The organism is Maribacter corallii (assembly GCF_047345415.1).
In the GTDB taxonomy this organism is placed as follows: Bacteria; Bacteroidota; Bacteroidia; order Flavobacteriales; family Flavobacteriaceae; genus Maribacter_C.
The window spans coordinates 809,616-924,958 of record NZ_JBLFEP010000003.1 but is presented as its reverse complement, the minus strand read 5'-3'; the positions used below and the strand labels follow the sequence as shown (position 1 = coordinate 924,958).

Here is a 115,343-nt window from a genome sequence, read left to right as displayed (position 1 = left end):
AAAAAAACCTCCTGCCATGTACAAGGCATCTAGCCCCTCTAGATTTGAAGTAATATCACTGACCGTCGTAAATGGTATCAATTTGTACTCCGCGTCCAATGCCGTCACTTCTTTTTCAAAGGTCTCATTCAGTGGAAGGATTTGATCAAGCCCAGCTTCAATGGCTATGCCTATTTTTTTGAAATTGGTAAGTTCCTTGAATTTTTTGAGGTCGTCATTGTACGATTCCGATTCTATCAGATATGTAAAATTCTCCGTGTCACTCGTGTTTTTATCAAAGTCAATGTCGCTTAAGTCGCGGTTGACCGCGCCAAAAAGAATTGTGGGTTTGGCATGTGATTTTTGTTTTCCGATAATCTGATTATTAGTAGGACCAAAAGCCAAAATGATGTCTGTTTCATTGGCAAGTAGCTGTTCATAATGCATTTGGGCCAGCTGCTCGTTATAGCCATTGACTAAAATATTCTCGTCAGAAAAATCGAGGATGGCGTCTTCTCCAACCACACTACGTACTTCAATTTTAAGCTTATCCAAGAGCCCTTTGGTCTCGTCATTTTGAAAATCGACGAGTATTCCGATAGTGTAGGTCTGTTTCGACTGCGAAAAAGAAAGGAAAGTGGCGGTGAAAAAAAGAAGGATAACAAATTTTTTCATTTCGAGAGTTTAGCACTTAAATATAAGGTATTTACTGAAGCCATTTGAATAGGGGTCTAGTTTACAGCCATAGACGCTTGACAATGTGATAATGGTAACCAATGTTAAAAAGTCACTTGGTTTTTTACGATTTAAAATAAATTCTGCATCTTTGCAACATCATGAAGTTATAAGAATTATGTTTTCAATAGATGTCATAGGGAATCTCACCCAGAAGTAATCGGTATACCGACTGCTTTTTTGACGCTATTATTTCTCCTCTTTTTTTCACATAATTCTACTTCATAATGACACCATCAAGTACACTTACAATAAAAAAACTATTCCAATACTTTATTCAGGCCGTAACCGGTAAAGAAAACGAATTCACCTCAGGCAGTATTCGCAAGGCCATTTTTATGCTTTCGATTCCCATGATCTTGGAAATGATGATGGAATCTATTTTTGCGATTGTCGATATCGCCTATGTCTCACAAGTCAGTGTCAATGCCGTAGCTACAATTGGCCTGACCGAATCGGTGATCACCTTGGTATATGCTGTAGCCATAGGTCTTAGTATGGCCGCTACAGCCGTAGTTGCCAGAAGAATTGGCGAAAAGGATGTTCAGGGGGCTAAAGAAGCGGCAGTTCAGGCAATAGCCTTGGGTGTTGTAGTAGCGCTGATAGTAGGGGTGGTGGGCTTTATGTTCGCCAAGGAGATTTTGGCCCTAATGGGGGCAGAACCCGATTTAATCGCCGAGGGATACGGATATACACAGCTGTTGATCGGAGGCAATATTACCATCCTTTTGCTCTTTTTGATCAATGCCATATTTCGTGGTGCCGGCAATGCTTCCGTTGCCATGTGGACTTTGGTCTTATCGAACGGATTGAATATTATTTTAGACCCTATTTTCATCTTCGGCTGGGGCCCTATTCCTGAATACGGGGTAATGGGTGCAGCAATCGCAACCAATATCGGCAGAGGGACCGCGGTGCTTTTTCAATTGGCTATTTTGTTTTTCGGATGGAGCGCGATCCACATCAAGCTGCAGGATATGGTTATTCGCGTCAAGGTCATGCTGAACCTTATCAAGGTTTCCTTAGGGGGCATCGCACAATTTCTGATCGGTACCTCCAGTTGGGTTTTCTTGATGCGTATGGTGGCCGAATTCGGTAGTGAAGTGCTCGCCGGCTATACCATCGCGATTCGCATAATGCTATTTACGTTAATGCCGTCATGGGGCATGAGTAACGCGGCGGCAACTTTGGTAGGTCAGAATCTAGGAGCCCAAAAACCAGATCGCGCTGAAACATCCGTATGGAAAACAGGAAAATACAATGCGTATTTTATGGGGTTGGTTTCCATTATCTACCTGTTTTTCGCCCACGATCTTGTAGGCTGGTTCAATGATAATCCCGTTGTGATCGAAAATGGTGGACTCTGTCTCCAAATCATCGCTATTGGCTATATTTTCTATGCCTATGGTATGGTAGTGACCCAAGCGTTCAATGGAGCAGGGGATACTGGCACGCCCACCAAGATCAATTTAATGGCTTTTTGGATGTTCCAGTTGCCTTTTGCCTATTTGGCCGCCATAACTTTCGAATTGGGGGCCATGGGCGTCTTTATGGCTATCACGGCCGCCGAAGTTCTCTTGGCCATTGTTTCGATTGTTTGGTTCAAAAAAGGAAATTGGAAAAGAGTACAAGTATAATCGATTTTAGTAACTTTAACGCACATCAAAACCCAAGCGAATGAATCAGAAAAAAAAGGGATTGAATACCATTTGTACGCATGTAGGCGAGGTGGAGGACAAACAGTTCAAAGGGGCTGTTTCGCCTTTGTACATGAGTTCTTCCTATGCATTTGAAGATGTGGATGTCAAGCGATATCCAAGGTATTTCAACACGCCGAACCAAGAGGCATTGAGCAAGAAGGTCGCCGCTTTGGAACATGCCGAGGCAGGCCTGATTTTTGGTAGCGGTATGGCCGCGGTCAGCACGACGCTGATGGCCTTCTTAAAAGCAGGTGACCATGTGGTCTTACAAAACGCACTTTACGGAGGCACCTATAATTTGGTAAACGAGGAGTTCGATAAATACGGAATCGACTATTCCTTCACGGAAGGACTGCTCCCTTCTGATTTCGAAGCGAAAATTAGACCGAATACGAAGGTGGTCTATATTGAAACGCCTTCAAATCCCTTATTGAAAATCACCGATTTGAGGGCCGTTGCGGAAATTGCAAAGGACCACGGGTTAGTATCAATGATCGATAATACCTTCGCTAGTCCGGTAAATCAAAATCCCATTGATTTCGGAATCGATATCGTGATTCATAGCGCTACAAAATATATGGGAGGTCATTCGGATATTTGTGCGGGAGCTGTAGCTTCTACATCGGAGAATATCGAACGTATTTTCCACTTGGCAAAGAATTTTGGTGGCAGTTTAAGCGATCAGACGGTCTGGCTTCTCGAACGAAGTATGAAGACCATGGGGTTACGTGTAAAAGCTCAGAATGAGAACGCTCAGCATATGGCCGAATATCTTGATGGCCATTCGGATATCTCAGCGGTGTATTATCCTGGATTACCGTCGCATCCGGACCACCAATTGGCGAAAACCCAAATGCATGGGTTCGGGGGAATGCTTTCATTCGAATTGAACGAGGAGTTGGATGCTGCTATTTTTCAAAAATCCTTAAAATTGATCAAATCATCGATGAGCCTTGCAGGAGTTGAAAGTACGGTACTTTCGCCTACCCAAACTTCACACGCTTTGATGGAGCCTGAAGAAAGGGAGCGTCAAGGCATTAAAGATGGTCTGATCCGTTTTTCCGTGGGCATCGAAGAGCCTGAGGATTTAATCTCCGATATCGAACAAGCACTGCAAACCGTACGGTCAAAACAAGCCGTTTCGACGCATTAAATTGAAATCAAAACTAGATGAAATTAGATATATTGGCCTTCGGGGCGCACCCTGACGATGTAGAATTAGGAGCGGGTGCGACCCTGGCAAAAGAGATTGCCAATGGCAAGAAAGTAGGCATTGTTGATCTGACCCGAGGGGAGCTTGGTACGAGGGGCACAGCCGAAATCCGTGATAAGGAAGCTGCTGCGGCCGCTGAAATACTCGGCGTTTCGGTACGTGAGAATCTGGAATATGCGGACGGCTTTTTTGTCAACGATAAGGCCCATCAATTAGGAATCATACAAATGATCCGAAAATACAAACCGGAAATCGTGCTGTGCAATGCTGTAGATGATCGTCATATCGATCATGGAAAGGGAAGTGATCTGGTAAGCCATGCCTGTTTTTTAAGTGGACTTGTTAAAATAGATACGAAATTGGATGGTGATGATATCTGGCAAGAACCTTGGCGACCTAAATCGGTGTATCACTACATACAATGGAAAAATCTCAACCCGGACTTTGTAGTCGACGTCAGTAATTTTATCGATAAGAAGACGGAGGCTATTTTAGCCTATTCTTCTCAATTTTTCGATCCGAAAAGCGAAGAACCTGAAACACCGATCAGTAGCAAGAATTTTATAGATAGCGTGAACTATCGGGCGAGGGATTTAGGAAGAATGGTAGGCGTGGAATACGCTGAGGGATTTACGGTTGAGCGCTTTGTTGCGGTAGATTCATTAGATGACTTGATCTAACTAGCCTTCACAAAGGTTTCCTTTGATTTGGGAAGGGTGAACTTAAAACAGGTGCCTTCACCAAGTATACTACTTACCCATATGGAACCCTCGTTGTTCTCGACCATTTCGCGACAGAGCGTGAGGCCAAGGCCGGTTCCTTTTTCATTATTGGTACCATAAGTAGTGACATTCGAATTCTTGGCGAATAGGCGCTTTTGGGTTTCTTCGTCGATTCCTACTCCTGTATCTTGAACGGAAACTTCCCAATGTTCCTCCCTTTCAAATGCACTAACCGTCACAGATCCATTTTTAGGAGTGAATTTTAGGGCATTGCTTATCAGGTTCCTGACCACAATATCGATCTGATCTGGGTCGGACCAAATCAAGGTACCCTCATCGACTTTATTTACCATACGAATCGATTTTCCAAAGGCGATTTCTGAAAGAAGGCTGATATTTACCGAAACGATATTCTCTAAATCGACTACCGAAGGTTTGGTAATGGTTCCGTTCATTTGGGTCTGTCCCCAAGATAGTAAGTTGTTGAGTGTAAAGGAAATATGGTCAATATCGGCTTTTAATTTGGGAATAAAGGATAAGAATTCATCCTGGTCTACCTCTCCTTTTTTGAAAAGACCCAATAGACCTTGGAAGGCTCCGATCGGACCTCTTAAATCGTGCCCTATAATCGAAAAAAGCTTGTCTTTCGTCTCATTGATTTCCAACAGCTCTTGCTCGTTATTTTCAAGCTGAGTCGTTTTTGAAGTCAACTCTTTGTTCAGGTTCTTTTGTATACGTTCACTGCGTTTTACCAAGAACGTGATGATGACCATGACCAGAACCACTCCAAGAACACCGGTAACATACTTTTTTTGCTCGGCCAGTGCCTTTTCACTTTTGTCGATGAGATCTTGTTTTTGTTTTTCATGACTGACACGGGTTTTCAGCATGAGAAGACTCTTTTTACTTTCGTTGCGCGATAAGGTATCGGAAAATTTCTGAAAGAGCTCATGGTATCCTAAGGCCTTGGTATAGTCATTTTTCTTCTTGTACAGTTCGTACAGCGTTTTTGAAGCATCCTTCATACCCTTTTTGACCTTCAGCCTTTTCGACGATTTATAGGCGCCTAATGCATAGGTCTCCGCTATACTGTCTTTTTGTAATCCCAAATTCGTTTCGGACAGCCCCTGAAGTAAATCGATTTTCGCGCGTGCGTCATCTACACTTTTATTGTGTAGCATTTCGCTTTGGTTGTACCAGTACAGGGCCCACTTGTATTTTTCTTGCCTGAGGTAGGTCTTTCCTTTGGTCTCATAGGCATAGGCGAGCCAGTCCATTATTTGGTGCTTCTCAAAAATCGAAATACTGATATTCACATTGAACATCGCATAATCATATTGGTGGTCCTCCGCATAAACTGAAGCCATGTTCGCATGGGTATAGGCTGAGAAAACCTCATCTCCGATTTCCTCGTTGAGCTTCTTCGAAATTTTGAGATAATAGATGGCCTCTTCATAATCTTTTTGGTTGGAGTAGAGGAGGGCGATATTTTCATGGAATACCGATAGCATTTCCTTATCGTCAAGCCTTTTGGCGATTTCGATTCCTTTAAGCATTTCGCGTAGGGCCATTGCATAGTCGCCCTGATACTCATATTCACCGGCCAATCGATTTTCGGCTAAGAGGAGCAGATTATCGTTCCCCAAGTCTTGAGCGGTTTTCAGGGCCTTACCGAAGTAGAGGATTCCCTTTTCATGGATCCCTTGATCCGAATAATAATCACCAATACCTATCTGTGCGGCGATTTCACCCTTGCGATATCCGATGGCTTTACTTAGGGTCAATGCCTCTTTTGACAAAAGCATTAGACTATCCCGCTTATAAAAACGCATGGTTGTCGCCAAATCATTCAGCATATTGATATGTGTGGAATCTTGTAACGCGTTTAGCAAAAGGGGTTTCGTCCGTTTAAGTTCATTCTTCAAACTATCCCTCAAGGTTTCCTGACTATGCAAACCATTAGCGAAAAGAAACAACACAGGTAAAAGGTATGGGAATCCCTTGACCATTAGTTGTCTTGTTATATGTTTGATATCGATATGGGGCATAATGGTAAATATGGCTTGATAAAGGTAACATGACTACCCAAGTCACTATAATTTATGTTGTGAAATGCCTAAAATTGTGTGTTTCAACCTTGAAAGTGTGTAGTTTATCGATAAAAACGGCTTTTTTCTGTATTTTTCTTACACGCTCGAAGACATATGTAGAGAAGCCCTAAACGGTTTATTTCTAGAAAATACTGTATTTTATTTTGAAAGAACACTCAAAAAAAATTACCTTTGCCTTCGCTTACAAATGGTGGTTGTAGCTCAGCTGGTTAGAGCGCTGGTTTGTGGTACCAGAAGTCGCCGGTTCGAACCCGGTCTTCCACCCAAAATTAAAGCCTTATCGCATGCGATAAGGCTTTTTTTGTGCAAGATGTTAGTCAAAATTTTGCGGGAATGGCTTCGCTACTTTTTACCACCCCGGAACAAGCTTTTATTCGCTCGCTTTGTCGACTATGATCCTTGCCTCGCGATTGGCAATTTCCCAAGCGGTATGGAAGACAAGACGTGATCTATTTTCTAAAAGGTCATAGTTGATCTTATCAACGGTATCACTTGGCCTATGGTAGTCGTCATGAGTACCGTTAAAGTAAAAGATAATCGGAATATTGTTCTTGGCGAAGTTGTAGTGGTCACTGCGGTAGTAAAAACGGTTCGGATCATTTTCGTCATTGTAGGTATAATCGAGCTCTATATTCATAAACTTTTGGTTCACTTCCTCCGATAGTTCGTGAAGCTCGGTACTTAATTTATCCGATCCTATTAAATAAATGTAATTTCTATCTCCTTCTCTTTTAGGGTCGATGCGGCCGATCATATCGATATTAAGATTGGCTACAGTCTGTTCTAAGGGTAAAATCGGATCCACATCGGTATAATACTGCGATCCTAAAAGCCCTTTCTCTTCACCCGTAACATGCAAGAAAACAATGGATCGCTTAGGACCATTACCTTCGTCAGCGGCCTTTTTAAAAGCTTCCGCAATTTCTAAAAGGGCTACGGTACCAGATCCATCATCATCCGCGCCATTATTGATTTGTCCATCTGCAGTTACCCCAATATGATCCAAATGCGATGATATGACCACATATTCTTCCGGTTTTTCGCTACCTTTTAAAATGGCCACGACGTTCTCCGAATCAATTGCACCATTTTCAGAAGAAGTGGATACTGCGAATGAACTTTCAACAACGGAAGGGGTATGGTTTGAATCGATATCGGATAATAGTTCTTTGGCGATGTTTGTGTCGATATAGATGGCAAAGCCCGCCTCGTCATCGTCCGATTTTATTGACATCTGACCACTGTTGTTGTTATTCATATATTCAAAGTACCTTTTAAAGCGTTGGTAATTGTCCAAGTCATAATACAGCATCCCCTTCGCACCCTTCGATTGCAATAGCTTGTCTTTCATGGTAATCGATTCATTTGGGTCGCTCCATTTCGAACTTTCACTAGTACCGGATACTGCAAATGTGCCATCGGCGTTTTTCGGCTCACCGGCTTTTACCAAAACTATCTTTCCCTTGACATCCATATCGGAAAAGTCCGAGTACTCACCTTCCTCGACGCCATAACCCGCGTATACGACCTCATCGAATGAACCTTGGGCGGCGGAAAAGGTTAAAAAACCTTCACCGATCGGGTGTGTCTTGCCATTGATCGTTATGGATCCGACAGGAACCTTTTTAATCTCCAAGGGAACTTTTTGAAAATAATCCCCATCGCTTTTGGCAGCGGGAATAGCGATTTTCTCGTATTCCTTTTTGATGTATGCGATCGCCTTTTTTTGTCCAGGACTACCGGTTTCCCTTCCTTCGAATTCATCTGAGGCGTATATGACAAGGTGTTCCTCTAACTCTTCTTCTGTTATCGTAGCGGCATATTCAGTAACATCGCTTTTTGTGGCCTGCTGTTCTGCAGAATCGTTAACTGTCTTTTGGGAAGAGTTACAGGCAGCAACGAGCACGATTAATGTGAAAAGTGTCTTTTTCATTATGGTTTTCTTGAATTAAAGTCGACCAAAAATAATGAAATATAAGAGAATAGAGATTGCTCTAAAGTGAATTTCTAAAAGGAGCTTTTATTTCCTAAGCAAGGTTATAAGGGATACGGTATTTCACATTTTTCCTTACCTTGTGAATTGCGAGAAAGCAGTAACTAACAATAGCACCTATTATGACAATTTTAAAGGCCCCGATATTTTTCATGGCCGTTTTGATTTTAGCCTTATCCTGCAAAGAAAAAATGAAGAATAACACTGAAGAAAAAGAAGCCTTACCAGCACCGTTAAAGAAGACAATTGACCCAGAGAGCTTCATCGGTCTTATTGAAGAAGATTCGGTACGCTTTTACACCTTGAGAAATGCGAATGGTATTGAGGTAACGTTCACCAATTACGGACAGCGGCTACTATCACTTCACACGCCCGACAAAAACGGGGAATTCGAGGACGTGGTTTTGGGCTATGCCACCTTGACCGAGTTCGTCGAAAACCGAAACTATTATGGTGCTATTATAGGAAGGTACGGAAACCGAATTGGAAAAGGCACCTTTAGTATTGATGGTACGGCATATGACCTGGTTAAAAATAATGGTGAAAATCATCTTCATGGAGGCACTAAGGGGTTTGAGAGTGTTGTCTGGAAAGTAGACGATCATTCAAGTAATACGATTACCTTTTCAAGGGTTTCCCCAGACATGGAGGAGGGATACCCTGGCAACTTAAATGTTCAAGTGCAATATATACTAGATGACTCCAACGCATTGAAAATCAATTACAAAGCTACTTCGGATAAGGCCACTGTGGTCAACTTGACCAATCACTCTTTCTTCAATCTAAAGGGAGAAGGGAATGGTGATATCATGGATCATGTGGTTACGATCAACGCGGATACCTATACGCCCGTAGATGACGGTCTGATTCCAACAGGTGCCATTGAAACTGTGGAGAATACTCCTTTTGATTTCAGAAGCCCCAAGACTATAGGCCGTGATATTGATGCTGATTTCGAGCAATTAAAAATCGGAAGGGGGTATGATCACAATTACGTTGTTAATGAAATGCCTCAAAACGGTGAGGGGTTAAAATTGGCAGCTATGGTGCTCGAACCAAATAGCGGACGTACCATGGAAGTATACACCAGTGAGCCCGGAGTACAATTCTATACCGGTAATTTCATGAATGGCTCCGATATCGGAAAGACGGGAAAGCCATACCCCTTTAGAGGTTCGTTTTGTTTTGAAACACAGCATTATCCCGATTCCCCGAATAAACCTGAATTCCCAAGTACACTTCTGAACCCTGGGGAAGTATATGAAACGACTACAGTATATAAGTTCGGAGTGCAGGGCAAGGAATAACTTTCACAGAACGAATAATTCGTCTTGAGTTGCATATTGTGATGGGCTAATGCCTTTAATCGCCTTGAATTTTCTATTGAAATTAGAGATGCTTTGAAAGCCTGACTGCTCCGCTATTTCGGCTATGGAAAAATCCGAGTGCTTTTTAAGCAGTTGTCCGGCGTGTTCTACTCGTAATTCTATGAGAAACTGAAAGAGCGTTTTATTTGTCCGTTGTTTGAAGAACTTGCAAAAGGCGTTAGGCGTCATATGCACAAGAAGGGCTACCGACTCTAGTTTTACTTCATTTTGAAAGTTGTGCAGTACGTAATCGAAAACAACTTGTAAACGTTCGCCTGCTAGCAGTCCGGTTTGTTTGTGGTACTTAAATTGGGTCAAGGGTTTTTTATCGACCTGGCAGCATAATTTCAATAACCTCAAGAATAGAATGATTCGAGACAGTTTTGAGATCTTGGGAAACTGGTGCATCAGTTCAGCTATTTCAGTTTGATTGTCCAAAGGACGAAAACCGTCGGGAATCATTTCGAAAAATGGTCTCACCTCCTTTAAGTCCGAAAGCTCGAAGAAACCCTCGCCCAAGGTTCTCTCGGTAAAGAAAAGAGAGATCATATGTGTATTTTTCCCGAGACGGTCGCTACGAAAAAGATGTGGACAATTGGGCCCAATAGCAAAAAAATCGCCATCACTGAATCGGTGGATGCTATCTCCGATAAGTAATTTACCTTGGCCCTGAACGATGAGGCTCAGCTGTATTTCAGCATGTTGATGTAGGTGATTGTAAAACCCTTTTGACCGGTCTACCTGAACAATCAGATTCTCGTCGCGTGGTTTTAGTATTTGAAAAGGTCTAACTTTCATTACTATGCAAATATTATACTTTTTTTGTTTAGATATACGGATTAAAGGATAAAATAAGCTCAAATATGGATAAAAAGAAAGTAACGTCCTGCTTGTTTTTCGTTCTATTTTTGGACAAACCTTTTAATTAGATAAGATGAAAGTAGATTGGACAGGTGTTATGCCCGCGGTTACCACGAAATTCACTTCAAATGATGAATTGGATATGGACATGTTCGCCCACAATATCAAAGCACAACTAGAAGCCGGCGTGAACGGCATTATTTTGGGAGGTACCCTTGGTGAAGCGAGTACGCTCACCGATGATGAAAAACGGATTCTGATTCAAGAAACGGTAGGAATTGTGGACCAAAAGGTACCGGTGGTGATCAATATTGCGGAACAGACTACCAAAGGAGCTGTTGATGCTGCGCACAAAGCAGAAAAATACGGTGCACACGGGCTGATGATGTTACCTCCAATGCGTTATAAATCAACGGACTATGAGACAGTGCGGTATTTTAAGACAATAGCGAGTAGCACAGACCTGCCTATTATGATTTACAACAACCCGATAGACTATAAAATCGAGGTTACCTTAGATATGTTCGAAGAACTTTTAGCACACGACAATATTGAAGCCGTAAAGGAGTCAACACGTGATATCTCTAATGTCACTCGCATTCGTAACCGATTCGGCAAGCGCCTGAATATTTTATGCGGAGTAGATACCTTGGCCTTAGAGAGTATAGCGGCCGGGGCAGACGGTTGGGTCGCTGGTCTTGTATGTGCCTTTCCGGCGGAAACAGTAGCTATTTGTAATTTGGTGAAGGCAGGGCGTATGAAAGAGGCATTGGAGATCTATCGATGGTTCATGCCGCTTTTGGAGCTCGATATCAGTCCACAACTCGTGCAGAACATCAAATTAGCCGAAATGGCTACGGGTCTGGGTACCGAATATGTTAGGGAGCCGCGATTGCCCCTTCAGGGTAGCGAACGGAAACGCGTACAGCAAATCATTGCAGAAGGATTACAAACAAGACCTGTTTTACCCGAATACAAGTCATTGGAAACATGTTAGAAATACGGCCCACTTGTGAGCACTGTAATAAATCATTGCCTTTTGATTCTAAAGAGGCAATGATTTGTACTTTTGAGTGTACCTTTTGTGCGGATTGTGTAGACTCGATTTTGCAGGGGGTCTGTCCGAACTGTGGGGGCGATTTTTCAAAACGTCCCATTCGCCCCGCGACACTTTTGGCGAAATACCCTGTTGCTACGAAAGTGGTACACCAACCAGTAGATGTAACAGCTCATTTAAAAAGAATACAAAGAACATGATGACAGGAAAAAATCAGATTGGAAATAGACGCTCTGGCGGCGGAACAAAGACCTATAGAACATTTAATCCGTTATTGAATATTGAAAACGAGCACGAGTTTTTTGAGGCGAGTACCGAGGAAATCAACGAGGCGGTGTTTTTAGCTGCCGATGCGTATATCACTTATAATCAAAAATCCGGTAAGGAAAAAGCGACCTTTCTAAATGCTATTGCCGACGAGATTTTAGCCTTGGATGATACCTTGATTCAGATGTATTGTTCCGAATCGGGCTTACCAGAGGGTAGGGCAAAAGGGGAACGAGGCAGAACCATGGGGCAACTGCGTGCATTTGCCGCCTTGGTCGAAGAGGGTTCTTGGGTAGAAGCCACGATTGATACTGCCATTCCCGATAGGGCACCAGTTCCCAAGCCCGATTTACGCAAAATGATGGTTCCCTTAGGACCTGTAGTGGTTTTCGGGGCGAGTAATTTTCCTTTGGCTTTTTCTACCGCCGGAGGTGACACAGCTGCCGCTTTGGCGGCGGGTTGTCCGGTTATCGTTAAGTCGCATCCGATGCATTCGGGTACGGGCGAACTAGTGGCTGCCGCGGTAATTCGCGCTGCTGAAAAAACAGGAATGCCCAACGGGGTATTCTCCAATCTCAATAGTAGTGGGATTGAAGTTGGTGTACAATTGGTGCAACATCCGCAGGTCAAGGCGGTCGGCTTTACGGGAAGTATCATAGGCGGGCGTGCCCTATTTGATTTGGCGGCCCAACGAGAGGAGCCAATTCCCGTTTTTGCCGAGATGGGCAGTATCAATCCGGTTGTACTACTTCCAGAAGCCTTGGGGAATCGTAAAGACCAGTTGGCGAAGACCTATGCCGGATCCATCACTTTGGCCTCAGGGCAGTTTTGTACCAATCCCGGTCTTTTGTTGGGAATTAAAGGAGAGGCATTGACCAATTTCATTCAGGCACTCTCAGCCGAAATCGTTACCATGGAGCCATCATGTATGTTGCATCCGAATATCATTGGGGCTTACGAAAAGAACAAGCAAAATGCCATCGATCAGTCCGGTCTCACGATTGCCGCCGATTATGGTGAAGCGGTTGCGGTGAACCATGCCCGACAAACGGTCGTCACTGTTGAAGGCCAGACTTTTTTAGGGAATTCAAGATTACACCAAGAGGTCTTTGGTCCGTTTTCAATGGTGGTTCAATGTGCCGATGCTGATGAGTTAGAAGAGGTTATTGCCAATCTGGAAGGACAACTGACCGGTACGGTCATTTCCGACCAGAATGAAATCATGAACTACCCCATGGTCATTGCGGCTTTACAAAATAGGGTAGGCCGAATCATTTTTAATGGGGTACCCACTGGGGTAGAGGTGTGCCCGGCGATGCAGCATGGCGGACCCTATCCGGCATCTACCGATAGCCGTTTTACGGCGGTAGGTACACAATCGATCAAACGTTGGGTACGCCCATTTAGTTATCAGGATTGGCCAGATGGATTACTACCGAACGAATTGAAGAATTCAAATCCCCTCGGAATTTTGAGAACGATCAACAACGAGCCGACCAAGGCGGCCATCTAAATTGAGTAGCCAATGAGTTTAGCTCGTGTCCTTTTTTTGGTGGTCATTCTGTTGTGGGTTGGATGTGTAGAAGAGAATACTAACAATCCAAAAAGCGCCTTGGCCGATAGCATCGCTTCCTTCGAGGATTTTGAAAGTTATGATGAAGATGCCCACCCTTTAGGTTTGTATACAGAGGAGCGGTATCGAGAGGAGGCGGACTTCGCATCAAAGCTACTTGAGCAATTGAATGCTATAGCTGTCTCGAAACTCTCTGAAAACGATAGGATTTCACATGAGCTCTTGCGATTTAAATTGCAAGACATCATTGACTTTTACGCTTTTGAGCGGTACCTGAATCCCATTTTATCAGACTCCGGTTTCCATCTGAACTTAAATTACAGTGTACGCACACTGACCAATTACGAGCAGGTGCTAGGGTACTTGGAGAAGCTGAATGCCATTCCTGCGGTTGTCGATCAGCAAATGGGAAATATCAGGGTAGGTCTTGAAAAAGGAGTTTCCCAACCGCGGGTAATTTTCAAGGGATATGAAAGTACGTATGACGACCATATCGTAACCGATTACCGGGACAGTTATTTCTATTCGCCGTTTAAAAAGCTTCCAGAGGGCTTGGGGCAACAGCGGCGTGATTCTATACTTGGCGCAGCAAAAGCAGCTATTGAAACCAAGGTAGTCCCGCAATTCAAGAAGATCAAGCGATTTTTTGAGGAAGAATACCTGCCCAATACCCGCACTTCCTTGGGTATATCGGAAACTCCAAAAGGCGCGGAATACTACCAGAATCGAATAGATTTTTATACCACAAGTACGGACTATACGGCCGATGATATCCATCAAATCGGCCTTAAAGAGGTCGCTAGGATAAAGGCACAGATGGAACGGATCATTTCGGAATTGAATTTCAAAGGTAGCTTTCAGGATTTCTTGACCTTCCTGAGAACCGATGAACGGTTTTATGCCAAGACCCCTAAGCAATTACTGATGATTGCTCGTGATATGGCAAAAAGAGCCGATGAGCAGTTGCCTCGGTTCTTCAAGACCCTTCCTCGAAAACCCTATGGCGTAGCACCGGTGCCTGATGCCATCGCCCCAAAATATACGGGAGGGCGCTATGTAGGTACGGATAAGAATAGTACAGAACCTGGCTATTACTGGGTAAATACCTATGACCTGCCTAGTCGCACCTTGTATACCCTACCATCACTTACGGTTCATGAAGCGGTACCAGGACATCATTTACAAGGAGCTTTGAACAAGGAGTTGGGCGATAGCATCCCTCAATTTCGAAAAGACATGTACCTATCCGCTTATGGCGAAGGATGGGGCTTATACACTGAATTTTTGGCCGAAGAAATGGGCATGTACACCACACCTTACGAACATTTTGGCAAGTTGACTTATGAAATGTGGCGTGCCTGTCGTTTGGTTGTTGATACCGGAATTCATGCCAAAGGATGGACACGACAACAGGTGGTCGATTTCATGTCGTCTAATACGGCCTTGGCCTTACACGAAATCAATACGGAAACAGATCGCTATATCTCCTGGCCCGGTCAGGCGCTTTCATACAAAATGGGGGAATTAAAAATTAGGGAACTTCGAAAAAAAGCGGAAACCGAATTGGGAGATCGATTCGATATTCGTGAGTTCCACGAAGTCATTTTGGGCCATGGTACGGTAACGCTATCCATATTGGAAAACAGAATTACAAACTACATTGAGCGAACACAGCATGGCACGTAGCATATTCACTTGTATTGACGGACATACCTGCGGAAATCCCGTTCGGGTTGTGAAAGAGGGTGGTCCTGAGTTAAAGGGCACATCCATGAGCGAAAAGCGACAGCATTTCATCCAAGCCTATGATTGGATCCGTAAGGGTTTAATGTTCGAACCGAGGGGGCATGATATGATGAGCGGTAGTATCTTTTATCCACCGGCGAACCCTGAAAATGACTTGGGAATCCTTTTTATAGAAACCAGTGGTTGCTTGCCCATGTGCGGTCATGGTACCATCGGGGCTATTACCATAGGTATAGAAGAGGGATTGATACACCCAAAGATTCCTGGTAAAGTTCGCATGGAAACCCCTGCCGGTTTGGTGGAAATAGCATATCAACAAACCGAGGGTAAGGTCGATTGGGTCCGATTGACCAACGTAAAGGCCTATTTGGCGGCGGCGGACTTGACCATTGATTGTGACGAACTAGGTGAACTGGTGTTCGATGTTTCCTATGGGGGTAATTACTATGCCATCATCGACCCTCAACAAAATTTTAGTGGAATCCAAAATTTTACGGCCAGTAAACTGATACAGTATAGCCAAGAAATTCGAGAAAAGATCAACAAAAAATACCCGGATAGGTTTGTGCACCCAGAAGATGACACTATTCGCGATGTAAGCCATATGTTATGGACCGGAGATACGATTTCTCAAGAAGCAACGGCTCGAAATGCAGTTTTTTATGGAGATAAGGCAATTGACCGATCTCCCTGCGGAACGGGTACCTCGGCGCGTATGGCGCAATGGCATGCCAAAGGGAAATTAAAAGTTGGGCAAGCGTTCGTACATGAAAGCTTTATCGGTTCGAAGTTTATCGGTAGAATAGAGGAAGAAACCAGCTTGGGTGAATTACAGGCCATTGTACCAAGTATTCAGGGTTGGGCTAAAATTTATGGACACAATACGATTAGCATTGATGATGATGATCCTTACGCCCATGGGTTTCAGGTTATTTAAGACATTGCGGCCGTCGTAATAAAGTGGTATTTTGTATCTAGAATGAAGGAGTTAGCTTTGGCGGACTTCGCTTTGAAACAGTATTATTTTGAAGAACATAGTAATCATTGGTGGGGGTATTGTAGGGTTGAGTGCAGCCTATTACCTTCAAAAAGACGGACATCAGGTTACCGTAATAGATAAATCGGATATCACTTCAGGAGCTTCGTTCGTAAATGCGGGATACCTGACGCCAAGTCATATCATTCCCATGGCATCGCCCGGTAAAATCACCCAGGGACTCAAGTGGATGTTCAATTCGGCAAGTCCTTTTTATATGAAGCCCAGAATGGACCTAGACTTTTTGAAATGGTCTTGGTATTTTAAAAAGTCTTCTACCCATGCGAAGGTCGAAAAAGCCATTCCAGTTATAAAGGATATCAATTTATTAAGTCGCGATCTCTTCGAGGGCATTAAGGCATCAGGAGATTTAGGTGATTTTCAACTAGAGCGAAAAGGCCTGTTGATGTTCTATAAGACACAAAAGACCTATGATCATGAAATGGAAGTGGCCCAAAAAGCGAGTTTTTTAGGATTGGAAGTCCGTGAACTCGACAAGTCACAATTGTCCGAAATAGAACCGAATATCAAAATAGATGCGCAGGGCGCTATTCACTATGAATGTGATGGACATACCACTCCGACCGAGATCATGCCCAAAATGCTTCAGCATTTGAAAGATGTGGGAGTCGATATCCGTACGAATGAAGAAGTGCTTGATTTAGCCTTGAAAAGCGGCACAATCGATACCATTACAACTTCAAAAGGTGATTATCGGGCTGATGAGATTATTTTGGCAGCCGGTTCTTGGAGTGGCAGGTTGTCAAAACAAATGAAGATCGATTTGCCTCTACAAGCAGGGAAAGGATACCGCATCAATGTGGCTCGCCCTCTAGGGATTACGATGCCAGCCGTTTTAATGGAATCGAGCATGGCGGTCACACCTATGAAAGGGTTTACCCGCTTTGCCGGTACGATGGAGTTTTCCGGTATCAATGATCATATACGGCGCGAACGTGTTGAAGCTATTGCGGCCGGAGCCCAAAAATTCTACCCCGAATTGGAGATTACTGCGGAGGAAAAAGCAGAAGCACAAGCCGGAATGCGGCCCGTAACACCAGATGGATTGCCCTATATCGGAAAATCGCGAAAAATAAAGAATTTGACTTTTGCTACGGGCCACGCCATGATGGGCTGGAGCCTAGGACCGGCCACGGGAAAATTGGTTTCGGAGATTGTCGCCGATAAAAAAACATCGATGGATGTCTCAGCCTTTCATCCCGAACGTCGATTCAGTTAAAGGAGCTCGTTTGGTTTCCTTATCTCATCTAAAAGTAGTTCTCTTAACAAGAGGAATCACCTATGATCTTCCATTCACCGTTGATACGTTTAAAGATAATCATGAACGTGCCATTGGCATCTCCGACATCCCGTGTCAAGAAGTAACTTCCCATAACCCAATACGCATCAGGATTGATTTGCGTAATGTTGGCAATTTCAAATTGTAAGTTTCCGGTTTCCTTTGCGGTAGGATAGTTGCGTTTGTAATTGGTCAAGGTGGTATTCCATCCCTTGGTAATCTTGCCACGACTGAAATAGGTCAGTTCATCCGATTTCCAATAACCGGCCATAAAACCTTCGATATCATTTGCGGACCAGGCCTTTTGCTGTTGGTCAAGAATGGATCGAATGGCCGCTAGGTCTTCATTGACGGTGGGTTTTGTGGTGCTACAAGAGAACACTAGAAATAGGAATAAGGCAGTACATAGAACTTTCATAAAAATGGTTTTTGAAACTTCAAGATACGAAATCCAATCACCAAAAAAGCCCTGATCAGTATCAGGGCTTTTTAACTATATGCGATACTACGGCTTAGTCATTTGACAGAATGCTCAAAATGTACCAAAACAATAACATTAAGGAAGCGAACAAACCTAAAGATGCCGCCACGTATTGATTTTCCTGATATTTATGAATCATATTCGATGTTTGGTAAAGAATGGAACCGGAGGCCAGTACCACCATTCCGACACTGAACCATAGACCGAGATTAAAACCGAACAAGGTGCCTGCTACGATCAAGCCAATAGCGATAAAACCACCAAGGGTCAAAGCCGATTTCAAGAACGAAAAGTCTTTTTTCGTCAAGAAAACAATAGCTGAAAGGCCAGTGAACAAACACAGGGTCAAAATAGCGGCCTGATTTAGAATATCGAATGCGCCATCTTCGGCAATCATAATAGCGATAAAAATGAGGGGTATGAAAATAAAGGCCTCGGCAACGACGTAGAGTATCAACCCTGCGTAGTGCATGTTGGTATTATTGCTGCCAATAGCCATTTTTTCGGCGTAGTTCGTGACTAACATAAATCCGCCCAAAAGCAATAACCAACTAAATCCACCAGTCAGGGACAACGCGAAATTTACGATGGCGTCTATTTGAAAAAACAAGGTTTCTACCAATATGAACAAAAGGACGGCTCCCGCAAGGTGTGCGTAAGTCTTTTTGTAGAAGGTGACTCTGGCTTCATCATGAAGTTGACTGACCATTGGGGATTGAGATACGGGGTGATTTTCCATATTTAAATCAAGTTTAGGGTTTTACATTGGCACAAAAACGCGGAAATATCCTATTAAATTGTAAAATTTGGACGAAGCGCTTATTTTTTCGTTTTAGGAAATGCGCAATTGCCTTTTACGGGATTTCTTTAGTATCTTGTTTGCTTTGAGAAACCACGATGATGAAAAGGAAAGCACTCAGGTCCGTACAACTGATACTATGTGGTATATGCCTAATTATCGCGACGAACGCATTCGCGCAGCAGATGCCGGAGCGCAATGAAAGACCTAACATTCTTTTTATTCTTTCCGATGACCATACCTCTCAGGCTTGGGGAATATACGGAGGTGTACTGGCACCCTATGTGCAGAATAAGAACATCGAGCGATTGGCCGCCGAAGGTACCGTTTTGAATAATGCCTTTTGTACGAACAGTATTTGTACTCCCAGTCGCGGAAGCATCCTCACCGGGCAATACAGTCATGTCAATCAAGTGTATACCTTAAGTGAACCTTTGCCAAAAGGACATCCGAATATTGCTAAGACGTTTTCAAAAAATGGGTATCAGACTGCGATCATCGGCAAATGGCATTTGGTCGGCGAACCTGAGGGTTTCGATTATTTTAATGTGCTACCGGGACAAGGTCGCTATTGGAATCCGATTTTAAAGACCAAAGAAAACTGGGCCGATGGGTACGATGCTTCGGCGGGAAAGGAGTATGAAGGTTTTTCGACCGACGTTATTGCCGATTTGACCATTGCGCATCTAAAAGAGCGCAATCGGGAAGAACCTTTTTTGATGTTCTGTAATTTCAAGGCCACTCACGAACCTTTCGATTACCCGGAACGCTTCAAGGATCTGTATACCGATGTAAGCATTCCCGAACCGGAATCCCTATTCGATTTTAATCCAGAAACTACTGGGCGCACCTTTATCGGGCAAAAACTTGAAAAACTGGGACAACGTTGGGACAATGCGACCAAAGATCCCGAGAACTGGTGGACGACCTATCCCGGGTTACCTTACCCCTTGGAAGGACTGGACTCCATTCAAAAACGAAAGAAAATCTATCAAAAACTCGTGAAGGACTTTATGCGTTCCGGAGCGGCCATTGACGATAATATCGGAAAGCTCCTTGATTATTTGAAGAAAGAGGGTATCGCTGATAATACAATTGTGATCTATACCGCCGACCAAGGCTATTTTTTAGGCGAACACGGCTTTTTTGACAAGCGTATGATCTACGAAGAATCGCTGCGCATGCCTTTCGTCATACGCTACCCAAAGGAAATCAAAGGAGGACAACGTATCGATGATATCATTTTGAACATTGATTTCGCCGCCTTGCTGGCGGACTATGCCGGAATTGAACAACCCGATTATATTCAAGGAAGAAGCTTTCGACAAAACTTGGAAAGCGGCACCCCTGTCGATTGGCGTAAACAACTCTATTATCGGTATTGGTTGCACCATCCTGAACGGCCCGCACATTTTGGCATCCGCAATGAACGTTACAAGCTAGCTTATTTTTATGGGCAACCCTTGGGGAAAAAAGGAACGAACGCCGAAGTCACCGAACCTGCCTGGGAGTTTTTCGACTTACAGCAAGACCCGAAAGAATTGTACAATGCTATTTCGGATAAAAGCTATACCGCTATCATAGAAGAGATGAAGCGACAGCTACTTGAGGAGCGAAAAAGGTATAATGACTTGGATGAAGGGTCAGAAGTAATGCAGGATATGTTGACCAAAGAATTTCGATAATACGGAAAATCATGAAAATTTATAAAACCGCTTCTGGCGCGGTAATCGAACATCAAAATCACTTTCATTTAAAAAAAGTGGATGACTGGGACCTTTTTCTAAACCGGGTCAATCTGCACAAGGCCCTATTAGAGGAACTCAACGGCCTATCATTTAGTGAGGATAAGAATCTCTTAGATGATTTGAAAACCCCTATGGGGACTCAAGAAATATGGGCTTCTGGCGTGACCTATATGCGCAGTAAGGAAGCGCGGATGGAAGAATCGAAAAAGGCTGGAGGTGGCACCTTCTATGACCGAGTGTATGATGCTGACCGACCTGAACTCTTTTTTAAGGCTACTGCCCAGCGTACTGTTCCGCATAAGGGTACCGTGCGCATACGAAAAGATTCGGGATGGGATGTTCCTGAACCTGAATTGACGTTATTGATCAGTTCAGAGGGTACCATAGAAGGCTATACCATTGGTAATGATATGAGCTCCCGAAGCATAGAAGGAGAGAACCCGCTATACCTTCCGCAAGCCAAGACCTATGAGGGGTGCGCCGCTTTGGGCCCGTGCATTTATGTACCTGAAGGACCCATCGATAAGAATACCATGATTTCCTTGGAGATTGTGCGTGATGGTCAAGAGGTTTTTTCCAGTGCGGTGTCCATCAATACCATGAAACGCAAACACAAAGATTTGGTCGCCTATCTGTTTAGGGAGTGTAATTTTCCGCAGGGGTGTTTTCTAATGACAGGAACGGGCATCATTCCTCCTGACGAGTTTACCTTGCAGGTGGGCGATACCACTCGGATTACCATAGCGCATATCGGTACCCTTACCAATGTGGTTGGAGGGTAATCTATTGTTTTTTAGGGATAGTATCCCTCCAAATGGGGATTTCCACAAAACTGTCAGTGTGCCACTTCACCGTTAATGGGGTTTTCGCATCTTTGATCGTCTCCTCGCTCACCAATTTTCCCGTACCATAGTTCAACTCCGAAAAGGGATTTTTATTCACATTGACGTACACCATAAGACGACTGCCTTGATGTACTTTTTTGCTGACCAAATGGGTATTTGTGAAAGGCAGCGTCTCTTTCTCGTTAGGTCGTAACAAGGAACGCTTGGTAATATCCTTTGCATAACTGGCCCTTCCAACAATATAGGAGAGACTGAAATACGTATCGTCGGGTAGTACTTCGTAAAGCGTGACACCATAGTCAAAGTCCTTTTTATTGATACTGACCTGAAGTTCACCTAAAAAAGAACCGTTGACGATTATCGATTCGGTCAAAGGTTCACTGATAAAGTTGAACCCATTTCGCATATCTCTGTAGTCACGTTCAATAGGGGCTGGATAATAGTCGTTGTTCCAAATGGCCCTGTCACTGAAATCGACTTCCTGATAATGAAATGTAGGTTTCAATGGTTTTTGAGGGTGTAGGAGGTAAATATCCTCAACCGGTTCTTTGCTGAGATACAATTTCAGCGATTCGTTATGAAGTCCGTCAAGGGTTGCAGCACTTCTCCATTCGTCCGTACCCATCACCTGATAGTTGATTCTGTCTTTTAGAATTTTGGGCTTTTTGCCGTTGTTAAAGATGTAGTCAAACCACTGATAGGTAATTTCCTTGGTATCTATCAAGGCGTTAGGGTCTACTTTATACCCGTTCACTTCAGGAAACCCGCCCCTTTGCGCGCCAAAATGACTGTAAGGGCCAATAATCAAATAATGTTCGGCCTTTGGATTATATTTATAATGTTCACGCAAGTAGTACAAACCGGAGTTTTGCGAATCATTGTAATACCCGTCAATGGATAGTACGGGGATATCGATTTGGGAAAATTCCTTCTGATAAGGGGCCATTGTTTGCCAATATCTATCGAACGAAGGGTGACTTATCCATTTTTGAAACCACTTATTAGGTCTTTTATCGATGCTGTCCATTGTTTTGTAAGCCGTACCGCTTTCCCACCATTTAAACTGTAGGTCTCTGGAGCGCTGTCTGTCATTGCCGGCAATGGTATCCAAATAACGATTGTTTCCAACGTAAAATGCCCATTCGTAATTGGGGTTGATAAAAACATTATTCTCCATGGGTAGTCCCATACCAGGTCTATTCGCCACGTAGGGAACAATAGTCTTCAGTGCAGGATGAAGCGTTTTTGTAGCGGCCCATTGGGTGAATCCGTTGTAACTGCCCCCGAACATTCCTATTCTACCGTCACACCAGTTTTGTTTGCTTATCCAATCAATAACATCGTAAGTGTCGTTCGCATCATACTCGTAGGGCCAAATTTCTTCGGTACTATACCGTTTCCCTCTTGTATAGGCCATTACCCCAATATAGCCTTCATCCACAGATTCCTTTAAGCTTTGGAGGTCACGACCGTTGTCACGAACGTAAATGGTACTTTGTAACACCACCGGTTTTGGGGTCACGATGTTCGTATTCCGAACGACGATAGCGGAAATTTTCGCACCATCCCTTGTTTTGATGAGGACATCTTCAATCAAATAGGGCTCTTCCGGTGTTTTAGCTGGTGATGAATCACCTTTAGAGCTGAAGGTGTTGCAACCCACTAGAAAGAAGAACACGGTGTAGAGAACGGATTTCATGATTGGATTTTTTATAGAGACTCCAATTTCAGTTCGATGTGGCAAATACAGAAGTAATTGGAATAGATAAAATCGATTTTCCGTAAAAGGATATTAGCGCGCTGTCGCAGTACCTTCTTTTGACGCTAACCGCGCTTTTTTTACTTCTATTTTTTTCAACATCCAATCTGGGTAGTTCGTGGCATCCTCAGCTTCATAAATGCGTAGTTCTTGACCGTCTTGTGGGGCTTTCAGTTCATCGGGGTGACATCCTAGGATTTCAGCGGCCGTCGCAACTCCCGAGTGGCTGGCCCCCGCAACACCGTGCGATAGTATACTTGCCCCGCACAGGTATAGATTTTCGATTTCACTTTTTGCCTTAAAAGCGAACGGGCCAATATGCTTCAAACTTTTTTCAGTACCATAAACATTACCCTCTGTAGTATTGATATAGTATTCATTGGTGATGGGCGTACCCAGTTCTTGATGTACGATGTGATTTCCGATTCCGGGTACCGCCTTTTCCAAGCCCCCGAGCATCTTTTTTGTCAGATGGTCTTTAAAGGCTATATATTCTGAAGAACGTTGCGCATCTTCATCTGTATACTTTTCAAAGCATTTATAGTCGATAAAGGTGATTACTTCTAGTGTATGATGTTTGCCATCGAAGCTGATCGGGTCTTTTAAGGTAGTACAACTGATGAACATTCCCTCAAAAGGGGCATCCGATTGTAAGTCGGAATTCATGGCCTCATCGTAGTAGTTATCTTGATCTTTGTCGGGCATCATCCAGATATTCCCGGAATCCATTCCTGCTTGGCGAACGTCCATGTCTACCGTCAAAAAAAGCATCAAGGAGGTACAGGAGTAAATTGTTTTTTCCAGCTTCTTTTGAAGTTTTTGGCTCAGCTGCTCTCTACCGATCAATTGGTTATAAGTGATACCGACATCGGCATTTGAAATGATACGCTTGGCATATAATTGTTCTCCATTCTCCAATTCTACTCCGACTGCCTTTTTATGTTCTTCACCCGCGATGAGTATTTTTCGAACACCCTGACTTGTCCAGATATCCCCATCGTGTCTTTTTATCGCATTGGTCATGGCCTTGATCAGTGCTCCGCCGCCACCCATAGGATAGTACCCTCCATAAAAATAATGAAACATCAGTGCCGCATGTAAAATGAACGCTGCTTTTCTGGGTTGTACGCCATGATCTCCACACTGTATGTTCAAGATATTTTTTACCAAAGGATCTTTGATGTGCCAATTAATGACCCGTCGCAGGCTGAAAAGTCCGTACTTGCCGAAATGCCTTGTTTTATAGGGTATGGTCAGTTTTTGCCAAAAACCTTTGAAGTAGGGGAGTGAATACAACTGTTCACTGATCTTTCGGATAAGTCCCAGATATTTTTTGATGCGCTTGGCCTCTTTCGGAAAGCGTTCGCCCAACCGTGCGGCAAACTCCTCAGGGTTAGCTGGAATGTCAAAACGATGTTCCCCGATGTGAACATGCTCATAAGCATCCGGATTCATTCGAAAGAAAACAAGATCATTGGCGATACCCAAGCCCCTATAAAGGTCATTGGTCGCCTCTCCTTCACCACATAGACCCACATAGTGTACACCAGGCGTAAAACGGTGTCCGTTCAGATAAAAACTATGGCACCAACCTCCTGGAACATCGTGTTGTTCTAGAACCAATACCTTTTGTCCAGCTCTTGATAGACAAATAGCCGCCGCCAACCCGCCAGCACCGGAGCCAATGATAATGGTATCGTAGTCGGATGAGGTTGTCTGTTTGGGCATTGGGTTCTTTTTTCGATATCGAAGATAAAGAGAATAAAGGAAGTGCTACCTATACTTATTCGGAGGAATAGAGCTCATTCCAAAAAATTGTTCGGTTTTGCTCGGCCGACTGACGTGCGGCATCTAAAATCTGCATCACGATCCGATTGTTTTCCAAAGTGGTCACATCAAAGGGTGCGAGGGTGTGGTTTTCATGAACGATTCGTTTTAAAAGCGTGAAAGGCCCAGCTGCCTCCGCAGGCAGGGGATCAGCTTCTATCGTCTTCGGCCCCTCTTTTTCATGCTCCATGACGTCCATTTTTGTACCGTCTTTACAAAAGACGTACCCCGTAGATCCATAGACCTCCATATCCTTGACATTGTGCGGCCAGTTCCATGAGGCTTGAATGATGACCTCGGCCTGAGGATAGTTTAAAATAATTGTGGCATCATCATCTACATTAGGATATTTATTCGGTTTCAGTTGTTGTGTAATACATGTAATCGATTCTGGCACCTGACCTTTCATCAACCAGGTTGTCAGATTGGCGCCATAGCATCCAAAATCGGTCAATGCCCCACCACCATTACGAACGGGATCGGTGAGCCAGTCTAAAAACTCTACATTGCAACCGATTTCGATGGGCCCTGGGTGTCCGGTATGAAAGACCACCCGCTTTATCGGGCCGATTTTTTGATCAGTATGTACGAGCGCATAGGCCTTGGCATTACTGCCGTACCACGAAGTTTCATAATTCGTAAGAAGCTCTATCTGGTGTTTCTGCGCCAGGGAAATCATCTCTTTGGCATGGATCCAGTTTACAGCCAGCGGTTTTTCCACCATAATATGGATTCCCTTTGGGGCACAATATTTTACGGTTTCCAAATGTTCATAGGTGCTGTTAAAAGCGGAAACTGCTTCAGGATTCGTGGCTTGCACCATCGCCTCTAAAGAGGGATAGACCAACTCGGATGAATACCCGTATTGTTTGGTCAATCGCTCGGCCAAGTCACGGTTTGGCTCTGCAAAACCAACGATTTCAATATCTCCTCCAGTCTTTCCGCGTCGAAGAATTTGATGTACGTGGCCATGTGTCATTCCGACCACTCCGATTTTTAAAGGTTTTTTTTGAGGTTCGGATTCCTGTGCCTTCCCTACGAAAACGGGTAAGATCAATAGGAGGATACAGACGGAAATTTTCATTTGTTCAATGATTTTGCAATGGCAGCCTCCACGAGGGGTTCCATGACTTTATAGCCTGCTACGGTCGGGTGTACTTCATCTTCCGCATACTTTTTTGGCAGTCCGTTTCGGTCATCGACCATGGCACTGAAATAGTCGAGGTAGGTATGTCCTTTTTCCTCACAATAGGTCTTGATCATCTTGTTCAGCTCAATGATCTTCGGTGCCGGTTCAAGACCGGTTCTCCACGGATAGTCGTACGCAGGTAGGGTAGAAGAGAGAATCACTTTGATACCATTGGCATGGGCCATTTCAGCCATTCCCTTGATGTTATCCATGATCATGGGTATTGTAGAAGGGCCGGTGTTACCCGCAATATCATTTGTTCCGGCTAACAGCACCACTACTTTAGGGTGTAAATCAATAACATCTTGACGAAAGCGCACCAGCATTTGAGGTGTCGTCTGTCCACTGATGCCTCTATTGACCCATGGCTTACCCTCAAAGAATTCGGGACGGGAGTTGATCCAGCCGATTGTGATGGAATTGCCCATGAAAACCACTCGGTCTTCACCCTGTTTGGGTGCTTCAAGCGCCGCATTCGCCTCTTGAAATTCTGCGAGGTTGGGCCAATCTTGGGCAAATCCGTAGTTTGCGGCAAAGGTAGATAGGAGGGTAGCGAACATAAAGATTTTGAATTTTTTCATTTTTCGTTTTTTACTTGATAATCGAGATTCATACCTGCCTGCCTTCAGGCAAATTGCTTGGATGCGTGTTTACCCTTTCGGCAGTAGTCTGCTTGTCTAATTTTCTTTCAGATTCCTTGTTGGCTCATTAAGCATTAACTTGCTCAAGACCTGAAGGTATCAAATAGTTTTTTCTCTTCAAAGTTTAAAGGTATTTCCTGAAGTAACCGTTTTTGTGTGGGGCGCTGTGCATATAGATACATCAATAGCGCCAGTGCGATTACCAAATATAGGGCGGTGCCACTTTGAAAGTAGGCAAACAGTGCGATTAGCGCCGGTCCTTCGATCAAGGCGTATTTAATGAGCGAGGCGGCTTGATAGCGCGCTAGCTTGTGAGGCAGTTTTTCCTCTTTAGGCAGGTTTCCAATAAGCTTTTGATGTATGAACTTGCTACCAAAATAACCTAGCATCGCCACTGTAGGGACAATATATACAAAAATGTCTCCAGATGTTGCAGCTACCTTGAAGCCGCTGTTCTGCCAGTAGGCCAGTGCAGTGAATAGCAACAATCCCGCACATAAGGCGGAATGAATTACGGAAAGAGTTCGAAGAAAAGTTTTTGGTTGCATGATGGACGGTGTTTACTCTTTTTTGATTTCTGGTTGTCCCTTGATTTTTAATTCAAAAATATCCTCGCGCGCATAATGTCCGATAACGTCAAAGTCGAGCTTACTTTGTTGTACCGCGTCCAAATCAAGTTCAGCGATTAAAACGCCCGCTTCATTCCATAAGGGACCTTCGATTACTTTGCCCAAGGGCGAAACGATGATACTGCCGCCTGGGCAACAATTTTCCGGTTCGTTTTCCACCAGATGCTGGTATTTTGCAGGATACATTGATTTGGTATAGTATTGATTACAGCCCAAAACATAGCATCTACCTTCTAGGGCAATATGCTTCATGGTCGACGTCCATTCCTCTCTGGAGTCTGCCGTGGGCGCGATATAGATTTCAACGCCTTTTTGATACATACTCATGCGCGCTAGGGGCATGTAGTTTTCCCAACAAATGAGTCCGCCGAGTTTTCCGATTTTGGTCTGGAAAGTGCCCAATGATTCGCCTGCGGCTTCCCCCCATACCAAACGCTCGGTTCCCGTAGGCTTGATCTTTCGATGAACGCCTAGGAGGCCCTTGGTCGGTGAAATATAGAGCATGGAACAATACAGGGTTCCGCTGGTGTTTTGACTTTCGGTGACGCCAATAACCAAATACGTATTGTGACGTTTCGCAAGTTTCTCAAGACGTTTTAAATCCTCACTTTCCAAATCGAGGCTGTTGTCCGCAAATTCGGCATAGAGCTTTCGACCTTCTTCGGTTCGGCTACCGATCGTAGCTCCGAAAGAAAACCCTCTGGGATAACCGGGAATAAAAGATTCGGGAAAAACCAGAAGCTCACAACCTTGAGCGCTATAGGTTGCTATGAGCCCTTCGATTTTATCCAAAGTTCCTGATTTGTCAAAAAATACAGGAGATTCTTGAATGACGGCAACTTTGACTTTCATAGTATTTTTTAGTAGCGTTCTAAGATACTTGTTTTTAGCTACTTTTTACTAGGCATGATATGCCATTTAAGGGGAGTGGTAGTTGAAACAAAATATTGCCCATTGGTTTCTGTTTAGGGAAATCACTCAATCGATAAAGAAAAGATAAATGAACAAAAAACCGAAGGGCACTAACAGAATGATAGCGCATAGCCCGTAAATCACAATTTCCCTCTGCGCTTTGCGATGTGCTTTTCTACGTATCTCAGATTTGATCTGGGCCAACTCTGTTGCCGATGTTTGTTTGAAATCTACTTCCGTTTTTCCGGAAGTCTCTAGGAGAAGTTCTTTGATGTCTTTGAATTTCCTTTTCTTCAGCAGTGCTCTATTCTCTCGCATAACGCTTGTTGCACCAAATCCAAATCCCATAATTCAGTCTTTGTAATATGGGTAGTCAAGTTTTGGTTTTTGTTACAGGCATTACGTTGTTTTAGATATTAAATTTGCCCTGAACCGCTTAAATTGGTGGTTCAGGGCAATTAAAGAGTTCAGTTTCTACTCCATCTTTAATACTTAGCGCTTTTCCCATTGGCCATGGTCCGTTTGATGAAATCGCGAATATCATCATTGGCATTTTGGAGGTCTTCCCGACGTAAATACATCATATGGCCTGATCGATATCCTTTAAAATCAAAACGATCTTTCATTCGACCACTGGGATCTACCTGCCACATCGTGTACTTGGCATTAAAATAGGTGGTAGCCCCGTCATAATAACCGGATTGCACCAACACATTCAAATACGGATTCTGGGCCATGGCCTGACGTAGGTCGTCGCGTGTATTGTCCTTCTCATTGTTCCAGGGCCGAACCGGGCCGAACATATTGTACTTGATATCGGTCTTGAATTTAAGCTCTTCCTGCAAGTAATAATTGATAGCCGGTGTAAAACTGTGTAACCACGAAGTTATCTCCGCATTGTAATCGGGAGAAGTACCAGATAATTCCTTATCTATTCCCAAATACCGACTGTCTAAACGACCGATGGTGTACCCTCCCTTATCTTTCAACAGGTTTTTCCAAAAGTACCGGGTGGGAACTACTAAATTCAAATCGAGGATTTCTTTTTTAGATAGTCCGGAGTAGTAGGCCATTTTCTCGGCAACTGTTTCCCTTTCCGCATCGGTGATGAATCCACCTTTAGCCAGGGCCGGCACAACCGTGTTGACCGCATATTCTTCGGATTCCGGTAATATTTCCAGTAGGTCTTTGTTCTGAAGGGCAGGTGGTAAGGCCTTATGATGCCAAGCCGCCGCAGTAAAATAAGGCAACTTAATGCCATCAGATACGGGCCCACCAGTTCGGATGATCTTATAATCCGCAGGCGAAACCATGATTACACCATTCAAATACATCCACTGCTGATTTTGTAAGGCCAAGGAGAGCCCCATGACGCGAGTGCCCCCATAGCTTTCACCCACAATATACTTTGGTGAACGCCAGCGGTTGTTACGCGTGACGAAGGTATTGAGCCATTCGGCCAGATACTTGATATCGGCATTGATACCGAAGAACTTGTCGCGGTCGACCTCTTTGCCCGTTTCAGGAATGGTACGACTATACCCCGTGTTCGCAGGATTCACATAAACAATATCGGTAACATCTAAAACCGAATAGGGGTTTTGCTTAACGCCATAGGGCTGTACCGGGTAACCTTCATCATCTATTTTTAATACACGCGGCCCGGTATAGGCCAAGTGCATCCAAACGGAACCTGAACCGGGTCCACCATTAAAGGAAATCAATAAGGGTCTTGAAGCCCTGTCCTTAACATTGTTTCGGGTATAATACGTGTAATGCAATGAGGCAATGGGTTTGCCCATTTCATCCCATACGGGTTGGGTCCCGACTGTAGCCGTATAGTTAATGGCCGTGCCGTTGATGGTTACATTGTGCTGAGTGGTTACCGTTGTATCAATCGGTAGTTTTCTTTCTTGGGCAAGGGCGCAGTGCATCAGACCGATGCACAGCAACCCTAATACTGTTGATTTTCTCATTGTAGCTTTTAAATTAGTCCCTCTAAAAGTAGGGAAAAGGAAATTTGGAAACAACCTTGGAATACGATGGAAATGACATTCTTTCAAGAACAACTATTTATTCGTTCTTACGGGATAGCGGTACCCCATTTCGATCAAAAAATCCGTAGTTTTAAAAAGGAAATTTAAAAAACGAGATCATGTCGAAAATCAGCAGAAGAACTTTTAATAAAAAATTGACGCAGGGGATGGCCGGGACGGCTTTGTTGTCAGGAATGCCCTTAGCCTGTGGAATGGGAGCCGAACAATCCGATAAAAAATTGGGGATCGCCCTTGTAGGATTAGGCAGTTATAGTTCAGGTCAATTAGCTCCTGGTCTGGTCGATGCCGAACATTGTTACTTGGCCGGTATTGTTACGGGAACTCCTTCGAAAGCCTCCCAGTGGATGAAACAATACAATATTCCCAAGGAGAACGTGTACAATTATGAAAATTTCGATACGATTGCTACCAACGATGCCATAGATATCGTCTATGTTGTTTTACCGAATAGTATGCATGCTGAATTCTGTATCCGTGCCGCAAAGGCTGGAAAACATGTCATTTGCGAAAAACCCATGGCGGTAAGTGTGGCAGAATGTGATGCCATTATTGAGGCCTGTGAGGAAGCTGGCGTAAAGTTGAGTGTAGGTTACCGTATGCAATCGGACCCTTATACGAATGAGATCAAGCGTTTGGTCAAAGACAAGGTTTATGGAAGTATACAGTATGTCTCGTCGGATGCAGGGTACATATCACGGGGGAATCCGGGTCAATGGCGTTTGAATTACGCGCTTTCCGGAGGTGGTGCCTTGATGAATATGGGGGTATATTCCATACAGAGTAATATTTATGGCACAGGAATGAATCCGATATCGGTTTCTGCTCAGGAATTTAGCACGCGACCTGACTATTTTAAGGATACTGATGAGAGCATTACGGCGCAGATGGAGTTTCCGAATGGGGTAGTGGGGCATATGTTCACTAGTCACAATGCCAATGCAAATCGCCTTTTCTGCAGTTTTGAACGGGGTTGGGCCGAATTAAATCCTTGTCATAATTATGGCCCCTTGAAAGGTCGAACATCGGATGGAAAAGAGATCTCATTTCCCCATAAAAGCCAACAAATGCTGCAGATGGATGATTTTGCCAAGCATATCAAAACGGGAAGTACCAATTTTGCCCCAGGAGAAATGGGCAAACGTGATATGATTATCGTAGAAGCGATTTATCGTTCGATCAAGGAAGGCGGAAAAACGATTCCCCTTGATTTAGGAACCATGGGAATCGTTTCGTAAATACGTCTTTGGGTATAGAAAAAACCCTCTTCCGTCAGTGAACGGGAAAAGGGCTTTCGAAGCAAAACAGAATGATCAGGGCAAAACGGCCACCTTACTTTCGATTTTTTCTTCGGGTGTTGTATCGGTTAAGGTTTTTAAAAATAGTACCAAATCCCCTTGCTCCTCCTCAGTGAGCTCAAGTGGATCCGGCGGAAGTGTTTGATATTCCAAATCGATTCCGATTCCTGCTCCACCACCTCGATTGTAAAAGTCGACGACCTCCTCTAAGGTTTCGTATACTCCATTGTGCATATAAGGGGCTGTCAACGCAATGTTCCGAACGGTTGGGGTCTTGAAGAAGAACTTCCGTTCTTCCGTTTCGTACATGTAAAATCGTCCTAAGTCAGGATCTACGCTTGCGTTAATCGTATCATTATGCTCAGGTACGCCCAAAAGTTCTAATTCGGTATCCTTGTATCGAGTAGGCACTGTACCATTGAAGACCGGAGCAAAATGGCAGGTGGCACACTTTGCCTTGCCCATAAATAAGTTAAATCCGTTGATCTCGTTTTGTGTCAATGAGTTTTCCACTCCATTGATGTTGTTGTCGAATTTTGAATTGAACTTGTTTAAACTCCGAATGTAACTCGCAATTGCGTTTCGTATGTTATAATCGTTCGCCTTACCGTTGTAAAGACTGTCGAATCTTCGCCTGTAGGCTTTATTTTTATTGACAGCACTCATCAGGGTATTCAAATCGGTATGAAACTCGGTATCGCTATTGACAACGGAAACGATTTGACCTTCCAGGCTTCCTGCTCGATTGTCATAAAAATAGGCCTGTTGAAGCGAGACATAGGCCAAGGTGGGGCTATTTCGGGATTGTCCTTTTGATTTGGCGAACCCATCTGTAAAGGCCTTGGATTCAATGTGACATGTCGCGCAGCTTATCGCTTTGCTTTTGGAAAGATTGGCATCATTGAACAGGTCTTTGCCTAGTTCGATACGGTCTTGGGAAATGTCCCTATTTCTATAGTCACTGAAATAATGGATGTTGAAGGTGTTTTCTGAGAATAGGGAAGTTGCATTGTTCTCGATGGCCATGGTAAACGGAAAATCGATATTCCAGTCCGACACCAAATCATTGCACAACTGCATTTGTGGATGGGTATGCTCTTTGATAAAGGCATATCGATCGAAGCTCTCAAAGTCTGCCTGCTGCAGACTGCTGATGGTGCTGTCGATTTCCTCCATCCATTTTTGGTAGAGTGCTTCGTCTTCAAACTCGGTATGAACCGATTCAAGAAGTTCTTTGATACTTTGATAGACGAACACCCCTTCTAATTGGGACTGTTCGAGAACGGGGGAATCGAATCCCGTAATACCTGTTTGTGACACCCGCATAATGGCATCGCGAAGCATCCAAACGATATGATAGTGTTTTGCATGCGAAAAATCGCTGTTTTGTTCTAATAATGCCAACCGGCTTCGAATCAAATCTGCCGCTTTGTGTATAGCGTCAAAATCTGGATGTTCAACAAATATTGACTCTTCGAGCACTTGAAAACTCTTGGGTGCTGCAATTTTTATACTGGTGGCATCCTCTTCTTCTACTTTTAAGATGTTCGGTGCATTCAGAAATTTATAGTTCTCGGCGTCATAAAAAGCCATGATAGGCTCCAATCGTTTGAAGTAGCTCCGTGATAGCTGGTAGTACCGCTCCAAATCATCATGTTCTGTGGTCAACAAAAGACTGTCCAAATAGATTTTACACTCGTACAGATCGGCATGGTACTTCAAGGATATACGTTCTCCCAAGGAAGAGGTTTGAAGTGCGGCTATTTCCCTATCTGCTTGTTTGCAAGACATACACAATACAAAGAGGCCTATAAGCATATAGACCCCTCTGTTACTTTGTAAATTATAACTAATATTTATCATTGCGATTTAGTTCGGCAAGCCTTTGACCAAGAACATTTGGCTACCTTCTTTACGGCTATTCGCATCTGAATTGGCGAGAGGGTCCGTAAAGGCAGAGCCGTCAGCGGGTTCCCATCCGTGATTTTGTGTAATCATGATAAATGAGTCTTCAACGCCAATGGTTTTGGACACGTCGATCATACCGGTAATTTCCCAATTTCGATCAATGCTTCCTATGCCATTGCTCGCAGCCGCTTCTTGGTCACATTCCAATACCGTTTTAAGTTCACCTGTATTTAGGTTGTACTGATAGAGTTGTGCAAAGTGCGTTTTGTCCGGTGTATCTGGATATCCATTGGGATCTTCTTGTATATATGCATAGTTTTTGGTCACCACGATATTATCAGGACTATGGAATGCTTTTGCTATTCCGTCTAACTTATCTCCGTCCAATACGCAGGTGATCGTCGCTTTCGTTGGGTCATCTTCAGAAAGAACTACCTTATATATTCTTCCATACAACGTTCCTTTGCCTACCAAAGCGTCTCTTTTTCGACCGGTAACGGCCATATAAACTTCTCTTTGGTTTCCTGCTACACCTCTTCTCCAGTCGATATCCTCTAATCTTGAAAAGCCCATCGATCCTTTTGCCATAGCTTCGGCGTTCAATAAATCGATTTCTCTTTCTTCCATTTCAATGAATTCTGCTTCATAGGTTTCACCTTCTACCATATCCATTTCATAAGTAATGCCTTCGGTCATCACTTTAAGCGTATAGAGTTTACCATTGTTTAGGTCTCCTTGATTTCCGACGTACATACCTAATTGTCCTTGTGGTACTTCATTGTCGGAATCGTCGTCTCCGATAAAAGCTACGGTTTTACCAGGAAAGGCATCCTTACCGATAACAACTGCATTTTCTGTAGACCACTGCCCAAAAGCCGGTAGCATTGCGGCAACTGAAGCACTAGAGGCACTTTTATAAGGATCTGTCGCGAAAACGCCCTTCGAAGAACCGCCCCATTCACCTCCGGAAAGATAGATAGGTCCGAATCCGTGCTCTTCAGGAGTAATAAGTGAACCTGAACACTGTGCCGTATTGGCCGTAGCTTTGGCATTTAAAATATGATCTCCTTTTACGGGCATGAAACTTTCATCGAATTTGATTCGTGCCACTGAATAATCCGCTTCAATATTATTGATAAGAGTAAAGGTGCCATCGGCCTCTTTAATCAATCCCGCACCATCGGCCATTGATCCGTAGACGAAATCAGGTGATTCAGGTAATTCGTCGCCAGAGCTCAATAAGGAGTATACTTGAACATTGCTAAACTCGGGAGCCATCTTAAAGAAAGCCGGTGTTTCTGAATGGTTCTTAAGAACCACTCCTTTTGCTTCCTCCTCGCCTCCTTCATCTTCACCACCTAGGAAATCATCCAATTGATCGCACGAGGTAAAAGAAACAAGGCCTGCAAGCAGGAGTACTTTTGTAATCTTCTTCATTTTAAAAAGTGTTTTTAGGTTATACTATTATGATGGTAAAATTAGAGGCCGATGTTTATGCTAGTCTTAACTGAATATTTTGTTTTGTGAGGAAAGAGGACCTGAAATATTATGATATTGTTATTATCTAGAACAATTCCTAATAGTCTTTAAAGCTTTATAAATCAAAAGGTTATCTGATTTTTTTTAGCCACGTCAAGCGATTTTTGAAAAATGAACTTAATAGCGCAGTAGCGTTTTATTTACCTTTCTTTAACTATTCTTGTTTTAGGGATTTTGCTTATAAACAAAGCGTTCTGTATCGCTTTTTAGGCCGTTTCAAGATTTTTATCCTTTCGATAAGTCAACTTTTTCAAAGACGTCAAACCTCAGATAAATTAACATACCATTGGTTTATTTAAAGTTCAGGTTACCCAGAATTAAGAATGGGTTTAAGCTTTTGGTCTCGTAAAAACCTAATTTTCGCCTACGATTACGAGAACATAAAACCCACAAAATGAAAAAAAACAAATTTGTTGTATTCTTTAAAAAAGTCACTCTTGCCCTGTTCGCAGGGCTTGTTATTTTTTCCTGTGAGAAGATAGAGAACACTACTTATGAAGAAGTGATAAGCAAGGTAACGGTTGACGATGAATCACAACAAGAAGAGGAAGAATCGAACAAAACGACTGGATCGCTCGCTCAACTCATTTCGGAAACCGAAGAATTATCACTATTGAAATCGGCCGTTGCCAAGGCTGACCTTGAAACAGTACTGGAAGGTGATGGTTCATTCACCGTTTTTGCGCCCACCAATGCCGCTGTGGAAGGACTTTTTAATTTATTAGGATCGAACTATGATGGCTTTGACGATTTCGACACTTTTGTTGAGTTAGAGATTCTTAGTAGAATCTTGACCTATCATATGGTAGAAGGGCAAATCTTGTCTACTAGTATTGCTGCCGGTGAAATACCTACGTTATACGAAGGCAATTCATTGGAAATAATCATCTCTGGCGATTCTTTTATCATAGGAGATGCTTCGGAGGTTGATGCAAAACCAATCGCAGTAGATGATATGGCCACAAATGGTGTCTTGCATATCATTGACAAAATTCTGGTGCCCCAAGATGTCATTCAATTTTTGGGTAATCCCGATCCAACGAATACAGATGAAAAAACCATCAAAGAACTTATACTAGAAACGGAGGATTTCACCTTTTTAAAAGAAGCGCTGACATTGACCGGTTTGTTGGATACCTTAGGGGAAGATGGACCATTTACGGTATTTGCACCGCGTAATGATGCCCTCTTAGGTCTTTTAGGATTATTAGGTGATGAATTCACAGGGCTTGAAGACTTCTCTGGACCCGATGAAATCGCCCTGCTTAGGGACATTTTGTTGTATCACGTTTTAGGGGAAAACTTAGGTTCGAATAACTTTTTTGAGGGTCAGTTGAATACCTTGTCCGGCAATAATACGTTGGACTTGGTCGGGGAGGAGGATGATTTTGTATTGGTCGATGCCCTTCAATTGGAGGCCAAATTTACCACTACCGATATTCCTGCAAAAAATGGTACTATACATACTATTGATAGAATTTTGATTCCAGAATCGATTGTAAGCCTGGTTGAAAATACGGTCTATCTGGCTTTTGAGCGAGCGATGTTGAATACAGGGGACTTGAACACAGCCTTGGAGTTTTTCAAGAGAATACAGGATCGAATGAATTTAGAGGCCTTGGCCGAAAAGGAGTTTACCTTCTTTTTTCCTTCCGATCAAGCCTTTATCGATTTGTTCAACCAAATCGGTATGGATCGAATAGAGGAGTTCAATAGCCAAGAGGGCCTCGAACTATTAAAGGTCATCCTGTCGTATCATTGCGTCGAAAATGTAGCGCTTAAGGCGATGGATTTTACCAATGGGCAATCCTTGGATACATTTCAGGGAGAAACACTTCAGATACAGGTGGATCAAGGGGTCTATGTGTTGGATAAAACAGGTGCACCTTCAAAGGTAATTCTATCTGATCAAGATATCCTGAACGGCTATATTCACGTGGTAGACAAAATATTGCTACCGCAGGAAATCATAATGGAGCTTTCCTTATGACAATTTAGTGACCGAAATGCACAATTAAGACTAAGACGTTATCCGGAAGAAAACAGTGAAACGCTAGGGTGTGAATGTGCACCTTAGCGTTTTTTACGCTTTAAAATTTTTCGAAAACCCCCAATCCAAATAGAGCAAAGTCGTATTTAACAGGATCGATGGAATCGAGTTGCCGGAGACTTTTGTCAAGCTCGGCCAATGCTTTTGCATCGTTTTGTTTGCGTTTTAGTAATTTGAGTTTCCTGGCCACATTTCCGGAATGTACATCAAGAGGACAGGATAGCACGGCAGGCGGAATCGATTTCCAAATACCGAAATCCACTCCGGTAGAATTACTGCGTACCATCCAGCGCAGGAACATATTGATGCGCTTGGCCGCAGAGCCCTTCAAAGGGTCGCTGACATGTTTCGTGGTGCGCTTTTCATGGGGGAGTTCAAAGAATACGGTTTTAAAATGGGCAATGGCCGGCTGAACGGAATCTGTGGTGATTGCGGAGGAAAATACGGCTTCAAGCCCATGATGTTCCAAGTAAATATTGCGCAAACTTTTGATGAAGTAGCACAAATCGGTTGTATTGAACGTACGATGGACGAACCCCGAAAAGCGTTCTAGATCAGACTCCTCATAATTTAGAATGAAGTCATGAGGGGCATGATCCATTAATTGCATCATGCTGTTTGCGTTGTTGATGATACTTTTTCGATTGCCCCAAGCTATGGTCGCTGTTAAAAACGCACTGATTTCAATGTCTTGGGAGCTTGTAAATCGATGTGGAATTTGTATCGGATCGCTTTCTAGAAACTTCGGGTGATTGTATTGTGCGACCTTGGCATCAAGAAATTCCTTTAACTCGGACTTGTTCATACCTTAGACCACTTCTTTTTTAGAGGTGGTAATCAAGCCATCGACCATGACCAACTTTCTATCGGCCATGTCGGCAAGATGTTCATTGTGGGTTACGATGACAAAGGTCTGCCCAAATTTATCTCGGAGTTCGAAGAACAATTTGTGCAGTCTATCGGCACTTTCAGAATCAAGATTGCCACTGGGTTCATCCGCAAAAATTATCGATGGATTATTGATCAATGCCCTGGCTACCGCTACACGCTGCTGTTCTCCTCCAGAAAGTTCAGTTGGCTTGTGGGTCTGTCGCTTTTCCAATCCGAGAAACCGGAGTAATTCTTTTGCCCTTTTTTCAGCTTCGGCCTTCGGGGTATTTTTGATAAAAGCCGGAATACATACATTTTCCAATGCCGTAAATTCTGGAAGCAGTTGATGGAACTGAAAAATAAATCCGATATGTTCATTACGAAATCGAGCTAGTTCTTTTGCCGATAAATGGGTGACGTCCACATCATTGATAATCAAGCTACTTTCCTTTTTATTGCTCTGAACGTCAAGCGTACCGAGTATCTGTAACAGGGTAGTCTTACCCGCTCCGGAGGCACCGACGATGGAGACCACTTCACCTTTTTTGATATGTAGGTCCACACCTTTTAGTACCTGGAGTTCCCCATAAAATTTTTGGATATTTGAGGCCTTAATCATTTCAGTTTCTTTAGGGGTTGAAAGTAATCAATAGGGGGGAGATGTCAAAATATTCAAACTTCGTAAATATCCCATATACATTGATAGTTTTGGCTATTTTTGAAGACCAAGGGTGCTACAGGTTCCTCTAGTGCCTCGCTTATGCTAATAATATCATAAATAAAGCGTGAAAGCCTACGGGTTTTTAAAATTGTTTAATATTTTTGAAAAAAGAATAAACATAATCAATACATGTCTCCATACCGAAACTTAGAAGAATATAACCTAGAGATTACAGATGAAGTAAAAGAACGTTACTCATCGATAATTGACGAAATCGGGGAGGACATTTCCCGTGAGGGATTAGTGAAGACCCCTGAACGTGCTGCAAAGGCCATGTTGTTTTTGACACAGGGTTATCAACAAGATGCCAAGGAAATTTTGGAAGGAGCTATGTTCAAGGAGGATTATGATGATATGGTCATCATCAAGAATATAGAACTGTATTCGTTGTGTGAGCATCATATGTTGCCCTTTTTTGGTAAGGCACATATTGCATATATTCCAAACGGACATATCGTAGGTTTGAGTAAAATACCGAGAATTGTCGATGTTTTTGCTAGACGTTTGCAAGTGCAAGAGCGTTTGACCCATGATATTTTAGAGTGTATCAACTCAACCTTGAAACCCAAAGGTGTTGCTGTAGTTATTGAAGCCTCGCACATGTGTATGATGATGCGTGGCGTACAGAAGCAAAATTCCGTCACCACGACTTCCGGTTTTCGTGGGCAATTTGAAAAAATAGAAACACGAAACGAGTTTCTCAAACTGATTGGCTCAGACCTTTCGTAGGTCACTTAGAAAAGTTTTTCGTTTCGCATGTAACCTTTGGTCCTTTTTGGTGTCCCTAAGACATATGAACCAAAGATTATTCACAATGCGACAACTAGTATGCACTCTTTTTCTTTTTACAACATTTCTCTCCTTCGGTCAAAAATCACAAGCGCTAGACGCTTTCGAAGCCGTAAGTAGCAACATCGGGGCTTCTATTCATATCGTGAAGTCTCAAAAGCATAAGATAATGGTTACGGGTGATACCAAGGTTTTGCCTTATGTTGATTTTGAAGTAGATCGGTCGGCCTTGGAAATCAGGGCAGGAAAATCCGGTTTAGATTACTCCAATATTAGTATAACCGTTTATGCTCCTAAAATTCAAACCATTGCCATGTCAAATGGAGGAGTTACAACCATGGACGATGCTTTCTCGCGTATTCCTACACTAGTGGTCTCGGTAGAAGATGAGTCGATAGTTGATTTGTCGAATATCGATTTTCAGACCCTGATCACAACTTCCGACCATGCGAAACAGGTATTGTATAAGTCGGCCCAGACTATGGTAAGTTCATTTAATAGTGGTAAAAGTGTGACCATAAAAAATTAACATTCAAACAGGACTGTTATTTTTGGCATTAGAATTGATTCGCTTTGAGTGAATACTTAATTTTAATTATGTCAAAAACTAAAGACGCCAAATACAAAAATCTTTTTTTAGGATTACTATTCGATGCCATCGGAATGTTGTCTTTCGCCATTCCGTTTATCGGTGATTTTTCAGATGTGATTTGGGCTCCGCTTTCAGCTTGGCTTATGATACGCATGTACAAAGGTAGGGCAGGGCAAGCGGCGGGTGCCGTATCCTTTATCGAGGAGATTATCCCTGGTCTAGATGTTATTCCCACCTTTACGATCATGTGGTTGTACACCCATGTAATTAAGAAAGAAGATACAAAAAAGACCATAGAGGTATAATCCCTATGGTCTTCATTTTGAAAGTAGTATAGCATGGATGATAAACTAAGGGCCCAGCGTATTCGCCGTCTCTATCGTATTATCATCATCATAAGCGCCGTTGTTGTTATCGGTGCTATTATAGCCATTTACCTTTTTGCAGCGCCCTAACCCCGTATGGTTTATTCAACCACGATAGGGAAACTCTCCGCGATATCGGTTTCCCCACCTGCATCGCCCAACGTACCATCATTCGGTTTTTTGGGTTCGTGACGCAAGGTGATTTCAAGGGTTCCGTTTCCAGCGTCTCCAGTAGTCAGCTCAAAATCGATACCTACAGGGTTTCCATCCCCATCTTGATCACTGTAGGCTACGCTCGTCAAGGCCCCGGTAATGCCAAAAAAGAATTGGTGTTCATCATCCTCTTCAGCAACTTCAACAGTAACATCTTCAGCTGGCGTTTCGGTTTCATTGAGTAACTCAATAGTTCCTGAATAGATGGTGTTGGCCACGAGATTTCCCGAAACGGTCACGTCAGGAGCATTTGGTCCGTCGCCATCCAAATCTTGAGATTGTAAGCTAACACTGGCAACACCACTTGCCGTAAGGGTAACGTTCATTGTAGTAATCACTTCTTCTTCATCAACGGGAACCGGATTCTCATCATCATCTGAACAGGAAAAACCCAAAAAGGCGATGCATAGTGCGATTGCCATTAACTTGACATTGGATTTGTAAAATGGATTCAACTTCTTTTTCATTGTACTTAATTTAGGATTAATAATTATAGATTAAACGTAGACTTATATTTCTTCCTAGGTCATCTACGAAATAGCGTAGACGATTAAGGTAATCGCGATATTGAGTGTTCAACAGATTAGTGGCGCGTAGCCCTACGGTCAGGTCATGCTTGTTTTTTAGCGAAAAGGCCGTAGCAATATCCAGAGCCAATAAATGATAGGCCGGTGGAGGGGTATTGATATCAAGAACCACCTCTTGCGCCGCTTGGGGAGAGAAAACCATAATGTTCGGAGGAAAGCGTTGCTGCTCGAAAACATACTGACTTTCCAAAGAAATGGTAAGACCGTGTAAGGCCTCATTCGAATACGAAAGGCTATTGCTCATATTGGCCGCCGGTATATTGATAAGAGGCAAGTCAGAAGAGGTATCCGTACCGCGCACCCACGAAAATCGATGATCGGAACGAATTTTTTGGGTCCAATTGTTGTACACTGACAAATCGACTCCCACTAGTTGTACATTGGTTTGGCGATACGCCCATACAGGAAACGCTCCTCGAATGGTGAATTCAACCCCGTTCGGTTCTAAAAGAATGAAATCTTTTATGGCGTTAAAGTAGGGCGCTATGGTGAATCCCCAGTTGAGGGCGTTACGTTCATAAGATGCCGAAACCTTAGAAGAGCCCTCGCTCTTGATCCGCAAGTCTCCCAATTCGATTCGAGCCGCGGAATGGTGGAGTCCATCGCTGAACAATTCCGATGGATTGGGAGCCCTTCGGGCAAAGGCATAATTGAACCGTAACAACTCTTGCGTATTGAATTCATATCGAAAGCCCGCCATGGCCGAAACATTGTGATAGTCAAAAACGGGATTGACCAACAATTGTGTTCCCAAATCGTCAATGACAAGGTCACTGAAGTCTTGGTCGTAATTGCGTTCTTCCCAACGCGTGGTACGATAGAATTTTTTGGCGTCCAACCGGGTAAAATCATAACGAACGCCCATATCCAAATTCCAACGGGTGCCCAGCTTGTATTCGCAAATAGCAAATCCCCCAACATCATATTTGTCGTAATCAGGAATCAGTCTTCGTACACCTGTAGCTGGATCGGCAAAGTTCGACTGATACCTACCCAGAACTCCTAGTTTGATTTCTAGATCATTCTGCGAGTCTATTTGCAAGGTTGAAGATAGGGTATGGGTCGTCAATTGTAAGTCAAGTGATGGTTTCTCAGCATCATCACCCACCCGGATATCGAATTCAAACCGTCGATTGCTCTGAAAATCATATTGGAGATCTAATTTTCCGGTTCCCTTGAACCTTCTGTAGTAATTTAACTTGGCCAGATGATGGGTTACCTCTTGATTCGGTCTGATAATATTGTATGAAAAATCATTGATGATATTTGGTTGTTGACTATTGATTGCGGTAATCAAATCATCGACATTACCGATATGTGAAGCTCTTAGGATACCGATGTCGGAATCGAAAAAGGAATAGTAGGCTTCCCATCCCTGAAGAAAATCACGTTTTCCTAAGTTCACCGAAATACTGTTTTCCTGAATCCCCGTATTTGAGAGTAGATAATCAGGCGTTTCCAAATCACCCAAACGTTTCAATGAACCTTGTAGTTTCATGTATAGCCCTGAATCAAAGGACTTGGTCAGGGTAGAGGTGATATTGCCCCCGCGTCCATTTGAAAAAAGATTCATTTGGGTCTTACCGAAAAGAGAATCTGAGCGGGCTATGGGTAGTGGGTCGAGAACGATAACACCTCCAATCGCATCACCTCCATATTCCAAAGCGGCCGCGCCCTTGATGACACTTATTTTCTGATTGGCATTGATATCTACATTGGGCGCATGTTCTTCGCCCCATTCCATATCCTGCATACGAACGTTGTTGTTCAAAATAAGAACTCGGCTTCCATTGAGTCCCTGAATCACAGGTTTAACAATATTGGCGCCCGTGTTGAGCGAAGAAACTCCGGTTATGGTCTTCAGGGCATCGCCCAAACTATTACCGCTATACTGCTCCAATTGTTTCAGCTCTAAGGTTTCTTCTTGACTGGAATTGGTGGTCTTCTGAGTCCCTCCAACCACTTTTACTTCGTCCAATTCTTCTAAATGGTGCTCTAGACTTATTTTTTGGTAGGTGTCTCCATCTATAGTAATCGTAACAAATTGCGATTTACAATCGGGGTGTGATATCTCCAACTCGATAACCCCATCACATAAGGTGGTAAAATTGAACTTTCCGTCTTGATCGGAAGTCGTTTGTAAGTCTTTGCCCGTCACACTGATCGTCGCATTTTCTAATGCGGTATTGTCATGAAAGTCCACGACCTGTCCCAACAGAATCGCGTCGCACTCTTGACTTATTGAAAAGTTGCCGTATAAACTAGTCAGTACTAGTATTAAAAACAGTCTCATTACTGGGTATTATTACACTGGGTTTGTTACATTGACAATTCGAGGCCAATGAGGGCGCGGTTTGGGAAACTACGAACCAAGTGCAGGCGGAGGCCTACTAAAGAGGCGAAGATGTGCCAACGATGTCGTAATAGACAGTGGCACATATGCTATTTTTGGTGGAGTACTAAACAGTTGTGGGTTGGCGTCAATGGTAACGCTCGCAGTTGACAAATGCTCGATATCCTGATTTTCAATAGCCGAATCACAAATCTTACAATTTTCAATTTGATCTGTCGAAGTATCCTCATGAGTGTAAACGTGAACCGCCGAAACCTTGAAAAACATCAAGATTAGCAGAAGAAGTGATATCAGGTATGGAGCCTTTTTCTTGTACACGGGACGAAATTAAGAAAAGAATCAGAATATGGTGTTAAAGAAAACTTAACTGTTTTTACCAAAAAGAAACCCCAGGCCGAACCGACGGAGCATTTTCTTTTCGAATTGCCAAAAGAAACTGAACTGTCCGAAAAGCCATCCGAAGGCTACTAAAAGTATTTGATAAAAAATAAGACTGATGACCACGAACAAAATGTAGTAGAGTACCGGATTGAGATTTTCCTTTGTAATTCCTAATAACTTGATGATAGGTCGACCGACCAAAACACTAGAGCTACCGGTTATCGCAAAGACGATAAAGATGCGTATGAGTTCCCAGCGTTGTTCGACGACCCATTTGTTTTCCAATTTTTTGAAGATCACTAGGCACAATCTCGTAAGCAGATAGGTGAGAAACAGGGAGACCGAAGCGACGAGAATCAACGAAGTGTCGCCGAGCGCTAGTTTTGCCAACTTGTACGAGCTGTACAAGAGGCCGATAATTCCTAAAAAAGGAAATAGGAAGTGCCAAGTTTTGGTGATTTGCCAATACGCCTTGAATTTTTGCATGGATTTCGTTTCAGACTGCAAATATACCTTGTCATATCAAATTCTTGGAAAGAAAGGCCCCAATCTTTGGCGATATTTTCGTTGAAAATAAATGAAGTAGTTGTACAATTTGTAATTGACCTCATAACCATAATCTATACCTTGTCGGTAATCTATCTGCAGTTCATATAGATTGGGGTCGAAGAAATCGGATTGTAAAACCCTGCGATTCCACTCCATTACCATGAGCTGATTACGATTCTCCATAAAGGATTGGGAGTAATATCCCTCAGGTCGGGCTACGCTCTGTAACCAGATATTAAAGCCGGGTTCAATGATGATAATTTCATACTCGACTTCGGCATTGACGATTTCAATCGTATCGCCTTCCACTTGTTTAAAAGCCTCTTTTTCCGCATCTGTTATGGTCACGGCTTTTTTCGAATTACCACAACTGAAGGCAAAAATAACCACTACTATGAGTATAAGTATGGGATATATCTTTTTCATTCTTTTAAGGTACAAAAAAACCGTCCACAAAGAGTGAACGGTTTTTTCAAAATGAATTATGGGTATTATTTTCCGAAAAGGCCTCCTAGAAGTCCGCCTAGTCCGCCTTTTTTACCACCGAGAGCCATAGAGGCCACATCATCAAGAATACTGCCGTCACCATCGGAGTCAAGAAAAGTCTCAATCAGTGATTGCTGCTTTTGCGCGGTTTGGCCACCGCCCATCAAGCCACCTAAAAGGTCTCCGATTCCGTTGGAGTCGTTTACATTGTTCTGTCGTGTCTGCTTGCCCAAATACCCCATCAAAATAGGAGCGGCTACTTTCAAAATAGTACCGATAGTTCCCGCATCCATTCCTGATTTTGAACTCAGGGCGTTTTCTACTTGTGGCTGTCTGTTTCCCAAAACGTGGCCTAGAATTCCGGCACCGTCGTCCATTACCGAAGAATCGACTCCACCTCCGAAAAGGCCACCTAAATTATCCAATATACTTCCATCATGTTTGTTAGAGAGTGCATTCATCAAGCCTTGTGCACCTTCTGGTGTAGCGGCATTCTTTTTCATGGCACCCATTAATACGGGTAGCGCCATACTGAGCACACTTCCGGTTTGATCGGTCGATTGCCCTGTTTGGCCGGCAACGCCTTGAATGAGTTGTTTGCCCATAGGGCTGTTCATTAAGTCTAGTAATCCTGACATTTTAATTAGTGTTTAAAGTGAAAGCGTAATGTACAAAAAAGAGTCAACACATCTTAAAGGTACCCACCAAAATTATTTTAGCAACGCCATTATCTGCGTAGCAAGTTCCATGCCAATTCGATCTTGCGCTTCTCCGGTCGCTGCACCGATATGGGGAGTCAAGGAAATATTGGGATTCATCAGAATTTTGACTTCAGGATTAGGTTCCGATTCAAAGACATCAAGCCCGGCAAAAGAAAGTTTTTTGTTTTCCAAAGCGTCTACCAAAGCCACCTCATCGATTACTCCGCCACGAGCAGCGTTGACTATTGCTGCGCCCTCTTTCATCAAGGCGATTTCCGATTTGCCGACGACATACTCTTTTTGAGCAGGCACGTGTACCGTTACGAAATCAGCTTCGCCCAGCAAGGCTTGTTTGTCCGTGCTTTTGAACTCAAAAGAGACCGATTGCCCATCAAAGAAGGGTACTTCAACTGTAGCACTATCGATATAAGGATCGGAATAGATCACTTTCATTCCTACGCCCAAGGCTATTTTCGCTGTTGCCTGACCGATTCTACCGAAACCGATGACCCCTAAGGTCTTTCCGCGAAGTTCAATACCTTTAGCATAGGATTTTTTAAGTTCCTTGAATTTGGTATCGCCATCTAAAGGCATATTTCGGTTGGCATCATATAGAAACCGTACACCGCCAAACAGATGGGCGAACACCAATTCGGCCACCGAGGCCGAAGAGGCTGCGGGTGTATTGATTACGTGCAGTCCCTTTTCTTTTGCATAGGCCACATCGATATTGTCCATACCGACACCACCTCTTCCAATAAGTTTTAGAGTAGGGCAATTATCGATAATGTCGGTTCTCACCTTTGTGGCACTGCGTACCAAGAGACCTACAATGTTATTTTCATTAATGAAATTAACTAACTGTTCTTGGGCAACGGTAGTGGTGAGTACTTGAAAGCCCGCTTCCTGTAATGCGGTAATACCGGATTGTGAAATACCGTCGTTTGCTAAAATCTTCATAGGAAGAAAATTAAATGATTCGTGTATGATTATATGTTGTCAGAATTCAAGTGTTGCGAAGCGGTTAGAACTAGTTCATAGGCTAGCTCATCATCTCCTCCGTCGCGTAACGAAAATTTCAAATCATGTTACGCTACAACTCCTGAAATTGTAGTTCGGACCGATTTTATCCTTTCCGTTCCATTTCGCTCATAACATCGACCAAAACGCCAACACTTTCCAAGGATAGCGCATTATACATCGAAGCCCGATAGCCACCAACAGAACGATGACCATTCAGCCCATTGATTCCCGCTTCTTTCAATAATCCATCGAATGTGTCTTTCAACTTGTTATCGGTGAGATTGAAGGTTGCATTCATAATGGATCGATCTTCTTTTTTGGCGTAGCCATCGAATACCGGACTCAAATCGATTTCAGAATATAACAGTCGGGCTTTCTTTTCATTGATTTCTTCAATGGCAGGAATGCCGCCCAGATCTTTAAGCCATTGTAGCGTCAACATGGAAACGTATACCGCAAAGACCGAGGGAGTATTGAACATGCTGCCCTTTCCTATATGCACCTGATAGTCGAGCATAGATGGAATTTGTCTAGACACCTTTCCGAGAATATCTTTTTTAACGATGACCAAAGTGGTTCCTGCCGGCCCCATATTTTTTTGCGCCCCGGCATAAATCAGATCGAATTGAGTGAAATCGAGTTGTCTTGAAAAGATATCGGAACTCATATCACATACCAAAGGCACATTAGCCGTTGGGAACTTCTTGATCTGCGTACCGAAAATCGTATTGTTCGAAGTCAGATGAAGGTAATCTAAACCAGAAGGAATCGCGTATCCCTTTGGGATGTACTTAAAGTTCTCATCTTGTGAGGAACCTACTTCAATGACTTCACCGAAAAGTTTCGCCTCTTTGATGGACTTATCGCTCCAAGTACCCGTATTCAGATAACCCGCCTTGGTTTCCAGCAAGTTGTACGCGATCATCAAAAACTCCATACTTGCGCCTCCTTGTAAAAAAAGGGCTTCATAACCTTGATTCTCCAAACCCAGTAATTCAAGTGCAAGGGTTCTGGCTGTTTCCATGACCTCAACGAAATCCTTGCTGCGGTGTGAGATCTCTATGAGGGAGAGTCCCGAACCGTTAAAGTCCATGACGGCTTCAGAGGCCTGTAGAAAAACTTCCTGTGGCAGGATACATGGTCCGGCACTAAAATTGTGTTTTTTCATAATTCTTTTGAAATACGTAAAGTCGGGTGTTTTTATTTTAAGCTTCTAAAGGTCTCAAAATTTTAGAGAATTTACCCTACACAAAACCAACTAAATCTGTGATGTTTTCAACAGGAACTCAACAGTGTCGACACCATCGGCATAATCGCTTAAGTTGGGTGATTGGGTGGCCCCAAATGCAACTTCTGAGGATAAGACCCCCTCGGAAACCACACATTGTAGCTTGTCTGAATCGTTGAACAGGCGTTGTTTAATACTTTCAATTGCGCTATAGGTCTCGTAGAAAAGCGAGGCGATGGGCGAGGCATAGTTTTCATCTTCCTTAAGGATCAGAAAACCATTATCGAGAATTTTGAATTCGCTCATGAGATAAACTGCCTTGTTGTAGTCGTAATTGTTGGCATATTTGGCACTGTCAATAACATTTCGGTACGTATAGATCGCTTCGAAAAGACGATTGAAGTCGTACCCCTCTGGCACGAATATTTTCGATACGCTTCGGCAGCCTAAACCGTAATATCTGAAAATATCCTCTCCTAAGGCGGTCAGTTGAGCTTGGGATTCCTTTCCCGTCAAAACGGCCACCGAATTGCGGTTCCGTCTAATGATATTGGGGTATTTTCCGAAGTAGTGTTCAAAATAGCGAGAGGTATTGGTGCTACCGGTAGCGATGACGGCATCGAAGTTTTCCAATTTCGTATCGGTAAACTGTATTTTCTGCTCAAACAGTGGTTCTTGGTGGATCAAGTATCGCGTTAAAAACGGTAATAGCTGTGCATCATTACTGGACAGTTTGGCCAGGATAGCATTTCCGGTCATTAGCGCGGCTAGAAAATCATGAAACCCAACAAGCGGAATATTACCGGCCATGATTATGGCAACCCGCATCGGTCGCAGGTCTGAAATTTGGTATCCGGACAACCACGCTTCAAGTGTATCTTGGGTAAGCTGTTCAGACCAACCGTGCAGTGCGAAAAGAAGGTTTTCTTCTGTGAACCATCCGTTGTGATGTTTGGCTTGGGAAACTAGTCGATCCAGCTCCGTCGACCATGCAGAAGTCAATTCACGACCGCTTTGTTTGGTTTCCACATAGTCGCCAAGAAAACGACCAAGTTTAACAAAAGCTTCTAAGATTGAATTATACTGCGTCATTATATTTGTGAAAAATTAGCTTAGGAAGTACCTTTACACAAAATTAGGGATACTTTTAGTAGAACTAGACCGTTGATGATTAAAATCAACACGAAAATTGCAAAATGAATTAGGAATAGAACTTGATGTTTTCCAATATGTCTTTAGGATGAGGATGGCATTGGGTTTCGTAGAAGAAAAACCATGGCGATAATTATAACAGACGAATGTATCAATTGTGGTGCATGTGAGCCTGAATGTCCGAATACAGCGATTTATGAGGGTGCCGATGAATGGCGATACAGCGATGGAACCTCGTTAAATGGTGATGTAGTTCTTCCGGATGGCAAAGCAGTCAATGCGGATGAAGTGCAAGAGCCGATAAGCGATGAAATCTATTATATTTCTCCTGATAAATGTACCGAATGCATGGGCTTTCATGAGGAGCCACAGTGTGCGGCGGTATGTCCCGTAGATTGCTGCGTACCCGACGAAGACCGAGTAGAATCGGAGGAGGTACTGTTGCAAAAGCAGGCCTTTATGCACCCGGAAGACTAAAACGCTTATCGTTTTTTCTGCGCATGCACGACAAAAGTGTCAAAGGCGTAAGATGGTCGGTCTTCCATATGGATTACTTCGTATCCCGTTTGGGTCAGTAATGCCTCCATTTCATTTTGGGTAAAAGCTTTGAAAATAACTTGGTCTTGACCAAGTTTGACTTGATGAATCCCCTCAAGTTTGTAATAGTCTGCAGTCCAGTTGACCAAATTCTCAGCCTTATTTTCGATATGCCAATATGAATTTCTTCTAAACTTGAGTTCACCTACCTTAGCGTTATGGACCACTCTAGGGTTTTTCTCGATGTAGGGTATGAAGCGATCAGCATCGATGCAGTCAAATATCAGATGTGCTTTGGGCCGTAAAGCCTGAGCGATAGCATCGAAGGTGTCGGTCAAATCGGTATGCGATACGAGATAGCTTGACGATCTGCCCGTAATCAAGGCTAAGTCAAAACGCTTTTCGGTCGAAAAGTTGCGCATATCGGCTTGCATAAATGGTACCTCAGGATTCTTTTCTCGGGCGAGTTGTAGCATGTGCTCGCTTAGGTCAATGCCGAGATAATGCTTAAAATGTGCAGCAAGGTAACGGGCCAAATTACCCGTACCGCAACCAATCTCAAGAATACTATCTACACCGATTTTTTCGGCCTTAGTTGTATAAAATTGAAATTCCTCATCGTATGCGATAAATCCCTGATACATGGTATCAAAGACTTTAGCCAATTCCGCTCCATATAGATTGCTTATGCTCATGCCCCGTTGAATTTAAAGTCCTTTCATCATTTTTGCTACGATTTCCTTCAATAATTTTGCGCTGACCATGGCGGTCATATGGTTGATGTCTCGTGACGGATTATACTCTACAATGTCCGCTGCTATTAACGGTGCCTTTATCTGCTGAATAATATGTAAAAGTTGTCGGGTAGTCAATCCGCCCGGTTCGTGATGTGATACACCTGGCGCAAAGGCAGGGTCAAGTGCGTCTACATCCAGAGACAAATAGAGGGGATTTTCGAAGTTGGGGAGTCGGGTCAGATCCAAATCTCTCATGGGTATGATTTCCACTCCGAATTTAGCCGCCTGTACCTTTTGATGGTCCGAAAGTGTTCGTATCCCGACTTGTACCAGCCTTGAAGCCAATTGCTCTTCCATGATGCGCGCAAAGGGGCAGGCATGTGAATACCGGTCTCCTTCAAAATTATCATACAGGTCGGCGTGGGCATCGATGTGCAGCATGTCTATTGGACCATGCATTGCATGAATCGCCCTTAAAATAGGATACGTGATGGAATGGTCTCCCCCTAAGGTGAGCAAGGGTTGATCACTTTTAAGGTTTTTGGAGGTAATTCGTTCGATATCCCAATACTCCTTGATTTCATAATCTCCCGTATCATCGAAAAGCGCAGGGGAGATTTTGGTTCCGTCTTCTGAAAAATAATTGGCGGATTCACTATGATATGCCTCCCGGATGAGCGGCGGGGCCAGGGCCGGTCCTTTCAAATACGATGACTTTTCATCGAATAGTATTCCCTGAAGGGTAATTTTCTTTCCCATAGCTGATTTAATATTGAATACAGGCTAAAGATAATCGTTCCACTGAAATTATGTTTCGTCATTTTATAGGGTAGATCAAGAGGTAAAAGTTATCTTTGCGCCCGAATTCTTAATCCAGTGATTTATGAAAGCAGGTATCGTAGGACTACCCAACGTTGGTAAATCGACACTTTTCAATTGTTTGTCCAATGCAAAAGCGCAAAGCGCCAATTTTCCGTTTTGTACGATAGAACCGAATATAGGTGTTGTTAATGTGCCCGATACACGTTTAGAGAAGTTGGAAGACTTGGTGAATCCTGAAAAGGTGATTCCGGCCACTGTTGAAATCGTTGACATTGCAGGATTGGTCAAAGGAGCCAGTAAAGGCGAGGGATTGGGAAATCAGTTTTTGGGGAATATCCGTGAAACCGATGCCATTCTTCATGTATTGCGTTGTTTCGACAATGACAATATCGTTCATGTCGACGGTTCGGTAGATCCGATCCGTGATAAGGAGACCATCGATATGGAGCTACAGTTGAAGGATTTGGAGACGGTCGAAAAAAAATTGGATAAGGTAAAACGCGCGGCCAAGACCGGAAATAAAGAAGCCCAAAAAGAAGAGGCCGTACTTTTGGCAATCAAAAATGGATTGGAAGCCGGCACCTCGGTTCGGGCCATAGACCTTTCGAAAGATGACCGGAAAGAATATGTGAACCTGTTGCAGTTCATCACTGACAAACCAGTGATGTATGTATGTAATGTAGATGAGGATGCTGCGGCTGCGGGAAATGACTACGTAAATCAGGTAAAAGCCGCTGTCGCTGATGAAAATGCGGAGGTGATTGTGCTTGCTGTTGGCACTGAGGCCGATATTACAGAACTTGAGACCTATGAGGAACGTCAAATGTTTCTAGAGGATCTGGGACTTTCCGAACCCGGTTCAGCCAAACTGATCCGCGGGGCATACAAACTATTGAATTTGGAGACCTATTTTACCGCAGGTGTGAAGGAAGTGCGTGCTTGGACCATTCCGGTAGGAGCAACAGCTCCGCAGGCGGCGGGTGTCATCCATACCGATTTTGAAAAAGGGTTTATTCGGGCAGAGGTCATTTCCTATGATGACTATGTGGCCTATGGTAGTGAAACCAAGGTCAAAGAAGCAGGTAAAATGCGTGTAGAAGGTAAAGAGTACATTGTAAAGGATGGCGATGTGATGCATTTCCGTTTTAATGTCTAGTACTTTTTATCAGTTGAACTTCGTATTCCAGAAGTAAATAGATCTGCTGGTAGTACTGCAAGTCCTAATTTAGCCGAATGCCAAAAAACACTTCGGTAACCGGTATTGGTGTTGTTTTCGCCATCTTGGGTGTCGTGCTCTTTTCCGCGAAGGCCGTGATGGTCAAAATGGCCTATACGTATCAGGTCGACCATTTGACCCTGCTTTTGTTTCGCATGGGGTTTGCCTTTCCTTTTTACTTGATCATCGCTCTTGTAACCAAACCACAACCGATTCAGCAGGTCACGACCAAAGACTATGTATGGTTGGTGCTTTTCGGTTTTTTGGGCTATTATTTGGCAAGTCTTTTCGACTTTATGGGCTTACAGTATCTCAAGGCGGGCCTAGAGCGGATTATCCTTTTCATCTATCCGACCATAGTCGTACTGTTGTCGTGGCTCTTCTTTAAAAAGAAGCTCACAAGACAGCAATTTTCGGCCATATTGATTACCTATGTAGGAGTTTTGATTACCTTTTGGGATGAAATCGGAATTTCAGGGGATGCGGTCTATTGGGGTGGATTCCTGATTTTTCTTAGCGCCTTTACCTATGCCGCCTACCTGGTCGGAAGCGGTTGGTTGATACCCAAATTCGGGGTGTTGCGTTTTACCTCGTATGCCATGTTGGTTTCTACGCTCTGTATTGCAGTTCATTATGCAATGGTGGCCGATTTCGACTTGTTCGAGTACCCGGCAGAGGTTTATTATTTAGGATTGGCCATGGCCGTTTTCTCGACGCTACTACCTTCATTTTTGGTGTCTGCTGCAATCAAGCGCTTGGGGGCTTCCACTTTTTCCATTTTTGGAAGTCTGGGTCCTGTCTCTACGATTATCCTAGCCTTTCTCTTTTTGGACGAACGGGTAACGACCTTGCAGATTTTTGGAATGCTGGTGGTGATTGCAGGGGTGACTTTGGTTTCGCGGAAAAAATAGCCATTGAACCACTCTGTTTGTAGTTGGTCGATTCTGATTGTTAGGAATGTAGTAATTTACTTTCTTTGAATGATCTCATTGGTATATCATTGAATTTATGAAGTATTTTGTTTCCTCAGTTTTCTTTTTTCTTTTGCTTATTGGATGTTCAGATTCCGAAACAACCCCGGAAATCTCTGAAGAGCTGGTTTCGCTTCCTACAATTGCTACGGTTGTAGTTACGGATGTTACCGATGGTTCTGTGGTTTCCGGTGGGAATGTCACGGATGATGGAGGCGCCGCAATTACCGATCGAGGAGTGGTTTGGGGAACTTCTACCGGACCTACTATTTCGGATAATAAAATTGCCAATGGCACCGGTAAGGGCAAATTTAATAGTACCATAGAAGGCTTGGAAGCAAATGTCACTTACCACGTGCGAGCGTATGCCACAAATAGTGCGGGCACGGCCTATGGGAATGAGCTAAGTTTTAATACCCTCGAATCAGAACCTATCGCCAAGATTTTTGAAGGGGATGTTATTTTGACATCTCAGAAAGAGGTAGACGACTTTGGCGCTTTAGCATATACTGAAATTACGGGTGCTTTAAAAATTAAAGATGAGAACAATCCTTCCTCTATTAAGAATTTGAAACCTTTAAATACAATATCGGTCATAGGAGATTCTTTGGTGATAAACAATAATCAAGTTTTGATTGATTTTGAAGGTTTTTCAGAATTAAAGAAAATCGATGATGATTTAATCATAGCGAATAATAACGCCTTAAATAAAATTGATGGTTTCGAAGAGTTGTTGTACGTCGGCGGTGAATTCATCATATATAATGAAAAATCGACTTTCTCTTTAAATGGGTTTAATAAACTGACTACAGTAGAAAGAAATATGGCCCTAGTAGGTGTCTTCGCAGGTAAAATCTCAGATATAGTTGGTTTCGATAACCTTGAAAGTATAAACGGTCTTTTGACCTTAAGTGGTGTAACAGGAGAAATAAATGCTTTTAAGAATTTATCTATTGTAAGAGGACGACTTTTATTACAAGAGTTAGTTTCTATTACTGATTTCAGATTTTTGAGTTCGTTAGCACATGTTGAGGGTCAAATAAGAGTTGCAGCAAACGGGGCATTAGAATCTTTTGAGGGGTTAGAAAGTTTAACGGATATCGATGGCTTATACGTCTTACTGAATAAATCATTGAAATCATTGAAAGGCCTTGAAAGTCTAAAGATGGTAGAAGGAGGTGTTACAATTTCAATTAATGAGAAACTAACGGACTTGGATGGTCTACAAAAGATAACTAAAATAACTAATGGAGGCCTTGATATTAATCAAAATCAAAATTTAATTAGTCTTCACGGAATAGACAATTTGAACTCTGTGGCAGCGGGAGTTGAAATATGGAATAATATTTCGCTTGAAAGTTTAGATGGTTTACAAGGTTTGGAATTGACTGGTTCAGGTGAGAATTGTTTTTTTTGTTTTGGCAGAATAAGAATAGGAGGTAATGAAAGCCTATTGAATATTGATGCCTTAGAAAACCTTACTACGGCTTGGTATGCTGACATTGATATAGAATATAACTTAAAGTTGGAAAATTTAAATGGCCTAAGAAACCTGATTCATATTTATAAATCGCCAAATGATACTGGAATTCATGGTGCCAGAATTGAAGGAAATAGTAAATTAAATGATGTGTGCGGTTTAAAGAAAGTTTATGAATATAACTCTTCAAGGTATTATATTAATGGTCTTTTTAATGGACCGGTATCAGCCGATAATCCAGAAGGGGATGTTAGGGTCCTGCTGAACATGTGTGATTAAGCAATTTCTATCAACAAAACCCTTATTTCCATTGTTAATTACTTTACTCGTTAGGGGTTTTATTTTTTTTAAAGTCGTGTTATCTTAGCCAACCAAGCTTAACATTCCCATAACATGGCGCAAAACTCCCAGTATACCGAAGATAACATTCGTTCGCTCGATTGGAAAGAGCATATTCGAATGCGCCCCGGTATGTACATCGGTAAGTTGGGCGATGGCTCTTCTGCCGATGACGGTATCTATATTTTATTAAAAGAAGTTATCGATAACTGTATCGATGAATTCGTCATGGGTGCCGGTAAGACCATTGAGATCCGTATCAAGGACAAGCAGGTCAAAGTACGCGATTATGGGCGTGGCATTCCGTTGGGAAAGGTCGTCGATGTGGTCTCTAAAATGAATACGGGCGGCAAGTATGATTCGCGCGCTTTTAAGAAGTCCGTTGGTCTTAATGGAGTCGGTACAAAGGCGGTCAATGCCTTGTCCAGTTTTTTTGAAGTGCAATCCTCCCGTGAAAATAAAATAAAGACAGCGGAATTCAGTAAAGGGAATTTGGTCAAGGAAGAAGGCCCTGTGGACACTTCGAAGCGCAAGGGTACCAAGGTCAGCTTTATTCCTGATGATGCCATTTTCAAGAAGTACAAGTACCGCAATGAGTATGTGGAACGCATGCTCAAAAATTATGTCTATCTCAATCCGGGATTGACCATTGATTTCAACGGAGAGAAATTCCATTCGGAAAATGGTCTCAAGGATCTCTTGGAAGACAATAACAATACAGGGGATTTCCTCTATCCCGTTATCCATTTAAAAGGAGACGATATTGAGGTAGCGATTACCCATAGCAAGACCCAGTATAGCGAGGAATACCATTCGTTTGTCAACGGTCAGAATACCACACAAGGAGGCACACACCAAACGGCCTTTCGAGAAGCTTTGGTGAAGACCATCCGCGAGTTCTACAAAAAGAACTACGATGCTTCCGATATTCGCAAATCGATAATTTCCGCAATATCGATCAAAGTCATGGAGCCCGTCTTTGAAAGCCAGACAAAGACCAAGCTCGGATCCACCGACATGGGCGGTGACTTACCCACGGTACGTACCTATATTAACGATTTTGTCGGCCGACGGTTGGACAATTACTTGCATAAGAATCAGGATGTAGCAGAGGCCTTACAAAAGAAAATCATGCAAGCGGAGCGAGAACGTAAAGAACTCTCCGGTATTCGAAAATTGGCCAAGGATAGGGCAAAGAAGGCCAACCTTCACAACAAAAAATTGCGGGACTGTCGCGTGCATTTGGGTGACGTCAAAAACGACAGAAACCTAGAGACCACCCTGTTCATCACGGAGGGTGATTCCGCTTCCGGTTCCATTACGAAATCGCGTGATGTCAATACACAGGCGGTATTCAGTTTAAAGGGGAAGCCCTTGAATTCCTATGGATTGTCGAAGAAGATAGTCTATGAGAATGAGGAGTTCAACCTGCTACAGGCGGCACTGAATATCGAAGAATCGATGGAAGATCTCCGCTACAAGAACATTGTCATCGCAACGGATGCAGATGTTGACGGAATGCACATTCGCTTGCTACTGATTACCTTTTTCTTGCAGTTCTTTCCAGAGTTGATCAAAGAGAATCATTTGTATATTCTTCAGACACCGCTGTTTCGCGTGCGCAATAAAAAGGAAACGATTTACTGTTACAGTGATGAAGAACGTAGGGCCGCAATTAAAAAATTGACCGGTAAGCCCGAAATTACCCGATTTAAAGGTTTGGGTGAAATATCCCCTGATGAGTTCAAGCATTTTATAGGAGATGATATCCGATTAGAGCCGGTAATGTTAGACAAGGCGATGTCGATAGAAGAATTGCTTAGTTTTTATATGGGAAAGAATACCCCGGACCGTCAAAAATTTATTATCGAAAATTTGAAGGTTGAAATAGACCTGGTCGAAGAAAACCAATAATTAACCCGGTCGCCAATCGGCGAACCCAACTAAACTAGAGGATTTTAGCTGTATGGCTGAGAACGAAGAAGATTTAAATTCACCGGCAGATGAAGAGGGGCTACCCAAGGGAGAGGAAGAAAACACCAACGTACCCTCTGAAGAAGAAGGTGAGGATTTAAACGAAAAATCCGCTACTGAAGCGGAAGCCGATACAACGGATTCCGAAGATATGGCGAACGAAGAAGATGCCCAAGACGATGCCCTGACCAAGGTAACCGGTATGTACAAAGACTGGTTCTTGGATTATGCCTCTTATGTGATCTTGGAACGTGCGGTACCCGCTATCGAAGACGGATTCAAACCGGTACAACGCCGAATCATGCATGCGCTTAAAGAGCTCGATGACGGTCGCTATAACAAGGTGGCGAATGTCGTGGGGCACACCATGCAGTACCATCCCCATGGTGATGCGAGTATTGCCGATGCCATGGTGCAAATGGGGCAGAAAGACCTGTTGATCGACACCCAGGGAAACTGGGGTAATATTTTAACCGGAGACCGTGCTGCGGCCTCCAGATACATTGAAGCGAGACTCTCCAAGTTTGCTTTGGATGTCGTATTCAGTCCTAAGATTACCGAATGGCAACAGTCCTATGACGGACGCAAAAAAGAACCGGTCAATCTTCCGGTGATGTTTCCGCTGCTTCTGGCACAAGGGGCCGAAGGTATAGCAGTAGGCCTTTCCACGAAAGTGCTTCCGCACAACTTCAATGAATTGATAGATGCCTCCATCAAACATTTGGAAGGCAAACGATTTAAACTTTTTCCCGATTTCCCGACAGCGGGTATCATCGATGTCACCAATTACAATGATGGCATGCGTGGGGGTAAGGTACGGGTACGGGCCAAGATTTCCCAGATGGACAAGAATACGTTGGTGATCAATGAAATTCCTTATGGTACTAATACCTCTTCATTAATCGATTCCATCCTAAAGGCAAATGATAAGGGAAAGATCAAGGTGAAGAAAATCGAGGACAACACCGCTGCGGATGTTGAAATCTTGATTCATTTGCCCAGTGGTATATCGCCCGATAAGACCATAGATGCGCTTTATGCGTTTACCTCCTGTGAATCGTCTATTTCTCCATTGGGTTGTATTATCGAGGATAATAAACCACTTTTCATTGGGGTCACCGAAATGCTAAAACGCTCGACGGATGCTACGGTAGAGTTATTGCGCCAAGAACTGGAGATACAACTCGGGGAACTGGAACAACAGTGGCATGCCGCCTCTTTGGAACGTATTTTTATCGAGAACCGAATCTATCGCGATATCGAGGAACAAGAAACCTGGGAAGGGGTCATCAAAGCGATTGATGAAGGACTTAAACCGCATACCAAGCATCTAAAACGGCCCGTGACGGAGGAGGATATTGTTCGTTTGACCGAAATTCGTATCAAGCGTATCTCCAAGTTCGATTTGGACAAGGCCCAACAGCATCTTGATAATCTAGAGGAAAAAATTGCCGAAGTCAAACACCACCTTGCGAATATCATTACCTATGCAGTCGACTATTTCAAACGCTTGAAAGCTACCTATGGTAAGGGAAGGGAGCGGAAATCGGAAATTCGAATATTCGATGACATTGAAGCCACAAAGGTGGTCATTCGCAATACCAAGCTGTATGTGAATCGCGAAGAGGGCTTTGTGGGCACTTCCATGCGACGTGACGAATATGTTACGGATTGTGCGGATATCGATAACATCATCGTCTTCACCAAAAACGGCAAAATGATGGTCACTAAGGTTGATTCTAAGACCTTTGTAGATAAGAACATCATTCATGTGGCGGTCTTTAAAAAGAAAGACAAGCGCACCACCTATAATTTAATTTACAAAGACGGAAGGGGAGGACCCAGTTACATCAAACGCTTTAACGTTACTAGTATTACCCGAGATCGGCTATACGATGTCGGTACAGGAAAAGCGGGCACCGATATACTTTATTTTTCGGCCAACCCGAACGGTGAGGCAGAGGTCATTACCGTATTGCTTCGTCAGGCTGGTAGCATTAAAAAGCTGAAGTGGGACCTGGATTTTTCAGATGTTCTCATCAAAGGTCGGGGCTCGAAAGGAAATTTGGTCACCAAATATTCCGTAAAGCGGATCGAATTGAAGGAGAAAGGACTTTCTACGCTCAAACCTCGAAAATTATGGTTTGATGATACGGTACAGCGCTTAAATATGGATGAACGAGGTGAGTATCTTGGTGAATTTACCAGTGAAGACCGCTTGCTTGTCATCAATCAGCAGGGAAACATTAAGACCGTAATCCCTGAACTGACATTGCGCTTTAATGATGACATGATCGTCTTGGAAAAATGGGAACCCCAAAAACCGATATCCGCAATTTATTGGGAAGGGGATAAGGAACTATTTTATGTAAAGCGCTTTTTAATCGATAATCCCGAACGGGTTGAATCGATTCTCACCGATCATCCGAAATCATATCTTGAGAAGGTCTTTACGGATTATCGCCCTAAGGCGGAAATTGTATTCGCCAAAAAGCGGGGTAAGGACCGACAGGATAACTTGGAAGTCGATCTTGAACAGTTTATTGCCATAAAGGGAATATCGGCGATGGGAAATCAATTGACCAAAGACAAAGTTTTGGAAATCAATGCGATGGCCTCATTGCCTTACGAGGTGCCCAAGCCGAGAGAAGCTTCTGAAATAGAGGTGGTAGACGAAGAGAATGTAGTGACCCAAGAGCTATCGGTAGCACCCAAAGAACCGCCGGCGAGCGATAAAACATCCACAAAGCCCACTGACCAAGAGGATGTTGATGATGATGACGAAGAAGGGCAAATAACCTTGTTTTAGATGAAATGGTTTAAAATTCGTTTTTCATGAAGAAATTTATCGAAGAATTCAAGAATTTTGCGATTAAGGGCAATATGGTCGATATGGCTATAGGTATCATTATTGGTGCTTCGTTTAATGCTGTTGTGAACTCTCTGGTAAAGAAAGTAATTATGCCCCCCCTGTCGTTACTGACGGAAGGTGTTAGTCTGGGGAGTAAATCCTATGTATTGCGAGAAGCCTCGGAAGGGGTAACCGAAGTTGCTATCGGTTACGGAGATCTATTGAATGTCCTTATTGATTTTATAATTGTGGCCATGACCATATTTTTGGTTATCAAGGGTATGAACCGTTTTAGAGATAAGGCGGAGGACCCTGAAGATGCCGAGGTGGAAACACCAAGGAATATTCAATTGCTATCTAATCTTGAAAAACTTATGAAAGAGCAGAATGAACTGTTACGGAAGAACAAGGAGTGATTTTGTTTAAGCAATAGGCCATTCTTATACCGGCATATCCCAAATCATTTAACAACTTGTGCATTCGATCTTAATATCCCTATATTTAGCAAAATTTAAATTTTTAAATGGATTTAACTAACCCCCTGGTTTACGGAGTTCCCGCTTTTATCGCCTTTATTTTATTGGAAATCACCTATAGCCATACGCATGGAGACAAAGATTTGTACGTATGGAAAGATTTAATGGCGAGTGGTGCCATGGGTATCGGTTCTGCCATATTAGGGCCATTGATCAAGGTAACCGTGCTGATCGTCGTTTTTAATTTCACCTATGAATTGTTCAATCCTGAAGTTGATGGGGTGCGAATGAATATCATGGGCTATAAATCTTTTGGCTATGAGTGGTATATCTTTCTACTCTGCCAACTCGCGGATGATTTTACCTATTATTGGTTTCATAGGGCCAATCACGAAATACGGCTGCTATGGGCTGCGCATATCGTACATCATTCCTCAGACCATTTTAATTTAGGTACCGCCATTCGAAACGGCTGGTTTACGTTGCTTTATAAGCCTTTCTTCTATATGTGGATGCCGGCGATCGGGTTTCCGGTAGAGGTGGTGATTTTTGCGTTGGCTATCGAGTCGTTCTGGCAATTTCAATTACATTCGAAATATGTTCCGAAAATGGGGTGGATCGAAAAGATATTCAACACGCATACCATGCATCAGGTACATCACTCGCAAAATGTGGAGTACCTTGACAAAAACCACGGTGGGTTCTTGAATATTTTTGACAAGATATTCGGCACATGGAAGGAACTGGATGATGATGTTGAAGTCAAGTTCGGGGTAATTCACGCGCCCGACTCCTATAACCCGTTGGTCATCCTCACCCATGAATTCAAGGACATTTGGAACGATATGAAAAAGTCGCCCAATTTATGGCATAAGTTCATGTATGTTTTCGGCCCTCCGGGTTGGAGCCATGACGGTAGCACCATGACGGTAAAGCAGCAGCAACGCTTGTTTAAAGAACAACAGTCTCAAAATCCACAAATGGTCTTTGAACGGCCTAATTGAGAAGAGCGTAAGGAAAATCATAGCCTTTGGGCATATTGCATACATCTTTTAGAACGCTATGTGGTCTCAAAGGGGCATGTAGGTTTACTCCTAACACCGAACCCCAACTTTTACAATCACCCTGTTTTGGATAATTGTTTCAACAGATTGACGGCCTTTTCTGCATCGGAGTGTTCGACAAAAAGATGATCGTGGTAAAATCCTGCGATCACATTACAACTGATGTGGTTTTGGGCGAGAACTTCTGAAATGGCGGCGGTCAATCCGACCGCGTTAAGAGCGGAATGTACTTCTAGGGTAATCCAGGCAGCAACAAAGTCATATTCAAGATGAAGTGCATCGGCTTTCGATTGTTCCAGTACAAGGGTCACCCCTTCGACTTCCTTAAATTCACAAATGGTATCGTGGCGATCAATGTCATTAACATCGGCTACTGTGGTAAATACATAACTCCCATGCTGCAGGGTAGGCGTCATGTTTCGAATCAGTTCGGTAAGATTGGTTTCCCCTGACATGCCCTTAATACTTTAACGTAATCTGGTTCTCGATATAACCCCTAGAGGTAAACAACATCCAAACTCACTCTTCCGAAGGAATTTCCCTGATTTCCGATTTCGTATTCTTTTTCATGCGCAAGTCTAAAAATTCGACCAATAATGAGAAGGCGATAGCGAAATAGAGATAGCCTTTAGGTATGATGCCCACTTCATTACCGAAAACGACCAAATGGGCGATATGGGCGCCTTCCGCTATCAACATAAAACCAATGAGAATCAAAAAGGAAAGTCCTAATATCTGAATGGATGGGTGCTTATTCACAAAGTTGCCAACGGGATTGGCAAACAACATCATGATCACTACGGATATAACCACGGCAATAATCATCAGCACAAGGGCATCATTCGGATTGGGTGAGATGCCATTGGTCATTCCGATTGCGGTCAAAATGGAGTCGAATGAAAATACGATATTGATAAGGGTTATTTGTATGATAGCTTTTCTCATTGAGGTGGATCGACCTCTTTTCACTTCAATTTCATCATGGCCCTTGTGTTCTACTTTTTCATGAATCTCACGTGTACTTTTATAGAGGAGAAAGAGGCCTCCCGCAAATAAGATCAGCGCTTGACCGCTGACCCCTCCGGAAATCCATCCTTTATCAAAAACCCAAAAGGGTTTTGAGGCGGCAGTTAACCAAGTAATACCGAATAGCAATACAATTCGCATGACCATGGCCAGCACAAGCCCGATATTCGTCGCTCTCTTTCGCTGTCCTTCCTCCAATTTGCCGGCTGCGATTGAAATGAAAATGATGTTATCAATTCCAAGAACAATTTCTAAAAAGGTCAAAGTTAAAAGTGCGATCCAGGCATCAGGACTTGCGAATATTTCGAACATGGTTGAAGTGTTTAGTTGGTTTTTGTGACAGTGCCCCTTTGTTTCTTGGCCTCCCCCACAATACTGTATTCAAATGTATAAGAATTATCGGTGGTAGACAATATTTTCATATGTATGGGTTTCTCTTCGGCCTTGCTTTTCGGATTTAATTTTTTTACGATATACTCGCAATCATTGATCCACCGCACGGAGGAAGAATCCGCTTTACCAGCAAAATAGTCCACTTCCAAGTTGTCGTTTCTGGTAAAGGTGGTTTTGAGCTCTTTGCCATCGACTATGGAAGTGAAGGAAAAGGCACCGTTTTTAAAATCGGAACAATTGCGTTCAGGCTCATAACAGCCTAAGAGGACAACAAAGAGGAGAATCAGGTATAGGGTTTTCAACATGAGTACAAAATAATGAAATAGGAAGGAGTTGTCGATAGCCCAACCCCTCTTTTTTTAACGATTTCGATTTTTTTGTGGCTCTTGCTGCCGCTATGCCTCGATTGAACTATTTTTGATGAAACTCCTTAGGGCGATTATGATCACGAAACCAGCGTATACAAAGTTTAAAGAAATCAGGGTTCAAGGCCGCTACGTTACGAATGCGCACATCATTCCACTTTTAGAGGAAAAAAAGGAGGGATTTGAGGTTGAAACTATAGGATATTCTGTTCGTAAACGACCGATTCATTCCATTACTTTGGGAAGTGGACCTTTAAAGATCTTAATGTGGTCTCAAATGCACGGCAATGAGTCCACTACCACAAAAAGCGTGTTGGACCTCCTTAATTTTTTAAGTGCGAACGAGAAGTATTCGCAGCATATCCGTAAACAATGTACCCTTAGGATCATTCCTATTTTGAATCCCGATGGGGCAGCGGCTTATACGCGGGTGAATGCAAATCAAGTGGATCTCAATCGTGATGCCAAAACTAGAAGTCAGCCCGAAAGTACTATACTCCGAGGCGAGTACGACAGCTTCGCACCTGATTTTTGTTTCAACTTGCACGACCAACGGACCATTTATAATGTAGGGTCGACTCCTAAACCTGCAACCCTTTCTTTTTTAGCCCCTGCCCACAATGTAGAACGAAGTATTTCGGAGACCAGACGAACGGCGATGCAGCTTATTGTGGCGATGAACGAAATCTTGGAGACCTTGATACCTGGCCAAATCGGACGGTATGATGATACCTTTAATGACAATTGCGTGGGGGATACGTTTCAACTATTGAATACACCGACTATTCTCTTTGAGGCCGGGCACTTTCATGAAGACTATCGACGAGAACAGACGCGGGAGTATCTCTTTCATGCCTTGGTACATGTATTAAAAACCATTGCTGAAAATAAGATTGAAAGCTATAATGGCAATGCCTATTTTGAGATTCCTGAAAATCAAAAGGACTTTTTTGATATCCTAGTCCACAACGTTCCTGAAGAGAATTCCAACAAACGAAAAGATATCGGGATTCTGTTTACAGAGGTCCTGGCGAACGGAAAAATCGATTTCGAACCAAGGGTTGTACAAGCTGGAAATCTCGAAGGATGTTTTGGGCACCAGACGTATGATTTCTTGAACACAGCTGATCTTAAGGAACTAGAAAAACAAAATTTCCGCGAACTTCTGTAAGACTATCTTTGAACATATTTAGATAAAATCAAAAAAACATTACGTTTTTGTTATAAAAAATGGTTAAATGATGCATTTTATCTCTTAAAGTCTTATTTTTGCCCAAAAATCTGATAACCTATGTCAAAAGTAAAATTAGACGAAATAGACCACCAAATTCTGGACATGCTCATTGACAATACCAGAACTCCCTTTACGGATATTGCCAAAAAATTGCTGATTTCAGCGGGGACTGTTCACGTACGTGTCAAGAAAATGGAAGAATCAGGAATCATCAAAGGTTCTTCCTTAACTCTTGATTATGTGAAGTTGGGATATGCTTTTATCGCATACGTCGGCATCTTTTTAGAGAAAACACACCAGACAAAATTTGTGTTGGAACGTTTAGAACAAATTCCATATGTCACTATTGCGCATATCACGACCGGAAAATTCAATATTTTTTGCAAAATCAGAGCTAGGGATACGAATCATGCGAAGAACATCATCTTTAAAATCGATGATATCGAAGGCATCAGCAGAACCGAAACCATGATTTCCCTAGAAGAGAGTTTCAATGATAAGAAACGTTTGATGCATAAAATATTCAATGAATTGTAATTAAACCTATTTTTTGAAATAAATCCCATTCAGTTTTTGATTGGGATTTTTTATTCGACAGCAAATGAAAAAAAACGAATTGACATCACCGGAGTTTGAGGAGTTTTATGGAATCTACCTGAACACTTTGCCAGATGATACGGTCTTAATGGACCAATTGAAAAAGGGACATGATAATTTTCCGAAGTTTATTAGGAGTATTCCGGAAGATAAATTGCAGTATGCCTATGCGGAAGGTAAATGGACAGTCGCTCAAGCCTTATTACATATCGTTGATTCAGAGCGTATTTTTCAATATCGTGCCTTCCGGTTTTCTCGGGAAGATGCTACGCCATTGATGGGCTTTGATCAAGATGATTATGTACTGGAAAATGATTCAAGGGGAGCTACTCATGACCGTATAGTGAAGGCGTATCAAGTTGTTCGCGAGTCGACAATACAGGTGTTCGAGAACCTTGATGATCGAATGTTGAGACATATGGGTACGGCAAGTAATCTACAATGGAGCGTTGCCGGATTGGGTTTCGTAATCTGCGGCCATCAAAGACACCACAGAAATATCATACGGGAACGATACCTGTAATCAATCCAGGTCCATATCGTCATCTCCCTCGTTATCGGTATTGAATTCCGATTCGTAGTCGGTGGTATCCGCTTCTTCAAGCACGGCTTCTTGTTTTGTTTCGAGCTCCTTTTCGATATTATCCTCGAAATTGGAAATGAAGCTGGCGAGGCTCTTGCTTATCTTCACAAGATAAAGGGTATCCGAAGTTTGGATTTCCACAGCTTCTACGATTTCACCATGGCCATTTCTAAAAGAAATGATATCGTCGTCACCATACCCATCAGGATAGGTTTCAATCAATAAGGCTGCCAATTCATGGTCTAACTTTTTGTAATCAACAAGTTTACGTAACATAGTAGTAGGTTTGATCTGGTTTTTTATTTAGATACCTAAACTATGTTTTTTTTTCTTTCGAATTTCTAAAGAGTTGTCAATGACTTGATTTAGTATATGAATCTATTGTTCTTTGTAGTATGCGAATGCTTCCCGATACAAATTTATTGGAATTTGAACATCGATTACCGGTTCACCGATACGCTTGAGCAGTACAAAATTAATATTGCCATGTGAGTTTTTCTTATCGAATTTCAAGAGGGAAAGAATATTATATATATCCTCATCCGTAAATTCGACTTTCGTGTACCTACTGAGGAAGGTAGTTTTGATATCCCTGAGTTCATTTTCCGAAAGTCCCGATAACTGATGTGCAAGATAGCCCTCTAAGATCATTCCAATGGCGATGGCCTCTCCGTGCAGTAGGGTCTCATGATAGGAGCTTTCTAAAAAATAAGACTCGATAGCATGTCCTAACGTATGACCGTAGTTCAGTATTTTTCGTAGCCCTTGTTCCGTAGGATCCTCGATAACCACACTGTTTTTGATCTGTACCGAGGTGTGTATCATCGTATCAAGTCCATCAAAGGTTGAAACCGCCTTTAGGGTTTCCCAGTACGGGTTGCTCTGAATAAGACCATGTTTGAGCATTTCGGCATATCCGCTCTGTAACTGACGTTCTTCCAATGTCTTTAGAAATTCACTGATGACCAAAACCATTTTGGGTTGGTTGATTACCCCGATCTGGTTTTTTAACGACCCAAGGTCGACACCGGTTTTTCCACCTACCGAGGCATCTACCATGGCCAGTAGCGTTGTGGGTACGTTTATAAAATCCACTCCGCGTTTGAAAGTCGATGCGACAAACCCGCCAAGGTCCGTGACCACGCCACCACCTAAATTGATGACCAAACTCTTGCGATCCGCATCAAGTTCAGAGAGCGCCCTCCATAAATTCATGCAGGTATCGATATTCTTATTGACCTCTCCAGAAGGGATTTCCAGCACCTCAAAATGATAATCTCCCTCAATAGCGGCCATAAACGAGGGTAAGCAACACTCATAGGTATTCTCATCGACGATGATAAAAAGGGAAGAGTACGCACTCTGCGCTAAATGTTCGTTCAAACTTTGATACGCGAGCTGATTGAAATGGACTGCATAGGCAGTGGTTCTTATGGATTCCATCATGGGTTAGATGCTTTGTGTTGCCGTCACAACAAGAGGTGAGGACATTAAGCCTGCAAAATAAAGGTTATTTTTTATCAAAAGAATAGAATTCAGGTCTTTATCTTTGACATCGTTAACTTTCTGAATAATATGGATCGAATTTTTGAAGATACAGCGACGGCCTTTGCCTTAAAAACCGACTCTGAATTAGAACGTGCCTATTTTTTGTTCAAGATGATTGCCAACGAACCCCTGGTACGCATCGGCACGGCCATGACCAATTTTGCCATTAAGGCGAATTTGCCGGTAGAAGGGTTGATACGGGCGACGGTCTTTGATCATTTTTGTGGTGGTGTGAATGAAGAAGACTGCCTACCTGTGGTAGATCGTATGTTCGAGAAAGGGGTATGTTCCGTTTTGGATTATTCGGTAGAAGGCAAGAACGAAGAAGACCCGTTTGATAACGCCCTAGAGATGATCCTCAGGCTATTGGATTTTGTTAAAGAAAAGGATTCCATCCCTTTTGCCGTTTTCAAACCGACGGGTTTCGGGCGTTTTGCGCTTTACGAAAAAGTAAGTCAGGGAAAACCACTTACCGAAAAGGAATCGAAAGAATGGCAGCGGGTCATCAATAGATTTGATAAGGTCTGTAAAAAGGCCTATGACCTTGATGTTTCCCTTTTGATCGATGGAGAAGAAAGCTGGATGCAAGATGCAGCGGATCAAGTGGTGGAAGACCTCATGCGGACATACAACACCAAAAAGGCCATTGTTTTCAATACGTTGCAGATGTACCGTTGGGATCGTTTGGACTACCTCAAGGGATTACATGAAAGAGGAAAAGCAGACGGGTTCAAGATCGGAATGAAAGTGGTTCGTGGTGCCTACATGGAAAAAGAGAACGACCGAGCAGAGGAGCGTGGGTATACTTCCCCGATTTGTGCTTCGAAGCAGGCCACAGATGAAAATTTTGATGCCGCCATCAAATACATGCTAGAAAACTTGGAAGGTATTTCACTTTTTGCGGGCACACACAATGAAGAGAGCAGTTATCAGCTAATGGAGCTGATGTCCGATTTGAACATCTCCAACGCCGACCCCAGAATTTGGTTCGGACAGTTGTACGGCATGAGCGATCACATTTCCTTTAATTTGGCGGATAAGGGATACAATGTCGCCAAGTACTTGCCTTTCGGTCCTGTGAAAGACGTTATGCCCTACTTGATCCGTAGAGCGGAGGAGAATACTTCCGTTGCCGGGCAGACCACCCGTGAACTATCGTTATTGAAAAAAGAACGGAAACGCAGAAAAATCTAGTTATTAGTAAGCAGTAAGCAGTAAGCAGTAAGCAATTAGCAGTAAGCAATTAGCAGTGACCAATTCTGAAATATTTTCAGACATCGGACATCAAACGTGAAGCGTGAGACCTGAGACTTGGAATTTGAAATTTGTTTTTTGGAATTTGGTTTTTGCCTATTGGAATTTTTTTTGGGAATTAGCAGTTATCAATGAGCAATAAGCAATGAACAATGAGCAATTAAGAATTCTTAATTATTTTCAGATATCAGACGTAAAGCGTGAAGCGTGAGATTTGGAATTTGAAATTTTTTGAGGGCAGGAACAATTCAGAACTCAGAGACTACCTCAAAGTCCATAATGACCACTTTGTTTAGACAATTGGCAACGTTGATTCGGGTCAGACCTTCATCCGTTTCGTGATTGATCCGATATTTTTTACAAGGTGCGGCCTCCGTATCGCTTTTGGAAAAATCAACATCCCCAGCGGTGAAAAAAATATGCAATGCGGTGGTATCCAATTCCTTGTTTTGTAGCATTGTCCCTATTTCATCAGAATAAGTAATGGGTTTGGATCGCATATCCTTCAGCGTGCGGCAGTTGGGCAGATAACAAAAAGAGACGCCCGTCTCCTCGGTCTTTTTCTTAAAAAAGAAGGCGAGAAAAACTATACCAATGGAAAGACCGAATAAATAAAAACCAAGACGTTTAAAAAAACTGGCATCGAATAAGGACATAGGAATCGCTTTGGGGCTTTCTTAAAATATGAGGAAATTGATATCGCTATACTGCAAATCGAACCATTCACCAACCGACTTACTGGTCAAGATACCATGATACATATAAAGTCCGTTACGCAAGCCTTTGTCAAAACGTAGCGAATTTTCAAGTCCACCTTCTTCACCCAATTTCAAAAGGTACGGGGTGAAGATATTGCTGATCGATATCGATGCTGTCTTAGGGTATCGCGAGGGAATATTGGGTACTCCATAATGGACCACACCGTACTTTTCAAAAGTGGGTTTCTCATGCGAAGTGATTTCACTGGTCTCAAAGCAGCCGCCCATATCGATACTTACGTCGATGATGACCGCGCCTTTTTTCATATGTTCGACCATCGTATTGGTCACTACAACGGGCGAGCGTTCTTTGCCACGCGTCGCACCGATAGCCACATCACAACGTCTTAGGGCTTTCATCAAATTCTTGGGTTGTACAGTAGAAGTGTATACGGTTTGGTGCAAACTGGTCTGAATGTGACGTAATTTGGTAATGGAATTATCAAAAAGTTTGATGTTGGCGCCCAATCCTATTGCGGAACGGGCCGCAAATTCACCTACGGTACCGGCGCCTATGATAACGACTTCAATGGGCGGTACACCACTAATATTACCAAACATCAATCCGTTACCATCATTGGTCGCGGCCAATAGTTCTGAAGCGATAAGTACTGAAGAAATTCCGGCAATTTCACTGAGCGAGCGGACAACCGGATACTTGCCATCATCGTCTTTTATATACTCGAAAGCCACTGCAGTGATCCGTTTGCGGGCCAGTTCTTCAAAATACTTTTTGCTTTGTACTTTTAATTGGAGTGCGGAAATGATGGTACTCTGAGGGTTCATCATTTCGATTTCCGCGAAAGTCGGTGGCTCCACCTTTAAGATTAAGGGACAGCCATATACTTTTTTAGGGTCTTTGGCAATTTCTGCTCCTGCATCCGCATATTCGATATCGGAATAGAACGCGCCTTCCCCTGCGCCGGATTCTATCATGACGCGATGCCCATTGGCCGTAATAGCAGTGACCGCATCAGGGGTGAGGCAGATGCGTTTTTCTTGAAATTGATTCTCTTTGGGTACCCCGATAAAAAGTTCTCCCTTTTGTTTGAGAACTTCCAAGGTTTCTTCCTGAGGAAGTAATTGTTGCTTACTAAAAGGTTGGTCCATGAACGGAAATTATTCAAGATGGAAACCCATCAAATCAAATTTACGATTTTAAAATGAAAAAGGTTTGGAAATGGACGAACAGGCAGTTAGAATTTAAGATGCATCCAGTCTCTTAGATTGTTCTGAAATTGTCGAAAGATAAGTTCGATATTACCAGTAGAAAGTTTTGCATCGATCCATTCGGAAAGAGAGCGGTACTCTACGGTATCGGGAGTTGGCGTGTCGAGGTCTTTCTTTTTTTGAACCTCTACTTGTGACCTCTTTTTCTTTAAAGCATGAAGTTCAGCCTCCATGGCTTCAAGGTCGATACCATTTACGTATTTATCATACAGTTTTATCCTAATAAAATATACAAATGGGATGACCACCATACACACGGGAAGAAGCCAAAAAATATTGTCAGTATCAACATATTGGTCTTGGGAATATACCCCTTCAAAAATTTGAAAAGCGTACATTGTAACAGGTATCAGAATAATGTGATACCACCAGTGCTTACATGTAAAAAACCATATGGTCAAAAGATAAAGCGGTACGACCTTTCCAAGTAAAAACCAAGCGTATATGCTAATGTCCTGGAAACCGTTCTTATCAAATTCTAATCCAAAAAACTTGAATGTCGCATCTGGATTACTTGGTAGATATTCGTGAAGTTTAAAAATGAAGGGTGATATTATAATACAAAATACCATAAGAGTATCCCAAATTATTCTCCTTCTTGCCTTTCCTCTTGCTTCATTTATGGAATCATTCATCATAAGCGTTTCTTGTAACGATTATGATAACAACGAAAAAAAGGACAATTTATGATTGTCCTTTTGGTTAAAATTTTTGAATTGATTGATTTTATATCAATTATTTCTTTTTAGGCTTGGTAATTTTAGTTTTATCCACGCCCACCTCGTACAAATCATCTTCTTGAGCGGTAGTGTTGGGTTCACAAGAAACGGCTACCAGTAATACGACGGCCATAAGACCGAAAATTAGTTTTTTTGCTTTCATTTTCATTAAGTATTTAGTTAGAAATCGGACAGTATTCTAGGGTGCAAAGTAAGAAATAAAGTTTATTTTCCGTAGCTTTTCGACTTTAAATTGTGCATTTTGACGAAAAATTCAATGATTTCATCGATTTTATTGCAGTTCATCGAAATTTACACAATAAAAATGCGCATTTGACGATACGTGTAAATTCACAAACTAGGGTATTCTGACCGAATGGGTGGTCTTAAGACGCGAAGTAGTTCTTCACCAGCTTTTACGGTACCTCAAAATACTATTGGTTGAGTTTCAATTCGCGGGTAAGTGCATCTACAATCTTGATGTGGACATGGGTCGCGTCTTCCGGAAGAAACGAAGGAATTTTTTCTGGCCACTCGATAAAAATCCATACATCTTGATTTAAATAGTCCTCAAAACCCAGATCCAACGCTTCCGTTTCGTCATTTATACGATAGAAATCAAAGTGGTAACCTAGGAGCTCCCTAGATTCAAAATGATACTCGTTTACAATACCGAAGGTAGGACTACTTCCCGAATCAGATCCGCCCAAAGCCTTAACCAAAGCCTTGGTCAGGGTAGTTTTACCAGCACCCATTTCTCCATGGAGACAAAGGGTTTTTGATTTGACGGAGGATAGCAACTCCCTAGCGACATCAGCTATGGAATTTTCAGTGTACGTAGTGCTCTTCATGAAGTGGAAACAAATAAAATTAGTTAGCGATGCCGCTAAATATTTTCAAATATAGTTTTTGATTGTTTTACGGCCTAATCTAAATAGCCCCTGTGTTTTGTTGTCTTTGAAGAACGCTATGGTGTCGCAATGAAACTACAATGAAAATTCTAAGTATATTATAGACAATAGGGTGATAGAACCCCATATTAGGACGCCGCTACAAATTAGTCTTGTATCTAATATGGAGCGTTTGATTTGATCAAACTCAGAAAAGCAGGCCGATGGTCAACAATCGGTGGTTGCCTATTTCAACTAGCCCGATTCTCGAAGAAAAAGGTGAGTATCTTGACCAGATCCTCGGTATTTTTATAATCGAGTTTCTCTTTCTTTATATAGGTATCCACCGCATTTTTATGTGTTCCAAAAAAGGCCATAAATGCTTTCTTTTTTCTGGGCAGTTCCAAAAGGTTGGGGGAGTTCGATTTGAAATCCGTGATGTAGTAGGTGTCGGGCAAATCAATAAATCGGGCTTTGGCACTTTCCTGAAAGGCTTCCTTCGCTTTCTTCGGGATGAATTTTTTGCGTTCCTTTAGGTAGAGCGTATGATCTTCAACGGACTTCATTTTTTCAAAGACCATTAATTTCGACCTTCCTTCCCCATCTGGATGCATTTTCACGATCATTTCCGCTTTAGGCCCATTTGTAAATTGTAGGTGCAGATTTTCCCTTAAGCGCAATTGCATCACTTTACCCTCTTCTTTCACCTCAACAACTTCATCCGCGGTATTCAAGCGTATGAACCTTGTTTTCGTTTCGTTTTCAATGGTTGCTGGTCTAAATTGCTCCTCGGCATAGGGTGAGCCATCAACATCGGCATAGCCGGTATTTTTCAGGTTGACCAAATATACGATCATATCCATGGGTTCATTAATGACCTGAACCGCTTGTGCGCCTGCTCCCAACAGGTGCAATGCGAAAATCGAAAAAAGCAAATACCTCATAATCAAGAATTTTAATGCCTCTTAAAGATACTATCTAGGTTCTAAAACCACAAAAGGTATGATCATTTCTTCTAAGGAAACCCCGCCGTGCTGGTAGGTGTTTCGGTAATAGCTTACGTAATGATTGTAATTATTGGGATAGGCAAAGAACAGGTCGTTCTTGGCAAATACGAATGAACTGCTCATGTTGATACTGGGCAAATGAATACTTCGGGGGTCTTGCGCTGCCAAAACATCCTTTTCTTCATAGGAGAGACTTCGGCCTGTTTTATAGCGAAGATTCAGGCTGGTATCCTTATCGCCGATGAGTTTTGAGGGCTGCTTTACATTAATAGTACCGTGGTCTGTGGTAATGATTAATTTCATTCCCATACCCTGTGCCTGTTGAATGATTTCCAAAAGAGGAGAGTTCTTGAACCAACTTTGGGTCAACGACCGGTAGGCCTTGTCATTGGAGGCCAATTCTTTGATTACTTCCATTTCCGTTTTGGAATGTGAAAGCATATCCACAAAATTATAGACGATCACGGTCAGGTCATTGTCCTTTTGGGAGCGAAAGTTCTGCGAAAGGTGTTTGCCTTGCTTGAGACTACTGATCTTATGGTAGTCCCATTTGAGTTGTAATCCCAGTCTTTTGATCTGTTCCCCTAAAAACTTATCCTCAAACAGATTTTTGCCGCCTTCATCGGTATCGTTTTTCCACCAATCAGGGTATTTCTTCTCCATGGCCAATGGGGTGAGTCCAGAAAAAATAGCATTTCTGGCATATTGGGTAGCCGTCGGCAAAATACTCAAGTATGATTTTTCATCTGTTTTTTTATAGAACGAACCAACCGTATCTTCAAAAGCGAACCATTGATCGTACCTCAGATTATCTACCACCACTAATAAGGTAGGCTGTCGCTGTAGTTCGGGTTGTACCCATTCCTTGAACAGGGTATGTGACATAACGGGGCCGTCTATATCGGTAAACCAATCTTCGTAATTCTTTTCGACGAATTTTCCGAATTGGTTATTCGCCTCGACCTTTTGTGACTCTAGAATTTCGAACATCCCTGAATCTTCGATATCCTCAAGACGCATTTCCCAATAGATGAGCTTTTTATACAGTTCGATCCATTCTTCATAGGAGTTCACCATAGACAGATCCATTGCGATCTTTCTGAACTCCTGCTGGTAATTGGCCGTCGTCTTTTCGGAGACCAAACGGGAATGATCTAGATTTTTCTTTAAGGAAAGTAGAATTTGATTAGGGTTTACGGGTTTGATCAGGTAATCGGCAATTTTAGAACCAATAGCCTCTTCCATGATAAACTCCTCTTCACTTTTGGTAATCATGACCACCGGTAAGCTCGAATTCATCACCTTGATCTCGTTTAAGGTTTCCAGACCCGATATTCCAGGCATATTTTCATCCAAGAATACGATGTCTACCCGGCTTTCGGAAAGCTCTTCCAATGCTTCCTGGCCACTCTGGCAGGTGATGACATCATAATTTTTATTTTGAAGAAAGATGATATGAGGTTTCAAAAGGTCAATTTCATCATCGACCCATAGTATTGTTATTTTATTCATAGTACAGGAAAGGTTAACTAGCTATAGGGGTTTTGACGGTATTTGATCGGCCGTATTCAAGAGCTAGTAATAAACTTCAAATTTATATATTGAGGCGTATCTATTAGACTTACTTTTAATAACTTTGATGCGCTAATCACAGCAAAGTCTATTCCATTTTGACAAAATCGAACAAGCTCAAAATATTCAATGATCCAATTTACGGATTTATTACAATTCCAAACACCCTAATATTCGACCTGATCGCCCATCCTTATTTTCAGCGGCTACGTCGAATTTCTCAAATGGGGCTGTCGTATTTGGTCTATCCCGGTGCACATCATACACGTTTCCATCACGCTTTAGGAAGCATGCATTTGATGTCACAGGCCATTCAAGTGCTTCGCTTTAAGGGAGTTGATATCACCAAAGAGGAGGAGGAAGGTCTATTATGCGCCATCTTATTACATGATATCGGTCATGGGCCGTTTTCACATGCGATGGAAGAAAGTATCGTCGAAGGCGTGCATCACGAATACATTTCGATCCTTTTTATGGAAGATCTCAATGACAGGTTTAACGGAAGTTTAACGGTGGCCTTGAAGATTTTTAAAGGGGCTTACCCAAAAAAGTTTCTAAATCAATTGATTTCAAGCCAATTGGATATGGATCGCCTCGACTATCTGAAACGGGATAGTTTCTATACCGGTGTTGCCGAGGGAAATATTAACGCCGAACGCCTGATCAGTATGATGAACGTGGTCAACGGAGAGCTGGTTATGGAAGAGAAGGCTATTTATTCCGTTGAGAAGTTTTTGATGGCCCGACGGTTCATGTATTGGCAAGTATACCTGCATAAGACGGGCATCGTCGCAGAGCAGTTGTTGATCCGTATTTTAAAACGCGCAAAGAAGCTATTGGAAGAAGGTGTGCCGTTGGAATGCAGCCCTGTGTTTTTGTTTTTTATGCAGCATAAGATTACCAAGGACAGTTTTAATTCGAGCGTTTTGGAAAAGTTCGCACAGTTAGATGATACCGATGTCTTATCAGCTATTAAACAATGGCAGGATCATCAAGACAGGGTATTGTCACGCCTCTGTCGTATGGTTATCAATAGAACACTTCTAAAGATCAAATTGAAGAAGAAGCCCATAACCGAGGAAGTTGTTTTAAAGCATAAAGTCAAGTTTAAATCCGTTTATGATCTTTCCGATGAAGAATGTGAATACTTTGTTTTTACCGGAAAGATTCAAAATCGTGCCTATGACGCCATCAGTCAGAACATCAATATCCTGAAAAAAAACGGAAAGATCATCGATGTAGCCAAGGCTTCCGATCACTTAAATCTGAAGGCACTTTCCAAGACCGTGACCAAATATTATATCTGTTACCCCAAAGAATCTGTTTAACTATTTTTCTTACTTTTGTGTTCATGATTTTCACAGCAGGTCAGATTGCCGGTCTTTTAGAGGGTGAAGTAGATGGAAACCCCGAGATTGCCGTCCACAAAGTAGCCAAAATAGAAGAAGGCGAAACGGGATCTTTGACCTTCTTGGCCAATCCGAAATACACTCCTTACATATATACCACCCGCGCATCGATTACCATTGTCAACAAAGATTTTGTTCCTGAGCAAGACTTGGTCACTACCTTGATCAAGGTAGATGACGCTTACGAATCGTTTTCCAAACTACTGGAATACTACGATAAGGTCAAAAGCGCAAAGGTCGGTGTTGAACATCCCAGTTATTTATCTGAAAGTGCCACACATGGTGACAACCTATATATGGGCGCGTTCTCTTATGTCGGCGAAAATGTTGTGATGGGCAATGGGGTGAAAATATACCCGAATGCCTATGTGGGAGAGAATGTAAAATTAGGCGATAATGTGACCTTGTTTTCTGGTGCCAAAGTGTATTCGGACACTATTGTGGGCAATAACTGTGTCATACACAGTGGGGCTATAGTAGGTTCGGATGGTTTTGGTTTTGCACCGGATAAAAACGGCATCTTCAATAAGATACCGCAAACCGGAAATGTCATTCTTGAAGACGATGTTGATGTCGGCGCAGGTACCACTATTGATAGGGCCACCTTAGGTTCTACGATCTTGAGGAAAGGCGTGAAATTGGACAATCAAATTCAGATTGCACATAATGTGGAGATAGGCGAACATACCGTGATTGCTGCACAGACAGGTATTGCGGGATCGGCGAAAATCGGAAAGCGCTGTTTGATTGGCGGACAAGTGGGTATCGTTGGGCATATTGTCATTGGTGATGATGTAAGGATACAGGCACAATCCGGCATCGGAAGGAACATTAAGGATGGGGAAATTCTTCAGGGATCTCCCGCATTGGCCTATGGCGATTATAATAAGTCTTATGTGCACTTTAAAAACTTGCCGAAAATTGTAAATCGAATTAACGAACTGGACAAAAAGTACACTCTTGATAATAACGAATAACAAACAAAGAACAATTGCGAAGGAGGTTATCCTAAAAGGAGTAGGGCTCCATACCGGAGAGGATGTGACGATGAAATTCGTTCCCGCACCCGAAAACCATGGATATGCCTTCAAACGTATCGACCTTGAGGGGCAACCCGTCATCGAGGCAGATGCCAATTACGTAGTGAACACGCAACGAGGAACCAATCTCGAGAAGAATGGGGTCAAGATACAGACTTCCGAACACGTGCTGGCCGCCTTGGTCGGTATGGAAATCGATAATGTGCTTATCGAGCTCGATGCTCCTGAACCGCCGATTATGGACGGCTCTTCCAAATACTTTGTGGAGGCGCTTGAAATTGTTGGGGTAGAAGAACAAGAAGCCGAACGTGAAGAATATGTGGTGAAGGATGTGATTTCCTATAAGGATGAAACTACCGGTAGTGATATCACCATCATACCGGCGGATACCTACCAAGTGACCACCATGGTCGACTTTGGCACAAAGGTATTGGGCACCCAAAATGCCACTTTGGAAAAATTGTCCGATTTTAAAACGGAAATTGCCGATGCCCGTACCTTCAGCTTTCTGCATGAATTGGAAGCCTTGCTCGAAAATGGTCTGATAAAAGGGGGAGACTTGAACAATGCCATTGTATATGTCGACAAGGAGATTTCCGAAGAGACAATGAAGAAGCTTGAAAAAGCCTTCAACAAAAAGAAGTTATCGGTAAAACCGAACGGCATTCTCGACAACCTTACCCTACACCAGCCTAATGAGGCCGCACGCCATAAATTGTTGGACGTGATAGGTGATTTGGCTTTGGCCGGAACACGTATCAGAGGAAAGGTCATTGCGAACAAGCCGGGCCACTTTGTCAATACACAGTTTGCAAAGAAGTTGTCCAAAATTATTAAAACGGAGAGAAGGAACAATATCCCCGTTGTCGATTTCAATAAGCCGCCATTGATGGATGTGACAAAAATCATGGACATGTTGCCTCATCGCCCTCCTTTTCTGCTCGTAGATCAAATATTAGAGCTTTCCGATACACATGTTATCGGCCTTAAAAATGTAACCATGAACGAGCCCTTTTTCGTGGGGCACTTTCCCGGGGCACCCGTAATGCCAGGTGTTTTGCAGTTGGAGGCAATGGCACAAACGGGAGGTATTCTCGTATTGACCACCGTGCCGGACCCTGAGAACTACCTTACCTATCTTTTGAAGATCGATAATGTACGGTATAAGCAGCAAGTCGTTCCGGGGGATACACTAATTTTCAAATTGGACTTGATGCAACCTATTCGACGTGGACTCTGTCAAATGCACGCGAAAGCCTATACGAACGGAAAACTTGCCTCCGAGGCTGAAATTATGGCGCAGATAATCAAAGTAAAAGGGAACTAAAATGAATCAACCTCTTGCCTATATTCACCCCGGCGCCAAAATCGCAAAGAACGTCGTGGTAGAACCCTTTACGACCATACATAATAACGTGACCATTGGTGACGGTACCTGGATAGGGTCAAACGTAACCATAATGGAAGGTGCGCGAATCGGTAAAAATTGCAATATCTTTCCCGGTGCTGTTATTTCGGCTCCTCCCCAAGATTTAAAATATCAAGGAGAAGAGACTACCGTGCGCATAGGCAACGGTACTACAATTCGAGAATGTGCTACCATACATAAAGGCACCTCCGACCGAAATAAGACCGTAATCGGTAAAAACTGTCTGATAATGGCCTATTGCCATGTCGCACACGATTGTCTAGTAGGTGATAACTGTATTTTCTCAAACAATTCTACCTTGGCCGGTCATGTGACCATCGGAGACAATGTAATCTTGGCAGGTTTGGTTGCAGTACATCAATTTGTTTCGGTAGGGCAACACGCCTTCGTGACTGGAGGTTCCTTGGTCAGAAAGGATGTTCCGCCCTTTGTAAAAGCAGCTCGAGAACCGCTGTCCTACGTTGGAATCAATTCGGTAGGATTGCGCCGTCGTGGTTTCGAATCCGATAAAATACGGGAAATCCAAAACATCTACCGCATACTATATCAAAAGAACTATAACAATACTCAAGCCGTGCAGATTATCGAGGCTGAGATGGAGGCCACTCCCGAACGGGATGAAATCTTGCAGTTTATTAGAGATTCGCAACGGGGAATCATGAAAGGATATTTCAGTACCAATTAAAAACCATATATGGCATCAACATCTGATATTAGAAAAGGATTGTGCATCAAGTACAATAACGATATTTTTAAAATCATCGAGTTTTTACACGTAAAACCAGGCAAGGGGCCGGCTTTCGTGCGAACCAAGTTAAAAAGTGTGACCACGGGAAAGGTGATCGACAATACCTTCTCCGCAGGACATAAGATAGAAGATGTGAGAGTCGAGACGCGATCGTATCAATACCTTTATGCCGAAGGGGAGACGTATCACTTTATGAACACTGACGACTATAATCAAATATCATTGCAAGAAAGTAGTCTTGATGCTCCTGGTTTGTTGAAAGAAGGGGAAATCGTTAAGATCATGTTCAATACCGAAGACAGTATGCCACTTTCTGTAGACATGCCTGCAAGTGTTATCTTGGAAATCACGTATACCGAACCAGGTGTAAAAGGGAATACGGCCACTAATGCCACAAAACCGGCGAAGGTAGAGACCGGTGCCGAGGTCAATGTTCCGCTTTTTATCAACGAAGGGGATAAGATTAAAGTCGATACCGAAAAAGGGGCCTATATGGAAAGGGTGAAGGAATAAGGCTTGATTACAAGTCGATTCTTTCCAAACCTTTTGTAATTTCCCGTTCACAAGTACTTAAATAAGAACAGTTGAGATTTCCAACACCCCATACACTTCAGCAAATCACTACACTAATCGATTGTGAATCGGTCGGACCTTCAGATTTTCCAGTATTGGGAATGAACGAGATCCATGTAGTTCGCGAAGGTGAGATCGTGTTCGTAGATCATCCTAAGTATTATGACAAGGCGCTAGAAAGTAGGGCTTCAGTAATCCTGATCAATAAACGCGTGGATTGCCCTGAAGGAAAAGCGCTATTGATTTCTGACGACCCCTTTAGGGATTTCAATAAGCTAACCGATTTTTTTAAACCCTTTGAGCAATCTACCAACTTAATTTCAAGTTCAGCAAAAATAGGTCAAAATACTGTAATTCAGCCAAATACGTTTATTGGAAACAATGTAGTGATTGGTAATAACTGTATTGTACATTCGAATGTTTCCATTTATGACAATTGCATCATAGGCGACCATGTCATCATTCATGCCGGTACTACCTTAGGATCGGATGCCTTTTACTTTAAAAATAGACCAGAGGGTTTCGATAAGTTAAAATCCGGAGGAAATGTAGTCATCAAGAATCATGTAGAAATCGGATCTGGGTGCACTATTGATAAAGGCGTTACCGGAAGTACCACCATTGAAGAAGGAACAAAATTGGATAACCAGGTACAGGTGGGCCATGATACGGTCATCGGTAAGAAATGTTTGATCGCCGCCCAGTGCGGTATAGCGGGTTGCGTTATTGTCGAAGATGAGGTTACGTTGTGGGGTCAGGTCGGTGTGACCAGTGCTATAACAATAGGTAAGAAAGCAATCGTATTGGCGCAGACCGGTATTTCGAAATCCATTGAAGGTGGAAAAACCTACTTTGGGAGTCCAGTGGAAGAAGCAAGAAGAAAACTGAAGCAATTGGCCGATGTGAAGAAGATTCCCTTGATCCTAAAAAAATTAGAAGAATAATATGCGCTAGAATGCTTTAGATTTCACGGGCAAACCTATATTTTTGTGCAGCTTTAAATAAATATAAAAGAACATGAGTGTCTTAGTAAACAAGGATTCCAAAATAATAGTACAGGGTTTTACCGGTAGTGAAGGTACCTTCCATGCCGAACAAATGATTGAATACGGTACCAATGTAGTCGGTGGTGTGACTCCTGGAAAAGGTGGTCAAGAGCATTTAGGGAGACCCGTTTTCAATACGGTCGAAGAGGCGGTTGCCGAAGTAGGTGCCGATACCACTATTATTTTTGTACCCCCTGCCTTCGCAGCAGATGCCATTATGGAAGCGGCCGATGCTGGAATCAAGGTGATTATTACGATTACCGAGGGTATTCCCGTTGCCGATATGGTAAAGGCCTCCAATTATATAAAGCACAGGAACTGTAGACTTGTCGGTCCTAACTGTCCTGGGGTGATTACCCCTGAAGAGGCAAAAGTAGGGATCATGCCAGGTTTCGTTTTCAAGAAAGGGAACGTAGGGATTGTTTCCAAATCAGGTACGCTTACCTATGAGGCGGCCGATCAAGTGGTACGCCAAGGTTTGGGTATTACTACGGCCATCGGTATTGGTGGAGATCCCATTATAGGCACCACGACCAAAGAAGCGGTCGAATTATTGATCAATGACGAAGACACTGACTGTGTGGTAATGATTGGTGAAATAGGAGGTCAATTGGAAGCGGACGCGGCAAAATGGTATAAGGAAAGTGGAAGCAAAAAACCGGTAGTTGGTTTTATCGCTGGGGAAACCGCTCCCGCGGGAAGAACCATGGGCCATGCAGGTGCTATTGTAGGCGGTAGTGATGATACAGCGCAGGCAAAGAAAAGAATTATGCGAGAGCATGGTATTTACGTAGTGGATTCTCCGGCGGAAATCGGAAAAAAGGTGAAAGAAGTCTTAGGATAGAAACTGCCGTACCAAAGCATTTACAACATCCTGTTTAGACTGAGCTATAATCGGTTAGACAGGATTTTTTAATCGTCTCATAAAACAGGTTCACAGGTTGATTATAAACGATTTACAGCTATATCAATGAAACTATTAGAAGGGAAAAACGTAATTATCACAGGAGCTAGTAGAGGTATTGGAAAGGGAATTGCCGAAACGTTCGCCGAACATGGAGCGAATGTTGCCTTTACCTATAGTTCGAGTGAGGGCCCCGCCCTACAATTAGAAGAAGAGCTTAAGGCCAAGGGAGTTAATGCCAAGGCCTACAAAAGTAATGCAGCGAGTTTTACCGAATCAGCGGACTTGGTGTCCAAAGTATTGGAAGACTTTGGGGGTATTGATGTGTTGATCAATAATGCAGGGATCACGAAAGATAACCTGCTGATGCGAATGGCCGAAGAGGATTTCGATACCGTAATCGAAATCAATTTGAAATCGGTGTTCAATATGACCAAAGCGGTACAACGTACGTTGCTGAAACAGCGTAAAGGTTCCATAATCAATATGAGCAGTGTCGTTGGGGTCAAAGGTAACGCTGGTCAGACCAACTATGCGGCCTCAAAGGCCGGAATGATCGGTTTTACTAAATCGGTCGCCCTGGAGTTGGGGTCGCGTAACATTCGTTGTAACGCCATAGCCCCAGGTTTCATTGAGACTGAGATGACCGCAAAGCTTGACGAAAAAGTAGTTCAAGGCTGGCGGGAAGGAATTCCGTTGAAACGTGGCGGAACCACCGAGGATATTGCCAATGCCTGCTTGTTTTTAGCTTCAGACCTATCGGCTTATGTTACAGGTCAGGTGCTGAATGTTGATGGCGGAATGTTGACGTAACGTTTTACTTTAAAGGATATCGGATGATTTATGTAACCACAGCGACAATTGCCGGAAAAGAGATCAGCGAGTCTCTCGGTACGGTTAGAGGCAGTACGGTACGTGCGAGAAACATAGGTCGTGATATCTTTGCAGGTCTCAAAAATATCGTTGGCGGTGAAATCTCCGAGTATACGAAGCTATTGGCACAGGCCCGTGAACAGGCCATAAAACGGATGTTGGACGATGCCGAGCGTATTGGTGCCCATGCCGTGGTAAACGTGAGGTTCAATACCTCACAGGTAATGCAGGGTGCGGCGGAAATGCTGGCCTACGGAACGGCGGTCAAATTGAAATAGCCCCAGCTGATGAAGTGGGTACCTTTACTTCCGATGCTCTTGATATACGGAGGCCTTTTTGGGGTGCTGATTTACCTTGTGATACGTAGGATCGAGGAGAAAGGGAAAGAGGATTTTGAGAAGCGAGATAACTAAATGCAAACGACTACACTGTTATTCATTTTTGGGGCGGCACTTGTAGCCCTCTTATTGGCGCTTTTCCAGTATCATTTTAAAACCAAGAGAAAAGGTACTTTGGCAAAGACCTTGGCCTTCTTACGCTTTTTAAGCCTTTTCGGGCTACTCGTCTTGTTGATCAATCCCAAGTTTTCAAAAAACGAATATAGGCTAGAGAAAACCAATCTTGTCGTGCTTACCGATAACTCCACTTCCGTTGCGACGTCACAGCAACGGATAGGTGATCTAATCGATCAATTGAATCGAAACGAGGCTGTTGCCGATAGATTCGACCTGAGCAACTATCAATTTGGGACTGAACTTGCGGAACAACAAGATAGCCTTTCTTTTACTGACCAAAATACAAATATCGCCAGGGCCCTCAGCTCGACCAAAGAGATCTATAATAATACCAGCACGGTTGCGGTATTGCTTACCGATGGCAATCAAACCCTAGGAAATGACTATGGGTTTTTGGGCAGTTCGCTGAAGTTTCCAGTACTTCCCATTGTTATCGGTGATACCACACGCTATGAAGATTTGCGAATTGATCAGGTAAATGTCAATAGATATGCATTTCTCAAGAACAAATTTCCCGTCGAGCTCTTTGTGACCTATGAGGGCCGTTCCGGTACCACCGCCCAATTGACTATTTCAGTAGACGGCACTACCCAATATAGGGAAACCCTATCGTTTACGGACGGAGATGGCACGCAAACAGTGAATGCCTTACTTGATGCTCAAACGGTAGGAGTGAAGGCCATTTCAGTGCAGTTGCAACCACTTGATAACGAGCGTAATACCGTGAATAATCAAAAGCGGATGGCCGTTGAGGTCATTGATGAAAAAACCAATGTCGCCATCATTTCAAGTATCGTCCACCCTGACATCGGAGCACTGATTAAAGCCATCGAAAGTAATGAACAACGTTCAGTGTCCGTTAATAAGCCTACAACTTCGACCAACGTATTGGATGAGGTCGATATTTTCATACTCTATCAACCTGATGCCTCTTTCAAGGCGGTCTTTGACTATATCCGACAAAAAAGGGGCAGTAGTTTTATCATCGGTGGCAATAAGACGGATTGGCGATTTTTTAATTCGGTGCAGCCACAGGTACGTGTCGAAGATGGATATCCAAATCAAGAGATTTCCCCAATTTTGAATCCCTCATTTTCAAAGTTCGATATTTCCAAGGTTTCGACGGTAGACTTTCCACCGTTAGAGAGTGATGCAGGAGCAATCGTGGCAAGTGGTGATGCCGACATATTGATTTCAATGATGATTCGCGGTAGGGATATCAATACTCCTTTGCTAATCGCAAAGGAAGAACCCGAAGGAAAGAAACTTTTCCTGTTTGGGGAGAACCTTTGGAAATGGCGCGTACAGAGCTTTAGAAACGACCGGAATTTCGAGAACTTCGACCTCCTCATCGGTAAGTTGATGCTGTACCTTTCGGATAATGAGTCTAAAAAGCGGTTGAACCTCGAGTACAAGCGTATTTATGACGGTAGCGGTGATTCCAAGATCACCGCAACTTATTTTGACGGAGCCTTTGTTTTTGATGCCAATGCAACTATGGTATTGAGGGTCAAGGAAAGGGAAAACGGATTTACAAAGGAAATACCCATGTTGCTTCAGAATGGTTTTTATGAAGCTGACCTCCTAGGAATTCCCGCTGGAACATATGACTTTACCGTTAGCGTCGAAGAAGAAAACCGGTCTTCATCCGGCAGTTTCACCATCCTCGATTTTGATGTGGAGCAGCAATTTTTGTCATCTGACTATCAAAAGCTGCAACAACTGGCGAATTCTACCGGAGGAGTACTTTACTTTCCATCCGAAATGGATTCTTTGATAGCGCAATTAACCACCACGAATGAGTTCGCGCCCACCCAAAAGAGCTCTAAAAATGTCGTATCTTTGATAGATTTCAGAATACTGATGGCGCTGATCGTAGCCTTCTTGGCATTGGAATGGTTCATCAGAAAATATAACGGACTAATATAAAATAGAATATTATGGAAAAATTACCGAAAATTGCCTTGCCTGCAGTTTTTATCTTGATCGCATTGGTCATATTGATTTCAAAATCCGCCGTCACCATCGGTTCCGGTGAGGCCGGGGTGCTATATAAAACATTCGGAGGTGGTGTGGTAACTGATAAGCCTCCTTTAGGGGAAGGGTTTCATATTGTCGCGCCATGGAACAAAGTGTATGTTTACGAGGTAAGACAGCAGGAGCTCTTCGAAAAAATGAAAGTTCTTTCTTCCAACGGACTAGAAATACAAATTGATGCCTCGGCTTGGTATCAACCGGTTGATGTTGAATTGGGAATTTTGCACCAAAATTTAGGTGAAAATTATCTGGATCGGGTAATAAAACCTGCCATTCGGAGTGCTGCCAGAAGTGTTGTCGGTCGTTATACGCCCGAGCAATTATACTCCAGTAAACGAGATGCCATTCAAGACGAAATATTCGCCGAGACCAAAAAAATATTGGACAAGCAGAATGTGCAATTGAATGAGGTCTTGGTTCGCGATGTAACGCTCCCAAATACGATCAAAGAGGCCATTGAGCGTAAACTAAGACAAGAGCAAGAATCATTGGAATACGAGTTTAGATTGGTAACCGCCAAAAAAGAAGCTGAAAAAGTGACTATTGAAGCGCAGGGTAAGGCAGATGCTAATAGAATTTTGAGCGCGTCCTTAACCGATAAAATTTTACAGGATAAAGGTATCGACGCAACTTTAAAACTTTCTGAATCACCTAATTCTAAGGTAATCGTTGTAGGTGGTGGAGATGCTGGATTGCCAATAATATTAGGAAATAATTAATGGAGTCTAAAGAAAATCATATCAAAAGGTTTTTGTGTGATTTCTAACTTTTCTTTTGAAAAATCAAAAATACAGTTTACTTTTACAACGTAATGAAAAATAAGAATACACATCATCACCTTTCCACTGGCTGTCAAGCGAGGTAAAGGTGTATTGTAGTATTACAGCATATTTAAAACCCGTTTGAGCAATCAAACGGGTTTTTTAATTAGACCATGCGATTGCTTGAATACAAAAGAAAAGAAATGACAAAAATCAGAATTGCCATTCAGAAATCAGGACGACTGAATGAAGACTCTCTCAGAATTCTTAAGGATTGTGGTATTTCAATCGATAATGGAAAGGATCAACTCAAGGCATCCTCCAGAAACTTCCCTTTGGAAGTGTTTTATTTGCGAAATGGTGACATCCCTCAATATTTGCGCGATGGAGTAGTGGACATTGCGATTATCGGAGAGAACGTATTGATCGAAAAGGGTGTTGACATCGAGTTCGTTGAAAAGCTAGGCTTTTCAAAATGTAAGGTCTCCTTGGCCGTACCCAAATCGGTAGCCTATACTTCGGTCAATGATTTTGAAGGCAAACGTATTGCAACCAGTTACCCGAATACCGTGCGTAATTATTTAGAGACAAAAGGAGTAAAAGCAGAATTGCATATCATCAATGGTTCCGTAGAAATCGCACCGAATATCGGTTTGGCAGATGCGATATGCGATATCGTCTCGAGCGGGAGTACTCTTTTTAAGAACAATTTGAAAGAGGTTGAGGTGATGTTGAAGAGCGAGGCTGTGTTGGCCGTTTCGCCCAAAATTTCAGAGGAAAGAAAGGAGATCCTAAAAAAAATACAGTTTCGTATTCAATCGGTTTTAAGGGCCAGGCAATCGAATTACGTATTGATGAACGTACCGAATCAAAGACTGGACGACATTCTAAAACTATTACCAGGTATGCGCAGCCCTACGGTATTGCCTTTGGCAGAAGAAGGTTGGAGCTCCGTGCATACGGTTATCAAGCAAGATACCTTTTGGGAAGTTATTGATGAATTGAAAAAGGTAGGTGCAGAAGGAATTCTAGTGTGCCCTATTGAGAAAATGGTACTCTGATGGATTTTGAGATTCGCCTTATCGAAAAAGAGGAAATGGAGGTGATTATTCCTCTACTACAGCAATTGAACCCCGCAATTCCATATGAAATACTAAAAAAACGACTTCAACAGATGTTGCTTCAGAACTATCAATGCGTCGGCGCCTACCACGGCGTCAGATTAGTAGGGATTTCAGGTATTTGGATGCTGACCAAGTATTATGTCGGCAAGCACTTTGAGCCTGATAATGTGTTCGTTTTGCCCGAATATCAAGGCAAAGGCGTAGGGCAACAACTGTTTGACTGGATTTTTGGTTATGCCAAATCAAAAGGATGTTCCGCTTCTGAACTGAACTGTTATACAAGTAACGAGACGGGACAGCGGTTTTGGGAGAAACAAGGATATGAATTGGTAGCATATCACTATCAAAAAAAACTATAGGATGGATAGGATATACAATCCGGAACGAACCGATTGGACATCGATTTTAAAACGTCCGACGCGCACTGTAAGCGATATTCAAGATATGGTCAACACCATCTTTGAAGAAGTTGCCAGTGAAGGTGATACGGTTTTGAAAAAGTATACGAAGGAGTTCGATAAGGTAGAACTGAATGACTTTTATGTGTCGGAGGCTGAAATCGAACAGGCAACGGCCTTGGTTTCTATCGCCCTTAAAGACGCCATAGCAACCGCTAAAAATAACATTGAGGCATTCCATAAAGCCCAGGTAACGGAGCGCGTTTCGGTAGAGACCGCTAAAGGTGTACACTGTTGGCAAGAAAAACGTCCGATCCAGAAGGTAGGTTTGTACATTCCTGGCGGTACCGCTCCCTTGTTCTCTACCATATTGATGTTGGCCGTTCCGGCTACCATTGCAGGATGTCGTGAAATCGTACTCTGCACTCCGCCCGATACCGAAGGCAACGTCAATGCGGCTATTCTATATACGGCCGCCCTGTGCGGCGTGACCCGAATTTTTAAAGTTGGTGGCATACAGGCCATCGCGGGGATGACCTTTGGTACGGAAAGTATTCCGCAAGTGTATAAGATATTCGGCCCTGGGAATCAATATGTGACCGTTGCCAAACAGATTGCGACAAAATATGGAGTGTCCATTGATATGCCTGCAGGCCCCAGTGAATTACTGGTAGTCGCCGACGATTCCGCGGATGCCGGTTTCGTAGCCTCTGATTTATTGAGTCAAGCGGAACACGGGACGGATAGTCAAGTCATTCTGGTGTCTACCTCTGAGGCACTCATAGAACAGGTGCAGGCTGAAGTAGCATTGCAGTTGAAGGAATTGCCCCGAAAAGAGATCGCGAAAAAGGCGATTGCCAATAGTAAATTGATTTATGTCGCCAATGATGAAATTGCCATGGATCTCATCAACGAATACGGGCCCGAGCATTTTATCGTTTGTGTTGAGGATGTTGATTTTTATATAGAGAACACTCTGAATGCCGGATCTGTATTTATTGGCAATTATACCCCGGAAAGTGCTGGCGACTATGCTTCAGGCACCAATCATACCCTTCCTACCAATGGATATGCGAAACAGTACAGTGGGGTGAATTTAGACAGTTTTATGAAAAGCATGACCTTCCAACAAATCTCTAAAGAAGGAATCCAGGAAATTGGGAATGCTATAGAAATCATGGCAGAAGCGGAAGGGTTACAGGCGCATAAAAATGCCGTTACCTTAAGATTGAACAGCATAAAAAAGGAAATACGATCAGACCGATCATAGTTAAAGAGAAATCGATGAATTTCGAATTAAATAAAATAACCCGGGCAAATGTAGAAGCACTACAACCGTATTCTTCCGCACGTGACGAATACAAATCGGATGGTTCTGAAATGGTATTTTTAGATGCCAATGAGAATCCTTTTGAGAATGGGGTAAACCGATATCCCGATCCTCAACAACGCGATTTGAAATCGGTTTTGGCAGAACCAAAAGGAGTACTGCCCGAAAACATCCTATTAGGAAACGGAAGTGATGAAGTGTTGGATTTGCTGTTCAGGGCGTTTTGTGAACCCCATGTGGATAATATCGTCACCTTACCACCCACTTACGGGATGTACAATGTGCTATCGGGAATCAATACCGTTGAAAACCGAAAGGTGCTCTTGACAGATACGTTTCAACCTGACGTAAAGGAAATTCTCAAGGTCGTGGATGAGCATACGAAGCTGATTTTTCTTTGTTCCCCGAACAATCCCACTGGAAATGGTTTTGATGAGGATCGAATTAAGGGTTTACTCGAAGCCTTCAATGGTTTGCTTGTCATCGACGAGGCCTATATCGATTTTTCCCCTAGAAAAAGTTGGGTGGGCCGATTGTCGGACTTTCCGAATTTGGTGGTCACCCAAACCCTGTCAAAAGCATATGGTTTGGCCGGCATTCGATTAGGGCTATGCCTTGCATCCACGGAGATTATATCCGTTCTGAATAAGATCAAGCCGCCCTATAATGTGAACGGACTAACACAGTCAAGGGCACTAGAACGTGTACTTGCGCAAGAAGCGGTTACCTCGGAGGTAGCGAACATACTCACCGAAAGAGAGAAGCTGCGCACAGCGCTTCTAACAGTTTCTTTTGTGGATATGTTGTACCCTACGGAAGCAAATTTTATCTTAGTCAAAGTTGATGACGCCGACTTAAGGTATGCACAGCTATTACATAAGGGAATTGTCATTCGCAACAGAAGTACACAGCCTTTATGTCAAAATACATTGCGTTTTACCGTAGGTACGGCAAGTGAAAATAAAAAATTGATCAGAGCATTAAAAGAACTATCGGATGCGTAAAAAGAAAGTCCTATTTATCGATCGAGATGGAACCATCATTAAAGAAACGGTCGACGAACAAATCGATTCCTTTGAGAAAATGATCTTTTACCCCAAAGCGTTTACCTATTTGGGTAAGATCGCCCAGGAATTGGACTATGAATTGGTCATGATTACAAACCAAGATGGTCTCGGAACCGATGTCTTTCCAGAGGATACTTTTTGGCCTGTGCATAATTTTATCTTGAAATCATTTGAGAATGAGGGAGTGGTATTCGATGCGGTTTTTTTAGATCGGACCTTCCCCCATGAAAATGCGAACACAAGAAAACCGGGAACCGGTTTGTTGACCGCTTACTTCTCAGAGGATTATGATTTGACGAATTCATACGTTATCGGGGATAGATTAACCGATATGGAGTTGGCTAAGAATCTAGGGTCACAAGGAATTTTTATCAATGACGAGACCCACTTGGGTACAGGGGAAATTACGGTTGAACGAGGGGCACTTGACGAGGTCATCACATTGGAAAGTAATGATTGGGAAAAAATCTACGAATTTTTGAAACTTCAAGATCGAACGGCGGAAATACATCGAAAGACAAATGAAACGGATATCAAGATCAATTTGAATCTTGATGGCACAGGAAAAGGGCAAATCAATACCGGTCTGGCCTTTTTTGACCATATGCTGGATCAGTTGGCCCGTCACGGACAAATGGATCTGGATATCAAAGTAGACGGAGATTTAGAGGTAGATGAGCACCATACGATTGAAGATACCGCAATCGCTTTAGGGGAGGTGTTTCGCCAAGCCCTCGGAACAAAACTGGGCATTGAGCGTTATGGATTCTGCTTGCCTATGGATGATTGTTTGGCGCAGGTTGCTATTGACTTCGGTGGGCGAAATTGGTTAGTCTGGGACGCCACTTTTAAACGGGAAAAAGTGGGGGATATGCCTACGGAAATGTTTCATCACTTTTTCAAATCCTTTACCGACGGAGCCAAAGCAAACCTTAATATAACGGCAGAAGGTACTAATGAGCACCATAAGATAGAGGCCATTTTTAAGGCGTTCGCCAAGTCCATCAAAATGGCGGTAAAGCGAGATGTGGAAAAGATGGTGTTGCCCAGTACAAAAGGGGTGCTTTAAATTAATAGAGCTATCGAACAAAGTCGGTTATTCATAAAACCATAACAGTGAAGATTGTAATTATAGACTACGGGGCAGGAAATATACAAAGTATCAAATTTGCCTTTCAACGATTGGGGTACGAGGCCGTATTAAGCCATGATGCACAGGAAATTCAAGAGGCCGATAAGGTGATTTTTCCTGGAGTAGGAGAGGCGAGTAGTGCCATGAACAAGCTAAAGGCCAGTGGTTTGGATAAGGTGATTCCCGTGTTAAAACAGCCGGTCTTGGGCATATGTTTAGGGATGCAATTGATGTGTCATTCCTCAGAGGAAGGAGAGACCCAAGGCTTAGGTATTTTTGATACGGAAGTCGTGAAATTTTCCGATCGGGTCAAAGTTCCGCAGATAGGCTGGAATCAGATCAGCAACCTGAAATCCAAACTCTTTGAAGAGGTGGACGAAAAAGAACACATTTATTTGGTGCATAGTTTTTATGCGCCCCTTTGCAAAGAAACCATTGCGGAGTCATTTTACGAGCTACCCTACAGTGCGGCCTTACAAAAGGGTAATTTTTACGGAACACAATTTCATCCAGAAAAAAGTAGCATGATAGGGGAACGGATACTAATGAACTTTTTGGAAGTGTAATATGGACTATCGCATATCGACCGACAAATCGGCATTGAACCTGCAATTCATTTATGACTATATGATCAATACCTCGTATTGGGGCAAGGGGCGTACTTTGGAACAAACTGAACGGACTATCGAAAATTCATACTGTTTTGGCATGTATACCCTGTCCAATGAGCAAATCGGTTTTGCTCGAGTAGTGACCGATTTTGTTTTTTTCGGTAATATTATGGATGTCTTTATTGCTCCGGAGTATCAAGGAAAAGGTTTGGGCAAGGCATTGATAGGGCATATGTTGGAAGATAGGATGTTGAACGAATTGCAGACCTTGACCCTTAAGACAAAAGATGCACATGCGCTTTATGGACGATATGGATTCAAAAAAATCGGCGACTCGGCCTTGTATATGGCAAGAGACCTTCAAAAACTAGACGGATTATGAGAATAGTTCCTGCCATTGATATCATCGAGGGGAAGTGCGTTCGCCTATCAAAAGGAGACTACGACACAAAAAAAGTGTACAATGAGAACCCTTTAGAGGTCGCCAAGGAATTTGAGGCACATGGCATTCGATATTTACATTTGGTAGACCTTGATGGCGCAAAGTCAAAGCATATCGTGAACCACAAGGTATTGGAACAGATTGCTTCTAAAACGGGCTTGAAAATTGATTTTGGTGGCGGATTGAAAACCGATGATGACCTGCGTATCGCTTTTGAAAGTGGCGCTGATCAAATTACGGGAGGAAGTATCGCTGTGAAAAACAAGGAAGTCTTTCTGCAATGGTTGCATACCTACGGAGCGGAAAAGATCATCCTTGGTGCAGATGCCATGAACGAAAAAGTAGCGGTTTCCGGTTGGCAGGAAGAATCGAAAGAGGCATTGCTTCCCTTTATTCGATCGTATCAAGAAAAAGGCATTCAATATGTCATTTGTACCGATATTTCAAAAGACGGTATGTTAGAAGGACCTTCCTTCGAACTATATGAGAAATTATTGAGAAACTCCGAGGGGCTTAATTTGATTGCCTCGGGCGGCGTATCGCACTTTGATGAACTCCCAAGGCTGCTGGAGATTGGCTGTGAGGGTGTCATTATCGGTAAGGCGATTTACGAGAATCGAATACGTTTGAAACAATTGGAATCCTATATATTATCCCAATAAAAAATTATGGAAGAGAGAATCAGGGAAGAATTTGTGCAAAATGCACTGTATCGTTTAGATGAAAGCACCCGAATGAACCGAATTTCGCTCGAGCATATTTCGGAAGAGGAGCTATGGAAACGGCCAAATGCCTCGTTAAATAGTATTGGCAATTTGATTTTACATCTTTGTGGTAATATTACGCAATATGTTATTTCTTCCTTGGGGCAGACGGAGGATAATCGAAACCGTGATGCTGAATTCAATGCGGAATCAGGCTACACCAAGAAAGAACTCCTCGACCGGTTGATCGAAACCGTTGAAAAGGCCAAAAGGGTGATCAACGATGCTTCGATGGAACAATTGGTCAGAAAGCGTGATGTACAGGGGTTTTATTTTTCCGGAATAGGCGTTGTACTGCATGCGGTCGAGCATTACTCATATCACACTGGTCAAATCGCTTTTTGGACGAAGCAGCTGAAGGATACCGATCTAGGGTTTTACGATGGGATGGATTTGACGATTAAAAACAAATAAGGGTAAAACAAGAGGCCTATGGTCCGTTGTGAAGCGCTCGAGCCATACTTTTAAGAACTAAAAAAATGCTTGCAAAACGAATAGTACCTTGTTTGGATATCAAGGATGGGCGTACCGTAAAAGGTGTAAATTTTGTTGATTTGCGGGACGCTGGCGACCCTGTTGAATTGGCTGAAATCTACAGTCGCGAAGGTGCGGATGAATTGGTGTTTCTCGATATCTCCGCTACCGAACAAAAACGGAAGACCTTAGCTGAATTGGTATATCGCGTCGCGGAGAAGGTAAGCATTCCTTTTACGGTAGGTGGGGGGATCTCATCGGTAGAGGATGTTGATGTTTTGTTGCGGAACGGTGCAGATAAGATTTCCATTAATTCATCGGCGGTGAAGAACCCGCAATTGATCAATGATTTGGTCGCCAAGTTTGGTTCGCAGTGTATCGTGGTGGCCATTGATGCGAAAAAAATAAATGACAGATGGATGGTTCATTTGGTCGGAGGTAAGGTTCCTACGGAAATTGAGCTGTTTTCGTGGGCCAAGGAAGTGGAACAACGCGGTGCAGGGGAAATATTGTTCACGTCCATGGATCATGATGGCACTAAAAACGGATTTGCGAATGAGGCTTTGGCGAAACTGTCGACCGAGGTCAATATTCCTATTATTGCTTCGGGAGGTGCCGGTACTGTGGAGCATTTCACAGATACTTTCGAGACAGGAAAAGCGGATGCCGCTTTGGCGGCCAGTGTTTTCCACTTTAAAGAAATCAAAATTAAAGACTTGAAAAAAGAATTACATAAAAACGGTATCCCCGTTCGATTATAAAGCCAAACAAATTGATACGCGCTAGTAAGGAAGACAGAAAAACGGTGGTCGCTATTTTGGTGGAGGCATTTGAACCTTTGATGGAAGAGAATTCTATTAATTTGGTCGTGAAGCAAGATGAAAAACGCTCAGAGCGAATGCGAATTCTAATGGAGTATTTATTTGATAAGGCCATGCGTACCGGAGAAGTGTTTCTCTCCGATAACCGTGCGAGCTGCCTTTTGATTTCCTATGCCCATAAAGACACCTTCAGTATTTCGAAATTGGCGTCAACCATCCGTTTGGCAATCAAATGCATCGGTGTCGAGAGGGTTCGAAAAGTGCTGCGCCGACAGAAAATAGTACAACGCAATTATCCCAATGGGGCCTATATTCGACCGATGATTTTCGCGGTGCGCAATGAGTATAAAGGCACCGTGACAGCGGCAAAATTGATCATGCAGGTGTTCAAGGATTTTAAAGACAACGAACTCCCCGTGATTGTAGATACCGCTTCGGAAGATCATGTGCGTCTGTACCAAAAATTTGGATTACGGATTTTTAATAAAGAAAAGGAACTGGGTTTTCCGATTTACCTGCTTCGAATGAATTGAGCTTTGGGAATGTTGTTTTAAAAATAACCAGTCCTCAATTCTAGCTAAGGATGATCGCTTACCCTTCATGTGTATAAAAGAAAAATTATGACCATAGATTTCGATAAAGACCCAAATGGACTCATTCCTGCTATCATTCAAGATGCGCGGACCAAGAACGTTTTGATGCTAGGGTATATGAACCAAGCCGCATTTGATAAAACACAAGAGACCCAGAGGGTGACCTTTTACAGTAGAAGCAAACAGCGCTTATGGACAAAAGGCGAAGAGAGTGGTAATTTTCTGAATGTAGTGGATATCAAGAACGATTGTGACGGAGATACCTTATTGATTTCCGTCCGTCCCGTTGGCCCTACTTGCCATACCGGTACGGATACTTGTTGGGGTGAAGAGAACAGCCCTAATTTCGCATTTCTTTCGCAATTAGAGGGAATTATCAAACAAAGAAGAACCACCGATGATGGTAGTTCTTCCTATGTCGCATCCCTTTTCGAAAAGGGAATCAACAAAATTGCGCAAAAAGTGGGGGAAGAGGCCATTGAAACGGTTATCGAGGCCAAAGACGACAATGATGAACTCTTTTTATACGAGAGTGCCGACCTACTTTTCCACTACCTGATATTGTTGCAAGCCAAAGGGTTTACCCTTGCTGATATTGAAGCTGAATTGAGAAATAGAAATAAATAGCCCTTAGTTTCTGTGATTTACTTCTGAGGATCCCGAAAGCTTTCTATTATTGACAGCTGCTTCTCCCTTATAATTGAGCACACTGGCACCTGATGCCTTTACATCAATGCTATTGGCAACGGATAAAAACGCTTCACTGGCACCTGAGAGTTCTATGTTCAGATCCTGCACCGTTAAATCATAATCTTTGATGTCGCTACTTCCCTTAAGTTTGGCGTTCAAAGAAGATACATCACCGTAAAGATCAAGACTTGAAGCGCCGGTGGTATCGAGGTATAACCGTTCTGCATCGACTTCCCCGCTGATATCCGAAGCCCCGGAAAGATCGATGCGACCATCTGAAACGATCCAGGTATTATCCAATGTCACACGTGACGCCCCTGAAAGATCGAAAGTGGCAATGTTCTTGGTAGTGATATAGGCGTTCATCGTAGCATTACCGCGAACATTGGTGAAGTTTTTTAACCGAATTGCCAAGGCATCGCCTTCCCTTTTTACGATGATTCTATCATGAAGGTTGTCATTTGCCTCTATGCGAACACTTTCTTCTGTATCCGAAAAGGTGACGTAGGCATGAAACGCATCCGAAACCTTCAGTTCCGAATAAGAAGGAATTGAATAGTCGAGCGAGGTCACATCACCCGAAGCACGAATGGTATCATGGTCGCATGAGGTCAAAAGCCCAATAGCGAGGAGTACTCCAAAAATTAAATTTACTTTTTTCATTGTTATGATTTTATGAATGATTGATGATTATTTGAGTCAGGCCGTTCATACGCCCTTCTTACAATTCAGGTATTAAACAGGAACCCAGGTCAATTGAATAGGGTGCCATTCTTTTGTTGGCGGTCTCAATGAAGATTCCTTTTCTTCAGTCGTTCGCATAAAAACCTGATGGTCTTCATTGAAGACGTGCTTTGTTTCGATGAGTGTATGAAATGGGCCTAGTTTACGATGGTTATCTATCATCACCAATGGTTTTTTTATACCGGTTTCGACCCATATTGAATACCCCCACCTTGATGCCAATTCCTCCTGAAAACCCATTGAGGCGATCCACTGGACTGTTGACCAAATTGATCTTACTCGTGAATCGGTATTTGACCCCGGCTTCAATCTGTAGATATCTAGAGATATTGAACAGTGCGCTGATACCCGGCTCCGCTACAAAAATTGCATCGAAATCATCTTCCGTAAGGTCTTGGTCAAAATCCTCATCGAAATTATCGTCTATTACCCCGATACCTCCAGCGCCGACTAAAAGCGGAAAAGACAGATTCACCCTTGATTTGCTAAAAAATATCGGTTCTAGATGCAATCCGCCGTAGGCCCCTATCAAATCCTCACGTCTTGAGAGCGCGGTATTGAAGACATCTTGGTCGGAGTAAATAAAATTACCCTCAAAACCAACCTCAAATTGCTGATTCGCTACATAGGCTACTGTGATTCCACCCATATAGGTATCTGCATCATCGACCTCCCCATAACGCATGGTTAGTCCTAAATAAACGCCATGCACCACATTATTACGGTCATTGAATTCTACATATCCATCTTCTTCTTGGGCGGCACCAAGAATGCTGAAAAAGGAGGCAAGTAGCAGTACTATTGATTTTTGATTGTTCATATTGTTGTTTTATATTGATTGACTACTTAGATTGACAATGGTTCTTATGAAAAGTTGCATATTTTTTGATTTTTTTTTCGAAAAACTCGAATGACGGGCCACATGTTACTTTTTTACGCTGCATTGGGTAGGGGAGACCTAGAGTTCTTTTAAAAGAACGACACCCTTTTTTCCGGTTATCGATACCTTTCCTTGCAGTGTTTTTCCGTAAGAAGCACTGATTTCGCGCAGTTTTTTCCCTTTATCGAGCATTTTGGAATCAATATTCTCATATGATTTAGGCAAACGAACCAGACCTTGCTCCAGCGTTGCTTCAAACTCGTGGGAGAAACCGGAGATGTTCAGACTTACTTCAGAAGATTCTTGGACTATGGCGATATCGGTGTCATCACCCAAAATTTCGGAAACCCTGAAATCAGCAATCTTCATATCAAGGTCAACCGAGGTCTCTAAACGCTCCAACTCCAATGTGGTGAACCTTAAAGTGCCATAAATGGTACCTACTTGTTCTAAATTGATTTCGTCCTTATTGGAATATAATTCTAAGGAGTTGATAGGGCCCATCTCCATGTCGGTGCCACTGCTATTGATGCGAATGCTGGTTCCGGCATCCATACTGAGACTTCCGTTTCGAAGATCTAGAGTGCCATAACCAATACGCTTCGCTCTTAACTTTCCATAGCGCATGGTTACATCGGCCTTATTGATATCTTGATTTATCCACACATCACCATGCTCTACCAAGGCTCTCAATTTTCCTGCCCAATCTTCTAGAATGACATCCCCAAAAGTGTTGGTGATATTCAGTTCGGCTTTATTGGGAAGATGGATCGTATAATCGATCTGGATATTACTTCGATCATAATCGAATGGATTTGCTTTCTCGAAAAAGTTAGTAAACCAATTATCACTTTTCTCGGCAATTTCATACCCGATCGAAACAAAGTCATTAGCATCCTTAAAGGTGGGATTGATTCGGCGCAACAGTTCTTCCGCATTTTCCTTCTTACGATGGTTTACGGTGATGACCGCTTCAATGGCGACTTCATTTCTGTCCCATCCATTTAGATTGATATGCCCGTATTTGCTCTCGATACGGAGTTTTCCAGCATTGGTCATGTTATAGGTCTTCGAAATCTTTTTAGATACCTTTTCCTGTGCACTACCGGAAAGGCCCATAAAGAGCCCAAGTGCCAGTATTAGCAGCTTTTTATAATGTGTATCCATAATCATCTTCTTGTATTTTAGAATCGTTTATTTGCTTCAGTAGGTTTTCGATAAGTTCAATCCGCTTTTTGTAATTCGTAACAATGGCCTCCAAGACCAGTTCGTTATCAAGATTATTCCGCATTTCTAACCGTAACTGTTGATACTCAGCGTCTAGCTCATCCATAAATGACAAGAACTCCGACTTATCCGTCTCCGACAATTTTGGATGATTTCGTACCAACTGTACCTGATAGGACACTAAACCTTGATAGTGCTTATCGATATCCAAGAGTTCTTTAGAGGCATATTGCGTTTCTAAACCACTATTGGCATTTATGACGCTATAGGCGATAAAGCTGGTCACACAAAAGAGGAGTAACAATGCCGCGACCATTTTTAATATAGGTGTTTTCCATAAGGGAATGACCTTAGTCGAATCTGTTTCTAACTCTTTTGAGATGTTGGCCCACATTTTGTCACGATCCGGTCGATGATCATCGAATTCGGATGCGTTTTGTCGTATGTTTTTTTCAAAATTGTCCATTACAATTCTTTTATGATTTCCACTAACTTCTTTTTTGCCCGATGGTACTGTGATTTTGACGTCGAAGTCGAAATGCCCAGCACTTCTCCTATTTCAATATGATCGTATCCTTCGATTAAATACAGGTTGATGATCTGACGATACCCGCTGGGCAGTTTGCTGATACCGATCTTGACTCGTTGAATATCCACTGCCTGGGTTACTTCCTTTTCTTCAACTTTTAGATGAAACTCATGGGCATCGATAGGCACCACGGGAATATCTTTTTTCTTTAAGTAGTTGATGCATTTGTTAATAACAATGCGTTTCAGCCAAGACCCGAAAGTACTTTCATAACCAAACCCCTCTAGGTTTTTAAAGGCGGATACAAAGCTCTCTTGAACAATATCTTCCGCATCCTCTTTATTGCCGAGCATTCGCATACCGATATTGTACATCGCGTCGACATAGAGTGTATATAGCTCATATTGAGCACTCCGATGGCCGGACTTGCATTTTTCAATAAGCGCTTGATGCGTAAAGCGGATGTTGGTTTCCAATGTTTTGGCTTGGTTTTAACCTTCTCAATTACTTAAATACTCTTCTAAAGACAACGCGAAGTTAGAATAGTTGCATTTAGAATAAAAAAAGTCAACTATAGAAAATCTTGGATTTGCATCCTAGCCAGTAATGGTGTAGACAGGTTTCAAAAAGACCCCGTATTTATGAGCGGTTCTCCATCCTTTTGTCGGGGTATACCGTTGCATTTAATCAACGGTTTCCCCGGGGCACTTGTCCCGTTTCATCAAGAATACCATCCATTTTGAGATGTGTGATGACAGGTTCTTTGGCCATTCTGATGAGTGTGACATGATCGAAGGAGAGCGAATCTCCTTCTTTTTGGCCGCCCCCTGTGGTACCAAGTATGGTATAGTCACGTCCGTTTCTTTTGGTATGTGAAAACGAATGAAAATGACCATTGATAACGGTATATGGTCGATTTATGAGGAGCGTCTCCAAATTTTTGAGTCCTTTGTCATCTTCTCTCATCCATAGGGGTTTGTGCATGAGCACGAAGGTCCACTTTACCGAAGGGTACGTTTCCAATACGTTTTTGAAATAGACCAATTGCTCCTTGCCCATACTCCCTGTACTTCTTTCGGGCATATTGAAGTATGTGGATTCTTCATAGGTACCATCGATTTCCCCGGCAATGATTTGTAAGGCGGTAGCTCTTGCCTTGTAAATTTCAAGCATGCGCTCTTCAGTGTAATCTTCAGAATCTAGCATCAAGAACAATACGTCTTCGTATACGAAGTGGTAATATCTTGGTCCAAGTCGGTTTTTCCAGAAGGTACGCATCCGCGGGTTGGTCAAATCATGGTTGCCCCCTAGATAAAAGAAGGGCATGTTCAATTTTGAAGTGCGCGCGTCAAAAGAATCCCATTCCTTGGCCAGTTGCAAGGAATCTTCGGTGCCCCCATCGATCAGATCACCAACACTCAGTACGAAAGTAGGATCCAATCGGTTCAATTGGGAAACTGCGGTCTTATAAACACCCTCTCTTTCTCCTCCGTTCAAATCTGAAATGATGGCAAAAGTGAAGTCGTGTTCCTCCAATTCAAATGTACTACTGGTCCAAGGGGTCGGGCCAGTGGTTATATCATGTTCAAAGTTGGGGACCCTTTTAACCTCTTTTCGACAACTTATCGAAATACATAATACTAAAAGTATGACAATCTTGCCTTTCATTGATTCCGATTTTTATTGGAATTACGCAACTATTCGATATGGTTCAATATTTCTTTATTTTCCAGAATCCCCCTATCGGCACCATATAGCCCCACTCGCAACATGGCTTTTGCCAATTGAATGGAGGTGATGCTGGCGTTTTCCCCAAATAATTTAATTATCGGATATAATCGTCTTGAAACACGATACATCAGATTAGGCTCCTTTCGTTTCTCGACAGGGTAAATATAGGCCGGCCGAAAAGCATAGAGACGAATACCCAAATCGGAAATCCGGTTCTCCGCCATTCCCTTAAATCTGGCGAAAGCGGTAGGGCTTTTTTCCGTTCGATCCGCGCCCGCCCCGCTAAGAAGACATAGGTTGGCATCTGGACTATGTTTTTGAAGTTCCCTTGCGAATACCACGGCGTAGTCTACCGTAATCGTTTTGAACTTCGTGGTTGCAACTTGACCGGTATAAACCCCGATACAGAAAAACCCCGCATGTACATTTGCAAAGTAAGCTTCATAATTAGTGTAATCTTCAAAATCCGATATAATCACCTCGGTTAGCTTCGGATGCGTTCGTATGCCCTCTTTTCGGACCAAACTAACGACTTCGGTGACTTGCTCGGCGTCGAGGCACAAATCTAGAATCAGACCCCCGATCATACCTGTACTTCCTGTGACGATTACCTTCATAGATCCATGATGAACGCGATAAACAGTAGCTATAGTTTAGGAGGACTTTGCCAAATGATGTTCATGATTTTCCATTGTCCTTTCACTTTTCCGAGATGGAATAAATCAATACCCCATTCCGCGGTCAGCTTGGCCATAGCCGTTTTATCATTGACCTCATAAATAACGATTTCTTTGGGGGAGTCTGCAGTAATCCGGTCTCCGTTTTTGTTCCATGAGCCAGCCAAATTGTAGAGCTGTTCGTAAGTCATGGGCAAGTTGTCTTTGTAGTCATTGGATTCTGAATCATACCAATAGCCAATTTTTCGAAGGGTTGTATCAACACTTTTTTCGATTAACTCGGGTTTTACCTCGTAGAGGGCATTCACATAATCTTGAATAGCGGAAGTGACTTGGGCCTTATCATCTTGCGCAACCGTCGAAAAGGAGAACAGCGCGATAAATACGATGTAAATAAAGGTGTGTTTTTTCATGAGAGCGGAATTTTGATGGCGTTTTTAAAGCTACGACAAATGTTAGAACAAATCAAAAATAGGACGGTATAACACTTTTATTCGATGAATATATTCCTAGGCTTAGAAAGCCACCTTTGCTCTCAGGGGCTTTGAGTTTGAAGGGACCTGAATTTGAGTAGTGGTTTTTAAACCAGTCAACATAACGAGGATAACCTCGCTTCGTTTTTTTGTTTTAAGAAGTTTCAACAGTTTCAACGAGGATCCGTGCAACCCTCTCTTTTTTGTGCTGTCTATTGATGAATATCAAAAACGAACTTCTAAAAAGATAAATAATGTTGAAAAAAGTGAATTGGCCGATGACCCTGGGTCTCGGTTTCTTTGTACTACTCATGAGCACCTCGGCCATGGCCCAGAATAGCTTTACGCTAAGCGGTAGTATTACGGATAAGAATAATGGGGAAACCCTTTTTGGTGCAACGGTTTTCTTGGAGGACACGAACATTGGGGTAATTACGAACGAGTATGGGTTCTATTCATTGACAGCTCCGGCCGGTAGTTATACCCTTACTATTTCTTATTTGGGATATTCCGAAATAACCAGGGAAATAAATCTTTCAGCCAATCAAAAAATCGATTTCGAAATTACCGAGGTTTCCACGCAATTAACAGAGGTTATAGTCACAGCGGAAGAACCCGAACGGGCCTTATTGCGGAAACCGGAAATGAGTGTTGCCAAAATGAACATTGCAACGGTCAAGAAAATGCCCGTTGTCTTGGGCGAAGTAGATATTTTGAAATCCCTGCAGATGCTTCCCGGTGTGACCAACAACGGTGAGGGTACTGGTGGTTTTCATGTACGAGGCGGGGCCCAAGACCAAAATCTGGTATTATTAGATGAGGCCATTATCTATAACACGTCGCACATGTTCGGTTTTTTCTCGGTGTTTAACGCCGATGCCATTAAAGATGTTAAGCTCTATAAAGGAGGTATTCCAGCACGTTTTGGGGGGCGGGTATCATCCGTTTTGGATATACGTCAGAAAGATGGGAATAACAAAAAACTCGCTTTGACCGGGGGATTGGGAGTTATTTCAAGTCGTTTGACCGTCGAAGCTCCATTGTTCAAGGACAAAGGGTCTTTTTTAATCGCCGGTAGACGTTCATATGCCGATCTTTTGTTGAAAGTGGCTAATAATAAGAACAGTGTGAGCTTCTATGATTTAAACCTTAAAACCAACTATACCATCAATACCAACAATAGACTTTTTCTCTCAGGTTATTTTGGAAGGGATGCCTTCAAATTAGGAAAAAGTTTTAGCAGTAGCTATGGCAACACCACCGGAAACTTAAGATGGAATCATATTTTCAATGATAAGCTGTTTTCGAACCTCTCGGCTATCGTTAGTAAGTATGACTATGACTTGGGCATTACCACCGCAGAATTCGATTGGGTGTCTTCGATTAACAATTACAATCTCAAATATGACCTGAAATACTACCTAAATGATCGATTTACGGTAGATTTTGGGGCAAGCGGTATTTATTATGACTTTGACCCTGGGCAGATCAGACCAACTGCACCGACCTCTTCGGTCAATCCCTTAAGTCTGGATCGCAAGAAAGCTATCGAGGGGGGAATCTATGTCAATGCAGAGCAGAAATTGAGTGAAAAGTTGAACGTTCAGTATGGCTTGCGGTACAGTATATTTAGCCGATTGGGTGGGCAAGCACTTTCGGAATACGCCAATGACCAGCCCGTTGTGTTTAATCCGGTTTTAGGTATTTATCAGCGGGGAACGGTAACCGGGGAGACAGAATTCGCCAAAGGAGATGCGATCAAAAATTTCGGTAACCTTGAACCGCGTGTTTCCCTGGCCTACGAGTTGAATGAGGCTTCTTCATTGAAAGCTGGCTTTTCACGAGTCGCCCAGTATATACATTTATTGTCAAATACCTCTTCGGCAACCCCATTGGATGTATGGACCCCCAGTGGAAAATTTATTGCACCCCAATTGTCCAATCAATATGCGCTGGGGTACTTTCGGAATTTCGAGGACAAAAAGTATTCTTTAGAGGTCGAGGCCTACTTTAAAAATGTAGACAATCGTATCGACTATATCGACGGCTCTGATCTTATCGGACAGAATACCATAGAAACTGAAATTCTCAATGGCGAATCACGCGCCTATGGACTTGAACTGCTTCTTCGCAAAAATGAGGGCAACTTCACCGGTTGGGTTGCCTATACCTTATCAAAATCGGAGCAACGTACTCCTGGTGGTACCGCAGGTGGTTTGGGAATAAATAATGGGGAATGGTACAACACGCCTTTTGATCGGACCCACGATATTTCAATATCAGGGGCTTACAAACTCAATGATAAATGGAGTTTTGGCACTAATTTGGTTTTCCAGACCGGGAGACCTGTAACGTATCCAAATGGGCAGTATGAATATGAAGGCTTGTCCATTGCAAGTTATTCACCTCGAAATTCCGATCGGTTGCCAACCTATCACCGTCTTGATCTTTCCGTAAACTACAAGCCTAATCGAAAACCCAACAATCGCCTTAAGGGAGAATGGGTATTGGGTATTTACAATGTATACAACAGAAAGAATGCGGCATCGATTTCCTTCGGCCAAAATTTCGAAACTGGGGCTAATGAAGCTACTCGAACGGCAATATTCGGTATCGTACCCTCCTTAACCTATAATTTTAAATTCTAAAAAAATGAAAAATAATATCCAATTACTTATTCTGTTTTTGGTCATCGGTATGACCTCCTGTGAAGATGTAATCGATGTACCTGTTCAAAGTGCGCCAGTGAGGTTGGTTGTGGAAGCCTCCTTAGATTGGGAAAAAGGTACTTCCGGAAATAATCAGGTCATTATCCTGAGTTCGTCTACCCCCTTTTTTGAAACCACCACGGCAATGGAGGTTGTAGGGGCTTCGGTCAAAGTAACGAACGATTCCAGTGGGCTGGAGTTTCAGTTTGAGGACCAAAACAATGGTACTTACACCACTTCTGATTTCGTACCGGTATTGGGCCAATCCTATACCTTGGAAATCAGATATAATGGAGAAGTCTATTCGGCTACGGAGACCCTGCAACCAGTTACGGATATCACAAGTATATATCAAGATGTGGAAGATGGTTTTGAGGATGATATCTTAGAGGTACATATTGTATTCACAGACCCGCAACAAGAAGGAAACAATTACCTGTTCAGATTTCAAAAGGAGGGTGATTTATTACCCGAGTTTGAATTGGGTCAAGATGAATTTGTCAATGGCAATGAGATCGATTGGTGGTATGAAATCGAAGAAGATGAGGATACGGATAAAATCGAGGCGTTTCAGCCCGGAGATTTGGTAACGATAGACATGTACGGTATTTCGGAAGGCTATAACGACTATATGGAAATCTTGATCGATCAAATCGGTGGTGTTGGGCTTTTTGAGGCCACGCCGGTATCGGTAAAGGGAAATTGTATTAACCAAACGAATCCAGAGAACTATGCTCATGGGTACTTTAGATTGACCGAAGTAAACAGAACGAGCTATACATTCGAATAGGGGTTAGGAGAATACGAGGTACAAATCAGCATGTACAATAGCAGACAGCTCGATTTGTACCTCCTATTCTATATCCTACTAATCACAGGTGATAACACTTGCTGCCGCTGCGATGGCGTCTGCCTGTGACATGGAATTCTTGAACAACACGAATTTATCAATGGCATGGCCAGAAGACCGCGCAGATACCTCCATTTTGTACGTTCCCGGATTGTCGAATTCTACATAGATATCATGCGCATCATGATCTGAAGTCCTGGCTTGCCATATAAAATCAAGATTGTTTCCGCTCCGGTATATTTTAAGCCAACCATCTTTTGAAGAGCCATTCGGATTGGGGTTCTTTCCACTTCCTTTTGGGAAAACCTTACTTCCCGTTCCTTTTTTTCCGTAAAAATCGTCCGCATCGGCAAAACGCAACCAAGTATCGTTATGTTCCGTTCCATTATTTCCTGTTTTTACGGCATTATACCATAAAAATTTATAGGTTCCAGGATTGGTGATCTTGATGTTGAAAGTGACCTTTCCGGTACCGGGATCATTAAGATATTGTTGGCCTTGCCATACCATATAGCCCTTACCGGTATATGTATTCCCGTTAGTTTTGAGCGCCCAGCTGCCGGAAAATTTAGCATCTTCAAATTCGGCCAAAACCAAACCATCCTTTTCGTTAAATATGTAATTTAAAGGATTTGTACATGTACTCACGGTATCTGTTCCGTCATTGGTGTCTTCAGAAGAATCTTCGCTTTCGTCGTCGTCGGAAGTCGTGTCAGATTCGTCATCTTGAGTAGTATCATCAGTATTTCCATCATCATCATCTTCGGTAGTAGTCGTATCGTCTGTCGGAACTTCATCAGGTTCTTGTTCCGTTTCATCCGATGCGATTTCGGTATCGGTCAGCAGTAGTTCCGCATCTTCGGAACTACAGGAATAAATGGCAAGTGTAAATACGAATAGTACAAAGAGGCCTTTGGGCCAATTGCTTGCAATAGCAGTCATATGTGTAGGATTAGGGGTTACTAAATTGGACAACGATATACGGAAGAAGGGTTGTATATGGTCGTTTTCGAACTGATAAAATGCTGTTAATTCGATGAAATGCAGTTACTTAACAGAAAAGGAGTGTGTTTCAACGACAAAACCCGATGAATGGTAAAAACAAAAACAAAGGGGTGCTGAACACATCATGTATCGAGTTCAATCGAATCAGTCTTTTTTAACGGAAAGATCTTGAAGAATGTCATGCTTCGCCATGCCCATTCCAATGGGCCATAGTGGAACCGACGTAACCATAGCTTACTGGCCCAAACCTGAAAGGCAATAAATAGCAGGGCAAGCAAAAAAGTATAGGTGCTGGTCAACTCACCAAGATAACCGAACCCCCAACCATATAAAAGCAGCCCTCCAAAAAGACTCTGGAAAAAATAATTGGTCAAAGCCATTCGTCCATAAGGTGCAAACTTCAGTAACCACCGCTCCATCCTTGTTTTTCTATACAAAATAACAAAAAGCGAAATATAGATCAAGGTCATGGCCAGGTTCGCGATATCCATTCCAGAGAGTCCGATCATGGCAATCCAATTATCAAGTTTGGCTTCCGGACCCATACTGATAAATGCCAGGGCCGTAACACCAAAACCTATAAGCAGCAGAACTACCGATCCGATCAATACCCTTTTGGTCAGTTTTTTGTCAGTTTTGAAACGCTTGAAAAAACCGATACGACCTATATACAAGCCGATCAGAAAAAAAGCGAATGTAAAATATCCCCTGCCGAATATGCCGTACTGAAAGTTCATTTTGTCCAAATGGCCCTCCCAGGCATTGGTCTGAAAAACCTCCCAAATAGATCCGGTCTTAAGGGTGTTATAGTATGCGAGCACATTGGGAGCATTGGGATCCATAGGGTCTATATTTAAAAACAAGTGCTCGCCTTGAGTCAAAAAGAAAACAAGATATCTGCCGAGCCCAAGAAAGAGTACTGCTGAGAAGGCCAGCACCCATTTGGTATCGACTTTATAAAAAGGAATCAAGAATATGCCTAGAATCGCATAAATGGTGAGGATATCCCCTCTATAGAAAAGACTATGCACATAACCGATGATGAACAATAGTACCAATCTCCAAAGGAACCTTCCTCCAAAAGCAACCCCTTTTTTGACTCCATTCTTCATTTGAATAAAAAAACTGAGCCCGAACAAAAAGGAGAACAAGGCAATGAATTTACCTCTAAAGAAAAAATTCAGAAGGCCATCCACCACTTGATCTAATGGTCCGACGCTGACGGCCTCATAAAAACTTTGGGGTGCTCTTGCTCCGATATAGTTCTCTACCATATGACAGAGAACAATGCCGGCCAAAGCAATACCCCGAAGGGCATCAATGATTTCGATTCTACTGGAGGTTGTGGTTGACATAGGCGTTTCTTGAAGTTGATGCTTACTAGACGTCAATTCGATAGACAATGTTACAGTTTGTAAGGGGAAACTTGGGCGGAAACCGATTTGGTCGAATCTTTCTGCACCCCAAATTCAAGTACTCTCACCACCAAACCACAAAAAGCTTTTCGAATACGGCCTCTGATTTTTTCACCCATACCATGGGGGCTGATTCTTTTAGCATTCTAATATTCAGATCCATGAGCACTTCAAAGTGGGATGACCATTGGACCGCTTCATGTGGCGCAATGACCCATTCCGATTTATGGGGAATGTAGTAGTGGTATGATTTGAACGTGGGTGAATTGAAATTATTGAATCGTAGCCAATACCCGCAAATACAGGCCGTATTCAGCGGACGAATAGCTGGGTTGGCCGTACCATAGGGCGAAAAGAGTTGCGCTTTGTAACATGCCTTATGCAATAGATGATCGGGGGTGATATGATAGCCGGTCAAAGCATCCTTTCCCTCTTGGGTATGAAGTAATTGAAATTGCTCGTTTTTGATTTTTTCCATTTTGGTGAAGAACATATCCCTTCTGTTTGGCCCCACTAAGCGGTGTATTGGTTCACTGATATCAAGGTCTATAATATAGAATTTATAGGTTAGTTCAACATGAATTGTCTTTTGGGTCCTGGTATCCTTGATAATAAAATCGATTTCCCCCAGTGTCTGCTTTTCTCGCTTAACAGGTAAATTGTGCAAGAGTATATCATGACCGGGGCAACTATCGATCAGTTGTTTGAAAATCTGTTCCATCTGGTGTCCTAAACGTAGTTTCTTCGTTAAGGGTTGTACCTTGAAATGTGAGAAGTCGATTTCTGGAAATGCAAATTGCGAGATACCGAACTGATCATTAACCCAAAGGGGAGGGGTATTCAAAAAACCTACACATTGTTTTTGAAGAAAATCTTGAGGCATCATCAAAGCGAAGTTAAGATAATACCACGTGCTTCTGTCAGGATATTTGATGGAGATGGCCCGTAATCGATTTGTACTGGTTTCGCAACGTTAACATTTCCTAAAAAACCGAAACCCTCTTAGTAGAATGTAGTATTTTTATAAGATGGCTATGATGACAAGAAAAGGATTTCGGTTCACGCCTTATGAAGCGCCGGAACAAACACCATTTGACAAACTTTTCGATATTTTCCAAGAACTCATCACTCATACTTCCGGTGATTTTGATGAGGCCATTGATTGGCTACGTGAATTGGACAAAGAATATGAGTTGACCGATGACGAATATACCATCGATGATTTCATTGAAGATTTAAAAGCCAAAGGATACATCCGTGAGGAATTTGAGGATGGTGGTGGTGAAATGGGCGAAGAGGGTCAAGATGGGCAAGATGGTGATGGAAAAGGGACGATTTCGATTACGGCCAAAATGGAACGAATCATTCGACAGCGGGCCTTGGATCAAATATTTGGAAAGTTGAAGCGGAGCGGAGCCGGAAACCATAAAACCGGAAAGTCTGGTCAGGGCGATGAGCACACGGGTGACTTTCGGGAGTATCGGTATGGAGACGGGTTAGAGCATATTTCTATGACCGAGAGCCTTAAAAACGCTCAGGTTAATCACGGTATTGGCAGTTTTACATTGGATGAGAGTGATTTGGTGGTCGAAGACACCCAATACAAGGCCCAAATGAGCACCATACTGATGATCGACATCAGTCATAGTATGATTCTATACGGCGAAGATCGCATCACACCCGCCAAGAAAGTTGCGATGGCCTTGGCTGAATTGATAACTACCCGATACCCGAAAGACACTTTGGATATTTTGGTTTTTGGAAACGATGCATGGCCCATTCCAATAAAGGACTTACCCTACCTTAAAGTTGGCCCATATCACACGAATACCGTTGCCGGCTTGCAATTGGCTATGGATATGTTGCGAAGAAAGCGAAATACGAACAAGCAAATATTCATGATTACCGACGGTAAACCTAGTTGTTTACGTCTGCCTGACGGCACCTATTACAAGAACAGTGTAGGTTTGGATGATTTCATTGTAGAAAAATGCTATAATATGGCTCGCCAGGCAAGAAAACTGCATATACCCATTACCACCTTCATGATTGCTCAAGACCCATATTTGATGCAATTTATCCGTCATTTTACCGAAGCGAACAAAGGCAAGGCCTTTTTTACCGGATTGAAAGGATTGGGTGAAATGATTTTCGAGGATTATGAAAATAACAGAAGAAAAAGACTGAAGTGATTCAAGACCGAAATATGAACATTTTATTCATGTATATCGATGAACGACCAAAATAAAACAGGACATTTTCAATACGACGATAGGCAATTTGAGGAGCAATTTCGAAATCTTAAATTAAATCCAGAACTATTTGATCATGAGGCGCACTTGCGATTAGCTTGGATTCATATCACAACATATGGTATTGAAAAGGCCTTGGATACCATTTCATCGCAATTGAAAGCGTATGTTGTGCATGTAGGCGCGGCAGATAAATATAACAAAACAGTTACCATGGCGGCCATTAAAGCCGTTTATCATTTTATTTTGAAGTCCACATCAAGTACATTCCAAGACTTCATGATAGCGTTCCCTAGATTAAAGGACAACTTCATTGAATTAATGGGCTACCATTACAGTTATGACATCTTTAATTCAGAAAAGGCAAAAAAAAATTATTTAGAACCTGATCTATTACCATTTGATTAAAAGTATGCAATTGAACTACAAAGAAATCTCCACCTTAGGGGCATTAAAAAAAGCAGGGTATCAAACCAAGAGCATCAAGGATGAACTTCGGGATAACCTACGGGAAAAAATAAAAAAAGGAGAGGAAACCTTCACAGGGGTCTGGGGCTATGAAAATTCTGTGATTCCCGAATTGGAGCGTGCCATTTTATCACGTCACAACATCAACCTGCTAGGACTTCGTGGGCAGGCCAAAACCCGACTGGCACGCCTTATGGTGCATTTGTTGGATGCGTATATTCCCGTCGTTGCAGGTTCGGAAATCAATGATGATCCTTTGGCACCTATGTCACGTTACGCTATAGAAATGATCAAGGAACAGGGTGACGCAACACCGATTTCCTGGCTGCATCGTGATGAGCGTTTTTATGAAAAATTAGCAACCCCCGATGTGACCGTGGCTGATTTGATTGGGGATGTAGACCCTATAAAAGCAGCCAATCTCAAATTATCGTATGCCGATGACCGAGTCATTCATTTTGGGATGATTCCGCGTGCCAATCGATGTATTTTTGTCATCAATGAATTGCCCGATTTACAAGCGAGAATTCAGGTATCACTTTTCAATATATTAGAAGAGGGTGATATTCAGATCCGCGGATTCAAGTTGCGTTTGCCCCTAGATCTGCAATTTGTTTTTACGGCGAACCCTGAAGATTATACGAATAGAGGTAGTATCGTTACCCCCTTAAAGGATCGAATAGGGTCGCAGATATTGACACATTATCCTGATGATATTGAAACGGCCAGAAAGATCACGGCGCAAGAATCAAACCTTGATGAGCGACAGTCCGCTGCGGTGTATGTGCCCGATATTGCAAAAGACCTCTTGGAACAAATTAGTTTTGAGGCGCGCAATAGTGAATATGTCGACGCCAAAAGTGGTGTCAGTGCGCGTACGAGCATTACGGCTTTCGAAAATCTATTAAGTACTGCAGAGCGACGGGCTTTACAGACTGGAGCAGAGACGACCGCCCTGCGTTTAAGTGACTTCCTGGGAGTGATTCCGGCCATTACGGGAAAAATAGAGTTGGTATATGAAGGCGAGCAGGAGGGAGCCGATGGGGTCGCCTCGATTTTGATCGATGATGCAGTAAAATCACTCTTTCCCATGTACTTCCCCAAAATAAATAAGCTAGAGCGTAAAGATGAAGTCACTCCGTATGATGACCTCTTATCATGGTTTTTCCAACAAAGCGAAGCCTTCGAATTGTTGGATGACTTTACCGATGAGGAGTACAAAAGAAGTTTGGATAGCATACCTGAATTGAACCGCATTTTAGCGGAGCATCAGCCCGATTTTTCAAAAAAAGACACCTACTTCTTAAAAGAGCTATTGCTTTGGGGTTTAGTCTCTTTCAAGAAGTTAAGCAAACATCGATTCTCCGAAGGATATCAATTTAAGGACCTCTACGGAAGCTTCATTAGTGGCCTATAAAAGAAAAACCCGACCATTACACAATGGTCGGGTTTTTCTTTTTCATAACATTGCTTTTTAAGAGGTCTGATAGGCCGGTAAATTGAAAATAAACGAACTTCCCTTCGCAGGTTTGCTCAATACGGTAATCGTCGTATCGTGAAGCTCCATAATCTTTTTTACGATAGCCAACCCTAGGCCAGAACCTTGTTTTTTGGCACTTTCATTGACTTGTTTGTACCTATCGAAAATAAATGGTTGCTCATTTACCGGTATACCTGTTCCGGTATCCGTAATATTGATTTCAATATTCTTTCCCTTTTTCTGCAAGGAGAGCGTAACCTTGCCTTTTGGCTCTGTATACTTAATAGCATTTTCGATCAGGTTTTGCAAAGCGCGCTCCACCAAACTGACATCCGCATAGACCATGTTGTTCTCTTGGGGTTTATCTAACTCCAAAACAATCTGCTTTTTTTCCGCCAAAACCTTGAATTTGGCAATGAGATCATGAGATAACTCGGTAATGGAAAAAGGCTCTTTTACAGGTACCACTTGTTCTGCTTCCAGTTTGGAGTATTCGAACAATTGATTGATCAATTTTGAGAGCTTGTCCACATTATCATGGGTAATCTGCAGGTATTCTTCCTTTTCTTGCTCAGAAAGTGTATCCCTTTTTATTTGTAAGGTCTCTATGTATCCCTTTAAAATAGCCAAAGGGGTTCTCAAATCATGAGAGACGTTCGCAATCAATTCCCTACGTAGTAAATCGACAGATTGCATCTTGTCCATATTTCCCACGATGGATTCTGCCATGTCATTGAACGAATTGGCAAAGATCGAGATATCGGATTTTTCAGGATTCTCGATTCGGGCCGTAAGGTCACCCTCATGAAAACGGCGCACCGTACCGGTAATCACACGAAGGTTTTTGGTAAGAAACCAAATGGCCAATAAGCCGATGAGTGCCGAAAAAAGCATGGTTAACAAGAAGGCACCAAGACCTAGTTTAGCAAAATACTGGCCTAACAAAGTGTTACTTACTTCCTGAAATTTCTTTCCGGCTAGAATGATGTAGATATATCCTTTATGTCCATCAATATCGTAAGGTGCGGCCGAGAAGATTTTCTGCTCTTCCGGATTTCTGGGATCGTCACCCAAAATAAATTTCTCGCCCTTATCCGCTATGAACGAAGTAATGGGAGCTAGGGAAACACTTTTGGTGGCATCCGAATCATTTGGATCGAGTACAACGGAGTATAAAATCGTGCCCTCGTTATCGAGCAGATAGACTTCGATACCACGATTAACCGCCATCATATCGTGCATCAGGTCACCGAACAGCGGTTTGTTGACACTGCCATCTTCCAAAAACGGGGAAGCACCAGTGAACTTTTCGGAGATGACATGATTTGCTACCTCTGCATCAAGTCGTTGCGCGGTCTCTTGATTGTGCATATTGGCAAAATAACTGGTAATGCCAATGTATGAGGCTCCCATTAAAATTACCAGTAAAATGAAGGCGCCCCACAATTTCTTGACCAATTTCGGGGTCAATGTTTTACCCGTATTCTTCATATGGCGATATCTTCGTTAAATTTATAACCCACTCCCCAAGTTGTGAGAATATAGTTGGGATTCGCCATATCGGATTCGATTTTGGCCCGTAATCTATTGATGTGCGAGTTCACAGTGTGCTCATATCCCTCGAAATTATAGCCCCATATCATATCCAATAATTCCGTTCGCGTATAATTTCTTCCGGGATTAGAGGCCATAAGTACGAGCAGCTCGAATTCCTTTGGTGAAAGTTCGACCCTTTTATCATCTAAAACAACTTTTCGTTTATCGATATCGATGAGCAATCCTTCAGCCGAAATAGCGGATGAATTCTCCTTCTCCAACTTTGAGGCATCCGTTCTTCGTATAACCGCCTTGACCCGCGCAAGAAGTTCACGAATGCTAAAAGGTTTCGTGATATAGTCGTCTGCGCCCATTTCCAAGCCCAAAACACGGTCGATTTCCTCCGATTTAGCAGTGAGCATAATGATAGGCGTGTTTTTTACTTTACGGAGTTTTTTGCAGATTTCAACGCCGTCCATGGTGGGTAAGGTCAAATCCAAAAGAATCAAATCGTAGTCATTCTCCAATGCCATTTGAAGGCCCTCTTCGCCGTCCGTGGCTTTCGAAGTGGAATAAATCAAATCGGTGAGGTGAATCTCCAATAATTTGATGATTTCAGGGTCATCCTCTATGATAAGTATCTGTTTCATAATTATATCGGTTACGAAAGAAGTTAAAAAGTATCACACAAATATCACGGGGAACTCAAAATCTCTAAAAGCGGTTTTTTGCTGCTGAATACCTTGTTATAAGGTACTTTAGGAAAAAACCAACGTATTACTAGTCGAAGAGGTCACAAAATCCTAACAAAAGTTGTTCGAAAGTTTATCTTTTCGTGACTTCGCTATCATTTTATAGGACTTAGTTTGTGTATAATCTAAAAATTAAGAACTATGAAGAAACTATTACATGATGTGAACGGCCCTGAAGCGGGCATAATGCGTTTTGGATGGAACCAAGTACTTGCACTGTGCTTGATGGTCTTTTTGCCGATTTTCGGTATGGCCAATAACGATCTAAATCCTGGGATTTTGGTCCAGGAGGAAATAAACGGCGGTACACTTTCTGAGGATCCCTTCCATTTCTGCGTTGGTGATGGCGAGGCCGACCATGTGAGCAAGGTCAGTGTAGAAGGCGCCAGTGGCCCTAACATGCAATGGGTAGTTACCGACGAGGACGGTAAAATATTAGGACTTCCCCCAACGCCCGAGGCAGTGAATTTCGATGGTGCAGGGCCGGGCATTTGCCTGATCTGGCATTTGAGCTACGCAGATGGCCTTACAGGTCTTGAGGCGGGTAACAACGCTCTCACCGATCTAATGGGTGAGTACGATCTTTCGGATGATAATGTCCGTGTCTACCGGGCTCAACCCGAGGCGGGCGAGCTTTTGGGCGGACCTTTCTCCTTCGATGTCGACGGTACCCCCGATATGGTATCCGGTCTTTCCCTTGAGGGCGAGCGCATGGGCAGCAACAGTACGTTCGTGATCACTGACGACCAGGGCAAGATATTGGGTCTTCCCCCGACGCTCGAAGCGGTCGAGGGCGTTGATTTCGACGGTGCCGGTGCGGGCACGTGCCTGATCTGGTACCTT

The 115,343-nt window shown here is 42.8% G+C and carries 111 protein-coding genes, 1 tRNA gene and 1 pseudogene (1 of these 113 only partly in view); 60 read left to right on the top strand and 53 right to left on the bottom strand.

Annotation, left to right across the window (positions count from 1 at the left end):
* A protein-coding gene (locus ACKWCA_RS14045; protein WP_413978842.1) for a TolC family protein crosses the window boundary here: on the bottom strand, positions 1–654 show its beginning. It extends 1,689 nt beyond the left edge of the window; 654 of the gene's 2,343 nt are visible here — the first part of the coding sequence; its start codon is at positions 652–654; its stop codon lies beyond the left edge, outside the window.
* 287 nt (positions 655–941) lie between these two features.
* On the opposite strand from ACKWCA_RS14045, the gene ACKWCA_RS14040 reads away from it, so the two are divergent.
* The 3 genes from ACKWCA_RS14040 to bshB1 are packed head-to-tail and all read left to right on the top strand — an operon-like array spanning position 942 to position 4,307.
* Positions 942–2,351: an MATE family efflux transporter gene (locus ACKWCA_RS14040; protein WP_413978841.1), complete on the top strand. Its 1,410-nt coding sequence runs from the start codon at positions 942–944 to the stop codon at positions 2,349–2,351.
* 40 nt (positions 2,352–2,391) lie between these two features.
* A complete protein-coding gene (locus ACKWCA_RS14035) occupies positions 2,392–3,567 on the top strand; it encodes a trans-sulfuration enzyme family protein (protein WP_413978840.1) in 1,176 nt (391 codons plus the stop codon).
* Between the two features lie 17 nt (positions 3,568–3,584).
* Positions 3,585–4,307, top strand: coding sequence for a bacillithiol biosynthesis deacetylase BshB1 (bshB1, locus tag ACKWCA_RS14030; RefSeq protein ID WP_413978839.1), 723 nt, complete (start codon positions 3,585–3,587; stop codon positions 4,305–4,307).
* On the opposite strand, the gene ACKWCA_RS14025 is transcribed toward bshB1, so the two are convergent.
* Positions 4,304–6,397, bottom strand: coding sequence for a tetratricopeptide repeat-containing sensor histidine kinase (locus ACKWCA_RS14025; protein ID WP_413978838.1), 2,094 nt, complete (start codon positions 6,395–6,397; stop codon positions 4,304–4,306). The genes bshB1 and ACKWCA_RS14025 overlap by 4 nt on opposite strands.
* 252 nt (positions 6,398–6,649) lie before the next feature.
* Here ACKWCA_RS14025 and ACKWCA_RS14020 point away from each other — a divergent pair.
* A tRNA-His gene (locus tag ACKWCA_RS14020) sits at positions 6,650–6,725 on the top strand.
* A gap of 105 nt (positions 6,726–6,830) precedes the next feature.
* Here ACKWCA_RS14020 and ACKWCA_RS14015 read toward each other — a convergent pair.
* Complete coding sequence (locus tag ACKWCA_RS14015) at positions 6,831–8,393, bottom strand: M28 family peptidase (protein ID WP_413978837.1); 1,563 nt, start codon at positions 8,391–8,393, stop codon at positions 6,831–6,833.
* 251 nt (positions 8,394–8,644) lie between these two features.
* Here ACKWCA_RS14015 and ACKWCA_RS14010 point away from each other — a divergent pair, with 251 nt between their 5' ends.
* On the top strand, positions 8,645–9,760 hold the full coding sequence (locus tag ACKWCA_RS14010) for an aldose epimerase family protein (protein WP_413978836.1): 1,116 nt from the start codon (positions 8,645–8,647) through the stop codon (positions 9,758–9,760).
* A gap of 3 nt (positions 9,761–9,763) precedes the next feature.
* On the opposite strand, the gene ACKWCA_RS14005 is transcribed toward ACKWCA_RS14010, so the two are convergent.
* Complete coding sequence (locus tag ACKWCA_RS14005; RefSeq protein ID WP_413978835.1) at positions 9,764–10,618, bottom strand: AraC family transcriptional regulator; 855 nt, start codon at positions 10,616–10,618, stop codon at positions 9,764–9,766.
* Positions 10,619–10,754: 136 nt separating this feature from the next.
* Here ACKWCA_RS14005 and ACKWCA_RS14000 point away from each other — a divergent pair, with 136 nt between their 5' ends.
* The 6 genes from ACKWCA_RS14000 to ACKWCA_RS13975 all read left to right on the top strand — a co-directional run bounded on the left by ACKWCA_RS14000 (position 10,755) and on the right by ACKWCA_RS13975 (position 17,600).
* On the top strand, positions 10,755–11,678 hold the full coding sequence (locus ACKWCA_RS14000) for a dihydrodipicolinate synthase family protein (RefSeq protein ID WP_413978834.1): 924 nt from the start codon (positions 10,755–10,757) through the stop codon (positions 11,676–11,678).
* Positions 11,672–11,938 carry a DUF1272 domain-containing protein gene (locus ACKWCA_RS13995; RefSeq protein ID WP_413978833.1) on the top strand — a complete coding sequence of 89 codons (267 nt, stop codon included), beginning with the start codon at positions 11,672–11,674 and terminating at the stop codon, positions 11,936–11,938. The genes ACKWCA_RS14000 and ACKWCA_RS13995 overlap by 7 nt, the downstream gene beginning before the upstream one ends.
* Positions 11,935–13,518 (top strand): aldehyde dehydrogenase (NADP(+)), encoded by a 1,584-nt coding sequence (locus tag ACKWCA_RS13990; RefSeq protein ID WP_413978832.1) that lies wholly within the window; start codon positions 11,935–11,937, stop codon positions 13,516–13,518. Before ACKWCA_RS13995 ends, ACKWCA_RS13990 begins: the two co-directional genes overlap by 4 nt.
* A 12-nt stretch (positions 13,519–13,530) precedes the next feature.
* Positions 13,531–15,264, top strand: coding sequence for a DUF885 domain-containing protein (locus tag ACKWCA_RS13985; RefSeq protein WP_413978831.1), 1,734 nt, complete (start codon positions 13,531–13,533; stop codon positions 15,262–15,264).
* A complete protein-coding gene (locus ACKWCA_RS13980) occupies positions 15,254–16,261 on the top strand; it encodes a 4-hydroxyproline epimerase (protein ID WP_413978830.1) in 1,008 nt (335 codons plus the stop codon). Before ACKWCA_RS13985 ends, ACKWCA_RS13980 begins: the two co-directional genes overlap by 11 nt.
* 85 nt (positions 16,262–16,346) lie before the next feature.
* The gene (locus ACKWCA_RS13975; protein ID WP_413978906.1) at positions 16,347–17,600 is read left to right on the top strand and encodes an NAD(P)/FAD-dependent oxidoreductase; all 1,254 of its coding nucleotides are present in this window, start codon (positions 16,347–16,349) and stop codon (positions 17,598–17,600) included.
* A gap of 43 nt (positions 17,601–17,643) precedes the next feature.
* Here ACKWCA_RS13975 and ACKWCA_RS13970 read toward each other — a convergent pair whose 3' ends face one another.
* Entirely contained in the window at positions 17,644–18,078 is a 435-nt protein-coding gene (locus ACKWCA_RS13970) for a YybH family protein (protein WP_413978829.1), read from the bottom strand.
* Positions 18,079–18,172: 94 nt separating this feature from the next.
* Positions 18,173–18,880 (bottom strand): Bax inhibitor-1/YccA family protein, encoded by a 708-nt coding sequence (locus ACKWCA_RS13965; RefSeq protein WP_413978828.1) that lies wholly within the window; start codon positions 18,878–18,880, stop codon positions 18,173–18,175.
* A gap of 158 nt (positions 18,881–19,038) precedes the next feature.
* Between ACKWCA_RS13965 and ACKWCA_RS13960 the strand changes: the two genes are divergently transcribed.
* Both ACKWCA_RS13960 and ACKWCA_RS13955 read left to right on the top strand, forming a co-directional pair.
* Positions 19,039–20,625, top strand: a complete 1,587-nt coding sequence (locus ACKWCA_RS13960) for a sulfatase family protein (RefSeq protein WP_413978827.1) — start codon at positions 19,039–19,041, stop codon at positions 20,623–20,625.
* An 11-nt stretch (positions 20,626–20,636) separates the two neighbouring features.
* Positions 20,637–21,470, top strand: coding sequence for a fumarylacetoacetate hydrolase family protein (locus ACKWCA_RS13955; RefSeq protein ID WP_413978826.1), 834 nt, complete (start codon positions 20,637–20,639; stop codon positions 21,468–21,470).
* 1 nt (position 21,471) lies between these two features.
* Here ACKWCA_RS13955 and ACKWCA_RS13950 read toward each other — a convergent pair whose 3' ends face one another.
* The 8 genes from ACKWCA_RS13950 to ACKWCA_RS13915 form a co-directional block, all read right to left on the bottom strand.
* Positions 21,472–23,232 (bottom strand): CocE/NonD family hydrolase, encoded by a 1,761-nt coding sequence (locus ACKWCA_RS13950; RefSeq protein WP_413978825.1) that lies wholly within the window; start codon positions 23,230–23,232, stop codon positions 21,472–21,474.
* Positions 23,233–23,325: 93 nt separating this feature from the next.
* Positions 23,326–25,020, bottom strand: a complete 1,695-nt coding sequence (locus ACKWCA_RS13945) for a phytoene desaturase family protein (protein WP_413978824.1) — start codon at positions 25,018–25,020, stop codon at positions 23,326–23,328.
* 55 nt (positions 25,021–25,075) lie between these two features.
* Positions 25,076–26,203, bottom strand: coding sequence for a Gfo/Idh/MocA family protein (locus ACKWCA_RS13940; protein WP_413978823.1), 1,128 nt, complete (start codon positions 26,201–26,203; stop codon positions 25,076–25,078).
* The gene (locus tag ACKWCA_RS13935) at positions 26,200–26,889 is read right to left on the bottom strand and encodes an SGNH/GDSL hydrolase family protein (RefSeq protein WP_413978822.1); all 690 of its coding nucleotides are present in this window, start codon (positions 26,887–26,889) and stop codon (positions 26,200–26,202) included. Before ACKWCA_RS13935 ends, ACKWCA_RS13940 begins: the two co-directional genes overlap by 4 nt.
* Positions 26,890–27,032: 143 nt before the next feature.
* The gene (locus ACKWCA_RS13930; RefSeq protein WP_413978821.1) at positions 27,033–27,497 is read right to left on the bottom strand and encodes a hypothetical protein; all 465 of its coding nucleotides are present in this window, start codon (positions 27,495–27,497) and stop codon (positions 27,033–27,035) included.
* 12 nt (positions 27,498–27,509) lie between these two features.
* Positions 27,510–28,430 (bottom strand): carbon-nitrogen hydrolase family protein, encoded by a 921-nt coding sequence (locus ACKWCA_RS13925; protein ID WP_413978820.1) that lies wholly within the window; start codon positions 28,428–28,430, stop codon positions 27,510–27,512.
* 126 nt (positions 28,431–28,556) lie between these two features.
* Complete coding sequence (locus ACKWCA_RS13920; protein WP_413978819.1) at positions 28,557–28,838, bottom strand: hypothetical protein; 282 nt, start codon at positions 28,836–28,838, stop codon at positions 28,557–28,559.
* 137 nt (positions 28,839–28,975) lie between these two features.
* Positions 28,976–30,466, bottom strand: coding sequence for a S10 family peptidase (locus ACKWCA_RS13915; RefSeq protein ID WP_413978818.1), 1,491 nt, complete (start codon positions 30,464–30,466; stop codon positions 28,976–28,978).
* A gap of 179 nt (positions 30,467–30,645) precedes the next feature.
* On the opposite strand from ACKWCA_RS13915, the gene ACKWCA_RS13910 reads away from it, so the two are divergent.
* Positions 30,646–31,782 (top strand): Gfo/Idh/MocA family protein, encoded by a 1,137-nt coding sequence (locus ACKWCA_RS13910; protein ID WP_413978817.1) that lies wholly within the window; start codon positions 30,646–30,648, stop codon positions 31,780–31,782.
* A 75-nt stretch (positions 31,783–31,857) separates the two neighbouring features.
* Here ACKWCA_RS13910 and ACKWCA_RS13905 read toward each other — a convergent pair whose 3' ends face one another.
* On the bottom strand, positions 31,858–33,705 hold the full coding sequence (locus ACKWCA_RS13905; protein WP_413978816.1) for a cytochrome-c peroxidase: 1,848 nt from the start codon (positions 33,703–33,705) through the stop codon (positions 31,858–31,860).
* 6 nt (positions 33,706–33,711) lie between these two features.
* Positions 33,712–35,187, bottom strand: a complete 1,476-nt coding sequence (locus ACKWCA_RS13900) for a PhoX family protein (RefSeq protein WP_413978815.1) — start codon at positions 35,185–35,187, stop codon at positions 33,712–33,714.
* Between the two features lie 496 nt (positions 35,188–35,683).
* Between ACKWCA_RS13900 and ACKWCA_RS13895 the strand changes: the two genes are divergently transcribed.
* On the top strand, positions 35,684–37,279 hold the full coding sequence (locus ACKWCA_RS13895; RefSeq protein ID WP_413978814.1) for a fasciclin domain-containing protein: 1,596 nt from the start codon (positions 35,684–35,686) through the stop codon (positions 37,277–37,279).
* Positions 37,280–37,379: 100 nt separating this feature from the next.
* Here ACKWCA_RS13895 and ACKWCA_RS13890 read toward each other — a convergent pair whose 3' ends face one another.
* The gene (locus tag ACKWCA_RS13890; RefSeq protein ID WP_413978813.1) at positions 37,380–38,144 is read right to left on the bottom strand and encodes a TIGR02757 family protein; all 765 of its coding nucleotides are present in this window, start codon (positions 38,142–38,144) and stop codon (positions 37,380–37,382) included.
* Positions 38,145–38,147: 3 nt separating this feature from the next.
* Complete coding sequence (locus tag ACKWCA_RS13885; protein WP_413978812.1) at positions 38,148–38,828, bottom strand: ABC transporter ATP-binding protein; 681 nt, start codon at positions 38,826–38,828, stop codon at positions 38,148–38,150.
* Positions 38,829–39,059: 231 nt separating this feature from the next.
* On the opposite strand from ACKWCA_RS13885, the gene folE reads away from it, so the two are divergent.
* The 3 genes from folE to ACKWCA_RS13870 all read left to right on the top strand — a co-directional run bounded on the left by folE (position 39,060) and on the right by ACKWCA_RS13870 (position 40,616).
* On the top strand, positions 39,060–39,659 hold the full coding sequence (folE, locus tag ACKWCA_RS13880; protein ID WP_413978811.1) for a GTP cyclohydrolase I FolE: 600 nt from the start codon (positions 39,060–39,062) through the stop codon (positions 39,657–39,659).
* An 85-nt stretch (positions 39,660–39,744) separates the two neighbouring features.
* On the top strand, positions 39,745–40,248 hold the full coding sequence (locus ACKWCA_RS13875) for a GIN domain-containing protein (RefSeq protein WP_413978810.1): 504 nt from the start codon (positions 39,745–39,747) through the stop codon (positions 40,246–40,248).
* Positions 40,249–40,316: 68 nt separating this feature from the next.
* The gene (locus ACKWCA_RS13870; protein WP_413978809.1) at positions 40,317–40,616 is read left to right on the top strand and encodes a hypothetical protein; all 300 of its coding nucleotides are present in this window, start codon (positions 40,317–40,319) and stop codon (positions 40,614–40,616) included.
* 161 nt (positions 40,617–40,777) lie between these two features.
* On the opposite strand, the gene ACKWCA_RS13865 is transcribed toward ACKWCA_RS13870, so the two are convergent.
* From ACKWCA_RS13865 to ACKWCA_RS13830, 8 genes are all read right to left on the bottom strand, one after another.
* Entirely contained in the window at positions 40,778–41,356 is a 579-nt protein-coding gene (locus ACKWCA_RS13865) for a type 1 periplasmic binding fold superfamily protein (protein WP_413978808.1), read from the bottom strand.
* Positions 41,357–41,372: 16 nt separating this feature from the next.
* Positions 41,373–43,769: a TonB-dependent receptor gene (locus ACKWCA_RS13860; protein ID WP_413978807.1), complete on the bottom strand. Its 2,397-nt coding sequence runs from the start codon at positions 43,767–43,769 to the stop codon at positions 41,373–41,375.
* Between the two features lie 423 nt (positions 43,770–44,192).
* Positions 44,193–44,696 carry a DUF6787 family protein gene (locus ACKWCA_RS13855; protein WP_413978806.1) on the bottom strand — a complete coding sequence of 168 codons (504 nt, stop codon included), beginning with the start codon at positions 44,694–44,696 and terminating at the stop codon, positions 44,193–44,195.
* Between the two features lie 36 nt (positions 44,697–44,732).
* Positions 44,733–45,185 (bottom strand): DUF6146 family protein, encoded by a 453-nt coding sequence (locus tag ACKWCA_RS13850; protein ID WP_413978805.1) that lies wholly within the window; start codon positions 45,183–45,185, stop codon positions 44,733–44,735.
* Between the two features lie 65 nt (positions 45,186–45,250).
* Positions 45,251–45,883 carry a DUF937 domain-containing protein gene (locus ACKWCA_RS13845; protein WP_413978804.1) on the bottom strand — a complete coding sequence of 211 codons (633 nt, stop codon included), beginning with the start codon at positions 45,881–45,883 and terminating at the stop codon, positions 45,251–45,253.
* A gap of 72 nt (positions 45,884–45,955) precedes the next feature.
* Positions 45,956–46,906 carry a D-2-hydroxyacid dehydrogenase gene (locus ACKWCA_RS13840; protein ID WP_413978803.1) on the bottom strand — a complete coding sequence of 317 codons (951 nt, stop codon included), beginning with the start codon at positions 46,904–46,906 and terminating at the stop codon, positions 45,956–45,958.
* Positions 46,907–47,072: 166 nt separating this feature from the next.
* Entirely contained in the window at positions 47,073–48,137 is a 1,065-nt protein-coding gene (gene serC, locus ACKWCA_RS13835; protein ID WP_413978802.1) for a 3-phosphoserine/phosphohydroxythreonine transaminase, read from the bottom strand.
* A 90-nt stretch (positions 48,138–48,227) separates the two neighbouring features.
* Entirely contained in the window at positions 48,228–49,289 is a 1,062-nt protein-coding gene (locus ACKWCA_RS13830) for an acyl-CoA reductase (RefSeq protein WP_413978801.1), read from the bottom strand.
* Between the two features lie 183 nt (positions 49,290–49,472).
* On the opposite strand from ACKWCA_RS13830, the gene ACKWCA_RS13825 reads away from it, so the two are divergent.
* The gene (locus tag ACKWCA_RS13825) at positions 49,473–49,826 is read left to right on the top strand and encodes a 4Fe-4S dicluster domain-containing protein (protein ID WP_413978800.1); all 354 of its coding nucleotides are present in this window, start codon (positions 49,473–49,475) and stop codon (positions 49,824–49,826) included.
* Positions 49,827–49,831: 5 nt separating this feature from the next.
* Here ACKWCA_RS13825 and ACKWCA_RS13820 read toward each other — a convergent pair whose 3' ends face one another.
* Both ACKWCA_RS13820 and ACKWCA_RS13815 read right to left on the bottom strand, forming a co-directional pair.
* Entirely contained in the window at positions 49,832–50,581 is a 750-nt protein-coding gene (locus ACKWCA_RS13820; protein WP_413978799.1) for a class I SAM-dependent DNA methyltransferase, read from the bottom strand.
* 12 nt (positions 50,582–50,593) lie between these two features.
* Positions 50,594–51,382, bottom strand: a complete 789-nt coding sequence (locus ACKWCA_RS13815) for an agmatinase family protein (RefSeq protein WP_413978798.1) — start codon at positions 51,380–51,382, stop codon at positions 50,594–50,596.
* A 124-nt stretch (positions 51,383–51,506) separates the two neighbouring features.
* On the opposite strand from ACKWCA_RS13815, the gene ychF reads away from it, so the two are divergent.
* The 7 genes from ychF to ACKWCA_RS13780 all read left to right on the top strand — a co-directional run bounded on the left by ychF (position 51,507) and on the right by ACKWCA_RS13780 (position 61,756).
* A complete protein-coding gene (gene ychF / locus ACKWCA_RS13810) occupies positions 51,507–52,601 on the top strand; it encodes a redox-regulated ATPase YchF (RefSeq protein ID WP_413978797.1) in 1,095 nt (364 codons plus the stop codon).
* Positions 52,602–52,678: 77 nt separating this feature from the next.
* Positions 52,679–53,572, top strand: a complete 894-nt coding sequence (locus tag ACKWCA_RS13805) for a DMT family transporter (RefSeq protein WP_413978796.1) — start codon at positions 52,679–52,681, stop codon at positions 53,570–53,572.
* Between the two features lie 97 nt (positions 53,573–53,669).
* The gene (locus ACKWCA_RS13800) at positions 53,670–55,391 is read left to right on the top strand and encodes a hypothetical protein (RefSeq protein WP_413978795.1); all 1,722 of its coding nucleotides are present in this window, start codon (positions 53,670–53,672) and stop codon (positions 55,389–55,391) included.
* 114 nt (positions 55,392–55,505) lie between these two features.
* Positions 55,506–57,365 carry a DNA topoisomerase IV subunit B gene (locus tag ACKWCA_RS13795; RefSeq protein WP_413978794.1) on the top strand — a complete coding sequence of 620 codons (1,860 nt, stop codon included), beginning with the start codon at positions 55,506–55,508 and terminating at the stop codon, positions 57,363–57,365.
* A 211-nt stretch (positions 57,366–57,576) separates the two neighbouring features.
* Positions 57,577–60,234, top strand: a complete 2,658-nt coding sequence (locus ACKWCA_RS13790) for a DNA gyrase/topoisomerase IV subunit A (protein ID WP_413978905.1) — start codon at positions 57,577–57,579, stop codon at positions 60,232–60,234.
* A 26-nt stretch (positions 60,235–60,260) separates the two neighbouring features.
* Positions 60,261–60,692 (top strand): large conductance mechanosensitive channel protein MscL, encoded by a 432-nt coding sequence (mscL, locus tag ACKWCA_RS13785; protein WP_413978793.1) that lies wholly within the window; start codon positions 60,261–60,263, stop codon positions 60,690–60,692.
* A gap of 107 nt (positions 60,693–60,799) precedes the next feature.
* Entirely contained in the window at positions 60,800–61,756 is a 957-nt protein-coding gene (locus ACKWCA_RS13780) for a sterol desaturase family protein (protein WP_413978792.1), read from the top strand.
* Between the two features lie 116 nt (positions 61,757–61,872).
* On the opposite strand, the gene ACKWCA_RS13775 is transcribed toward ACKWCA_RS13780, so the two are convergent.
* From ACKWCA_RS13775 to ACKWCA_RS13765, 3 genes are all read right to left on the bottom strand, one after another.
* A complete protein-coding gene (locus tag ACKWCA_RS13775; RefSeq protein ID WP_413978791.1) occupies positions 61,873–62,271 on the bottom strand; it encodes an ACT domain-containing protein in 399 nt (132 codons plus the stop codon).
* A 64-nt stretch (positions 62,272–62,335) separates the two neighbouring features.
* Complete coding sequence (locus ACKWCA_RS13770) at positions 62,336–63,154, bottom strand: TerC family protein (RefSeq protein WP_413978790.1); 819 nt, start codon at positions 63,152–63,154, stop codon at positions 62,336–62,338.
* A gap of 11 nt (positions 63,155–63,165) precedes the next feature.
* Positions 63,166–63,540 carry a DNA topoisomerase IV gene (locus ACKWCA_RS13765; RefSeq protein WP_413978789.1) on the bottom strand — a complete coding sequence of 125 codons (375 nt, stop codon included), beginning with the start codon at positions 63,538–63,540 and terminating at the stop codon, positions 63,166–63,168.
* A 115-nt stretch (positions 63,541–63,655) separates the two neighbouring features.
* Between ACKWCA_RS13765 and ACKWCA_RS13760 the strand changes: the two genes are divergently transcribed.
* The 3 genes from ACKWCA_RS13760 (at position 63,656) to ACKWCA_RS13750 (ending at position 65,954) form a co-directional block, all read left to right on the top strand.
* Positions 63,656–64,771 (top strand): M14 family metallopeptidase, encoded by a 1,116-nt coding sequence (locus ACKWCA_RS13760; RefSeq protein ID WP_413978788.1) that lies wholly within the window; start codon positions 63,656–63,658, stop codon positions 64,769–64,771.
* 120 nt (positions 64,772–64,891) lie between these two features.
* Positions 64,892–65,371 carry an Lrp/AsnC family transcriptional regulator gene (locus tag ACKWCA_RS13755; protein WP_413978787.1) on the top strand — a complete coding sequence of 160 codons (480 nt, stop codon included), beginning with the start codon at positions 64,892–64,894 and terminating at the stop codon, positions 65,369–65,371.
* A 64-nt stretch (positions 65,372–65,435) separates the two neighbouring features.
* Positions 65,436–65,954 carry a DinB family protein gene (locus tag ACKWCA_RS13750; RefSeq protein WP_413978786.1) on the top strand — a complete coding sequence of 173 codons (519 nt, stop codon included), beginning with the start codon at positions 65,436–65,438 and terminating at the stop codon, positions 65,952–65,954.
* Here ACKWCA_RS13750 and ACKWCA_RS13745 read toward each other — a convergent pair whose 3' ends face one another.
* Entirely contained in the window at positions 65,955–66,290 is a 336-nt protein-coding gene (locus ACKWCA_RS13745) for a hypothetical protein (protein ID WP_413978785.1), read from the bottom strand.
* 102 nt (positions 66,291–66,392) lie between these two features.
* Positions 66,393–67,457, bottom strand: a complete 1,065-nt coding sequence (aroB, locus tag ACKWCA_RS13740) for a 3-dehydroquinate synthase (RefSeq protein WP_413978904.1) — start codon at positions 67,455–67,457, stop codon at positions 66,393–66,395.
* Positions 67,458–67,589: 132 nt separating this feature from the next.
* Between aroB and ACKWCA_RS13735 the strand changes: the two genes are divergently transcribed.
* On the top strand, positions 67,590–68,756 hold the full coding sequence (locus ACKWCA_RS13735; RefSeq protein WP_413978784.1) for a proline dehydrogenase family protein: 1,167 nt from the start codon (positions 67,590–67,592) through the stop codon (positions 68,754–68,756).
* A gap of 308 nt (positions 68,757–69,064) precedes the next feature.
* Here the strand turns inward: ACKWCA_RS13735 and ACKWCA_RS13730 are convergent, their stop codons facing one another.
* The 7 genes from ACKWCA_RS13730 to porX all read right to left on the bottom strand — a co-directional run bounded on the left by ACKWCA_RS13730 (position 69,065) and on the right by porX (position 74,932).
* Positions 69,065–69,472 carry a DUF4258 domain-containing protein gene (locus ACKWCA_RS13730; protein WP_413978783.1) on the bottom strand — a complete coding sequence of 136 codons (408 nt, stop codon included), beginning with the start codon at positions 69,470–69,472 and terminating at the stop codon, positions 69,065–69,067.
* Between the two features lie 21 nt (positions 69,473–69,493).
* Positions 69,494–70,684, bottom strand: a complete 1,191-nt coding sequence (locus ACKWCA_RS13725; RefSeq protein ID WP_413978782.1) for an alanine dehydrogenase — start codon at positions 70,682–70,684, stop codon at positions 69,494–69,496.
* A gap of 86 nt (positions 70,685–70,770) precedes the next feature.
* Complete coding sequence (locus tag ACKWCA_RS13720; protein WP_413978781.1) at positions 70,771–71,142, bottom strand: hypothetical protein; 372 nt, start codon at positions 71,140–71,142, stop codon at positions 70,771–70,773.
* A 397-nt stretch (positions 71,143–71,539) separates the two neighbouring features.
* Positions 71,540–71,686, bottom strand: a complete 147-nt coding sequence (locus ACKWCA_RS13715; RefSeq protein WP_413978780.1) for a hypothetical protein — start codon at positions 71,684–71,686, stop codon at positions 71,540–71,542.
* 271 nt (positions 71,687–71,957) lie between these two features.
* Positions 71,958–72,374, bottom strand: a complete 417-nt coding sequence (gene tsaE / locus ACKWCA_RS13710; RefSeq protein ID WP_413978779.1) for a tRNA (adenosine(37)-N6)-threonylcarbamoyltransferase complex ATPase subunit type 1 TsaE — start codon at positions 72,372–72,374, stop codon at positions 71,958–71,960.
* A gap of 290 nt (positions 72,375–72,664) precedes the next feature.
* Complete coding sequence (locus ACKWCA_RS13705) at positions 72,665–73,357, bottom strand: hypothetical protein (protein ID WP_413978778.1); 693 nt, start codon at positions 73,355–73,357, stop codon at positions 72,665–72,667.
* A 30-nt stretch (positions 73,358–73,387) separates the two neighbouring features.
* Complete coding sequence (gene porX / locus ACKWCA_RS13700) at positions 73,388–74,932, bottom strand: T9SS response regulator signal transducer PorX (RefSeq protein WP_413978777.1); 1,545 nt, start codon at positions 74,930–74,932, stop codon at positions 73,388–73,390.
* Positions 74,933–75,090: 158 nt separating this feature from the next.
* Between porX and ACKWCA_RS13695 the strand changes: the two genes are divergently transcribed.
* The 24 genes from ACKWCA_RS13695 (at position 75,091) to hisIE (ending at position 95,710) form a co-directional block, all read left to right on the top strand.
* On the top strand, positions 75,091–76,320 hold the full coding sequence (locus tag ACKWCA_RS13695; protein ID WP_413978776.1) for an HD domain-containing protein: 1,230 nt from the start codon (positions 75,091–75,093) through the stop codon (positions 76,318–76,320).
* A gap of 23 nt (positions 76,321–76,343) precedes the next feature.
* Positions 76,344–77,378 carry a UDP-3-O-(3-hydroxymyristoyl)glucosamine N-acyltransferase gene (lpxD, locus tag ACKWCA_RS13690; RefSeq protein ID WP_413978775.1) on the top strand — a complete coding sequence of 345 codons (1,035 nt, stop codon included), beginning with the start codon at positions 76,344–76,346 and terminating at the stop codon, positions 77,376–77,378.
* On the top strand, positions 77,362–78,768 hold the full coding sequence (locus tag ACKWCA_RS13685) for a bifunctional UDP-3-O-[3-hydroxymyristoyl] N-acetylglucosamine deacetylase/3-hydroxyacyl-ACP dehydratase (RefSeq protein ID WP_413978774.1): 1,407 nt from the start codon (positions 77,362–77,364) through the stop codon (positions 78,766–78,768). Before lpxD ends, ACKWCA_RS13685 begins: the two co-directional genes overlap by 17 nt.
* Position 78,769: 1 nt before the next feature.
* Positions 78,770–79,555 (top strand): acyl-ACP--UDP-N-acetylglucosamine O-acyltransferase, encoded by a 786-nt coding sequence (gene lpxA / locus ACKWCA_RS13680; RefSeq protein ID WP_413978773.1) that lies wholly within the window; start codon positions 78,770–78,772, stop codon positions 79,553–79,555.
* 9 nt (positions 79,556–79,564) lie between these two features.
* Positions 79,565–80,131: an elongation factor P gene (efp, locus tag ACKWCA_RS13675; RefSeq protein WP_413978772.1), complete on the top strand. Its 567-nt coding sequence runs from the start codon at positions 79,565–79,567 to the stop codon at positions 80,129–80,131.
* A 71-nt stretch (positions 80,132–80,202) separates the two neighbouring features.
* Positions 80,203–81,135, top strand: coding sequence for a UDP-3-O-(3-hydroxymyristoyl)glucosamine N-acyltransferase (locus ACKWCA_RS13670; protein ID WP_413978771.1), 933 nt, complete (start codon positions 80,203–80,205; stop codon positions 81,133–81,135).
* 73 nt (positions 81,136–81,208) lie between these two features.
* A complete protein-coding gene (gene sucD / locus ACKWCA_RS13665; RefSeq protein WP_413978770.1) occupies positions 81,209–82,081 on the top strand; it encodes a succinate--CoA ligase subunit alpha in 873 nt (290 codons plus the stop codon).
* Positions 82,082–82,207: 126 nt separating this feature from the next.
* Positions 82,208–82,954, top strand: a complete 747-nt coding sequence (fabG, locus tag ACKWCA_RS13660; protein WP_413978769.1) for a 3-oxoacyl-[acyl-carrier-protein] reductase — start codon at positions 82,208–82,210, stop codon at positions 82,952–82,954.
* A 23-nt stretch (positions 82,955–82,977) separates the two neighbouring features.
* On the top strand, positions 82,978–83,292 hold the full coding sequence (locus ACKWCA_RS13655) for a YbjQ family protein (protein ID WP_413978768.1): 315 nt from the start codon (positions 82,978–82,980) through the stop codon (positions 83,290–83,292).
* Positions 83,293–83,301: 9 nt separating this feature from the next.
* On the top strand, positions 83,302–83,427 hold the full coding sequence (locus ACKWCA_RS13650; protein ID WP_413978767.1) for a hypothetical protein: 126 nt from the start codon (positions 83,302–83,304) through the stop codon (positions 83,425–83,427).
* Complete coding sequence (locus ACKWCA_RS13645; RefSeq protein WP_413978766.1) at positions 83,428–85,458, top strand: VWA domain-containing protein; 2,031 nt, start codon at positions 83,428–83,430, stop codon at positions 85,456–85,458.
* A gap of 11 nt (positions 85,459–85,469) precedes the next feature.
* Entirely contained in the window at positions 85,470–86,285 is an 816-nt protein-coding gene (locus tag ACKWCA_RS13640) for a prohibitin family protein (protein ID WP_413978765.1), read from the top strand.
* Between the two features lie 245 nt (positions 86,286–86,530).
* Entirely contained in the window at positions 86,531–87,388 is an 858-nt protein-coding gene (gene hisG / locus ACKWCA_RS13635) for an ATP phosphoribosyltransferase (RefSeq protein WP_413978764.1), read from the top strand.
* Positions 87,388–87,810, top strand: coding sequence for a GNAT family N-acetyltransferase (locus ACKWCA_RS13630; RefSeq protein ID WP_413978763.1), 423 nt, complete (start codon positions 87,388–87,390; stop codon positions 87,808–87,810). Before hisG ends, ACKWCA_RS13630 begins: the two co-directional genes overlap by 1 nt.
* A gap of 1 nt (position 87,811) precedes the next feature.
* A complete protein-coding gene (gene hisD, locus ACKWCA_RS13625) occupies positions 87,812–89,119 on the top strand; it encodes a histidinol dehydrogenase (RefSeq protein ID WP_413978762.1) in 1,308 nt (435 codons plus the stop codon).
* A gap of 14 nt (positions 89,120–89,133) precedes the next feature.
* A complete protein-coding gene (hisC, locus tag ACKWCA_RS13620; RefSeq protein ID WP_413978761.1) occupies positions 89,134–90,183 on the top strand; it encodes a histidinol-phosphate transaminase in 1,050 nt (349 codons plus the stop codon).
* Positions 90,176–91,315, top strand: coding sequence for a bifunctional histidinol-phosphatase/imidazoleglycerol-phosphate dehydratase HisB (hisB, locus tag ACKWCA_RS13615; protein ID WP_413978760.1), 1,140 nt, complete (start codon positions 90,176–90,178; stop codon positions 91,313–91,315). Before hisC ends, hisB begins: the two co-directional genes overlap by 8 nt.
* A gap of 47 nt (positions 91,316–91,362) precedes the next feature.
* A complete protein-coding gene (gene hisH, locus ACKWCA_RS13610) occupies positions 91,363–91,944 on the top strand; it encodes an imidazole glycerol phosphate synthase subunit HisH (RefSeq protein ID WP_413978759.1) in 582 nt (193 codons plus the stop codon).
* A 1-nt stretch (position 91,945) separates the two neighbouring features.
* On the top strand, positions 91,946–92,371 hold the full coding sequence (locus ACKWCA_RS13605) for a GNAT family N-acetyltransferase (RefSeq protein WP_413978758.1): 426 nt from the start codon (positions 91,946–91,948) through the stop codon (positions 92,369–92,371).
* Positions 92,368–93,093 carry a 1-(5-phosphoribosyl)-5-[(5-phosphoribosylamino)methylideneamino]imidazole-4-carboxamide isomerase gene (gene hisA, locus ACKWCA_RS13600; protein ID WP_413978757.1) on the top strand — a complete coding sequence of 242 codons (726 nt, stop codon included), beginning with the start codon at positions 92,368–92,370 and terminating at the stop codon, positions 93,091–93,093. Before ACKWCA_RS13605 ends, hisA begins: the two co-directional genes overlap by 4 nt.
* Before the next feature lie 6 nt (positions 93,094–93,099).
* Complete coding sequence (locus ACKWCA_RS13595; protein ID WP_413978756.1) at positions 93,100–93,609, top strand: DinB family protein; 510 nt, start codon at positions 93,100–93,102, stop codon at positions 93,607–93,609.
* Positions 93,610–93,674: 65 nt separating this feature from the next.
* Complete coding sequence (gene hisF / locus ACKWCA_RS13590; RefSeq protein ID WP_413978755.1) at positions 93,675–94,430, top strand: imidazole glycerol phosphate synthase subunit HisF; 756 nt, start codon at positions 93,675–93,677, stop codon at positions 94,428–94,430.
* Between the two features lie 11 nt (positions 94,431–94,441).
* Complete coding sequence (locus ACKWCA_RS13585) at positions 94,442–95,023, top strand: GNAT family N-acetyltransferase (RefSeq protein ID WP_413978754.1); 582 nt, start codon at positions 94,442–94,444, stop codon at positions 95,021–95,023.
* 87 nt (positions 95,024–95,110) lie between these two features.
* Positions 95,111–95,710 (top strand): bifunctional phosphoribosyl-AMP cyclohydrolase/phosphoribosyl-ATP diphosphatase HisIE, encoded by a 600-nt coding sequence (gene hisIE, locus ACKWCA_RS13580; RefSeq protein ID WP_413978753.1) that lies wholly within the window; start codon positions 95,111–95,113, stop codon positions 95,708–95,710.
* A gap of 3 nt (positions 95,711–95,713) precedes the next feature.
* On the opposite strand, the gene ACKWCA_RS13575 is transcribed toward hisIE, so the two are convergent.
* The 8 genes from ACKWCA_RS13575 to ACKWCA_RS13540 form a co-directional block, all read right to left on the bottom strand.
* Positions 95,714–96,436, bottom strand: coding sequence for a head GIN domain-containing protein (locus ACKWCA_RS13575; RefSeq protein WP_413978752.1), 723 nt, complete (start codon positions 96,434–96,436; stop codon positions 95,714–95,716).
* Positions 96,437–96,668: 232 nt separating this feature from the next.
* A complete protein-coding gene (locus ACKWCA_RS13570) occupies positions 96,669–97,337 on the bottom strand; it encodes a hypothetical protein (RefSeq protein WP_413978751.1) in 669 nt (222 codons plus the stop codon).
* Between the two features lie 138 nt (positions 97,338–97,475).
* A complete protein-coding gene (locus tag ACKWCA_RS13565) occupies positions 97,476–98,570 on the bottom strand; it encodes a hypothetical protein (protein ID WP_413978750.1) in 1,095 nt (364 codons plus the stop codon).
* Positions 98,548–99,090, bottom strand: a complete 543-nt coding sequence (locus ACKWCA_RS13560; protein WP_413978749.1) for a hypothetical protein — start codon at positions 99,088–99,090, stop codon at positions 98,548–98,550. Before ACKWCA_RS13560 ends, ACKWCA_RS13565 begins: the two co-directional genes overlap by 23 nt.
* The gene (locus ACKWCA_RS13555; RefSeq protein ID WP_413978748.1) at positions 99,090–99,629 is read right to left on the bottom strand and encodes an RNA polymerase sigma factor; all 540 of its coding nucleotides are present in this window, start codon (positions 99,627–99,629) and stop codon (positions 99,090–99,092) included. Before ACKWCA_RS13555 ends, ACKWCA_RS13560 begins: the two co-directional genes overlap by 1 nt.
* A gap of 211 nt (positions 99,630–99,840) precedes the next feature.
* Positions 99,841–100,821 carry a metallophosphoesterase family protein gene (locus ACKWCA_RS13550; RefSeq protein WP_413978747.1) on the bottom strand — a complete coding sequence of 327 codons (981 nt, stop codon included), beginning with the start codon at positions 100,819–100,821 and terminating at the stop codon, positions 99,841–99,843.
* A 29-nt stretch (positions 100,822–100,850) separates the two neighbouring features.
* Positions 100,851–101,501, bottom strand: coding sequence for a Rossmann-fold NAD(P)-binding domain-containing protein (locus tag ACKWCA_RS13545; protein WP_413978746.1), 651 nt, complete (start codon positions 101,499–101,501; stop codon positions 100,851–100,853).
* 29 nt (positions 101,502–101,530) lie between these two features.
* Positions 101,531–101,974 (bottom strand): nuclear transport factor 2 family protein, encoded by a 444-nt coding sequence (locus ACKWCA_RS13540; RefSeq protein WP_413978745.1) that lies wholly within the window; start codon positions 101,972–101,974, stop codon positions 101,531–101,533.
* A 314-nt stretch (positions 101,975–102,288) separates the two neighbouring features.
* Between ACKWCA_RS13540 and ACKWCA_RS13535 the strand changes: the two genes are divergently transcribed.
* On the top strand, positions 102,289–104,682 hold the full coding sequence (locus tag ACKWCA_RS13535) for a TonB-dependent receptor (RefSeq protein WP_413978744.1): 2,394 nt from the start codon (positions 102,289–102,291) through the stop codon (positions 104,680–104,682).
* A gap of 4 nt (positions 104,683–104,686) precedes the next feature.
* The gene (locus ACKWCA_RS13530; RefSeq protein ID WP_413978743.1) at positions 104,687–105,532 is read left to right on the top strand and encodes a DUF4249 family protein; all 846 of its coding nucleotides are present in this window, start codon (positions 104,687–104,689) and stop codon (positions 105,530–105,532) included.
* 78 nt (positions 105,533–105,610) lie between these two features.
* Here ACKWCA_RS13530 and ACKWCA_RS13525 read toward each other — a convergent pair whose 3' ends face one another.
* From ACKWCA_RS13525 to ACKWCA_RS13515, 3 genes are all read right to left on the bottom strand, one after another.
* Complete coding sequence (locus tag ACKWCA_RS13525; protein WP_413978742.1) at positions 105,611–106,534, bottom strand: hypothetical protein; 924 nt, start codon at positions 106,532–106,534, stop codon at positions 105,611–105,613.
* A gap of 185 nt (positions 106,535–106,719) precedes the next feature.
* Complete coding sequence (locus ACKWCA_RS13520; RefSeq protein WP_413978741.1) at positions 106,720–107,952, bottom strand: DUF418 domain-containing protein; 1,233 nt, start codon at positions 107,950–107,952, stop codon at positions 106,720–106,722.
* 124 nt (positions 107,953–108,076) lie between these two features.
* Positions 108,077–108,898 (bottom strand): DUF1853 family protein, encoded by an 822-nt coding sequence (locus tag ACKWCA_RS13515; protein WP_413978740.1) that lies wholly within the window; start codon positions 108,896–108,898, stop codon positions 108,077–108,079.
* A 142-nt stretch (positions 108,899–109,040) separates the two neighbouring features.
* On the opposite strand from ACKWCA_RS13515, the gene ACKWCA_RS13510 reads away from it, so the two are divergent.
* The 3 genes from ACKWCA_RS13510 to ACKWCA_RS13500 are packed head-to-tail and all read left to right on the top strand — an operon-like array spanning position 109,041 to position 112,149.
* Positions 109,041–110,204, top strand: coding sequence for a vWA domain-containing protein (locus tag ACKWCA_RS13510; protein WP_413978739.1), 1,164 nt, complete (start codon positions 109,041–109,043; stop codon positions 110,202–110,204).
* 39 nt (positions 110,205–110,243) lie between these two features.
* Positions 110,244–110,672 (top strand): hypothetical protein, encoded by a 429-nt coding sequence (locus tag ACKWCA_RS13505; protein WP_413978738.1) that lies wholly within the window; start codon positions 110,244–110,246, stop codon positions 110,670–110,672.
* A gap of 4 nt (positions 110,673–110,676) precedes the next feature.
* Positions 110,677–112,149 carry a magnesium chelatase gene (locus ACKWCA_RS13500; RefSeq protein WP_413978737.1) on the top strand — a complete coding sequence of 491 codons (1,473 nt, stop codon included), beginning with the start codon at positions 110,677–110,679 and terminating at the stop codon, positions 112,147–112,149.
* 57 nt (positions 112,150–112,206) lie between these two features.
* Here the strand turns inward: ACKWCA_RS13500 and ACKWCA_RS13495 are convergent, their stop codons facing one another.
* Both ACKWCA_RS13495 and ACKWCA_RS13490 read right to left on the bottom strand, forming a co-directional pair.
* The gene (locus ACKWCA_RS13495) at positions 112,207–113,703 is read right to left on the bottom strand and encodes a sensor histidine kinase (protein WP_413978736.1); all 1,497 of its coding nucleotides are present in this window, start codon (positions 113,701–113,703) and stop codon (positions 112,207–112,209) included.
* Positions 113,700–114,398, bottom strand: a complete 699-nt coding sequence (locus ACKWCA_RS13490) for a response regulator transcription factor (RefSeq protein ID WP_413978735.1) — start codon at positions 114,396–114,398, stop codon at positions 113,700–113,702. The genes ACKWCA_RS13495 and ACKWCA_RS13490 overlap by 4 nt, the downstream gene beginning before the upstream one ends.
* A gap of 243 nt (positions 114,399–114,641) precedes the next feature.
* Here ACKWCA_RS13490 and ACKWCA_RS13485 point away from each other — a divergent pair.
* Positions 114,642–115,343 (top strand): annotated as a pseudogene (locus ACKWCA_RS13485) (hypothetical protein); the annotation flags it as partial.

What these genes read in the sequence shown, in the direction of transcription:
- ACKWCA_RS13925 (WP_413978820.1), bottom strand. Translation starts at nt 28,430, where the DNA reads ATGAAAGTCAAAGTTGCCGTCATTCAAGAATCTCCTGTATTTTTTGAC.
- ACKWCA_RS13940 (WP_413978823.1), bottom strand. Translation starts at nt 26,203, where the DNA reads ATGAAAATTTCCGTCTGTATCCTCCTATTGATCTTACCCGTTTTCGTA.
- ACKWCA_RS13720 (WP_413978781.1), bottom strand. Translation starts at nt 71,142, where the DNA reads ATGTACGCTTTTCAAATTTTTGAAGGGGTATATTCCCAAGACCAATAT.
- ACKWCA_RS13965 (WP_413978828.1), bottom strand. Translation starts at nt 18,880, where the DNA reads ATGGAAAATCACCCCGTATCTCAATCCCCAATGGTCAGTCAACTTCAT.
- ACKWCA_RS13545 (WP_413978746.1), bottom strand. Translation starts at nt 101,501, where the DNA reads ATGAAGGTAATCGTCACAGGAAGTACAGGTATGATCGGGGGTCTGATT.
- ACKWCA_RS13825 (WP_413978800.1), top strand. Translation starts at nt 49,473, where the DNA reads ATGGCGATAATTATAACAGACGAATGTATCAATTGTGGTGCATGTGAG.
- hisF (WP_413978755.1), top strand. Translation starts at nt 93,675, where the DNA reads ATGCTTGCAAAACGAATAGTACCTTGTTTGGATATCAAGGATGGGCGT.
- ACKWCA_RS13595 (WP_413978756.1), top strand. Translation starts at nt 93,100, where the DNA reads ATGGAAGAGAGAATCAGGGAAGAATTTGTGCAAAATGCACTGTATCGT.
- ACKWCA_RS13800 (WP_413978795.1), top strand. Translation starts at nt 53,670, where the DNA reads ATGAAGTATTTTGTTTCCTCAGTTTTCTTTTTTCTTTTGCTTATTGGA.
- hisA (WP_413978757.1), top strand. Translation starts at nt 92,368, where the DNA reads ATGAGAATAGTTCCTGCCATTGATATCATCGAGGGGAAGTGCGTTCGC.
- ACKWCA_RS13910 (WP_413978817.1), top strand. Translation starts at nt 30,646, where the DNA reads ATGTCGAAAATCAGCAGAAGAACTTTTAATAAAAAATTGACGCAGGGG.
- ACKWCA_RS13995 (WP_413978833.1), top strand. Translation starts at nt 11,672, where the DNA reads ATGTTAGAAATACGGCCCACTTGTGAGCACTGTAATAAATCATTGCCT.
- ACKWCA_RS13960 (WP_413978827.1), top strand. Translation starts at nt 19,039, where the DNA reads ATGATGAAAAGGAAAGCACTCAGGTCCGTACAACTGATACTATGTGGT.
- ACKWCA_RS14005 (WP_413978835.1), bottom strand. Translation starts at nt 10,618, where the DNA reads ATGAAAGTTAGACCTTTTCAAATACTAAAACCACGCGACGAGAATCTG.
- ACKWCA_RS13760 (WP_413978788.1), top strand. Translation starts at nt 63,656, where the DNA reads ATGAAACTCCTTAGGGCGATTATGATCACGAAACCAGCGTATACAAAG.
- ACKWCA_RS13780 (WP_413978792.1), top strand. Translation starts at nt 60,800, where the DNA reads ATGGATTTAACTAACCCCCTGGTTTACGGAGTTCCCGCTTTTATCGCC.
- ACKWCA_RS13775 (WP_413978791.1), bottom strand. Translation starts at nt 62,271, where the DNA reads ATGTCAGGGGAAACCAATCTTACCGAACTGATTCGAAACATGACGCCT.
- ACKWCA_RS13525 (WP_413978742.1), bottom strand. Translation starts at nt 106,534, where the DNA reads ATGACTGCTATTGCAAGCAATTGGCCCAAAGGCCTCTTTGTACTATTC.
- ACKWCA_RS13870 (WP_413978809.1), top strand. Translation starts at nt 40,317, where the DNA reads ATGTCAAAAACTAAAGACGCCAAATACAAAAATCTTTTTTTAGGATTA.
- ACKWCA_RS13735 (WP_413978784.1), top strand. Translation starts at nt 67,590, where the DNA reads ATGGATCGAATTTTTGAAGATACAGCGACGGCCTTTGCCTTAAAAACC.
- ACKWCA_RS13505 (WP_413978738.1), top strand. Translation starts at nt 110,244, where the DNA reads ATGAACGACCAAAATAAAACAGGACATTTTCAATACGACGATAGGCAA.
- folE (WP_413978811.1), top strand. Translation starts at nt 39,060, where the DNA reads ATGTCTCCATACCGAAACTTAGAAGAATATAACCTAGAGATTACAGAT.
- ACKWCA_RS13705 (WP_413978778.1), bottom strand. Translation starts at nt 73,357, where the DNA reads ATGAGGTATTTGCTTTTTTCGATTTTCGCATTGCACCTGTTGGGAGCA.
- ACKWCA_RS13920 (WP_413978819.1), bottom strand. Translation starts at nt 28,838, where the DNA reads ATGGGATTTGGATTTGGTGCAACAAGCGTTATGCGAGAGAATAGAGCA.
- ACKWCA_RS13715 (WP_413978780.1), bottom strand. Translation starts at nt 71,686, where the DNA reads ATGAAAGCAAAAAAACTAATTTTCGGTCTTATGGCCGTCGTATTACTG.
- ACKWCA_RS13725 (WP_413978782.1), bottom strand. Translation starts at nt 70,684, where the DNA reads ATGGACCAACCTTTTAGTAAGCAACAATTACTTCCTCAGGAAGAAACC.
- hisIE (WP_413978753.1), top strand. Translation starts at nt 95,111, where the DNA reads ATGACCATAGATTTCGATAAAGACCCAAATGGACTCATTCCTGCTATC.
- ACKWCA_RS13980 (WP_413978830.1), top strand. Translation starts at nt 15,254, where the DNA reads ATGGCACGTAGCATATTCACTTGTATTGACGGACATACCTGCGGAAAT.
- ACKWCA_RS13855 (WP_413978806.1), bottom strand. Translation starts at nt 44,696, where the DNA reads ATGCAAAAATTCAAGGCGTATTGGCAAATCACCAAAACTTGGCACTTC.
- ACKWCA_RS13570 (WP_413978751.1), bottom strand. Translation starts at nt 97,337, where the DNA reads ATGAACAATCAAAAATCAATAGTACTGCTACTTGCCTCCTTTTTCAGC.
- ACKWCA_RS13950 (WP_413978825.1), bottom strand. Translation starts at nt 23,232, where the DNA reads ATGAAATCCGTTCTCTACACCGTGTTCTTCTTTCTAGTGGGTTGCAAC.
- ACKWCA_RS13765 (WP_413978789.1), bottom strand. Translation starts at nt 63,540, where the DNA reads ATGTTGAAAACCCTATACCTGATTCTCCTCTTTGTTGTCCTCTTAGGC.
- ACKWCA_RS13655 (WP_413978768.1), top strand. Translation starts at nt 82,978, where the DNA reads ATGATTTATGTAACCACAGCGACAATTGCCGGAAAAGAGATCAGCGAG.
- ACKWCA_RS13530 (WP_413978743.1), top strand. Translation starts at nt 104,687, where the DNA reads ATGAAAAATAATATCCAATTACTTATTCTGTTTTTGGTCATCGGTATG.
- ACKWCA_RS13745 (WP_413978785.1), bottom strand. Translation starts at nt 66,290, where the DNA reads ATGTTACGTAAACTTGTTGATTACAAAAAGTTAGACCATGAATTGGCA.
- ACKWCA_RS13900 (WP_413978815.1), bottom strand. Translation starts at nt 35,187, where the DNA reads ATGAAGAAGATTACAAAAGTACTCCTGCTTGCAGGCCTTGTTTCTTTT.
- ACKWCA_RS13805 (WP_413978796.1), top strand. Translation starts at nt 52,679, where the DNA reads ATGCCAAAAAACACTTCGGTAACCGGTATTGGTGTTGTTTTCGCCATC.
- ACKWCA_RS14010 (WP_413978836.1), top strand. Translation starts at nt 8,645, where the DNA reads ATGAAGAATAACACTGAAGAAAAAGAAGCCTTACCAGCACCGTTAAAG.
- ACKWCA_RS13770 (WP_413978790.1), bottom strand. Translation starts at nt 63,154, where the DNA reads ATGTTCGAAATATTCGCAAGTCCTGATGCCTGGATCGCACTTTTAACT.
- tsaE (WP_413978779.1), bottom strand. Translation starts at nt 72,374, where the DNA reads ATGAAGAGCACTACGTACACTGAAAATTCCATAGCTGATGTCGCTAGG.
- ACKWCA_RS13540 (WP_413978745.1), bottom strand. Translation starts at nt 101,974, where the DNA reads ATGAAAAAACACACCTTTATTTACATCGTATTTATCGCGCTGTTCTCC.
- ACKWCA_RS13905 (WP_413978816.1), bottom strand. Translation starts at nt 33,705, where the DNA reads ATGATAAATATTAGTTATAATTTACAAAGTAACAGAGGGGTCTATATG.
- ACKWCA_RS13885 (WP_413978812.1), bottom strand. Translation starts at nt 38,828, where the DNA reads ATGATTAAGGCCTCAAATATCCAAAAATTTTATGGGGAACTCCAGGTA.
- ACKWCA_RS13955 (WP_413978826.1), top strand. Translation starts at nt 20,637, where the DNA reads ATGAAAATTTATAAAACCGCTTCTGGCGCGGTAATCGAACATCAAAAT.
- hisC (WP_413978761.1), top strand. Translation starts at nt 89,134, where the DNA reads ATGAATTTCGAATTAAATAAAATAACCCGGGCAAATGTAGAAGCACTA.
- ACKWCA_RS13560 (WP_413978749.1), bottom strand. Translation starts at nt 99,090, where the DNA reads ATGGACAATTTTGAAAAAAACATACGACAAAACGCATCCGAATTCGAT.
- lpxD (WP_413978775.1), top strand. Translation starts at nt 76,344, where the DNA reads ATGATTTTCACAGCAGGTCAGATTGCCGGTCTTTTAGAGGGTGAAGTA.
- ACKWCA_RS13985 (WP_413978831.1), top strand. Translation starts at nt 13,531, where the DNA reads ATGAGTTTAGCTCGTGTCCTTTTTTTGGTGGTCATTCTGTTGTGGGTT.
- ACKWCA_RS13515 (WP_413978740.1), bottom strand. Translation starts at nt 108,898, where the DNA reads ATGATGCCTCAAGATTTTCTTCAAAAACAATGTGTAGGTTTTTTGAAT.
- ACKWCA_RS13815 (WP_413978798.1), bottom strand. Translation starts at nt 51,382, where the DNA reads ATGGGAAAGAAAATTACCCTTCAGGGAATACTATTCGATGAAAAGTCA.
- ACKWCA_RS13890 (WP_413978813.1), bottom strand. Translation starts at nt 38,144, where the DNA reads ATGAACAAGTCCGAGTTAAAGGAATTTCTTGATGCCAAGGTCGCACAA.
- ACKWCA_RS13535 (WP_413978744.1), top strand. Translation starts at nt 102,289, where the DNA reads ATGTTGAAAAAAGTGAATTGGCCGATGACCCTGGGTCTCGGTTTCTTT.
- ACKWCA_RS13795 (WP_413978794.1), top strand. Translation starts at nt 55,506, where the DNA reads ATGGCGCAAAACTCCCAGTATACCGAAGATAACATTCGTTCGCTCGAT.
- aroB (WP_413978904.1), bottom strand. Translation starts at nt 67,457, where the DNA reads ATGGAATCCATAAGAACCACTGCCTATGCAGTCCATTTCAATCAGCTC.
- ACKWCA_RS13640 (WP_413978765.1), top strand. Translation starts at nt 85,470, where the DNA reads ATGGAAAAATTACCGAAAATTGCCTTGCCTGCAGTTTTTATCTTGATC.
- serC (WP_413978802.1), bottom strand. Translation starts at nt 48,137, where the DNA reads ATGAAAAAACACAATTTTAGTGCCGGACCATGTATCCTGCCACAGGAA.
- hisD (WP_413978762.1), top strand. Translation starts at nt 87,812, where the DNA reads ATGGATAGGATATACAATCCGGAACGAACCGATTGGACATCGATTTTA.
- ACKWCA_RS13750 (WP_413978786.1), top strand. Translation starts at nt 65,436, where the DNA reads ATGAAAAAAAACGAATTGACATCACCGGAGTTTGAGGAGTTTTATGGA.
- ACKWCA_RS13820 (WP_413978799.1), bottom strand. Translation starts at nt 50,581, where the DNA reads ATGAGCATAAGCAATCTATATGGAGCGGAATTGGCTAAAGTCTTTGAT.
- ACKWCA_RS13850 (WP_413978805.1), bottom strand. Translation starts at nt 45,185, where the DNA reads ATGAAAAAGATATATCCCATACTTATACTCATAGTAGTGGTTATTTTT.
- lpxA (WP_413978773.1), top strand. Translation starts at nt 78,770, where the DNA reads ATGAATCAACCTCTTGCCTATATTCACCCCGGCGCCAAAATCGCAAAG.
- ACKWCA_RS13875 (WP_413978810.1), top strand. Translation starts at nt 39,745, where the DNA reads ATGCGACAACTAGTATGCACTCTTTTTCTTTTTACAACATTTCTCTCC.
- ACKWCA_RS13865 (WP_413978808.1), bottom strand. Translation starts at nt 41,356, where the DNA reads ATGAAAAAGAAGTTGAATCCATTTTACAAATCCAATGTCAAGTTAATG.
- ACKWCA_RS14015 (WP_413978837.1), bottom strand. Translation starts at nt 8,393, where the DNA reads ATGAAAAAGACACTTTTCACATTAATCGTGCTCGTTGCTGCCTGTAAC.
- ACKWCA_RS14000 (WP_413978834.1), top strand. Translation starts at nt 10,755, where the DNA reads ATGAAAGTAGATTGGACAGGTGTTATGCCCGCGGTTACCACGAAATTC.
- efp (WP_413978772.1), top strand. Translation starts at nt 79,565, where the DNA reads ATGGCATCAACATCTGATATTAGAAAAGGATTGTGCATCAAGTACAAT.
- ACKWCA_RS13915 (WP_413978818.1), bottom strand. Translation starts at nt 30,466, where the DNA reads ATGAGAAAATCAACAGTATTAGGGTTGCTGTGCATCGGTCTGATGCAC.
- hisB (WP_413978760.1), top strand. Translation starts at nt 90,176, where the DNA reads ATGCGTAAAAAGAAAGTCCTATTTATCGATCGAGATGGAACCATCATT.
- ychF (WP_413978797.1), top strand. Translation starts at nt 51,507, where the DNA reads ATGAAAGCAGGTATCGTAGGACTACCCAACGTTGGTAAATCGACACTT.
- ACKWCA_RS14025 (WP_413978838.1), bottom strand. Translation starts at nt 6,397, where the DNA reads ATGCCCCATATCGATATCAAACATATAACAAGACAACTAATGGTCAAG.
- ACKWCA_RS13500 (WP_413978737.1), top strand. Translation starts at nt 110,677, where the DNA reads ATGCAATTGAACTACAAAGAAATCTCCACCTTAGGGGCATTAAAAAAA.
- ACKWCA_RS13645 (WP_413978766.1), top strand. Translation starts at nt 83,428, where the DNA reads ATGCAAACGACTACACTGTTATTCATTTTTGGGGCGGCACTTGTAGCC.
- ACKWCA_RS13520 (WP_413978741.1), bottom strand. Translation starts at nt 107,952, where the DNA reads ATGTCAACCACAACCTCCAGTAGAATCGAAATCATTGATGCCCTTCGG.
- ACKWCA_RS13550 (WP_413978747.1), bottom strand. Translation starts at nt 100,821, where the DNA reads ATGAAAGGCAAGATTGTCATACTTTTAGTATTATGTATTTCGATAAGT.
- sucD (WP_413978770.1), top strand. Translation starts at nt 81,209, where the DNA reads ATGAGTGTCTTAGTAAACAAGGATTCCAAAATAATAGTACAGGGTTTT.
- ACKWCA_RS13895 (WP_413978814.1), top strand. Translation starts at nt 35,684, where the DNA reads ATGAAAAAAAACAAATTTGTTGTATTCTTTAAAAAAGTCACTCTTGCC.
- ACKWCA_RS13510 (WP_413978739.1), top strand. Translation starts at nt 109,041, where the DNA reads ATGGCTATGATGACAAGAAAAGGATTTCGGTTCACGCCTTATGAAGCG.
- hisG (WP_413978764.1), top strand. Translation starts at nt 86,531, where the DNA reads ATGACAAAAATCAGAATTGCCATTCAGAAATCAGGACGACTGAATGAA.
- ACKWCA_RS13565 (WP_413978750.1), bottom strand. Translation starts at nt 98,570, where the DNA reads ATGATTATGGATACACATTATAAAAAGCTGCTAATACTGGCACTTGGG.
- ACKWCA_RS13840 (WP_413978803.1), bottom strand. Translation starts at nt 46,906, where the DNA reads ATGAAGATTTTAGCAAACGACGGTATTTCACAATCCGGTATTACCGCA.
- ACKWCA_RS13575 (WP_413978752.1), bottom strand. Translation starts at nt 96,436, where the DNA reads ATGAAAAAAGTAAATTTAATTTTTGGAGTACTCCTCGCTATTGGGCTT.
- ACKWCA_RS14040 (WP_413978841.1), top strand. Translation starts at nt 942, where the DNA reads ATGACACCATCAAGTACACTTACAATAAAAAAACTATTCCAATACTTT.
- ACKWCA_RS13860 (WP_413978807.1), bottom strand. Translation starts at nt 43,769, where the DNA reads ATGAGACTGTTTTTAATACTAGTACTGACTAGTTTATACGGCAACTTT.
- ACKWCA_RS13630 (WP_413978763.1), top strand. Translation starts at nt 87,388, where the DNA reads ATGGATTTTGAGATTCGCCTTATCGAAAAAGAGGAAATGGAGGTGATT.
- ACKWCA_RS13830 (WP_413978801.1), bottom strand. Translation starts at nt 49,289, where the DNA reads ATGACGCAGTATAATTCAATCTTAGAAGCTTTTGTTAAACTTGGTCGT.
- ACKWCA_RS13650 (WP_413978767.1), top strand. Translation starts at nt 83,302, where the DNA reads ATGAAGTGGGTACCTTTACTTCCGATGCTCTTGATATACGGAGGCCTT.
- bshB1 (WP_413978839.1), top strand. Translation starts at nt 3,585, where the DNA reads ATGAAATTAGATATATTGGCCTTCGGGGCGCACCCTGACGATGTAGAA.
- ACKWCA_RS13935 (WP_413978822.1), bottom strand. Translation starts at nt 26,889, where the DNA reads ATGAAAAAATTCAAAATCTTTATGTTCGCTACCCTCCTATCTACCTTT.
- ACKWCA_RS13730 (WP_413978783.1), bottom strand. Translation starts at nt 69,472, where the DNA reads ATGTCCTTATTCGATGCCAGTTTTTTTAAACGTCTTGGTTTTTATTTA.
- porX (WP_413978777.1), bottom strand. Translation starts at nt 74,932, where the DNA reads ATGAATAAAATAACAATACTATGGGTCGATGATGAAATTGACCTTTTG.
- ACKWCA_RS13970 (WP_413978829.1), bottom strand. Translation starts at nt 18,078, where the DNA reads ATGAAAGTTCTATGTACTGCCTTATTCCTATTTCTAGTGTTCTCTTGT.
- ACKWCA_RS13990 (WP_413978832.1), top strand. Translation starts at nt 11,935, where the DNA reads ATGATGACAGGAAAAAATCAGATTGGAAATAGACGCTCTGGCGGCGGA.
- ACKWCA_RS14035 (WP_413978840.1), top strand. Translation starts at nt 2,392, where the DNA reads ATGAATCAGAAAAAAAAGGGATTGAATACCATTTGTACGCATGTAGGC.
- ACKWCA_RS13945 (WP_413978824.1), bottom strand. Translation starts at nt 25,020, where the DNA reads ATGCCCAAACAGACAACCTCATCCGACTACGATACCATTATCATTGGC.
- ACKWCA_RS13495 (WP_413978736.1), bottom strand. Translation starts at nt 113,703, where the DNA reads ATGAAGAATACGGGTAAAACATTGACCCCGAAATTGGTCAAGAAATTG.
- ACKWCA_RS13930 (WP_413978821.1), bottom strand. Translation starts at nt 27,497, where the DNA reads ATGCAACCAAAAACTTTTCTTCGAACTCTTTCCGTAATTCATTCCGCC.
- ACKWCA_RS13755 (WP_413978787.1), top strand. Translation starts at nt 64,892, where the DNA reads ATGTCAAAAGTAAAATTAGACGAAATAGACCACCAAATTCTGGACATG.
- ACKWCA_RS13845 (WP_413978804.1), bottom strand. Translation starts at nt 45,883, where the DNA reads ATGTCAGGATTACTAGACTTAATGAACAGCCCTATGGGCAAACAACTC.
- ACKWCA_RS13490 (WP_413978735.1), bottom strand. Translation starts at nt 114,398, where the DNA reads ATGAAACAGATACTTATCATAGAGGATGACCCTGAAATCATCAAATTA.
- ACKWCA_RS13605 (WP_413978758.1), top strand. Translation starts at nt 91,946, where the DNA reads ATGGACTATCGCATATCGACCGACAAATCGGCATTGAACCTGCAATTC.
- fabG (WP_413978769.1), top strand. Translation starts at nt 82,208, where the DNA reads ATGAAACTATTAGAAGGGAAAAACGTAATTATCACAGGAGCTAGTAGA.
- ACKWCA_RS13790 (WP_413978905.1), top strand. Translation starts at nt 57,577, where the DNA reads ATGGCGAACGAAGAAGATGCCCAAGACGATGCCCTGACCAAGGTAACC.
- mscL (WP_413978793.1), top strand. Translation starts at nt 60,261, where the DNA reads ATGAAGAAATTTATCGAAGAATTCAAGAATTTTGCGATTAAGGGCAAT.